This window comes from Dyella mobilis, assembly GCF_016904945.1.
GTDB classification, from domain to species: Bacteria; Pseudomonadota; Gammaproteobacteria; order Xanthomonadales; family Rhodanobacteraceae; genus Dyella_B; species Dyella_B mobilis.
On sequence record NZ_JADIKF010000036.1, the window covers coordinates 1 to 115,343 of the forward strand.

Here is a 115,343-nt window from a genome sequence, read left to right on the forward strand (position 1 = left end):
CGCTCTTCGGCACTTAGATGACTGTAATTCCTCGCCATGCAGCACCTCGGTTGGGGGTGTTGCACTTGAGTCTAGAGACCGCCAACCAAAGAGAAGGGCACCCCCAGGGCGCGCTCGCCGGGCATCCGTGCCCGGCAAGTGCGTGAAGGGTCGAAGGGGCCCCGGGAAGAGCGGCGCGCGTCCGTGCGCGCACTCGGTGCCGGCGCTTTGCGCCGGTAGAGCGTTGCGGGTGTGAAAGCTGCTCCGAGGTTGTAAAGCTGGATGCAACGCTCAATCAATCTTGTCGACCGGCGTAATGCCTGGCGGTTGCGAAAGCGCGAGATGCTTTCGTGCAAACTGCACGAAACTCGTTGCCGCCTGGCTCATCGCCTTTTCCTGCAAAGTCAATGCGTGCAGCGGTAGCGGCGGCGCTGCGTGCGATTCGAATGCCGTGCGCAGGCGGCCGGTCTCCAGGTCTGCGTGGCAGAGATAGAGCGGCAATCGCGCATAACCCATGCCGGCCCTGGCTGCCGCCAGCAACGTCGAAACGTGGTTGCTGGTGAAGCGCGGAGACTGGCGCCGGCGTGACGCGGAGCTGGGATGCCGCGACGTCGTTGCGCGGGTGTGGCTGAGGTAGTGCTGGTCGGGAATCGAATCCGGATGATCCGGATGATCTGTCTGTGCGAGCAGTCGCGGGCTGGCTACCAGCACCTGACGAATGCTGCCCAGGGCGCGCGCGACGATATCGGCGCTGTCGGGTAACGTGTGGTCCATGCAGAGCACGATATCGGCGCGCTGCTCCAGCAAGGCATCGACGCCCTCGTCACTCTGTATGGCACTGATCCGGGTGTGCGGCCGATGATGCGAAAAACCCTCCAGCATGCCTTCCAGCAGGGGCAGCAGGCGGCTGTCCGCGTGAATGCGCACGTGGCCGCCAGGCGAACCTTTTACTTCGGCGGCGGCAGCTTGTGCTGCGGCGGCCGCTTCGCGAATCAAGAGCGCTTGCCGGTAGACCTGTTCGCCGACCGCCGTAACGGAAAAGCGGCGCGCATTCCGATGCAGGAGCTGGGCGCCGAGTCTTTCCTCCAGTTCGATGATCCGACGGCTGAGCCGCGATTTGGTGGTCCCCGCGCGGTGAGCGGCGGCAGAAAAGCCCCCGGCTTCTACCACCAGGGTCAACAGATACAAGTCCACCAGATTGTCTGGGTTATCCACTTGCGACTCCCCCTGTGTCGTCGCGTAAGTCATGCCGTTGGCGCCAAAGAGCGCCAATAGCCAAGAGCGGCGAGAGCATAGTCGCGCCTGGCGAGACGGACTTTTGCGGGAGGTGACGTGACCTTTGGGGGAAGGGAGTGCGGTGCCCGATTGCCTATAATGCGGCAGGACGTGGCGGCATTCGACGCCATGGACAGGGCCTGGTTGCCTCGTTTGCACGGCCGCAAATGAGGCGAACAGCCCCTGGCTGCAACAGGAGCCGAACAGGGGCGGCAAGACGTTGGCGCAGAATCAACCACTCATTTTGGTCATTGACGACCAGCCCGAGGAAATACGCGCGGTTATCGAGCTCTTTCGTGGCGAGCAACTGCGCGTGAACGTGGCGACCGATATGCGGCAGGGTTACGAGCGCGCCATGGCGCTGTCGCCCGACCTGATCCTGCTGGACGTGCGGATGCCGCACGTGGACGGTTTTGCCGGCAGTCGGTTGCTGAAGGAGTCGCCGCGCACGCGCGATATCCCGATCATCTTTCTCAGCTCCGCCGGCACCGAGGACGAGCGGCTGGAAGGATTGCTGCACGGCGCCGTCGATTACGTACTGAAACCATGCCTGCCTGCCGAGGTGTTGGCGCGCGTACGCATCCATCTGCGGCTGGCGTCGCGTACCGCCGCAACCGAACCATCGACGCCGCCCGAGCTGCTGTCGCCCGATGAAGTGATCTTGCGCGCGGCGATGCGTTTTATAGGGGGCAACCTTGCTGCGTTGCCGCCGCTTGCCGAGATCGCGCACAAGGTGGGGACGCACGACAAGAAGCTTTCGGCCATTTTTCGCCAATACCTGCAAGTGACAGTGTTTGCCTGGATCAGGGACGAACGGCTGCGACGCGGACGCGAACTGCTGTCCGATTCGCGCATGAGCATGCAGGACATCGCCGAGCAGGTCGGTTTTCGCAGCGCCTGCAATTTCACCACGGCTTTTCGCGAACGCACGGGCGTCACGCCGAGTGCATTCCGGCGCCGTTTGCAGGAACACGGTGACACGGCCGCTTGAGCGGTTTGGACACCTTCGTGCGGAAAGGGTGACACCTTCTGCAAAAAAATCGCCGGGCATCGACTTGCTTCACACCCGCCGCCGCAAAGCCGCCGGCCTTCATCGACATCGTGCGCAAACCGGTGCAAGCCGCCGTAAAAATGCGAAGTTGCCGCAAAAGGTGCGAACGATGGACTTTTGCCGGAGTACCCTTTTGTCACGCATGGCGAGACGCAATTTCCCGGGTTTGCGCCTTTGGGTCCGGCGTTTTCTCTCATAGCATACGTACACGCTGGTGGATCCGGAGCAACGGATTACGCGTCGTTTATCGAAGAAAAAGTCGCGCCGCTGCCATTGGAATGGCATCGTGCGCGATGCGCCATTCGGAAGACTTCCGAATGGGCTGGGGGTCGCTACTTTCGCATCAATCGACCAGTCCACCCGCGGGTGCGGGCAGCACGCGCGCCTGCCGCATGCATGGTGCGTGCGGGGCCGCGCTTGCCGGAGCTTACTCAGCAGGGGGTGTTGGCAATGGACAGGCGACTTCACGTGAACTTCCAGGACCGTTCAAGGCGACGACGCGGATAGCGCCGGCGTCCTCGATGGCGTGCGCGAAAACATCGCGCGGGTGATCGGGCTTCGGGTTGATGTCCCGCGAGCCGGAACGAATCACCACGAGATCCAAGCTGGACCATTCGCATGCGCACTGTGCGCATTTGCGTCACATCCGGCTGTGCGCGCCATTCGCTGTCGCGGTTGTTCGTTGGCCATCGGCGGAGCAGGGGCGGTACGGCGACCGCCCCTGCGGCCGCTCACGGCGCATTCAACCGGTCAGTCCAGCTCCATCGATCCGCTCATTTGCCTATTTCCCCGATGGCCTTGCATGCAGGCATGAACGCTGCTTGGCCTCGCGATCAACCCTCAAAAGGCGCGTTGAACTCATGAACCACATTTACAGGCTGTGCTGGAACCGTTCCCTTTCCCAATGGGTGCCGGCTTCGGAGCTGGCGAATGCCACGCGCGTGGGCGGCGGGTCGCGCAAGCGCGGTGTGGTCGGGCAACGCGCCTTGGCGCTCTCGCTGCTGGCCGTGTCGCTGGGCATGTCGGGGCTGGTGCACGCAGGCAACGGGCCGACCGGCGGCCAGATCGTGTCCGGTGCCGGCCAGATCCAGCAAGTAGGCAACGTCACCACGATCCGGCAGGACAGTTCGACCCTCAGCCTGAACTGGCAGAGCTTCGACATCGGCGCCGATCAAACGGTGAACTTCCTGCAGCCGGGCAGCAATGCGATTGCAGTCAACCGCATCTTCAGCAGCACGCCCAGCGACATCTACGGGCATCTCAACGCCAACGGCCAGGTGTGGCTGATCAACCCCAACGGTGTGTTGTTCGGACAGGGTTCGCAGGTGAACGTAGGCGGCCTGGTTGCTTCCACGCTGGACGTGGATGACAGCACGCTCGGCAGCAGCGAGCGCAGTTTCAGCGGCTCGGGCAAGGGCAGCATCGTCAATCGCGGCACCATTACCGCCGCCAACGGCGGTTACGTCGCCCTGTTGGGCAATCAGGTTTCCAACCAGGGAACGGTGACGGCGCAGCTCGGTACCGTGGCGCTTGCCGGCGGCAGCGCCGTCACGCTGACCTTTTCCGGCAGCCAGATCGTGCATCTGCAGGTGGATCGGAGCACGCTGAACAACCTGGCGGAAAATCGCCAGTTGATCGTCGCCGACGGCGGCCGCGTGATCATGACCGCCGGCGCCAAGGATGCCTTGCTCGCCAGCGTGGTGAACAACACCGGCAGGGTGCAGGCGCAGACCGTACAGAACCACAATGGCACCATTACCCTGCTGGGCGGCATGACGGCGGGACAGGTGAATGTCGGCGGCACGCTGGATGCGAGTGCGCCCAACGGCGGCAGCGGCGGTTCCATCGAAACCTCCGCCGCCCATTTCAGCGTGGCCGGCGATGCGCAGGTCACTGCCGCGGCACCCCAAGGCAAGGCCGGCACCTGGCTGGTCGACCCTGTCGATCTCACCATCGACAGCACCGCGGCTACCACCATTTCCAATTCGCTCAACGGCGGCACCAGCGTCACGGAGCAGACCACCTCGACAGGCGCAACCGGTGCGGGCACGCAAAGCGCCGGCCTGGGCGACATCAACGTCAATGCGGCGATCAGCTGGAACAATGCGAACGCCACGCTGGAGCTCGATGCCTATCACGGCATCAACGTCAATGCGCAGGTGAGCGGCACCGGCAAGGTGGTGATGGACGCCGCGGGCGCCAATCTCACCATCGCCAGCGGCGCATCGATCGTCGGCGGTGCAGGCGTGACGCTGGCCACCGGCGCGAATTTCGTCAACAACGCGGGCAGCGCCGCCGTTAGCACGGGCACCTCCTCGCCCTGGCTGATCTATTCCACCAATCCCACGCTCGATACCGCTGGCGGCCTCACGCCGAATTTCATCCAGTACAACGCGCCGTATCAGACTGCAGCTGCAGCCTCGGGCAACGGCTTTCTTTATAGCGTAGCGCCCACGCTGACCGTGTCGGGACTGACCAGCACGGTAACCAAGAGCTACGACGGCACCACCAGCGCGCCGCTGGCGGCCTCCAATCTCACCACCAGCGGCCTGATCGACGGAGACACGATCGCTTCGGCAACCGGCACGTATGCGTCGGCCAATGCAGGTTCGAACATCGCCGTCACCACGCCGTCCGCGGCGTCCGGGTTCAGCATCGTCAACGGTGCCGGCATTCCGGTTTACGGCTACGGCCTGTCCGGATCGGCGACCGCGAATATCGGCACGATCAATCCGGCGGTGTTGACGGCAACGATCATCGGCGACCCCAGCAAGGTCTACGACGGCACCACCACGGCGACACTGGGTTCGTCCAATTACCAGCTCACCGGTTTTGTCGCCGGGCAGGGCGCTACGGTCAACCAGCCCAGTTCGATCGCCTATGCCGGTGCGGATGCCGGCTCCCAGCAGCTCAACGCGACGTTCACCATCACCAACTTCGCCGCCAACAGCGGCACCAATCTTTCCAACTACGTGCTGCCCACCGCGGCCACCGGCCTGGGCACGATCACGCCCGCACCGGTGTTGCTCAGCGGCGTACTGGCTAACAACAAGGTGTACGACGGCGGCGCCGCCGATACGTTGAACCTCAGCAATGCCGGTATTTATGGCGTGATCGCGGGCGATAACGTCACGCTCAACAGTTCAGGCGCTACCGGCATTTTTGCCAGCGCCAATGCGGGCAACAATATTGCGGTCAGCCTCAGCGGCTTTTCGCTCAATGGCAGCAAGGCCAGCGATTACCAGTTGATTGCGCCGACCAACCTGACCGCGAACATCACGCAGAAAGCGCTGAGCGTCAGCGGCGTGACGGCGAACAACAAGGTGTACGACAGCACGACGGCCGATACGCTGAATACGACCGGCGCCACGCTCAATGGCGTGGTGGCCGGCGACGTCGTGTCGCTGCAGGCCGGTTCCGCCACCGGCACCTTCAGCCAGTCGGACGTGGGCAACAGTCTTGCGGTGACGGCGAGCGGCATGAGCCTGAGCGGTGCCGCGGCGGGCAACTACACGCTGACGGAACCGACCGGCCTGGTGGCCAACATCACGCCCCGGGCGTTGAGCGTCGTTTTCAACGGAAGTCCCACCAAAATCTACGACGGCACCGACGCCGCCACGCTAAGCCAAAGCGATTTCGTCATCACCGGGTTCGCCGGCAACGAGAGTGCGACCGTATCGCAGAGTCCTGCGGTGTATGGCGGGGTCAATGCCGGCACCAACATCAACGTCACCGCCACGCTGCAGCCCTCCGATTTCACGGTCGCTTCGGGCACCAAGCTGTCCAACTACACGTTTAACAGCACGGTGACGGGGTTGGGCACGATCGACCCGGCGCCGGTGGTGGTGTCGATCGTCGACAATCCCACCAAGGTCTACGACGGCAACACCACGGCGGCGCTCAGCGGCAGTAACTTCACCGTGTCGGGCGTGATTAACGGGGAAAGCATTACGGTTAATCCGGCAACCGGCCAATATGCATCGGCCAATGCCGGTATCGAGGGCGTCAGCGCGGCGCTTACCAGCGCCGATTTCACCGCGGGGTCCGGTACCCTGCTGTCGAACTATGCATTGACGGTTGTCGCCAACGGCTACGGCACGATCACGCAGGCACCGTTGGCCGGCAGCCTCATTGCCAGCCTCAACAAGACCATCAGCAGGCTCTACGATGGGACCAATACCTATGAGCTCAACGTAGGCGGCGCCCAGGACTTTGTGCTGAACGGTTTCAAAAATGGCGATACCGCCGTCGTCAATCCGAACATCATCGGCTATTTCGCCAGCAAGAACGTCGCAAACAACCAGCCGTTCCAGGTTACGCTGAACAGCTCGGACTTCACCTTTACCTGCGGTAGCGGCTCGGCTTGTGCCGGCAATTACTCCTATCCCAGCACCATTTACACCACGGGCAGCATTACGCCTGCGCCGTTGTCGATCAGCCTCGTCGGCAACCTCAACAAGGTGTATGACGGCAGCACGTTTGCGCAGCTCAATTCATCCAATTTCCAGATCAACGGCTTCGTCAGCGGCGAAGGCGCCACGATCACGCCGACTGCTTCGTTCAACTATGCCTCGGCGAACGCCGGCAGCAATATCGCGATCAACGGTACCGTCACGCCCAGCAATTACACTCCCGCCAGCGGCACGCTGTTGTCCAACTACACGCTGGCGAACACGGCAACCGGCCTTGGCAACATCGCGCAGGCGCCGCTCTACATAACGGGTGTCTACGCCACCGGCAAGGTCTACGACACCAATACGAGCGACACGCTGAGCACGGGCGCTGCCGGCCTAGCCGGGCTGGTGGCTTCGGACGCGGGCAATGTCACGCTGGTTACCTCCACCTCCGGCACGTTTGCCCAGTCGAACGTCGGCAACGGTATCGCGGTTACCGCCAATGGTTTCTCCATTAACGGCAGTGCCGCGGCCAATTACAGCCTGCAGCCGATCAGCGGCCTGACGGCCAATATCACTCCGGCGCAGCTGACCATCAGCGGCGTCACGGCCAGCGACAAGGTTTACGACGGCACGCTCGCCGATACGCTCAATACCGGTAGTGCCGCACTGCAAGGCATCCTCAGCGGCGACACGGTGACCCTGGGCACGAGCGGTGCGGCCGGCACATTCAGCACGGCCAACGTCGGCAACAATCTCGCCGTCAGTACCGGCGGTTTTACCTTGGGCGGTGCGCAGGCGGGCAACTACACGTTGGCGCAACCTGGCGGTCTCACGGCGAACATCACGCCGGCGACGCTCGTCGCCACGATCACCGGCAGCCCCACCAAGGTCTATGACGGCACCAATTCGGCCACGCTTACCGCGTCGGATTACACCTTGACCGGTTTCGTCAACGGGCAGGGCGCTTCGATTCCGCAATCGGCCACGGCCAACTACGTGACGCCGAATGCCGGCACCGGGCTGGGCGTGCAGTCGACCCTGGTGGTGTCGGACTTCGTGGCCAATAGCGGTACGTTGCTGTCCAACTACATTCTGCCGACGTCGGCGACGGGCAATAATGGCGTGATCACGCCGTATGTGCTCAACCTCAGCGGCACGCGCGTCTACGACACGACGACCGGTGCCAACGCTGCCTTGTTCGGAAACGGCGGCGTGCTGGCCGGCCTCAACAGCGACACCCTGACCGTGAGCGGTGCGGGCACGGTGTCCAGCAAAAACGTGGGTACCTATACCGGTGCGTCGCAATTCAGCCTCAATACGCTGGCGCTGACTGGCAATGGTTCTGCGCTGGCCAGCAACTACACCCTGATCGGCGGTACCGATACGCTGGTCATTACGCCGGCAACGCTTACCGTCAGCGGCACGGTTGCCGCGAACAAGGTCTACGACGGCACCACCGCGGCGTCGCTGAGCGGCTCGGTGCTCAATGGCGTGCTTGCAGGCGATAGCGTCACGCTCGGCAACGATACGGCCGGCACCTTCGCCACCAAGAATGCGGGTAACGGCATCGCCGTCGGTACCAACATGTCGGTCAGCGGCACCGATGCGGGCAACTATATCCTGCAGCAGCCTGCCGGCATTTCCGCCAATATCACGCCGCTTGCCATTACCGTCACTGCCACCGGCACCAACCGCCAATACGACGGCACCTTGAATGATGCCGTGACCCTGGCCGGCACGCTGGCGGGAGACAGCGTCACCATCAACGATACCTCGGCCACGTTCGGCGATGCCAACGTGGGCAACGGCAAGACCGTAACGGTCGACGGCATCTCGCTGAGCGGCGCCAGCGCGAACAACTACACCCTTAACAACACGTCCACCACGACCACGGCCAACATCACGCCGCGCGTTCTCAACCTCACCGGTACGCGCATCTACGACGCGAATACCGACGCCAATGCCAACCTGTTCGGCACCAGTGGCGTGCTGACCGGCGTGAACGGCGAAACGCTCACATTGGGCGGGTCGGGCATCGTGTCCAGCAAGAACGTCGGCAGCTATACCGGCACCTCGCAGTTCAACCTCGGTACGCTGTCACTGACCGGTAACGGTTCGGCCCTGGCCAGCAACTACACGCTGGTCGGCGGAACTGACAAGTTGACGATCAACAAGGCCACGCTCACCGTAAGCGGCACCGTCGCTGCCGACAAGGTATATGACGGCACCACCGCAGCTTCGCTGAGCGGCTCCGTGTTGAATGGGGTGTTCTCGGGCGACAACGTCACGCTCGGCAACGACGCGGCCGGTACGTTCGCCACCAAGAATGTGGGTAACGGCATTGCCGTCAGCACCAACATGACGGTCAGCGGCACCGATATAGGCAATTATACGTTGGTGCAGCCCACCGGCATTGCCGCCAACATCACACCGCTCGCCATCACCGTTACTGCCACGGGCACCAATCGCGTCTATAACGGCTCGGTGACGGATGCAGTCACGCTGGCGGGCACGCTGGTGGGCGACAACGTCACCATCAGCGACAGCTCGGCCACTTTCGGCGACGCCAACGTGGGCAACGGCAAGACCGTAACGGTCAGCGGTATCTCGCTGGGCGGCGCCAGCGCCAGCAACTACACGCTCAACAATACGTCTACCACGACGACGGCGAATATCACCCCGGTCGTTCTCAATCTCACCGGAAGCCGCGTGTACGACGCCACCACCGGTGCGAATGCCAGCCTGTTCGGCAACGATGGCGTACTGACCGGCGTGAACGGCGAAACGCTGACGCTGGGCGGGGTTGGCACACTCTCCACCGCCAATGCCGGCACGCACCAGGCTTTTGCAGGAGGCGGGCTGGGCGGCTTTACGTTGACCGGCAATGGCACTGCGCTGGCCAGCAATTACACCCTCACCGGCGGCACGGATTGGGTAACCATCACGCCCTACGTGCTCAACCTCAGCGGCACGCGCGTCTACGACGCCACCACCGGTGCTGCGGGCAACCTGTTCGGTACGGCAGGCGTGCTGAACGGCATCAATGGCGACACGCTGACCTTGAATGGTTCCGGCACGGTGTCCAGCAAGAACGTGGGCAACTACACCGGCGCGGACTTCAACCTCAACACGCTGTCGCTGACCGGCAACGGTTCGGCCCTGGCCGGCAATTACACGCTGGTCGGCGGTACGGATGCGCTGACGATCACCAAGGCCACGTTGACGGTGAACGGCACGGCGGTGGGGACCAAGACCTACGACGGCAACACCACGGCTCAGTTGAGCGGCTCGCAATTGCAGGGCGTGTTCAGCGGTGACAACGTGACGCTGGGCAACGACAGTACCGGTACCTTCGCATCGCCCAATGCCGGCAGCGGCATTGCAGTCAGCACCGGCATGAGCGTCAGCGGTACCGATGCGGGCAACTACACCCTGGTGCAGCCGGCCGGCCTTGCCGGCACGATTACCCCTTACGTGCTCAATCTCTCCGGCACGCGCGTCTACGACGCCACCACCGGTGCTGCGAACAACCTGTTCGGTACGGCAGGCGTGCTGAACGGCATCAATGGCGACACGTTGACCTTGAATGGTTCCGGCACGGTCTCCAGCAAGAACGTGGGCAACTACACCGGCGCGGACTTCAACCTCAACACGCTGTCGTTGATCGGCAACGGTTCGGCCCTGGCCGGCAACTACACGCTGGTCGGTGGTACGGATGCGCTGACGATCACCAAGGCCACGTTGACCGTGAACGGCACGGCGGTAGGGACCAAGACCTACGACGGCAACACCACGGCTCAGNCGGACTTCAACCTCAACACGCTGTCGTTGATCGGCAACGGTTCGGCCCTGGCCGGCAACTACACGCTGGTCGGTGGTACGGATGCGCTGACGATCACCAAGGCCACGTTGACCGTGAACGGCACGGCGGTGGGGACCAAGACCTACGACGGCAACACCACGGCTCAGCTGAGCGGTTCGCAATTGCAAGGCGTGTTCAGCGGCGACAACGTGACGCTGGGCAACGACAGTACCGGTACCTTCGCGTCGCCGAACGCCGGCACGGGTATCGCGGTCAGCACCGGCATGAGCGTCAGCGGTGCCGATGCGGGCAACTACACCCTGGTGCAGCCGGCCGGCCTTGCCGGCACGATTACCCCTTACGTGCTCAATCTCTCCGGCACGCGCGTGTATGACGCCACCACGGGAGCCGATGCGACGCTGTTCGGCAGCAGCGGTGTGCTGAACGGCATCAATGGCGACACGCTGACCTTGAACGGCGCCGGCGCGGTGTCCAGCAAGAACGTGGGCAACTACACCGGCACGGACTTCAACCTCAACACGTTGGCGTTGACTGGCAACGGCTCGGCCCTGGCCGGCAACTACACGCTGGTCGGCGGTACGGATGCGCTGACGATCACCAAGGCCACGCTGACCGTGAACGGCACGGCGGTAGGGACCAAGACCTACGACGGCAACACCACGGCCCAGTTGAGCGGCTCGCAGCTGCAAGGCGTGTTCAGCGGCGACAACGTGACGCTGGGCAACGACAGCACCGGTACTTTCGCATCGCCGAACGCCGGCACGGGTATCGCGGTCAGCACCGGCATGAGCGTCAGCGGTGCCGATGCGGGCAACTACACGCTGGTGCAGCCGGCCGGCCTTGCCGGCACGATTACCCCTTACGTGCTCAATCTCTCCGGCACGCGCGTGTATGACGCCACCACGGGAGCCGACGCGGCGCTATTCGGCAGCAGCGGTGTGCTGAACGGCATCAATGGCGACACGCTAACCTTGAGTGGCGCAGGCACGGTCTCCAGCAAGAACGTGGGCAACTACACCGGCGCGGACTTCAACCTCAACACGCTGGCGCTGACCGGCAACGGTTCGGCCCTGGCTGGCAACTACACGCTGGTCGGCGGTACGGATGCGATCGTCATCACGCCGCGGGTCATCACCGTCAGCGCCACTGGTCAGGACAAGACCTATGACACCGACAGCACCGCCGGCGTAAGCCTGGCCAGCAATGGCGTGTTGCAGGGCGACACGGTGAACTTCCACGATGGCGCTGCCAATTTCAGCTCGCCCAATGCTGGCAATAACGTGTCGATCGCCGTCAGCGGCATTACCGCCTCCGGCGTCGACGCCGGCAACTACAGCTTCAATAGCACGGCCACGACCAGCGCGACGATCAATCCGTATGTACTCAACCTCACCGGCACGCGCGTGTACGACGGCAGCACCGACGCAAATGCCAGCCTGTTCGGCAACGACGGCGTGCTCGCCGGCCTGAACGGCCAGACCGTGACGGTAAGCGGTTCGGGCGTGCTCGGCAGCAAGAATGTCGGTGCGCAAGGGCGCTTTGCCAATCTCGGTTCGCTGGTGCTTGGCAACGGCACCGGGCTGGGCAGCAACTACACGCTGGCCGGCGGTATCGATTGGGTGACCATCACGCCCGCCACGCTGACGGTGATCGGTACCACCACCAGCAATCGCGTGTATGACGGCACGACCAACGATGCGTTGAGCGGCGCCACGCTCAGCGGCGTGTTCGGCGGCGACAACGTCGTGCTTGGCAACGCCACCGTCGGCCAGTTCGGCGACAAGAACGTGGGCAATGGCAAATCGGTCGCCACCGACATGTCCATCAGCGGCGGCGATGCCGGCAATTACATCCTGGTGCAGCCGACCGGCTTGACCGCGGATATCACACCGCTGGCCATCGAGGTTACCGCCACCGGTACCAATCGCATGTACAACGGGAAGGTGGGCGATGTCGTTGCGCTCACGGTCAACGGCGTGTTGCCGGGAGATGCCGTAACGGTTACGGACGGGTCGGCCAATTTCGCCGATCCCTATGTCGGCAACGGCAAGACCGTCACCGTCAGCGGCATCACGGCGAGCGGCGCGGATGCGGGCAATTACCTGATCGTCGATCCGACCACGACCGCCACGGCCAACATCACCAGCGCCGGCTTTGCCGGCACCGGCGTGCAGGGCAGCTGGATTGCTCAGATGCAGGCCGGCTTGCAGTCCACGCCGATTGCCACGCCCTACGGGTCCGCCGACATGGACACGGTCGGCGTGTACAGCGGCAACCATCAGTTGCGCCATCGCCCGATCGAGCGCAACCGCGCGCGCACCGATTTCCGTTCCGGTCTTGCCCTGAAATTGCAGGGCAGCGGTGTACGTCTGCCCACGGATGCGTCGCCATGATGTTTCGCTTCTCCTTGCACCACGCCAAGCTGTCCCATCGCCCCGGTGAATTCATGAAAATCGAGCCACGTACGGCCACGTTGCGTCTTTCCCTGCTTTGCTCCGCGCTTGCCCTGTGCGTCCCGTCCGTACATGCGCAAACGCACGTCGTTGCGCCGCAAACCAATAGCGGCCAGCTGCTGCAGCAAATGCAGCAGCCCGCGCAGCAGCCTTCATCCGACCTGGATCTGAATATCCAGAAACAAAAGACCCAGCGCTCGCAGGACAACAGCAAGTTTCAAGTCCGCAGCATCGAGATCGACGGCAACAAGCTGTTGCCGGCTGCCGCCTTGCATGCGCTGGTGGCATCCGCCGAGGGGCGCGAGCTGAGCCTCAACGATCTGGATGATCTGGCGGACAAGATCAGCGCCTACTACCACGATCACGGCTACCCGCTTACCGTGGCCTATGTGCCGGCGCAGACCCTGCGCAATGGCGTGGTGCGTATCTCGGTGGTGGAAGCGCGCTACGGCAAAGTGGTGCTGCAAAACCAGAGCGCCGTAGGCAGCTATCCGCTCAACGCCACGCTGTCGCCGCTGCAGCCGGGAAATCCGGTAAGCGAATACGGCCTGGAGCGCAGCCTGTTGCTGTTGTCGGACATCCCTGGCGCGATCGTCAATTCCGTGATGCGCCCCGGCGATGCGGAAGGTACTTCCGACCTGGTCGTGGATGTCACCTCCGCGCCGCGCTACACCGGCACGCTGGGCCTGGACAATTACGGCAATGCCTACACCGATCGCCTGCGTCTTTCCGGCACGTTCGACGTCAACGGCCTGTTCCATCAAGGCGATCTGCTCGATTTCAGCGGTGTCAGTTCCGGCGAAAACATGAACTACGGTCACCTCGGCTACCGTTATCTGCTGACCGGGCAGGGCACGACGCTGGGCTTGGGCTTGACCGGCCTCGATTACAAGCTGGGCAACGGCTTGTCCGACCTGCAAGCGCATGGCACGGCCACGACGCAGAGCGTCAACCTGTCGCAGCCGTTCATTCGCAATACCCGCGGCAACCTGTATGCGCAGATCGAGTTCGATCACAAGCGCCTGTACGACGACATCGACGTAGCCGGCCTGGAAACCCATCGCCACGAAAACAACTGGGTGTTGACGGTAGCCGGCGACCAGCGCGATAGCAGCGGCATTACCAATTTCAACGTCAGCGGCACGTATGGACGCCTGTATCTGGACAACTTCCAGACCCTGTTCGCCGACTATTTCGGCGCGCGTACTGCAGGCAACTTCGTCAAATGGGATTACTCCATCTCGCGGCTGCAGCAACTCGACACCACCAACGCGCTGTATTTCGGATTTTCGGGGCAGCATTCCAACAAGAACCTGGATACTTCCGAGCAGTTCTACCTTGGCGGCCCCAACACGGTGCGCGGCTATGACGTCGGCGTGGTTTCCGGCGCGCAAGGGAACTTGGCGACCATCGAGTATCGCCACGATTTCACCTTTTCGCTATTGCCTGGACCTTGGCAGGCTTCGGCGTTTGTCGACAGCGGACACGTGCAGGCGTACAAGGATCCTTTCCTGCCGGGCGTGAACGGTGCGCGCCTCAACAGTGCGGGCCTTGGGCTGCATTGGTCCGCTTCGCACGATTGGGTGGTTGCCACCAGCGTGGCAGTGCCCATCGGCAACAAGCCGGAGCTGGCCGGCCCGCACGTCGACACGTCGGCACGGTTCTGGCTCCAGGTGCAGAAAGGGTTTTACTGATAGGGAACCGTAAAGCGTGCGCCTTCGATAACGCAGGTCGGAGGCGCGCGATTTGGCGGAGGCGTTGATTCCGCCTTGCCGCAGTCTCCGCATCGCGTCTTCGCGGGCGCTTGGGCCGGGTTTGCGTCCGCATATCGATATATGTAGACTTAATCCATGGCACCCTTCAGAGCCCCCTCTGCGCAAACCGTGATGCTCCTGGCAGCACTGATGTCGCAGCGTACTCAGTGGCTGCACGGCTACGACCTGTCGGAGCAGACCGGGCTTCCTTCGGGAACGCTCTATCCCATCCTCATGCGCTTGAGCGATCGGGGCATGGTCGAATCCAAGTGGGAGCCGTCGCCGCATCAAGGCCGTCCGCCCAGAAAGCTCTATCGCCTCACTGCGGAAGGGGCGGCTTACGCGACCGAGCACGTGCGTGCGAGCCAGGTGAAATGGCGGCCGCTGTCGCCGGGGCGCGCCTGATGGGTGACGACGGCGCCAAGTCCAGGGCACTGACGGCGGCCATTCGCTTCGCGACCTGGATGCTGCCGGCGCACCGCAAAGAATGGGCCGATGCCACCTTCAACGAGGTGGCTTATATCGACACGCAGCTCGCCAGGTGGCGATGGGTGCTCGGTTGCACGCTCTTCGCCGTCAGAGAGAGGGCGGTCCACGAACTGGCCACGACGTTTTCGGCGCGCAGCACGTTGCGTGCGCTATGCGGGCTGAGTGCCGCGTCGGTCATGCTGGCGGTCGGCATCTTCATTATTCAGAAGCCCTACCAACAGGAGCGCATCGTGCTCATGGTTCTTCACAGTGTCGGCTTGTCGGCCGCGCATCGCCCCGGGTCCGCACCATAGCGGCTCACGCTACGACGGAACGCAGGAGATGGCGCACACGTGACTGACGATCCGATTATCGAAACGCGCGGCCTGAGCCGGCGCTATGGCAGGGTGGAAGCGGTACGCGATCTGAGTTTTACGGTGGAGCGCGGCCAGATCACCGGGTTTCTGGGGCGCAACGGTGCCGGCAAGAGCACCACGATCAAGATGCTGCTCGGCATGATCCGCCCCACCGCAGGCACCGGGCGGGTGCTGGGATACGACATCGACGATCCCGTGCAAAGCGTGCAGATCCGTCGGCGCATTGCCTACGTGGGCGAAGACAAAGGCTTGTACGGCTACATGAGCGTCGGCGAGCTCATCCGCTTTACCCGTTCGTTCTATCCGGACTGGCAACCGCAGATCGAAGCGCGCCTGCTCCAGGACTACCAGTTGCCGCTGGGGCGCAAGGTCAAGGCCATTTCCAAAGGCATGCGCACCAAGCTGGCCCTGTTGCTGGCACTGGCCAGGCGGCCGGAGCTGATCATTCTCGACGAACCTTCGGAAGGTCTCGACCCGGTGTCCATCGAAGAGCTGCTGCAAGCGTTGCAAGAGATCCGTGCCGGCGGCACCAGCGTCTTCTTCTCTTCGCACCAGTTGAGCGAGGTGGAGCAGATTGCCGACCGGGTGTTGATGATCGATCATGGGCGGCTGGTCATGGACACTTTGCTCAGCAACCTGCTGAACAACTATCGCAACATCACTGTAGAAATCGCTGCGCAGGAGCCGATGCCTGCTTTCAGTCTGGCTGGGGTGGAGCGCACCCGTGTTACGGGGCGGCAGGCGAGGGTGCTCGCCAGTTCCAATGTCGAGGGCATCGTGGACTATGCGCGCGCGCTCAGTGCGACCGTACAGGTGACGCCGGTGAATTTGCGCGAAGTCTTTCTCGACATGGTCAGGGACACCACCTGATGCTCTGGTACAAGATGTGGCGGGAAAGCCGGATCCGCTTTGCCATCGGCGCCGCGGCCTTGCTGTGGATGTGCGCGCTGGTGGTGGCACTGCAGCAACGCGTACGCGCACGTGCCGATGAACCGCTGAGTTATGCGCGCTACATCTGGGCCGCCGTTTATAAAGCCAATGTGCTGGACCTGTTTATTCTCCTGGTGATCGTACTTGGGCTGGGCGGGGTGCTGCAGGAGCGTGCACAAGGTACTGCCGGATTTACGCTCTCGCTGCCGGTAAGCCGATGGCGGCTTGTCAGTGCCAGGGCTTCCATGGGACTGATCCAGGTTGCGTTGCTGGCACTGTTGCCCGCATTGCTGATTCCGTTGCTGTCCCCGTTTTTCGGCGAAGCTTATTCGTTTGCACGCGCCTTGCAGTTCAGCGCGTTGTGGGCCGGCTGCGGCATGCTCGTCTTCGCCATGGCGTTCTTCTTTTCCTGCGTTCTGCCCGGAGCCTACTCGCCGGCCGTGGCTTCGGTAGCGGGATTGCTGGCTTATTCGGTGCTCGCCGACCTGTCTTGGCTGGCGCGTTTTCCTGCGTTGGATTTGTTCGGCACGATGCATGGCGCGCAGCTTTCCGTGCAGGCTGCGCCGACGCTGGCGAGCTTCGCCGCACCACTGCCTTGGCTTGCGCTTGGCCTCTACGCGGGGATCGCGCTGGGTCTCATTGGGGCGGCCGGCAGCGTCGTGGCACGCAGGGATTTTTCATGAGTGTGACGATGCCCTTGCTGTTCAAGGCCTGGCGCGAGAGCAGTGGGCGGTTCCTGCTTGGTGCGGCGCTGCTGGCTGCCACGTGCGTATTGGGTGTGGTTTGCCGCGACGGCCTGATCGGGTGGTACGCGCCACGCGGGGAGTTCATCGGCGACCGGTATGTCGGCTACATCTACCGGCTGATCTATGGCGGACCGGCGCGCGCCTTGTTCGTGATCCTGTCCATGGTGCTTGCGTTGGGCGGATTACAACGCGAGCGCCTGCACCGAACGGTGGGATTTACACTGGCCCTGCCGGTGAGTCGCTTGCACCTGACGTTGGCGCAGGCGCTGTTGGGCGTGGGGCAGATTGCCGTGCTCTCTGTATTGCCGCTGCTGACGTTGATGATGTGCTCCCGCCTGGCGCACGTGTCCTATCCGCTGGGGCAGATGGCTCGCTTCGCGTTGTTGTGGTTTGTCGGCGGCACGGTCTTCTTCGCCATAGCCTTCCTGTCAGCAATACTGTTTAGCAGCGAATATGCGGCGCTGGCCATTTCGTTCGTCTTTTCGATCTTCTATCCGGTGGCGACGCTGATTCCTCCGCTGAGCCGCTATCCGCTGAATATCCACCACATCATGAGCGGCATGGCGATGCCGTATTTCGATGCGCGCGAGGCGTTGCTGGTCGGTGCGCCGCCATGGATGCTGCTGGCCTGCATGATGGCGGTTGCGGCTGCGCTGATTGCCGTGGCGGTTCAGGTCGCGCGGCAAAGGGATTTTTGTTAATGAAGTACCGGGCCAGGAATGCTTGAAGCGCCGAAGCCTTCCTGCGTGACGTGCCCCTCCACGAGCCGCGCGCCCTGCGAGCGGCTTTGTTTCCTTGACTAATGGCGATCAGTGCCGTTCGGCGCGCACTTTGTCCAGGAGCGTGTTGAACTGCACGACGGTCTGCTCGGCAGGGAAGTTGCAGTGTCCTTCGCCGAACGGTGGCAGGACAGTCAGCCACTTGCTGTCGCCTGCCGCACGGACTTGCTCGGGGTAGATGGAGTGGAATCGCGCGGGAATGGTTGGGTCGCTGGTATTCCACTGCATGACCAGCGGTATGTCGATGCGACCGGTCAAGGTGACATTGCGGCGGGCGTAGTCCATGGCAGCGGGTGAGCCGGTGTAGCGATGTACCTTGCGGTTGAACGCGTCGTCGTCACCGAAACCGCGATAAACCGTGTTGCGATTGTCCACCGGCATGCCGCCCGCACGGTGCTCGATTTCGCGCAACGCCATGTAATAAAGCGAAAACGATGTCGTTTCCAGTCGCCGACTCAGGATGGCGGCCTCCTTCGGGTGCGCTTGCAGCGCTTTGTCGAAGACAGCCGCTGGAATGAAAGGAGGCGAATCGGGAGCGGTCAGATCGGGCAGTACGCCAGGTATCAACGCGTCGAATGCCACCAACGGGGTGAGCAGGCCCCGCGCGACCATTTCTGGAGTCGAGACCGTCACGCCACAGGTGATCAGCGCGCCGTCATAGGCGTGCGGATAGTGTTCGATGCTGGCCGCAACCTCCATGCCACCCAGCGAAAAGCCGTAGATATACGTATGCGCAGGTTGTGCAAAGGCATGAATGAAATATCGCCGAAGCCGTTCGTTGTCGACGACGGCATCGCCTACGGCCCAGCCTTGCGATGAATATTGGCTTTGCGCAACGGCATAACCCAGGCCAAGAAAGTTTGACGTGGCGTCCGCCGCCCTCATCGGGTTTTTTATCGGTGCACCTACGGGCTGGTAGCCGTGCATCAGCATGACCAGGTCGCCGTTCCAGTTGGCCGGGATGTCGATGCGGTAGAGCGCGCCTTGCAAGGTTCCAGTGTGCGCACCTGGCTGCAGGCCGGCGGCCTGTGCTGGCAGCGAAGCGATGCCGATCCAGACTGTCAGCACGAGCCAGCTAGTGAAGAACCGAATGGGGATGCAGCGCGATAGTGCTCGTTTCACGTGATTATTCCTCGCTCTTGAAGATGTGCGTGCCGGGCCGGTAGGCATGGAAATGACAGAGGTCGAACCGGCGCGTGACGATGCGGTTGCCGTCCGAAAGCGTCGTGCGCAGATCGTGCAGGCAGCCGCCGCCGTCGCGAATCTGCATCAAGACGGCGGATCCGCTGTCGAACGACGATTCCTGCATGGGGCGCATGAAATCGATTTCGTTCCAGCGATCGGTTCCGGCGGGAGTGATCGAAAACGAATCGATGTGGCTGCGCGTGTCGTTGATGATCTCCAGGACAAACGAAGAATGAGACGCGCCACCGGTATCCGCTTTGGGGGCTGCGGCCTGCACGAGCGGAGATGCGATTCCGATCGAGGCTGCCGCCAGGCAACGTACGGCAAGATCTGCTGCGGTATGTTTCACATCATCACTCCTGAGGGGGAAGGAGGCACAGGGGTGCCGTTGCGGCCATTCGCAATGGCCACAGGTCGATGGAGGTGGGAGAGGGTGCAGCCGGGTCCCCGGCCGAGGACCGTCAAACGCGAATCGGTTGAAAACTCGTTTATCGGGAGCGCAAAGCGCTTACCAGGTTCGCGTCCCCGTGTACTGGAGAGCGCTCACCAAGGTTTCGTTCGCGTCGATCACCATCAACACCGTTTCCGTACCGTGTTGCCGTTTGACCAGGTAACTGTCCTGGCCGAACTTGGTGACTCCCGTGAAGGTGTAGGATTCGACCGGGCCGAGTTCAGCGAGAAACTTCTCCCGCGATGCCCTCTGCTCCGCGCGTATGCGGGCCAGGTCGTCGCTCATGCCGGCGCCGCTGACGGGGTCGCTGAGAAACAGCTGCAACGCTTTCTCGCTTCCCGGGAACGGCTTTTGCGCCTTGATGCGTGCCGCGAGCGCAGCGTTGATCCGCTCGGCGGTGGTGGCGTCGATGCGCGTCACGTCCAGCACGTCGCGCCCGTTCTGGCTGGCGATCAGTCGTGAGGCGCGGCCATCGGCGTCCATCACGAAATGCACCGTGGCCGGTCCCGGGCCGTCTTTCACGGCAAACAGCGCCTTGCCTGAAGGAGTCAGGTGGAAGGGTTTCGGCGCGGCGATCTGTCCGCTGATGCGGACCGTGAGACCGTCGCCGGCACGCGTCACCGTAACGAGCGAGGTGGGGCTGATCTGGTAGTAGCCGGTGTAGCGATCGAGCGATTCGCCGACCGGCGGGGTTACCTGTGCTGCAAAGGCCGCCATGCCCAAGGCAACGCAGAGCAACGCAGCTGCCGATGCGCGCGCCCATTTCTTGGGCTTGCGCAGCATCTGTCGAATACGCAATTCCAGGAACGATGCGGAATCGGCCATCGCCGGCAGCACGCCGATGTGACTCGATTGGCGCTGGCCTACCTGGATCAGCGTTTCGCAATAAGCGCCAATATCATGACCGCCGAGCAGGACGCGGGCATCGCAGTCCACTTCGATGGCGCGGCGCAAGCGGCGGAACTGCCACCACATCAGCGGATTCCAGGGCATCAGCGTCAACAGCACCAGGGCGATGGCGACGAGCTGCGGATCGCGCGCGTCCAGATGCGCTCGTTCGTGGGCGATGGCGCACCGCTGCGCTTCATGGTCCGCTTGCAACAGCCACGTCGGTACCACGATGCGCGAGCGCAGCAGGCCGACGACGGCCGGCCCTGCGTCGGGCGCGACCAGGATGCGTTCGCCGTACAAGCTTTTCTCGTTCCATCGGCGTTTGCGTCGATGCAGCAACGCGGAGCCCAAGGCAAGGGTCAGCAACATCAGCGCCGAGGCGGCTGCCCAGATTCCGCGCACCAAGGCATCGACGTTGCCGGATGTCTCATAGGGTTGTGCGTCGCCAAGATCCAGCAACACCGGAGGCATCGGTATCGATGTGGCATTGCGCAACACGATCGGGGTCGGTTCGGCGTGCGAGAGGAGCGTGTCGGGAAGCCGGAACGATACGTACGCGATCGTCGTCGGAAGCACCAGCGAGCCAGCCAGCGATGCTGCCCACATCCATCGCGTCGCCGTCCGGCGGACTTTTGCCGCGCGTTCGGCCGCCAGTGCGGACGCACTCAGCGCGAACGTCACCAGGATGACGTACATCACCCAGGCGATCATTCCGATTCATCCTCGTCGAAACGCTCGGCCAGCAGCTTGCGCATGCGGCGAATCTGCTCGGGGCTGAGCTTCTGCTCCGACACCAAATGCGAAAAGAGCAATTCCGCGGAGCCCTTGAACAGCTTTTCGGTCAGATGCTGCACGGCGTTCTTGCGTGCAGCCTGCTGCTTGATGCTGGCGAAGTAGCGATGCCCGCGGCCTTCTTCTTCGTGCCCGACGTAGCCTTTGCCTTCGAGCGTGCGCAGCACGGTGAGCACGGTCGTATAGGCGAGTTCGTCGCTCAATCGTTCGCGAACCTCGGCAACCAGTGAGGGCCCGTGGTCCCACAGCGCCTGCATGACATCCGCTTCGCGATCGGTAAGGGCAATTTTCATGCTGGCTGTTCGCTCCCTTTCTACTATGGATGTAGTAGATACCTGGGGTGCGCGGCTTGTCAACTATGAGATTAGTTGATGGATGGCGGTCGAGCGGCCGCTGAATCAGCCCGCGCCAGTCGACTCCAGCAGCAGGTATTCGCCCTCGTCGGTTGCACCCGATCCTGCCTCGGTAAAGCCAAGTGCCCGATAAAACGCGAGTGCGGGCGTGTTGGCGCACAGGCATTTCAACCGATAGCGCGTCTTTGGCCAGCCGGGCAGCGCTTGCAAGAGTGCGCTGCCGACGCCTCGGCGAAAACTCGAAGGATCGACGTGAAGATGGTGAATGAACTGATCCGGCTCCCAGACGGAAATCATGCCGATCAATCGGGCAGGAGTTTCCTCCGCCACGAGCAACAGCTCGCCGTGGGTCTGCTGGTCGAAATCATCGATTCGAAACGAGTCGGCAGGCTGCCAGGCGAAGGCCTGGCGCCGCGAGGCAAAAAACAGTTCGCGAAGGGGCGGCAGGTCTGCCGTGGTGGCGAGTCGCACCGTTGCAGTCGTGATCCGTGGCGTGATCAAGTCGCGTCGCCGGTACGTGTTGCGGTATCGAGCGGCGCCTTGCGCAACCGCAGTCGCTGCGCGATTGCCCACAACAGCAAGGCCAATGCCACCCATGCGAACCAGTCGCCGAGCTGCTGGTACAGCGTGGCGGCGTGGGCGGTGGGTACGTCGGCGATGAGCGTCGCGAACGGTGCCGTATTGGTACGCACTTCGGCAAGGATGCGCCCGCGGTTGTCGCTTACGTAGAGGCTGCCGTTCTTGGCGGCGCGAACCAGGTTGAAGCCGTTCTCCACGCCGCGCATCAGGGCGATGTGGCCATGGAAGATCCAGTCAACGTTGAAGTCCCACGCCGGCACCAGCATGAGCCCGGTACCAGCCTTGCCGTAGCGGCGCGACGGGTTCGCAAAATCCATGTCCTTGCAAATGGCGACGCCCCAGGTACCCGTTGCGTGCGACAGCAAGGTCATCGATGTGCCGGGCGTGAATTTCAGCTCGAACGGCGGCAGCATGTGTTCTTTGTGGTATTCCAGCGTCGCCGCGTGCGGAGTGTATACGCGGGCTGCGTTGTAGTCGGCCTTGGTTGCTTCGTGGTCCACGCCGGCAACCAGGGTGACTCCGCTTTGGTCGGCGATGGCCTGCAGGATCGCGTCGGCGCTAGCTGCGTCGTCATGAGTCACGGTGCCGACTTTTTCCGGAATCACGACCACCTTGGCACCTTGCGCGGCCAGTTTGGCCACTTCGTCTGCGTATGCTTGCAGCAGGCGATCGGTGGGCGCCCCTTTGGCCGCCACGTTGTCGTTGTCGGGCGCATCCGATGCCACCAAGCCGACCTTCAACGTTGGTCCGCCCACCGGCGACATCAAACGCACCGTGCCGAAAACCAGCACGGCAGCCAGCACGGCAATTTCAGCACCGACGATCCAGGCTGCCCGCCTGGGCGCATCGCGGTACAGATAAGCGCCGATCGCCAGCGCGGCCGGAAACGAAAACACCAGGAAGCTCATGCCCCAGGGGCCGGTCAGCGATGCCAATTGCAGGAACGGCAAAAACCGTAGTTGCGAATAGGCAAGGCTGATCGCCGTGCCCGAAGAGCTTGCCAGGTTGACGATGTATTCGAACGACGCCCAGGCTGCCGGTACCGACAGCAGCGCACTGATATAGGCGCCACGGCGCAGCAATGCCCGGAACAGCAGCACCGTGGCGGTAAATACCAGTGCCATGGTGCTGAAGTTGATCAGGTAGTCCGCGGCGGGCACCTCGATCAACCCGTGCAGATAACTCCACATGTTGAGCGTGCCGGCAAACCATGCAACGAACGCGACAATGGCTGTACGAAAGGCCGACGCACGCGTCGCGATCAGCAATACGGGCAATGGTGCCAGCCACAGCAGCGGCCACATCGGCTCCATGCCGGTGCCGAACCACAGGAGTACCGCACTGAGAGCGACGGCGGCGACGCAGGTGCTGACGCGCTTGGGATCAAGCCAGGATGCCATGGATGTGTCTCCGAAACGATCGTTCATAGAAAGCGCGGAATTGATCGGCCGAGAGCGCCATGCGCCCGCCGAGATAAAGCATGATGAGCCCGTGCGACAGGGCGCCCATTTCAAATACCACTTCCCACAGGTCGTCCTTGCGCAGTTCGCCGCTGGCGATGCCTTCCTCGACGACGTCCGCCATTTGATTGGCGGTGGGCGACAGGCGCGCCTTGAAGTCCTGTGGATAGACGCGCGCGCCTGTGCGCTTCTGTAAAAACATCAGCTCGAACAGCCGCGGATTTTGCAGTGCGTGTTCAAGATAGATATTCCCCACCTGCACCAGGCGCGTTTCCAGCTTGCCGCGGAAGCGCCGTTTTTTTAGCGACGCGGCCAGCTCCTGGAAACCTGCGTTGGCCACGGCGTTTAACAGCGCTTCCCGATCAGGGTAATGGCGATAGATCGCCATGGGCGTAATGCCCACGGCGCCGGCCACCCGGCGCATGCTCACCGCCTCGGCGCCTTCTTGCTCCAATAGCTCGCGGGCGGCGCAGGCGATCTTCTCGGCGGTGTTCGGAGTCGTCATGTATACACTGTATACATGGATGACCCAAGGCTGCAAGTGCAGGCAGTCCGCCTGCCGCAGGTAGGTCGAAAGAGGTTATGCCAAGCGTTCGCGACTGGCGTTTATCGCGCCTTGGCTTTGGCGGAATGCCATTGCGCCATGAACTCCGTCAGCCGCTCCGGCTTGCCCAGATAGAAGCCCTGCGCGGCGTCGCATCCGTGCTTGTATAGCCAGCGATATTGCGAAGACCGCTCGATGCCTTCGGCAATTACCTGGATCTTCAGGCTCTTGCCCAGCGCAATGATCGCTTCGCAGATGGTGGACGACCTGGCATCCCAGTCGACGTTGCGGATAAAGGCCTGGTCGATTTTCAGCATGTCGATCGGCAGGTCGCGCAAATAGGAAAGGCTGGAAAATCCCGTGCCGAAATCGTCGAGCGCCACGGCCACGCCATCGGCCTTCAACTGTTTCATGATGCCGATGGCCTTGTCCTTGTGCTCGATCAGGCTGCTTTCCGTCAATTCGATGTGAATGGCGCGCTCGGCCAGGGAGTAGGCCTGGCGAATGGCGCGCAGGTTCGCCACCAGGTCGCTGCGCAATTCAGCAGGCGAAATGTTGACGCCGATCGGCAAGACGTCGAAGCCGGCCTCCTTGAGCTGCAGGCTGGCCTTGGCGGCCTGGTTCAATACCCAGCGCCCGAGCGGCACGATCAGGCCGGATTCCTCGCACATGGGAATGAACGTCGACGGCAGGATGATGGTGCCGTCGTCTTGCGGCCATCGGATGAGCGCTTCCAATCCGACCAGCTGCCGATCCGGGTAATTGGTGACGGGCTGGAAATGCAGCTCGAATTCGTGCCGCTTCACGGCCCGCCGCAGGCGAGCGGAAAGATGCAGTTTTTCCCTGGATTGCTGTGCGAGCGAAGCCGTGAAGTAGTGGATGGGCTGGCCGCTTCGGATGTGCGCGTGCGAAGCCAGCGCGGCATGCCCTAGCAGCACGTCGCTTTGAGCGCTGTCACGCGGATGATTGGCAACGCCGATCACCACGTCGATCTGGTGCTGGGTTTCCTCGTAGTGCAAGGGCTCGGTGATGGCTTGCACGATTTCGTGCAGCTTGACGGGGGTAAGTTGGCCGGCGGGGGCGACCAGCGCGAATGCCTCGTTGGTCACCGTCGCCAAGAACGCGCCGTTACCCGCGTACTGAATGAGGCGCTCGGCAACGCCCTGCAGGATGCCGGTGGGCACGTCGATGCCGAACGTATCGGCGATCGCATCCAGGCCGATCAGCTGCATATAAGCGATATCGAAATTCGAACCTCCGGCGATCAGGTCGTCCAGCCGATGGAAAAGGGCGTGCTGATTGGGCAGGCGGGTGGTGACGTCATGCAGGGCCTGGTAGGCCATTTCACGTTCGCCGGCCAGATGCGCCGTGATGTCTTCGGCCAGCACAAGGCGTGCCGGCCTACCGTTGAAGACGATATTGGCCGCATGGATGCGCACGTCGATGGCTTGTCCGCTTTTGGTGCGATGCACCCACTCTCTGGGCGCTTTCCTGGCTTCCGACGACGTAGACAGGTGGGTGACCAGGTCCGGGTGCCACTCCGGGTCCCGGATATCCAGGATCGTCATGCCCAGGAATTCTTCGCGCGTGTAGTCGTAGGCCTTTTGGGCCGCCGCATTCACTTCCAGAAAATTCAGCGTGGCAACATCGAATACCCAGAAAGGAAGAGGGTTGTGGTCGAACAGCGAGCGAAAGCGTTGTTCGCTCTCTGCTTGCTGCTGATGAGCTTCCCATTGTTCGGTCACGTCGACCACCGTGCCGGTCATGCGCTTCACGCCAGCCTGGTCGACCACCAGCTGCCCGCCGGCGGAAAGTCGGCGCAGGTTGCCATCCGGCCGCTTGATGTGGAACTCGGCACGCAACGGTGCATCGTTTCTCCAGGCGATCTTTACCTGCTCGATCAAATGCTCCCGGTCCTTCGGCACGATCAACGACAGAAATTCAGGCACGCTTGCGTTGCTGCGTCCATCGGCAAAGCCAAAAATTTCGCCCGCTTCGTCGGTGCACTGGAAATGACCGTCGTGCAAGGTCCAGATGGCGGTTCTGCCCACCCGTTGCGCAACGTGCAGGTCGTGGGTTTTGGCTTGCAGGCTCTGGATGTAGTAACGCTGCATGCGCGTGGCGCGGTACATCACGCTTTGCAGGCTGACAAAAGCAAACAGGTAGAGCAGGTAGAAAGCGATTGCCGTGGCGACCTGCCGGTGCCAGGGAGCGAGCGCCCGCTGATAGTTGATGCCGGCAATCACTCTGAACGGGTAGGGCTCGGTCTGCGCTTGGGCCCAAAGCGGAGCGACGTCGTGCAACCCGAAGAAACTGCCGACCCACCATGGCGGGCTCGAATCGCCCGGGGCGGGGGCGGCAGCTTCGTTGCCGCCCTGAACGATGGTCTGCCCGGCAACATCGACCACCTTGAAGAAAATATCGTTGATGTGCGGGATGTTTTCGGCGGTGCGCTTCAAGGCGTTGGCCTGGACATCTCCGACGACCCATTGATGCGCCGCCAGCGGCGCCACGACGGACAAGGTCGGGCCGCGTGGCGTATCCGTAAGCGGGCCAAAGCAGGGTGCTTCGCCGGGCACCGGCGCATCCGTGTGGCACGTTGCCAGTGCCGCGCGGGCGGGTACGGTCGTGGTGGCGTCTCCTTTGGGTGCCGCCGTATCGACGAAGGCGATGCCGAGAATTTGCGGTTGCCGCCGAAGTATCTCCGCGATCAATCCCTGCAGCAGTGCATCGCTTTGCTGCGGTGCAGTGCGTTGCAGGCGGTTGGATTCCTCGGCAACGAACGTGATGGCGTTGGCGCTGGTGCGCAACGGGACGCGTATCGCTTGCGCCACGTTGAGGGCTACTTCGCTCGAGCGATGGCTGCTCTCGTTCAATTGCGAGCGCAGATCGGACCTCAAGCCGTTCAACAGGATGATCAGCAGCAGCACGGCGGTAATGCTGCCGAATACAAACAGGGTCGACTGGGATGGGACCTTGGGAGGGGCGCTTACCGTCGTCACGCGGCGGCGCCCCGCATCGGGCTGCCTGCCCACTGGCAGGTTTCAGGTGCAACGAGGCGGGCAGATAAAGGCGCGCGGTGGCTCGATGGCCGTGTCGAGGCGCGCAAAAGGGCATTTACGGGCTGTTTTCGCAACTCCACGAGGTGCTCCACACATTGCCGCGCTGCTTTGTTTGTGCTGGCCGACTGCGGACCTATTGCAGCACAAAATGACAAGGTTTCGTACGTTATCGGTATCAGTCTGCCGCGGTACGTGCTTACCGTTTGCTGAAGGTGGCGTGCCGCGTTTTTGGCGGGTTTATCTGAACTGCCGAGTATTTTGTCATCGCCGGCGCAAGCCAGCCTTTGCTCCCGCGCCTGCCGGTCAGTGCATGCATCTCCGGTAAATGGGGAGAACGGGATGCCCAAGTGCCTTCTCTCTGGCAGGCGGCCGGTCTCAAAAATGAGACAACTGGACATGTCTCCTTATGCGATTCTCGCGTAGCATCCAATAAGTCTAGGCGCTCATAAAAATTTCACACAAATAGACGCAAGCGGGCGAGTTCGATGACGTCCAGGGGGATAAATGCATTGCCGTGCTCAAGCCGCCTCGAACCTTCCCAGGTTCGGGTCCAGCCTTTTGTTGCCCAGGTGGAGCGGCAATCCTCGGACACACGTGGCATCAGGCGCGATCGGGCGCACGCTTTTGCGCGAAAGCAAATGACGGATATCTGCAAATTGGCCACCGCGGACAAGGCGCGCCTCGCGCGTGAGGTAGGTCGGGATCTTCTGCGTCAGCAAGGTAAGAAGGCGTACTACGACGTGGCCAGCATCCAGGCGGCCACGTGTCGCCAGGGCTTTCCGGAAGGCTGGGAGTGCTGGGTCGTCGCGCTCTATGCATCGCCTTTCACTTTCGCCGCCTATCGGGCGAGGGCAGGCGAGAACTTCGACTATGTGGTCATGCATGGTTCCATGGTCGAAGCCATCAGCGAGGATGCGAACGCCACGCAACTCATTCATCACGATTTGGCGGGCACTGATGGGCAGCGGTTGTCCGGATTCCTTGATTCCCTTGCTGCCACCGAAAACGCCGCCCGTCCGGATTTTCCGAGCGGTGCGATAGGTAACCTGCCAACGCGTAGCGACGTGCGGGGTAGTGGCGATAGCGCACCCAAGCCCACGCCGCATCCGCGAATCTATCGCACGCCGACCGACCAGCGCGTGTTGTACGGCGTGGCCGCCATGCTGGCGCTCGCCCTGTTGCTCTACATCCTCAGGGACATCGTGCGGCACGGCATCGGCCTTGAAGATGCATTCCTGAGTTTGGTGGGCGGCACATTTGCGGGTGCCTACGGCTACCGCGCCATTGCGCCGCAAAGCGTCGAAATGACCGAAAAATCGCTCGTCGTCGAGCAGTTGTTCTCGGCAACGCGGTTGATCAAGCGCGATGACGTCGCCTTCTGCAATCTTTCCTACAACCGGTCAGGAGCACGCCTTGAGATCCGGCATCGCGATCCGGCGATGCAGCCGATCATCCTGTGCAGTTTGAACTTTGACGATGCGTTTTGGGCCTGGTTCTCCGGAGTTCCGGGCAAGCATCCGTGAGAAGGTCAAGGCTACGAAAATAACGCTAACGGGCCCTAGGTGCGGGGCGCCTGTTGTCGAATACCCGGCCACGCTGCGTGGTGCTAAGCTCCGCGGAGTCGTCATTCGGAGCAACTGGACATGATTCGAGCGATGAGGCACATCCCGTTTTTCTTGATATTGCTGGCCGCGATGTGGGTGGTCTATCCCGCGACCGCCGCCACTCCTTTATCGGGCACCTGTGTTCCGGTGCTTGAAAAGCTGCTTCCCGGTCAATTCCATTACTGCGTAGCCGTCCACGACTGGCAAAAAGGCGACGACGCCGCAGGATTCAGCGAAGCGAAATATGCTGCGAGATGGGGAGAAAAGCGCGCCCAGTTTGCTCTGGGCGTCGATTACTTCAACGGGCGTCGCGGCATCGCGATCGACAAGGCGCAAGGACTTGCGTGGCTCACGCTGGCCGCCGAACGCAAGGACCCTTACTACGCTGCCATCCTGGCCTCGGCACGTTCGCAGAGTACGCCGCAAGAGCAGGCTCAAGCCCAGGCGCTGGTGGCGAAAATGCTGCCCAGCTACGGTGACGCCCAAGTCGCCCAATACGCGGAACGTCGTTTCCAGGCGCAATGGTGGGCGATCAGGGATCACGTCTGGGATGCCATGCAAGGCACCGGTCTGGATCCCTGGTCCAAGGACACTGCGGTGGTTATCGACGGATTGGGTACCGTGCAGCCGATTCTGGCGCTAAGAAAGCTGCAAGATGCCGGCGACGGTTATTTCCAGGGTTGGGGACACGTCACGGTGGGCGTGACCATTCCTGCCAACAGCCCACTTGCGCAGGCGAGTCGGGTGTCTGCTTCAACGTCGCAAACCGATCGCTGATTACGTCAAACGCATAACGAGTTGCTCATTCATCGATGGAGGTCTTCGTGAACGCTAAGAAGGCGGCAGTGATCTGGACTCTCGTGGTTGGCAGCACGGCTTTTCCGTTGGTTCATGCGCAAGCAGCGCATACGCAGACCGGCGATAACACCAATACGGCCCGCATCGATATCAAGGGCTCGATCACGCATCAGGATCCGGGCGGCTGGGTCAGCGCCGTTTTCGTCCAGTCCAGCGATGGCGGCGGTGTGTATCAGGTGATCTTCAGCGACGCTGCGCCAAGCGCAAAGTCGTGTACCGCAACACCCGACAACTCGGATCTTGAAGGCACCGTCGACGCGCCGATGGCAGAGCCCCATCAATTGCTCGTGTCCTTCCACGCATTGAGCTCGAAAAGCGGCGTAGCCACTCCCGTGCCTTCGGCTTTCAGGCTCACCTGCGCGATCTCCTCGCCCTGATCGCGCAGCAGGGCTGAGGTTTCAGGAGAAGAAGCGCGTGATTCGCGCCTTGCTATCTTCAGTTTTTTCTTTGCTGCTCATCGGCGTAATCCTGTTTGTTCCCGCCGGAACGATCGAATGGGCGCGCGCGTGGCTGTTTTGCGGCGCTTTCATCGCTGCGGTGCTGGTCGCCATGGGCGTGCTTTCGCGCGTCAACCCCGATATTTTCTCGGCGCGCTCACGCGTGCAGCCGGGCACCATGAAGCTCGACTACGTATTCATTACCGTCATCTTCATCGCATTCCTTGCCACGTTTCCGGTGTCGGCGCTCGATTACCGCTACCAATTGGCGCAAACGCCCGATTGGGTGAGTTGGGCGGCCTACCTGCCGTTCTTCCTGGGATTTGCGGTGGCGGGGTGGGCGCAGGCGGTCAATCGCTATTTCGAGCCGGGTGTTCGCCTTCAAAACGACCGCGGACAAACCGTCATCGACAACGGCCCTTACGCGATCGTGCGGCATCCGGGCTACATTTCCGGCGCCGTACTGACCTTGAGCATTCCGCTTTGTCTTGGCTCGTGGTGGGGGTTGCTTCCCGCCGCAGTATTTGTGCTTGGGCTGATTCCGCGCACCTTGTTCGAGGAACACGTGCTTACCGGCGGCCTGGCGGGTTACGCTGCGTACAAGCAGCAGGTCAAATATCGATGGCTGCCGGGAATTTGGTGATAACCGCAACGGCTGACGGATATCGACGTCGCGGCCGATCCGGCCCGGAAACGTTACACAGGGGAAGTGTCATGCGGCGCGCAGTTATTTCACTGACTTTGACGCTATGGGCGATTTTGCCTGTCGCCGGCCATGGCCAGGGCAGCCTGGAGACCTTCAAGGTTTCCGACGACAAATTTTTTTCCAATTATCGCCCCGTACTCATCGACTACCTGCGTACCCGGCACATTCAAGCTGCGACGCATGCCTGCATTTTGGGCGAAAAGGACGGCAAGGGTGCTTATTTCGCCTGGGTGATCTGGCCGGCCGGCCATCAGATCATCCTGTGGGAGGATGGCGTCGCCGCTCTCGCGCGTTCCAGGCGAATACTCGATTTGAATAAAGATGTCGTTGCCGCCGACGATGATGTGAACGGCAGCGATTACCTGGTCACACGCCAATGGGTCGGTGACCAGGAAGACGCCTGCGGAAAAAACGGGTTGAGCGTGGACATAACGCCAGCCGAGCTCAAATGACGCATTTTCAAAAAATCTTTCGCGATGCGATCCGTTTTTACTTGCCGGATCGTCATAGGTGTATCCCAAACCCAAGGAGATGCGCCGTGTCCGACCAGTCCGTGATCCTGATCAATCTGCTGAAGGCCCAGCCCGGCAAGCAGGACGCCCTGATAGCGCTGTTGAAGCAGAGCACCCATGGGGTGATCCGCACGCTGCACGGCTGGAAATCGACCCGCCTGATCGCCGCGAGCGACGGCGCCAGCGTCGTGATCTATTCCGAATGGGAAACCCGTGAAGCCGTCGAGGCCATGCGCAGCGATCCGCGCATGGTGGCGTATTTCCCCCAGGTCGCGGCGCTGGCAAGCCTGGAATCGCTCATGGGATCGCCTGTGTTGAGCGAAACCCGCCGAACGGATTCCGATGCGTGACCACTGAGCCATTCGAGGAACGGCTGAAGGCACTGCGGCCACGCCTTCATCGCTACTGCGCGCGCATGACCGGATCGGCGGTGCACGGCGAGGATGTCCTGCAAGATGCGTTGCTCAAGGCACTGCAGGCGTGGGCGCAGGGCACCGAGGCGCACAATCTCGACGGCTGGCTGTTCCGCATTGCCCACAACGCCTGCCTCGATTTCCTGCGCGAGCGGTCGCGCGGAACGATCGTTCCGTTGACCGAAGAGATTGCGGCGGACTCCGCGTCCGAGGTGGACATCGTCGAGGTCAGCTTTCGAACTTTTCTTCGGCTGCCTGAGCTGCAGCGCTGCGCGGTGATTCTCAAGGATGTGCTGGGCCATTCGGTCGAGGAGATCGCGAGCATTGCCGAATGCTCCCAGCCGGCCGCCAAGTCGGCGCTTCAGCGCGGACGCGTGGCGTTGCGGCAACTTGCGCAAGCGCCGGAGGATGTCCGGTTGCCGCTGATGTCCGATGCGGAACGGCAGAAAATTGCCACCTATGTCCGCCTGTTCCAGTGTGGCGATTTCGACACCATTCGCGCCATGCTCGCCGACGACGTGAAGCTCGAACTGGTGAATCGGCTGCAATGGGAGGGACGCGACGAGATCGGCCGCTATTTCACCCGCTATGCGGAAGTCACGAAGTGGCGGTTTGCGCTCGGCGCGGTGGAAGGACGCCCGGCGATGCTGGTTTTCGACAGCACCGTCGACGCAGAAAAACCGGCGCATTTCGTGTTGCTCGACTGGTCGGATGGTCAGGTCAGCGGAATTCGGGATTTCTTGTTCGCGACGTATGTACTCGAGGCGATCGATTGGGTGCGGCTGGCTTAGGGCCTGTCAGCCGGGCCTCGCCCTGCGCACATAGTCTCGCGTAGCGCACAACTCCCGTTCGACTTCGCCGCACAGCCATTCGCGAAAGCGTGCAATCTTCGGGCGATGCTCCTTGGCGCTGGGAAAGACCATCCAGAACGAACGCCCGTCGGTGGCGACGAACTCGTGTGCCGGCACCAATCGCCCCGCGAGGATCTCGGCGCGGAACAGGATCGGCGATCCGATCGCAATGCCATGCCCGGCCACCGCGGCGGCAATATCGAGGTATTCGGTAGGAAGGCTGGTGCCGAATTCGCCCGGAAGGGTGTCGTCGGCGCAACCTTGCGCGCGATACCACGCGGCCCACCAATCCGGCCGGCCGAGCAGCGGGACGTCGAGTTTCGCGCGCGGGTTGGCGATGTTCTGCGCCGCGCCTTTCAGCGCAGGCGCGCAGAGCGGCATGAAGATGCTGGGAAAAAGCGGTACCGTGCGCAGCCCCGGCCACTGGCCGTGGCCGTTGCGAATGGCTACGTCAAAGCAGCCTTCGGTCAGATCGTGCGCGGGTACGGAGAGATCGAGCGTAAGCGTGATCTCCGGATGGCGCGCACGAAATTCCCCCAGCCTGGGTGTGAGCCAGGTTGTGCCGAAGGTCGGCAAGGTGGTCAGGGTCAGGCGCGATTCTTCCGTGTCGAGGGCCTTGATGAAGCTGGCACGCAGGGCGGCGAATGCCTGGGTCGCCTCGCTCGCCACCAACTGCCCGGGCACGGTCAATTCGACTTTCTGCGCATGCCGCAAAAACAGCTGCACGCCGATCTGCTGTTCGAGGCGGCGCACGTGATAACTGACCGACGCGGACGTGGTGTCCAGCTCGCTCGCCGCCCTGGCGAAGCTGCCCAGTCGTGCGGCGGCTTCAAAGGCGCGAATGGCCGAGAGCGACGGCAGGCGGGAGTCCTCCACCCCAAGTTGTGCTTGGCCTCGGCGCCGATTCTTGGGTGGTGAAGGGCTCATGGAGATGGCCAGAATGGTCTGGCCGCATCCTCTCACTGCCGACACTGGAGGTCCAGAATGACGCTGTTTAATCGCAAACCCGCCGCCGCCCTGATGGCGGTATCGCTGTTCGCCGCAGCCATGGTTGGAGTAGCCGCTGGCGACGCGCCGCAGGCTGCCGCGGATGCGGTTCCGCCGGGCTACTCGACCACGGTCACCGGAACCACGCACGATTTCGATTACTTCATGGGCAGCGGCTGGGTCACCACGCAGCATCGTCTCAAGGCCACCGGCGTGGGCAGCCACGATTGGGAGACATTTCCCGCCACGTTGTGCGGGTCGCCCTATCTCAACGGCATGGCTACCGTGGACGAAATGTACGCGCCAACGAAGCGCAACTCAGGGTTGACCCTGCGCACGTTCGATCCGGCCAAGCGGCAATGGTCGATCTATTGGGTGAGCAGCAAGGCCGGCGTGCTCGAAACCCCGGCCATGGTCGGCGGTTTCCACGGGAAGGTCGGGGAGTTCTATTCCGAGGATCACGACACCCACGGTCGTCCGGTCAAGGTGCGATTCCTCTGGACGCTCCGCGATCAAGACCATGCCCACTGGGAGCAAGCCTATTCCTACGACAACCGTACCTGGGAAACGAACTGGACCGCGGACTTCGTGCGTGGCGATCGCGCCGAGCTGTGCGAAGACGGGCGCCCGAAGCAAATAGGCGCTTGAAGACCTTTCCCGCCACAACCGTCGTCGCCCCGGCGAAAGCCGGGGCCCAGCGACTTTAAACCCGCAAGACCGCCCTGAAAATTACGCCGCGACGGCGCGCAAATCGGCCAGCTCCTTGCGCAACGCGGCGTTTTCTTCCTGCAGTTCGGCTACCTGCCGGCGAAGCCTGGTCAATTCGTCGGCCCCCTCATCCACGTCGACATCCGGTGAAGGCGCGGCCGCCTCCGGCACCGCTGTTTCACGCGGTTTGCGCTTGGATTCGCGCACCCGCTTGGCCATTTCCTTCAGCTCCTTGCTTCCCGCCAAGGCAGCCTCCCGCTGTTCCTCTTCCGGCATGCTCGCCACCGCTGCGGCGGCGTTGATGGAGATACTGCCCGAACGCACCGCCGCCACCACTTCGGGCGCTGCCTGCTTCTGGATCTTTTCGATCAGCGCTACCTGATTGCCGCTGAGCTTGGCTTCGCGCGCAAGCGCTTCCCGGCTGGGTGGGCGTTCGGCAGGTGCGGTGGAAGGGGCGGTCGGCTCATCCGCGGGAGCGGCTTCATCTTCGTGATCAACCGCCGGCACAGTCGCCGCGGGTGTGGCCGATCGCTGCGCCAGAATTTCGCGTTTGCGCAAAGCCAGTACGCCGCGCTGAAAATCAGACACGCTGCGTCGACCAAGGTGCTGTTCGATCATCCACAGGTGCACATCTTCGATCGACTGGAAACGCGGGTTTTGCACCGTCTGAAACGGCAGGTTGTGCTTGCGGCAGATGCCGTAGCGATTGTGGCCGTCCACCAGCACCTCGCCCCACAGCACCAGGGCATCGCGGCAGCCTTCTGCAAGCAGGCTGCGTTCCAGCGACTCGTATTCCTCAGGCGTCAGCGGATCGATATAAGCCTTGAGTTCTTCGTTGACGACGATGTCCATCAAAATCTGCGCTGCCCGGGATCGAGAGAAAAGGGCGCGCATTGTAGTGTGCCCGGGCAGCAATACGGAACGCCGGCCGCGAGTTGCCGAAATATTGAGCAATGCCGGCTGGACCCGTCGAACAAAAGTGCGCCGCTTGCGCGCTGTTATTCATCGGCACCGATTTCAAATCGTCGCAGTTATCAAAGAGTGGCGGCGGAGCCAGACGTGCCATCTTCATTACGGCGATAAAGATACGCAGCGTTGGCGTTTTTGAAATCAAACGGATCAAACGGAAAACGGATGTCGTCGTGAAGACTTCGTCACGACACGGCCGCGTTCGTGAAGGCTGCGTCATTTTCAATTTCATCGACATCAAAAAACTTCATCGAAGGGTAGGGAAGTTGAAATACACGGCGTTTGTATATACGCAGCACGGATACGTGCAGGGGATGACGCATCCGTCGCTGCATTTTGAAAGCAATTGCTGTTGTTGCTGTTTGTGATTACTGGTTGGTGCATCGACTCCAGAGGGGGAGGAGTGGACAAGTACAAATATTTGCCTACTTAGGAGAGAAGAATGCAGTCGAATGTGATGTTTGGCGTACGTAACCTGGTGCTCGCTGCTGCTATCGCGGGCGTATTTTGCGCAGCAGGTCTTTCTTCGCCGGCGATGGCCGCGCAAGCAAGCAACGATGCGGCCATGCAAGCGCACAAAGAAGCGCTGGGCAGCTGGCACGAATCGATCAAGCATTTGCCGCCACCGACGGCGGGGTGCTTCCACGCTTCGTTCCCCAGCACGGTGTGGACACGCATCGCTTGCGGATCGGAGCCGCATTACCGCTCCGCGATTCGCTGGAAGAAAGTGCATACGGCCAAGGGCACGCTGCTGCGCCCGGAAACCGCCGGCAACGGCACCGACTATGTTGCGCAGGCACCGTCCACCACGGTATCGGCCGTGGGCAGTTTCCCCTCGGTGAGCGGGCTGACCTCCGAAGAGGGTGTGAACGTGCCCTTCGGTGGCAGCGAGAGCGACGGTATTACCGGCGACAACCAATATACGTTGCAGCTCAATACCGATATCAACTCTTCGTCGACGGCCTGTTCCAACTTCGGCTATGCGAGCTGCCAGGTATGGGAGCAGTTTGTCTACTCGACCAATAACAACGGTACGCCGGCCGAGCCGCAGGTGTTCATCCAGAACTGGGTGTTCCCGTCGGAAAGCGATTATGAAAGCGTCGGCTGCCCGAACGGCTGGAACGATGCCAGCGGCAACGGCCAGTACGCGTGCTTCGTCAACAGCAACGCCACCAGCGTGCCAGCCGTTGCGGCGACCGATCTGGGCAACCTGACCCTGTCCGGTTCCAGCTCGGCCAACGGCAACGACACGGTGACCTTCACCGACGGTTCGGATGCGTATTCGGCCAGCGAGTCCGATAGCACCAACAGCCTGGCGTCGTGGTGGACGCAGTCGGAGTTCAACGTGGTCGGTAATGCCGGCGGCTCCGAAGCCCAGTTCAACAGCGGCACCTCGCTTACGGTGAATCTCGCCGTCAACGACGGCAACGGCGATACGCCGAGCTGCGTGGGGCCGAGCAGCTCGGGCACCACCGGTGAAACCAACAATCTGAACCTGGGCAGTTGCAGCGCCTCGGGCGGATCGTCGCCGGCCATCCAGTTTACTGAATCGAACTGAGCGTACTGATGAGGTAGGCACAGACGCCGAAGAAGGGATCTTCTTCGGCGTCTTCGATGTCCGGATTCATGCCTCCGAAACCAGTTTCCCTGCCTTCGCCCACAGCTCGCGCGGAATCTCCTGAATCACGATGTCCACGCTTTCGGGCGGGCATTTGAGAATCTCGACGGCCACTCGCGTCACTTCGCGGACGAACTCGCGTTTCTGTTCTGGCGTGCGGCCAGGGTGCATTTCCAATCGCAGCATCGGCATGGTTTGTTGCTCCGCGGGGACCCGGCGGGGTGCCGGGCGGGACGGCAGTCTCGCGCGCCGTGCCTGCGCGATAAATGCGCAAAAAGGGTTTGCACCCAGAACTGCCTGGTTGGTAATGGCGAACAACTGTCCGCCGAATCGAAATGCCATTCGGTCATTCGCCGTTGCTCTGTAAGCGCAAAGCAGGGGACGAACGATGACCGCCTCAGCCGCATTCAAAAGAAAACTCGTGTTGAAGAATGCGCGCGGTGGTCTCCGGTCTGGTCGACGAATCTCCCTTCAACGGCGATGCCGCGGCCGCACGTGCCGGCCTACGTAAATCATTGCGAGTCGTCGGCATTCACGGCCGGGGCGAAAGATGTATCTGCGTCTCACGTTTGAGACGCCCGGACATGTCCAGCCGCGCGAATCTCCCCTAGCATCGCGCCAGACATAAAAACTGATAACCGGATCACATAATTAATCGCAATTCGACGACAATCGGTTGCGACGGGCGAGTGCGCCCAGGGGGAAGCCATGGATCGCCGTGTTCAAGCCGTTTCGGACCTGCCCAGGTCCGACGCGTGGTCTTTTATCTGGAGCAACCCCCCGGCACGCCGCGGTGGCCATCCATCCCGCCGATAGTGCCCTCCACATCCGTTCAACTCTTGCACCCCGCTGCGCGGCTTCATTGCCGACGTCCACGTGGGGTGCGCAATGGCGAGCACGAAACCATGGTCATGACATCGGCCAACGTTCGCGCCTGTTGATTTTCCGCTTTCAGCCCGAGGGCATCGCACCCGGGCTTTCCATCTCGCAACGACACGGGCCATGAAGGCCCGCTACAGGGGTTGTAAGCATGAATCGTATCTACCGCATCGTATTCAATCGCACGCTGGGCATTTTGCAGGTTGCCTCGGAGTTGACCAACGCGCCGCGTGGCGCTGTCGCCGGTGGGGCGGACGCCGTTGCAAAACCCGAATTGAAATCGCGGCTGCTGGCGCTGATGGTTTGCGCGGCATTAGGCCTGCTGGCATCGCCGGCGTGGGCGCAGACCGCCGCGTCGGGTGGCAATGGCGGTAGCCCTACGGCCGGCAGCGGTGGTGGGGCGGGTGGTACGGGCGCGGTGACGACCGGTACCTATGCCAATTCCGGCGGCAACGGCGGCGCGATCGGCGCTAGCGGATCGAGCGGGCGAGGCGCGGGCGGAACCGGTGGCAGCGGCGGTGCGGGTGGCAATTACTACTCCGGCGGCGGCGGCGGTGCGGGCGGCGGCGGCGCTGGCAGCCACGGCTATGGTGGTGGTGGTGGCGGCGGCGGGTCTTACACCAATAGCTCGGTAGCTGGCGGCGGTGGCGGTGGTGGCGGCGGCGTGGGCAAGTCCCTGACAGGAGGGAGTTTCACCAACACGGGAACCATTGCCGGTGGCAACGGCGGCAGTGGTGGCTATAGCTACAACGTCGGTTTTGGCGGTGGTGGCGGTGGCGGCGGTGCTGGCGTCTACGCTACCAATAATGCGTTCATCAACAACTCGGGCACCATCAGCGGCGGCCACGGCGGCATGGGCGGTGCTGGACACAACGATGGCGGTGCGGGCGGTGGCGCTGCGGGCCTGGCCGGCAACTTCATACTCCTCAATACCGGCTCCATCAAGGGCGGCGCTGGCGCTGACGGTAGTGGTTATCCAAGCAAGTTTTTCGGCAACGGCGCAAACGGCGGTGCCGGCATCATCGCAATGGGTAGCTCCTACATCAGCAACGGCGCCACCGGGCGCATCGCCGGCGGCGCAGGCGGCAAGGGATATGTTTACGCCGCCGGGAACGTGACGGGTACGGGCGGCGCGGGTGGTGCCGGCATTTCGGTCACCAGCAACAGCGGTGTCCCGATCGTCAACCATGGCACCATCGTCGGTGGCAATGGCGGCGCAGGCAGCGGTACGGGCGGTGCCGGTGGTGTTGGCATCCTGACCAACGGCGGTGTGACCGTTACCAATGCAGGCACCATCGAAGGTGGTACGAGCGGTTCGGGTGCGCAAGCCAATGCCATTACCTTCACCGGCGGCAACAACACGTTGGTGCTTGAAGCCGGCTCAAACATTGAGGGCAATGTGACCAGTGCCGGCAGCGACACTTTCGAACTGGGCGGCACCTACGCCAGCAGCTTCAACACGGCACTGATCGGCAGCCAGTACACGGGCTTTTCGACATTCGACAAGACGGGCAGCAGCACCTGGACCCTGACAGGAAGTACCTCGGCGGTCACGCCCTGGACGATCAGTGGCGGCACGTTGGCGATTTCCGGCGATGCCAGCCTGGGCAGCGGGGTAATGGTGACGTTGGCATCGGGGGGCACGCTGGAGGTCACGCAATCATTCGGTACCGTCCGCACCACGAATCTGAGCTCTAACGGCACCATCTCTGTCGATAGCAACATGACGTTTACGGATAGCGGTCAGATCATCGGCACTGGCGCGCTCACCAAGAATGGTGGCGGCACCCTGGTACTCAACAGTACCAATAGCTACTTAGGCGGCACGAACCTCGTTGGCGGCGTGTTGTCGGTTTCCGGCGACGCCAGCCTGGGCGCAAGCGGAATCTGGCTGAATTTCCAGGGCGGCACGCTGGAGGCAACGGCATCATTCACCACCTTCCGCAACGTGCAATTGAATGCCAGCCCCATCAACGGCATTGACGTGGACATCAACCAGACATTGACGGCCACCGGCCTCATCAATGGCGCGGGCATGCTGACCGTAAACGGCGCGGGTACCTTGGTGCTCGCAGATAACAATACATACTCCGGTGGCACGACAGTCACCAACGGCGGCACGCTGTCCATTTCCAACGACGACAACCTGGGCAGTGCGACGGGTGCGCTGAGCTTGACCAACAGTACGCTGGAAACCACTGCACCGGTCACGTCGTACCGCAACGTGACGCTGGTCGGCAGTGACCATTTCCTTACGGATAGCGGCATGACGATCTTCGACGGATTGATCTCCGGCACGGGTTCGTTGATCAAGGACGGCTCCGGTACCCTGCAGCTTGGGGACACCAACAATTACACCGGCTACACGAGAATCAATGGCGGCACGCTTTCTGTCGTCAACGATGCCAACCTGGGCAATGGCGGCGCGGTGTATTTGGAGGGAGGCACGCTGCAGTTCACTGGGTCGTTCACCACCGCTCGCTCGTTCATTGGGTCCGGCGGCGATATCTATGTGGACAGTCCCAATGTGTTTGTTACCGGGGTGGTCAGTGGCACCGGCTCGCTGACGCTGAATGGTCCAGGCACCTTGACGCTCAGCGGCAACAACGCCTTCACCGGCACATATACGCTCGATTCCGGCACCTTGGCGGTGTCCGGCAATGCCCTGGCCGGCGCTCCAACGGTCGCTTTCAATGGCGGCACGCTGGAGGCCACCGGGTCGCTCACCACCAGCGGTGTGCTGAATGTGCTGGCCAGCGGCAACATCATCGTCGATTCCGGCACGACATTGACCGATCAAGGTTCCGTGACCGGCGCAGCGCCACTGGCGCTCTCCGGTGGCGGCACGCTGGCACTCACGGGTGTCAGCACTTTCTCCGGCGCCATGACCATCGAGCAGGGTGCGCTGGCGTTGTCGGGCAACGGCAGCATGGCGACGGCTGCTTCGGTCATCGTCGATAGCGGCAGCAGCTTCGACATTTCCGGTGTCACTATTGGCAGCGCGACCATCACGGATCTTTCCGGTACGGGTACGGTGGCCCTTGGCGGCAACACGCTCGCGCTCGGTACCGCCAATAACGCCGAGTTCGATGGTGTCATCGCGGATGGCGGCATCGCGGGCGGCGCAGGCGGTTCGCTGTGGAAGCAGGGCAGCGGCACACTCACGCTTACCGGTACAAACACCTACACCGGCAGCACCTCGGTCAACGGCGGCACGTTGCAATTGTCCGGCAGCGGCAGCATCGCTACGTCGAGCGGCGTGAATGTCGCCAGCGGTACTACCTTCGATATTTCCGCACTGACCGACGGTGGTACGACCATCGGCGATCTGACCGGTGCGGGCACAGTCGCCCTGGGCGGCAATGCGCTTACCTTGGGTACGTCCAACAACACCGAGTTCGACGGCACGATCCAGGACGGCGGCGTGGCAGGCGGCACCGGCGGCTCGCTGATCAAGCAAGGCCCTGGCGTGCTCACGCTTACCGGCACCAACACGTACACCGGCGGTACCACGATCAATGCCGGCACGCTGGCGTTGACTGACAGCGGCAGCATTGCCGCCTCCAGCGGCGTCGATGTCGCGAGCGGCGCCGGATTCTACATTTCCGGACTCACCAATGGCGGCACGACCATCGGCGATCTCTCGGGTGCCGGCCAAGTCTATTTGGGCGCCAATACGCTTACGCTGGGCACGTCCAACAGCAGCGAGTTCGATGGCCAAATCGTCGACGGTGCGAATGGCATTGGCGGTTCGCTGATTAAGCAGGGCACCGGTACGCTCGACCTCACCGGCGCGAATGCGTATACCGGCAGCACCACGATCAACGGCGGCACGCTGCAGTTGTCGGGCAATGGCAGCATTGACTTGTCCAGAGGCGTGGATGTCGCCAGCGGCGGCACGTTCGATATTTCCGGCATCAGCAACGGTAACGCCGACATCAGCGCACTTTCCGGTGCGGGCACGGTGGCCCTGGGCGGCAAACTGCTCGTTCTGGGCATCTCGGGCAGCCATGAATTCGATGGCGTGATCGAGGATGGCGGCATTGCAGGCGGCACGGGCGGTTCGCTGCAGCAGGATGGCAGCGGCATCACCACGCTTACTGGCGCCAACACCTACACGGGCAGTACCGACATCAATGGTGGCACGCTGGCTTTGTCAGGCAGCGGCAGCATTGCTGCGTCGAACGGCGTCAGCCTGGGTGGCGGCGATCTGGATATTTCCGGCCTCACCAATGGCGGTGCGACCCCCGGCAATGGCGGTGCGACCCTCAACGCGCTTACCGGTACGGGCACTGTTTTGCTTGGCGGCAATACGCTCACGCTTCACCTGGTCACCAATGATGAGTTCGACGGCGCCATCACCGATGGCGGCATCGTAAGCAACACCGGCGGTTCGGTCTTCGTGGACGGCACTGGCTCGCTCGACCTGACCGGTATGAACAACTATACCGGCAGCACCACGATCACCGGCGGTTCGCTGCAGCTGTCGGGTAGCGGCAGCATCAGCACGTCGAGCGGCGTCGATGTCGTCAGCGGTGCCGGGTTCGATATTTCCGGACTCAAAAACGGTGGCACCACCATCAACGACCTGTCGGGCTCGGGCATGGTCTACCTCGGCGGCAATGCGCTGACGCTCGGCACCGCCAACAATAGCGAGTTCGACGGCAGGCTGATGGATGGCGGCGCCGGTGGCGGTGTTGGCGGGTCGTTGGTCAAGCAGGGCAGCGGCATACTCACGCTTACCGGCGACAACGTCTACACCGGCAGCACCACGATCAACGGTGGCACCTTGGCTTTGTCGGGTTCGGGCAGCATCGATCAGTCGAGCGGCATCAACCTCAGCGGCGGTGCCACCTTCGATATCTCTGGGCTCACCAATGGCAGCACCAACATTGAAAATCTTTCAGGCGCAGGCGGCACCATTGCACTGGGCGGCAACCTGCTTGCCGTCACCGAGGCAAGCAACGGCCAATTCGACGGCGTGATCGCCGATGGCGGCATCGCCAGCGGCACGGGCGGTTCGTTGTCGAAGCAAGGCAACGGCACTCTCACGCTCATCGGTGCGAACACCTACACCGGCAGCACCAACGTCTCTGGCGGCACCTTGCAGTTGTCGGGTTACGGCAGCATTGCCGCATCGAGCTTTGTCTATGTCGGCAGCGGCAGCAGCTTCGATATTTCCGCACTGACCAGTGGCGGCACGATCATCAACGGCCTGATCGGTACCGGCACCGTCGACCTTGGCGCCAATGCGCTCATGATCGACACGGCAATCGGTTCGGAGTTCGATGGCGTGATCGCCGATGGCGGCATCGACGGCGGCATCGGCGGTTCGCTGATCAAGACAGGCGCGGGCTTCTTTACGCTGGGTGGCGCCAACACGTATACCGGCAACACCGACGTGCAGGCCGGTGAGCTCGATCTCACCGCCACCGGCTCGCTGGCCGCCAACGTAACGGTGGAAAACGGTGCCACGCTGGGCGGCGACGGTTCGGTCGCCGGCACGGTCAATGTCAATGGCGGTGCGTCGCTTGCGCCTACCGGCACGATGACGATCGGCAATCTCGTGGCCGCGCAAAACAGCAAGTTGAACCTGACGCTTGGTGCGCAGGGCGGTACGAGCAGCAGCGTTGCCGTCACCAGCAACCTGGAACTGGACGGCGAAGTCGTCAATGTCACCAATGGCGGCAACATGGGGCCGGGTATCTATAACCTGTATACCTATGGCGGCACGCTGACCGAGACCAACGGTGGCCTGAGTCTGGGCAATACGGACGGCCAAACGCTGGTGATCCAGAATCTCACTGGCAACAAGCAGATCAACCTGATCGACTCCACCGGCCTCACGCTCGATTACTGGAACGCCAACGGCCTGGCCAACAGCACCCAGTCTGGCGGCGGCAGCGGCACCTGGTCGGCGACGTCGTTGACGTGGACCGACGATGTCGGTTCCCTCACGTCGGCCATGACTCCGCAGCCGGGCTTCGGCATTTTTGGCGGCGCGTCGGGCACGGTGACGGTGGACGATAGCGCCGGCAGCGTGCAGGCCACGGGCTTGCAGTTCACCACCGATGGTTATGTGTTGAACGGCGGCACGCTCACGCTGGTGAGCAGCGGTAACGCCTCGCCGATCATCCGCGTGGGCAACAGCAGCAGTGCCGGCGCAAGTTGGACGGCGACGTTCGATGACGCGGTGGTGTCGTCGATGGGACTGAACAAGACCGATGCGGGTACGCTGGTGTTGAATGGCACCGGTACCTTGATTCAAAACGGCGCGACGATCAGCGGCGGCACGCTGGCTATCGGTATGAGCGGCAGCTACCGCGCCAGCGTCAGCATCTCCGGCACCAACGGCGGCGCAGGCACGACCGGCGCCAACGGCAATGGCACAGCCGGCAGCAACGGCGGCACTGCCGTCAGCATGGCCGGCGGCACCACATTCATCAGTGGCCTGGGCGGCATGGTGCAGGGCGGTGCCGGCGGAGCGGGCGGAGCGGGCGGCAGTGCGGGCTATCACGGTGGCGCGGCCACCATGGGCGGCATCGGTGGCGCGGGCGGCAATGGTGTCGACAGCGGTACGGGCAGCGCCTATGTCACCAACAGCGGTGTCATCTCGGGCGGCCAAGGTGGTGCGGGCGGCCGTTACAACGTGGCGCCCGGCGTGGCGACTGGCGGCGGAGTGGGCGGCATCGGTGGCAGCGGCGTTGTACTCGGCGCCGGCAGCACCCTGGTCAACAACAAGACCGGCAACGTCGTTGGCGCTGGCGGCGGGTACAGCGATACTTCGGTCTTTGTCGCCACTGGCCAGAGCACTTCCGGTGGTTCCTACACGATCGATGGCCTCAACGGTAGCGCGGGCGGCGCAGGCGCAAGCCTCGGTAGCAACGGCACTGTTACCAATGCCGGCTTCATCGGTGGCGGTATCGGCTCGAACGGTGGCTCCGCGATAGAGGTGGCATCCATTCCGCTGACGACCGGCTTTATCGCCACTAGCGGTAACGGCGGTGCGGGTGGCGCGGGGCTCACGATGGGCGGCAATTCAACACTCACCAACTCCGGCAACATCTTCGGCGGCAACGGTGGGACGGGTAACCCCAACAACTCCGGCAACCCATCATTCGGTTCATCGATTGCCTATGCGCGCAGCGGTACTACCGGCAGCATGCAGGCCAACGGCGGCGGCGGCGGTGCCGGTGGCGTTGGCGTGTACATGACGAGCGGCGCCAGTTTCACCAACCAGGCCGGCGCTTATGTCGGCGGTGGTGCGGGTGGCGCGGGCGGTGCGATGGGCTTCGCCATCAATGGCACCCTCATGCATGCCGGCAACGGTGGCGCTGGCGGCACGGGCGGTAACGGCGCCGTGTTGAGCGGCAACTTCAGTCAGGCGAGCAACGCTGGGTTCGTCTACGGCGGTAGCGGCGGTACGGGCGGCGGCTTTACACCGCTCGCCATTCCGCTTGCCGGGACGTTTGTATCCGCGGGCGCCGGTGGCGATGGCGGTGCGGGCGGCGTGGCACTGGTCGCAGGCGCCGGCAATTTCAGCAATAGCGGCACGATCTTCGGCGGTTACGGCGGCAAAGGTGGCTCGTTGATCGAGGAGGTCACCAGCAACGGCACTACATCATTCCATCCCGTTGCCGGTGGTGCGGGTGGTGTCGGCGGTGCCGGTGGTATCGGCGTGTACGGCACCGGCGGACTCAACCTCAGCAATGCCAGCAGTGGACGCATTGTTGGTGGCCTCGGTGGATCTGGTGGCAGCGGCGGCTATGGTAATGGCGACTACAACAAGCAAAGCACAGCCACCGCCGGTGGTGCCGGTGGTGTAGGTGGCGCAGGTGGTGCGGGTGCGTTCCTCGTTGGGGCAGCCAGCCTCACCAACGCTGGTGTAGTAACCGGTGGTACAGGCGGTGACGGCGGCGGTGGCGGCATCGGCGGTTCGGTAGCAAGCACGAATAGTGCAGCACCAGGTGGCGATGGCGGTGTAGCTGGCACCGGGGGGGTAGGTGTCGCCGGCACGGGCTTCACGCTTATCAATGGCGGCACCGTTACTGGTGGCAGCGGCGGTCAAGGTGAGTCTGGTATTCCGGGTATTTCGACGGCCGTGACATCGGGCACCCCAGGCAACGGCGGTACGGGTGGTGTGGGTGTCAGCGGTTCGAACTTTACGCTCACTAATACCGGCACGATCACCGGCGGTAATGGCGGCAATGGCGGTATAGCCAGTTCGATCGCGAGTCCCAATGGCCTGGCCGGTAACGGCGGCGTGGGCGTGGTGTCTACTGGCGGGTCGACCATCACCAATGGTGGCACTATCGCTGGTGGCGCCAATGCGAACAACGTGCAGGCCGATGCGGTGGACCTCAGCGGCGGCGGCAACATGCTGGTGATCGAGTCCGGTGCCCAGTTCCTCGGCAACGTGGTCAGCACCAGCGGCACGGCCAACGGTGGCGACACGCTTGCGCTTGGCGGCAGCACGGATGCGAGTTTCGATGTGGGCACGCTCGGCGCCGTGGGCAGCAGCGCGGCGTTCCAGGGCTTCAACCAGTTCGCCAAATCCGGCACCAGCGCGTGGACCTTGACCGGTACCGGCAACGTTAGCCAGGCGTGGACGATCACCGACGGCACGCTGATCGGCAACAGCACCAGCATCGTCGGCAACGTGACGTTCTCGCCGGTGACCGGCGGCAGCGCGAACCTTACCTTCAACCAGTCGACCAACGACGTGTACAACGGCGTGATCAGTGGCAACGGTTCGCTGACCAAGACCGGCAGCGGCACGCTGACCCTGACCGCCGACAACACCTACACCGGCGCCACCACGATCGACGGCGGCATGTTGCAGGTAGCCAACGCAGGCACCAGCGGCATGGTGAGCGGCAACGTGGTGAACAACGGTGCGATGGCGTTCGATCGCACGGACAACGTGGTGTACGGTGCGGCGATCAGCGGTACTGGCAGCGTGGCGCAGATCGGTAGCGGCACCCTGGTGCTGGACGGCGTCAACACCTACACCGGCAGCACCACCGTGCAAGCGGGTACGCTGGAAGTGGGTGACTCCGCACACGCCAATGCCTCGATCCAGAGCAGCGTGACCGTGGATGTGGGCGGCACCTTGCGCGGCCACGGCACCATCGACGGCAATGTAACGAGTGATGGCACGGTGTGGCCGGGCGGTTCGGTCGGCGTGTTGACCATCAACGGCAACTACACGCAGCACGCGGACGCCACGCTGCAGATCGACGTGACGCCGACGCAGGCATCGGAGCTGCTGGTGAACGGCAACGCCAGCCTGGCCGGTACGTTAAACCTGATCTACGCACCGGGCACCTACACCAGCACGACCTACACCCTGGTGCAGGCCAACGCTCTGACCGGCACGTTCGCCAGCACGACCACGAACGGCTCGGTGCCGACCGCGTTGAATCCCAAGCTGGCCTACACGTCGACGCAGGCGGACCTGGTGCTGGCATCGCCGGCACCGACGCCAACTCCCGCACCGACACCGACGCCGACGCCGACGCCGACACCTGCGCCGACTCCCACGCCGGTGCCAACACCAACACCCGCACCAACTCCCACGCCTGCACCGACGCCGACCCCGGCTCCGACACCTGCTCCTTCGTCGACGCCCACACCGACCCCCACGCCAGCACCTGCCGGCAACGTGGTCGCACCGCACGACGAAGGCCTGTACGCCAACCTTATGCGCAGCCAAAACCTGGTCGGCCAGCACGTGCTGTCCACCGTGCTGGATGCCACGCTGCGTTCCGGCGACAACGGTTGCAACGGCACCGATGCGGCGCACAGCAACACGGTAGCCTCCGCGTGCCACAGCGACCTGTGGGTGCAGTACAGCGCGGGCAGTGATTCGTTCACCGGCAGTAACGGCTTGAACAGCACTGCGTTCGGCTTGCAGGGCGGCTTCGAGCACGCCGTGGCCGACAGCGTGCACGTAGGCGTTGAAGCGGGCTTCAACCGCATCAACGGCAGCGATCACGAAGGCGGCAACGGCGCCATCGACAGCGTGCACGGCGGCGTGTATGCCTATGCCAACGCCGGCCCCGTGGTGCTCTCGGGCATGCTCGACGGCACGCACAGCAGCTACGACGTGTATCGCCAGACCGGCATCGGCCATGGCCTGGCCCGTCCGGATGGCGGCACCACGTCGGCCGCGTTGCAGGCCGCCTGGCCGACGACGGTGGCGCAGTGGCAGGTGACGCCAGCGGTGGGTGCGCTGTACCAGCACCAGACGCTGGATGCCTTCGGCGAAACCGTACCCAGCACCAACCCGTTGGCTCCTGCGTTTGCGCTGCAGGGCACCCACACGAGCACCAACACCTTGCAGCCGTATGCGCGCGTGCAGTTCTCCCATGCGTTCGTGGCGCAAGGCATCAACTACCTGCCGCAGTTCGAAGTGGGCTATCGCTACGACACCCGCAACGACAATGCACCGGTGGTGATGGCCAGCAGCCAGGACGGCACGCTATTCGCCATGCCTGGTGACAACACCGGCCGTGGTACGGCGACGGTGGGTGCGCGCATCAAGGCGCAGGCCGGCGCGTCGTGGAGCTTGTACCTGGATTACCAGGGCCAGTTCTCCAGCCACCTCAACGACAATGCGCTGAGCGTGGGCTTCACCAAGAACTTCTAAGCAGGCAGCAAAGACGGTGCCTCGACATGCAACGTGTCGAGGCACCCCTCAAGAAATAGATGTGCGCGCCATTAAAAACCGTGAACGTCAGTCGTCCTTGACGAAAATGTGGCGCGTCAGGTCGTCGTAGCCCGGCAGATTGACCCCTTCGGCCAGGCCTTGCTCGTATTCGGCACGCAGCGTCTCGAGGATGCCGTCGTACTGCGCCAACATTTCCTGGATCTGCATGCGGTCCTTGATCGCTCCATCCGCGCGGGCGTCGTGGCGCGTTTCGATCTCGCTCAGTTCTTGCTTGAGTTCGAGGATTTTGCGGGCCAGCAACGGAATCAGCACGGCCAGGTCTCGTTCGCTGATGGATCGCACGTGTATTCCTGGTTGGGTTGCGGGATCGAGATTGGCGGAAAGGCTGCGCCCATGCCACCGCCCCGATCTCGATCATGAAGTGATGGAGCACGGTTGGCGGGGTTTGCGCCAGCGGCCCCTTATCGTGCCATGCTTCACGCGGCGGAATTTTGATTGCCAGCCCGGTGACTCATGACGATACAGACAGCGCAAATGCCTTTGGCTTCCAAGGTGCTGGTGATCGGCCATCGCGGCGCATGTGCGCTGCGTCCGGAACACACCTTGGCCTCGTATGGCAAGGCGATCGCAGACGGCGCCGACTTTATCGAGCCGGACCTGGTGATGACCCGGGATGGCGCGATGGTCGCACGCCACGAAAATGAGATCGGCGGCACCACCGACGTTGCCGATCATGCGGAATTCGCCGAGCGCAAGACGACCAAGACCATCGATGGCGAGTCCGTCACCGGCTGGTTCACCGAAGACTTCACCCTGGCCGAGCTGAAAACCCTGCGAGCGCGCGAGCGACTGCCGCAACTGCGCAGCACCCGGTACGACGGTGAATTCCAGATTCCTACGCTTGAGGAAATCATCGATTTCGTCGCCGCCGAGTCGGCGGTGGTCGACCGCGCGGTCGGCATCATTCCGGAGATCAAGCACGGCACATATTTCCAGCGGCTTGGTCTGCCGATGGAAGACAAGTTGCTGGCCGCGCTGGCGGCGCATGGCCATACCCGCAGCGCACCGGTCGAGATCCAGTCGTTCGAGATCGCCAATCTCAAGTATTTGCATGCCAGGCTGGGCGGCGCGCAGGCCCGCAGCGAGCATCCAAACATTCGCCTATTGCAGCTCATCGGAGAGCCTGGCGAGCAACCCTACGATGTGGCGGCGGCCGGTGGCAGGCTCAATTACGCCGACATGACGACACCGGCAGGCTTGCGCGATATCGCCGCGTATGCCGATGCCATCGGTCCATCCAGCCGCGCGATCATTCCGCTGCTTGCCGATGGCTCGCTCGGACAGCCAACGGCATTGGTGCAGGATGCGCACGCCGCGGGGCTGGAGCTTCATCCGTATACGTTCCGGCCGGAAAACCAGTTTCTGGCCAAGAATTTCTGGCAGGGGAGCGATCCGAAAATCTTCAACCGGGCCGGTTCGGTCGCCGAGATTCGCGCCTATCTGCGCGCGGGCATCGATGCGTTTTTCACCGACGATCCTGCGATCGGCCGCGAGGCGCTGGACAGTCGTTAGTTTGCGGCTTGCTCAGTGCGCGGCTACGTGCCGGCGAAACTCTCCCGACCAGTCCATCCGTGTCGATCGGAACTCGGCCGTTACATCGGTAGAAGAATGCGGATGGATCACGATTTCACCGTCGACCAGTTCGTCGCAAAAGCGGCCCCCTGTAGGCGGTTCGATCGCATAGTGGCTGCTGTGCGGGTCTCCATGTACCAGATGGGCACGCAAAACGCACAGGTGCGGCTCGTGCACGTAGGCGATCAGCCGATGAGGCTCGAACTGGACTTCGGTGTAGACCCCGTGCGGGCCGCGCGCATGAAGAACGCCACCGAAGCGATGGCCGGGCGCGTGCGTGGTGCAGAGTGCGGCGAAGCTGATGGCCAGCAGCGGGATGGCCATCCACGATGCCTTGCGCTGAAACCGCGGGGTCGGTGTGGAATCTGGACCATGATCGGCCGCGCGGGCAGGAGAAGTGTCGGGCAGTGGGCGCATCGGTACATCTCAAAAATCGGGTGCCGATTAAAGCAGTTGTGAGTCGCACGCACTGAGATCAGGACAGCGAAACGGAAGACGGCGCGCTTTCATCAGGCATCGGCCGGCGAGACAGCGGCGGCGGCCGTTTGCGCGGCGACGGCGAGTTGGGACATGACGCTCCCCGCGACACGCGATGCCTCTTCGCCAAGTATCTCGGTCAACCGGCTGCGGGCTTGCTCCCAGATGGCAATGGACTCGTCCATCAAGCGGCGCCCCTCGTCGGTAAGCGCCAGGCGTTTGCCGGCGCGGCCGCGTCCGCCACGGGTGTGCACCAGATCCCTCCGCTGCAGGCTCTGTACGTTGCGGCTGAGCGTGGTGGCATCGACCCCGGCGCGCGCCGCCAACTCGGCAAGCGTCGGCTCGCGACTGCCACCGATGCCCACCAGCAGACTGAACTGTTCGGCAGTGATCCCCAGGGGGCGAAAGCAGGCGTTGTAATAACGTGTGAGCGCTCGCGCGGCGAACCGGGCCTGGAAGGCCGGGCACTCGGTTTCGACGCGGCGATAAAGATCAAAAGCTTCTGTCATGGGCGGGTCTCGACAAGCTCAGGATCGCATAATACTGTATATGCATTATTTCGAGGGAGCCACATCGTGACGGCCTATGTCCACGTCAATCTGCGTATAAAAGATCCGGCCAGGCAGGCCGCCTTGGCGCCGCGCTTTCAGGCGGCGCTGCAGGCGGCAGGAGGCCGCATTGTGCATTTCGGGCCGGTAGCGCAGGCACTGGAAGGGGACGTGGCGCCATTGCCAATGGCCGGCATCTTCGAGTTCGCGACGCTGGCAGATGCGCTGGCGTTTTATCACTCGCCGGAATACGCGCCGATCAAGCTTGAGCGTGACGCGGCGCAGGAAGCACGCATGTTTGTCGTCGACGCGGGTTGAGCGCCTGCATGGCTGTGATCGAAGCGGGCGGGGCGCCGACATCTCGTGCTTGATCCCGTATGCTCCGGTCGTCGCGGCGTTTGTTTCGCTTGGGCAATCGCCGTCGCCGCGATAGTGCTGCTGTATTTCGCCGTGCCCGCAGCCCTTCTTCATTGGGATCTCGATCGGCTGGTCTTCCGCGCATCGCCGGGTGGTCAGACGCACGAAGACAAAAGATTCGAGATAAACGTGGCCCCTGCAACAACCGTCGTGGTGCGCCGGTATGGTGAAGCGGGGCAATCCTGTGTCTTTTTCTTCCCAGGTCAACACGGTGGAATAGGTGTTTATGAGAAAACGCTTTTTCCTGCCATACGAAACATTGGCGCAGACATCTATGCCGTTTCATATCCGGGGCAGGATGGCGCCCAAGGCCAGTCCCGCATCGATCGCCTGCCGGACCAGGTTGCGTTCGCCGTTTCACAGATAAGCAAACAGGGCCTTTGCAATCCCAGTCATAGCGTCTTCATCGGCCGCTCGCTCGGCGCCACCGTTGCGCTCGCCGAAGCGGTACGGTTTCAACCCAAGGGAGTGCTGGTGGATGCGCTCGGGGCAGGGCTGCCGGAGGTTATCCGCACCTGGATGGGGCGCCACTGGTCGATGACGGGTTGGCAATGGCTTCCCATCGGCACCCTGGTAGGCAAGCGGGAGTTTTCGACCGCGGCACTCATCGAGCAAATGCCGTCCGTACCCGTGCGGGTATTTCAAGGAACCGCCGATGAGCTGACCCCGTACGCGCTCGTGCAAAGCCTGCCCAGCGGGCATTCCAATGTGTGCCTCACGCCCGTTGCCGGTGCGGTACACGAAAATGCCTACATCCTTGCGCGTGACGCGTACATCGAAAATCTGCGCTCGATGCTTGGTGCCAACCGCTGATTCAGGAAACAGCGTCCGCCTGCACTAACCGGCCGGCCGCTTCCGCAACGACCTTTTCAATGGCGCCGGTCATGGCCTTGACGCTGGCATCCGTCGAAGGCCCCAGCTCGTGCCTGGAGGCTATCCACGAGATGGTGTTGTAAGTGACCTTGGTTTTGCCCAGTTCGTCTTCCCACACGAGCACCTTGATCGGCAGGTCGATGCCGACCCGTTGATCGAGTTGCATCAGCGGGGTGCCGGCGCGCGGATTGCCGAATATGAAAACCTCGGTGGGGCGAAGAGACATGTTCGCGGCATGGGCGGCGGCAGCATGATCCACCCTGGCCAGGATCGTCATGCCGGTCTTTTCGATGGCATGAACCAGACGCGCTGTGGTTTCCGCTGTCGTGCCATTGCTGTCGATCGTTATCAAACCATGGTCGTTCATGAGTTCGGTTCCGTGATTGTCGGGTGTCGATCGGAAAGGCGATCCGCGTTCAGTGCGATAGATCGTGTTGCCGATCCGCATTCCCGCCGAGTATCGCGATGAGGGCAGCGGCGACCAATGCCGCCGCCAGCCAGGGTGCCTGGTTGAGGTCATGCCGGGCAACCAGCGCTGCAATCTCCAGATTGGCGCCGCCTGCCATCGACAGGCCGGCGCCGGCCACGACTGCGTAAACCAGCGTCAGTCCGCCGAACACCGCGCGCCGGAATTTTTTTACCTGCCGGCGCCGCTCCTGCAGGCTTTCCGATGCGGCGGTTACCGCAGCAACGAAATTGGCGGGCAGGGCGGGGGCGGGCCATTGCGACAACGCGTCGAAGATGGAGGTGTCATCCACGTGAACCCGCTCGCTGTCAGAGGCCGGGGTGACGCGGTCGTGCAGCGCACGCAGCGTGCGTTCCTGCGCTTCCCAGCGCTGCTCGTCGTTCGCACTGAAGCTTTCGGCTCGTCGTTTGCTCATGAGGGGTCTCCAAGTCGCTCCAGCACCAGTGCGCGCAGGCGCAGCCGGCCACGAAGCAGGTGACTCTTGACGGTGCCGTCGGACAGCCCGGTCACACGGACAATCTCCGGTATCGTCAATTCGTCAAGATGGTACAGGCTCAGTACGCTGCGCTGGGCCGGGGTCAGGGCGTGGATGAGTTCGGCCACGTGCGCGGCGATCTCGGCGCGCGAGGCCACGGTGCTGGCGTCGTCATCCGCAAAGACCTCGTGCAGCAGCCGCTCGCCGTCCTCGCCGGCAATCCAGCGGTCGGTAGTGTCGCGGCGGCGTTCGAGGTGCCGCAAGGCGGTCGTGTAGGCGATCCGCGCGATCCAGGTTTTCAGCGAACTCTCGAAGCGGTACTGATGCAGGTACTGGTGTACGCGCAGAAACGTGTCCTGGCATAGCTCGCGTGCATCCTCCGGATCGCGCACCAGGCGTACGACCACGTGCCAGCACAGCCCCTTATAGGTTTCGATCAGGCGTGCGAAGGCCCCCGGCGCACCGGCCAGCACGGCATTCACCAGTTCCTGATCGTCGTTCATCCGTGTACGTATCCCATGGGGACTATGGATACGGCAAGCTCGCAAAGAGTTGCAGGCAGTCGGGTGCAACTTTCGCGGAACGCTGCGTATCTACGATGCAGGAAGACCCGCCACGACCGTACCCGAGGAGATGCCCGTGGACTTGAAACACATCATCGTGCCTGTGCTGCTGTTTCTGTGCGTGACGTACGGATTCAAGGTGGCCGTGGATGCCGTGATGCGCTACCGCATGCTCAAGGAAGGCATCTCCGAGTCGCAGCTGCAGGCGATCCTTCTGCGCGAGTGGGTGCAGCAGCGGATGGCGTCGCTGCGCTGGGGCATCTTCCTGGTAGCCATCGGCATAAGCTTCGTCCTCATCGAGGTGTTCGGGTGGACGGACGTGGGTCCGGCCTCGGTCGCCGCCGTGGCGATCTGTGCCGGCATCGGACAGTTGATCTTCCACGCCATCACTCGCCAGCGCGACTGACTCCCCCATTCAAGCGGTTCATCAGCGCGACCGACGCCGTGTCGCGGGGGCGCTGCTGCGCCGCGTTTCCTCAACATCACCCGAACAGGAGCTCGTTTGCCTCATGAAATACTTGGCTTCCCTCGTTTGCACCACGCTGATGCTGGTTGCTGCCAGCGCAAATGCTTTGGCGGCATCGAATGCCGGTGCGGCGCCAACACCCGCGCAAGACGCGCTGTTCAACCAGGTTTCCAAACTGGACACCGACCTGTTCGACAGCTTCAATCACTGCGCTTCGCCCGAGCAATTGCAGAAGCATGCCGGCTATTTCGTGCCGAATGTGGAGTTCTATCACGACAATGGCGGCGCCACCTGGTCACGACAGGACTATCTGCAGAACACCAAAGATCACGTTTGCGGTCAATTCCGGCGGGTGCTCGTTCCCGGCAGCCTGCAGGTTTTTCCCATCAAGGACTTTGGCGCCATCGAGCAGGGCAGCCAAAAGTTTTGCTGGATCGCGTCGGGAAAATGTTTCGGCGAAGGCCAATTCCTGATTCTCTGGCACAACCAGGACAATCACTGGGTGGCCACCCGCGTATTCAGTTACGACCATCATTCGATCGAGTAATCGACTCGAGCCTGCGCTATCTCTCCACTCTTTGCCCGTCACCGACGCATCGAAAATATCCGCCGTCACCTGGCGAATATCGATCACGTGAAAATTGCGTGATGAAGCGTTAGGCGGGCGCTTTTGCCGCAGAATTGGCGCGAAAAATGGTTGATGAACTTTGTGATATCCATCACGATATCGGCGGGGAATACGCGCGCGTTGTTTCGAGTGCGCACGCCGGCAACCGTTGAATGATGGATACGTGCCGTGATGTTTCGTCACGGATGTGCCGTGATCACACTCCGGTCCGGCGGCACGGCAAAGCAGGGGAACAACTCAATGAAACACGATTATCGACTCGCATGAACTCAGTCATGCGCTTGGTTGTTGTCGTTTTCTGGGATGAAAGAGGCCATTGAGCGAGTGTATTTCGCGGCTTTGTGCCTTCCGGCTCATTGCAGGGGAGGGTGAGCTGCAAGGTAATCAGATAAAGAGAAAATGTTGAGTCGGTTTTACGAACTCGTGGACGCCTGAATGCGCATTCCCTGCACTCAGGCTCAACGCATTTCATCCTTTTGGAGCTAACCAAAATGCCTGTGAATCTGAGGTTGACTGGTCGCAGCAAACCCTACGAAAGCACCTCCCATGCGCACGCCGAAAAGCTGTTCTGCGAGGAACATAGGGCGTCGGATGCTACGACGTTTGCACTTACGATGGATGCGTGGCCTTGCATAGAGGGGGCCAGGGGGAAGCCTGGCTGCCATCGACTTCTGCAGATCCTTTCGATAGGCCGAACGATCACCTTGGTCGTATCGGGGGATCATGCTGGTTATGCCGTCAACCACAATCTCGCAGCTGGGTCTACCGGCACCATCGTCTACGCCAACGGATCCATTACATACGAACCGGCCAATCTCAACCCGCCTGCCATGCCCAAAGTCACCATTAAGCCCACAAAAGCTGCCGTGTCAAAACAAAAAGCTACAGCGAAAGGGAAAGCGAAAGGGAAAGGGAGGTGGAAATAAAGGTGGAATTGAGTATTTTTGAGCGACGCGTCTGGCACGAAGCCGGGCATGCAACCATGGCGCTCTGCCTGAATCAGCGAGTCAGTAAAATAGCCGTCTATAACCCCGACGATCTTTCCACTTTGGCCGCCGGATCATCGAGGGAGTTTGATGACGGCGGAGAAACGGGTGTCCTGTACGCCAGCCTGGAAGAGAAAAGTAAGCATCGTAGAGATGTAATCTGCGGAGGATACGCCGCAGAATGTTTGCTCGTCCGCGAGGGGAGGTTGCAATTTTTATCCGCTGAAGACGCAGAAAAGTACAGCAAGACGACGTGTTCGGACGACCTTTTACGCTATTTTCAGAAGGACCATGCACGTGAACTTCCGGAAGGAGCGTGGGGGAAGTTTCGCGCCGCGGGAGCATTGCTTGCCGGGTATTTGTTGGTGGGAAGGCCGCGGAAGATTCTTGGCCTGATAGCAAACGAGATCATCCACATTGGCGGCGGCGCGTTGACTGAAGAGCGCATTAAGGAACTACTGATAAATACGTAGCCGCAGGGGCCAGTGTTGGCCGATGCTCACGTTTCACTCCATGCGGCGTCAGGGTCTCACAAGCGATTCCGCGCAGGTAGCCACGTTCCCAAACCCGGGGGACTGGCCCTGGCCAGGGGTTTGATCGCAAGGATGTTTCGGCGATGGCGGCTATTGGCGCCGCCGTTTTGGCATGAATTGCTGGCGCGGCTCTTTAAGCTGTCAAAAGGTGCTGCTAGGTTATGCGGCAACTTGTCTTAGGGGGCAAAGATGGATCTGCAGGCAACGGCGGGGATGGACGGCATCCAGGCGGCGACAGAGCGGCGAACGCTTAGGCGAGCCCCCATCGACAGCCGTGCCAACGGGGTGCTTCTGGGGCTTATCGCGACCGCCGTGGCGATGCAGCTCATCGCATGGCCTTTCCTGTTGCGCCAGTGGGGCCTGCCCTGGTTGTGGGTCGCGGTGCCGCTGGTGGCGCTGACCCCGACGCACTGGGGACTGATCCACGAATCGATCCATGGACAGCTGCTGCCCCAGCGTCGGCTCAACGAATGGCTTGGGCGGGCATTGGCCATCGCCTTCCTGCTGCCCTATGACGCCGTGCGCTTCGGTCACCTGATGCATCACCGCTTTACCCGCGAAGCGCATGATCGGCCGGACGTGCACGATGGCGTGACCCATCCCGTGCTTGCCCGCATCGGTTATTACGCGCATTTGCTGGGCGGCTTTTATCTGACGGAACTGGCGCTGCCGCTGCTCGCCTTCCTGCCTGCCGAACAGGTGAGCCGGCTCGTTGCCCGCAAGCTTCGCAGTGACGATCCCATCGGGCGAGACGTCCAGCGCCTGTTTGTCGGGTTTGCCGAAAACCCGGAGCGGCGCAGCCGTATGCGCCGCGACTGGCTGCTGTCGATCGCACTGCATGCCTGCGCCTTCTATCTCTACGGCAGGTGGTGGCCTGCGCTAGCCGCAACCATGTTTCTACGCGGAATGTGGATCTCGCTGGCGGATAACCTGCCGCATTACGACGTCATGCTTGACGAGCAGGAGCGTGCGCGCAACTTTCGCGTGCCGGCCATCTGGCGCCCCGTTTTGATGAATCATCATCTTCATCGTTTGCATCATCAGCATCCAACACTGCCGTGGACAGCGCTGCCGGCGCTTGCGCGCGTTGGAGCCGAAGCCGATGCCGGCTATTTCAGGTCGGCGTTTCGGCAGTTTCGTGGGTTCGGCAAGGTGCGTTAAATCCGTTTTTAATCCAATCGCCAACAGTTGCTGTTGCGTATGCGATGGCTTCTTACCTGGTTTCGGATTTCGCTAGCGGCTGAACAGCGTTCCGGCACGGTCTGGTCAGCGCACTGGTGTTGATCATTCTGCTGCTGTTCTCTAATCCGGGCCATTCCGAAGTGTCCGCTAAGGGTTGCGACTTCAACCGGTCAACGCAATACACTATAGACGCCCAGGCGGAAGGAGTGTTGCGTTGACCGGTTGAAGTCGCAGTCGGAAGCGGACATAAGTATCGATGTAGCTTATTGGATTTCTTTTGCCATAGCTTTCGCCACCGCCTCAACAGAAGGGGTTACGTTCGGGTGTGTGCCAAGCCACAAGCCGCCCAGGTATCCAGCCAACGAGCGCCCATTGAGGAAATCCTTGAGTTCATCTGCCTTTGCCGCTCGGAGCAAATCATGGCAGCGATACATAACAGACAAGCTCTCTTTGGCTTCAGGATCGCCACACTCTTCCTGCCACTCTCGCTGGACCATGACGATAAGCTTCCCAATTGCCAGCTCTAAATCTGAACGATCCCTTGGCATTTGTGACTCCTGTGCCCATGCGCCCCATGTCTGCTTTGGGTCGGAAGCAGACTAAAAGACGCCATCCCTGTGTAGCTCATCATCATAAGCCTCAGCGTACGCAGTAGCTTGTTCGATGAGATGATGATGCTCCTCACTTTCGGCAACATCACTCGTGCCATCCAGACACCTTATTTCAGTAGACAAGGTTACGCGATGGTTTAGCGGGCCAGGCACAGAGCAAGCGTAGCCGTAGATACCTACTGGCCTTCGGTCGCCCGCAGCAATACGCGCCTTTGCATCCGAAGCCGGATTTTGCAGGTCTAACTTTGAAAGTGTTTGTTTTAGAACTGCCGTATTCGGCCCCGATTTGCCATATCCAACCTGTCGTTGGGAGCAACCGGCAGTAAGTAGTACAACTGCGACGACAGCACTTTGCAACACTATATTTCGGGTACATCGATTCGACAGACTGCTCATGGTTAACGAATCCTCATCGCCTTCCCTGATGTCTGCATTGGGTCGGAAGCGGACCATAGATTTATTGTCTCAATAAGCGAGCCGGAGCCTTAAACTGCAGCATCAAGGCTGGAGCCGTAGTACCCACGGAACTTTGCAGCCCATGCAAATCCAGCCCCAATACAGTATGCAAATCAACAAGGCGCCCCAGAAACCAAACTATTGCGGTGTTTGACCTGCGCCGGACACAACGCGCTTATATTCGCTGACTGTTTCCGTTTTCGCGGGGCTTCCGTTGTAAGAATTCGCAACCTCCTCGTGGATGGCGTTGTGATTCGGACTCATGGTGGCCCGAATCGTGGTGTGGACCTTCTCTCCGTTGGCCTCACCATCCAATTCCACCGTCCAGGAGTTGCCATCGACTTCGGTCGTAAACTCCAGGCAACCTTGCATGTTGTCGCACCACACGCTCTTGAACGCCTTCGCGTTGCCGTCCCACCACGTGTAACTCTGGCCAACGGCATAACCGCCCGTGCCGCGCGACCAAAAGTCCTGGACGACAGAAAATCCGCCGGGGCCTTTCTTGATTGTCGCAACGCCCTTGTCCATGCCACCCGAAGGCAGGCTTTTGCTTGGCATCGTTCTGATCGTGACCTGCCAAGTGCCAATTCTTGGATAAAGCAGGGACATCTGCGCGGCAGGCGCGCCACTTGCGGCGTTTGTAGTGGCAGAGGCGTCCTTTCCGCCATCATGGCCGGCCATTACCGACGGGCACACCGATACCAATAGGAAGCCGATAAGCGGAGTAAGGGTCTTCATGCCTCTGTTCCAAACGATTCCAAATCGCAGTCTTCAACAACTGCGACCAAGTTTATATCAACCATCGATGACCGCTATCGCATCAACTTCTATCAGGTAGCCGGGAGATAGCGTCGCAACTCCCAGCAGTGTGTCGACTGGTTTGTGATCGCCGAACAACGTCACCCGAGCCGCTTCGATGATCGGCAAATGTTCGTCACGATCGTAGTTGACGACGTAGATCGTAATTTTGGCTACTTGCTTGGGAGAAGCACCTGCGGCTGTAAGAGCTCGGCCAAGATTGGCGAATACTTGGTGAGCCTGCGTCGCCAAATCACCTCGACCGACGAGATTGCCATGGACATCTTCGGGTTCCTGGCCGGCGACGAATACCCACCGCGTACCCCTCGCGACGACGACTTGAGAATACGTCTGCGGAGTAGGCAGGTCCTTAGGATTGATGCATTCGAGCGTCATTGGTTTGCGGTCCTATGTGTGTTGACAACCATACGTTGCGCTACGGCAACTGTAAAACGCATCACTGCAAGCAATATTTTCATGTACATAGCTCCACGTAATCAGCGGTAAAAGCGAGCAGGGCGCAAGACTACTGCCTGGCCTTGACCACTTTAATAGGCAGGGCTGGATTCTTCGGGACACAGTGCCCGGTACAAATATGTCCGCCTTGGGTTGAAAGCGAGCATAAAAATGCCCAAGCTGGCTTCTTGTATTGCTCAGCTCGTTAACAAATGACGATGATGCGTTTTTGCGGTGAGGTGAATATCTCGACCCGATGCCTGATTGAGCGCCAAAACGTAACTCAATGACACTTAGTCACAGTGTTGGTAACAGTCTGACTTGTAGTCGTGTCGCCGTTCTGTTGATTTCCGCTCTGCTGAGTCGTCGATGTCGTGGTGCAATTGCTGTTGTTTTGCGTATTTTGGTTTTGGTTGTTCTGCTGCGATGCCCAGGCATTATCTTGCTGTTGTTGTTGCTGTCTCCACTGCGCGGCATCCCTCTGTTGCTTTTCAAGCGAATCACTGCGGCGATTCGCGAGCGACATCATGCAATCTGCAAAGCGATTGGTGCCGGGTTGGTAGCCATAACCCTGACAGGTAGTTTGATCTGCGGCGGTCTGTTGTGGAGACGGCCGGGTATCTACAGCACAGCCGGCCAAGATCATCGAGGTACCCAGCACTACAAATGCAACAAGCTCACGTGTCTTCATTTCGGTTCTCCATTGTTTGGATAGATGGCAGATAAACTGAGTTATCGATCAAACGATGTACCGAGTCACATTGGGCTGCGAGCCTTGTCCTTCTCGTTCTTCACAAAGGGCGCGGACTAAATAACACACCGAATCAAGGGGCGGCAAGAAGATATGCGGCTTCGGCCTTAGTGATTGGGGGCGGCAGCAGTGCCTATTCGCCACGCCCTAATGTCTGCTATGGGAAACGGACATGATGATTTTTTGGACAGGGTATCCCAAAACATGAAGGAAGGACCGCTAACTTGACTGCATACGTTTTAGGATCGCCAGGATCTTTTGTTCGTTCGTAGCAATTTCTGTTGCATCGCGGGCTTTCGCATGTTGCGCGAGCAGTTCGGAGAGCTCGACGAAATCACCGGCTTGCGTCCCTTGTGAAGGCGACCACGTCATGGCGCAGCTCTTTTGCATGCGTAAGTAGTAGTTGGTTCCATCGTAGCCATCACCCAGAGTTGCTTGCGCGTGATCAATGTCGTCGCGCATCACTCGCGAAAGTTGACGAGCAATTTCGCTCGAAAAACGCGAATGATAGATGATCGGCTTGCTTGGCGGATTGAACTTCGGAGGTGGAGAACCGCTGGCGTCATACAAAGGGGAGTCAAATTCGAAGTAATACAGATCTTGCCCTACCAGTCGAATCGCGTACTGAGGCGAAAATGATGGTTCTACGTCGATCGATACGTCAGGACGTCCGGAAAGATACTTTTGCAACCATCCATCCAGGTCGCCCGTGAAATAGGTGCATGGTGTCAGTCCCTTTGCATACTTCGCCATGGCCCTTTGAGCATCGCGGTGCGCTATGTTGACCTCGCGATCAGCAAGGACTTTTCGCATCACGGGAATAAGAGACGCGCAGATCGAAGCAATAGTCACAACAAAAATGCAAAGCGCCATAAGCAAAATTCTTCGATTGCTCATGGACTTATCGCGTTTACTTGCATTCATATGGAAAACTATTTCCCCACCCTTAGATGTCTGAGAAAAGCCCCATTCCGCAGGCATCTCAATTTCTACTGCGTTACATGGCACGCATCCAATCGTAGCGTCAGCTTCGGGTCCGAAGCGGACCTTTGTCTCAGGGTCTGAACTCTCGTGTGACTTCGATCAGGCCAACGATATTGTCGTTCAGGTCCTCCAGATCCTCGGCCGGCACCCACCATTCCGTGTGATGGGATCCACCGACGCGCTGGACTGTGTACTTGTCCATGAATGACTTGCGCACGTGAAATCGAGTGACCGCGCCATAGCCACTGTCGCGCTCGTTCCAGTTGCCCGCTATCTCAGCCGCGTACTGTTCGTTGGTTACCGGGTAGAAAATTGGCTGGCCCGGCAGGCGCGGAGGCCACCGTTTAAAATCTGCCTGCCGCAGCAATTCCAATTCTTCTGGGCCGACCGGTCGGTACATCATCGTCAGGTCTTCAGGTGTCGCCATATCAGCTTCCATTTGTTCTTGGGCTCAATCCGCTCTGCCTGCTTTGGGTCGAAAGCGGGCCTTTCCGGAATATAGCCGCAAGTGCCCCTGGAGCTCATTGTCATCATCGGCAGGGTGTTTGGCACTCGCCGGAATCGGTGTTCAAACTGATCGGAATCCGCGCCTGGTCGCGGCGACGCCGGAGCGCCTCATGCGGCGCTGAGAGGTGGCGATCCTTGTGAACCATGCAAATATCAATCTCTCTGGATAGCGCAATCGAAGTGCATGCAAGCGACAGCTATCCGTTCACAAAATGTATGACCTTAGGTTCAGCTTGATGGCTGTGTTTGATTAAATGAATGTAGCAAAACTATAAAAAGTTGCTTGCTTATCGCGTCTAGATGAATCTCTACATGAATGTTTCCGAATCGAGTTCACACTCTGGAAACATATGACATTGCAGAGTCGGGCCCGCCGATTTTCACGCGATGCTGGAGATTCGTTCATGCGTTCCTATCAATGTCTTGCTTATGTGTCATTGGCTGCTCTGTCCATCGGTTTGAGCGGATGCCAGGGGTACGTCAAGAAAGCAGATTTCGATGCAGCCATCACCGACTTGCGCACCAATCAGCAGAGACAGCAACAAGAGATCGATAGCCTGACGCAGCAAATGCAGCAAAAATTCGCGCAATACGACGCGAAGATCGCTGAAATGGATGGCCGCATCCGGGTCGATACAGCTTCCCACTTTGCCTTCAACGACGCCACGCTGCGCGATCAGGACAAGCCGCTGCTGGACGATTTCGCCAAGATCATGCTGAAGAGCTATCCGCAGGCCGTGATTACGGTGGAAGGCTTTACCGATTCCGCGGGCGGTTCGGCATACAACATGCGATTGGGGCGCAAGCGTGCGGATGCCGTGCGCGATTACCTGGTCAACAACGACGGCATGCAGGCCGATCAGATCCACACCGTCAGCTACGGCAAGGCGGCCAATCGCCAGGTGGTGAAGGGCAAATCGGGCGATGAGGGAGAGCCCAATCGTCGGGTGAGCCTGGTGGTGGATTTCGCCGGGCCGCAATCGCAAGCTCAGCAGCAACCGCAGCCTCAGCCTCAGCTTCAGCCGCAATCGCCGCCGCAAGCGCAGGGTTGATCGGCGAACTCGGATTTGCTGGTGCGTGAAAGCATTGCTTTCACACCTGGCAACGCAGGCCTGCCAAGAACTTCGTAACTTTTTTGGGGCGCCAACCTGACTGCAGCAGGTTGGCGTCCCGTTGGTCTAATGCTGATGCGGTCAATACCTATTGCGCCGCCACCTAGCCGGCCGGATATCAGGCTGATTTAGTACGTGCAGATGCCGATAGTCAGCCGCAGTCTCGCGAGCGCCGGCTGCACTGTCCGGCCATTGAGATGGTTATTGACGGTCCCCGTGAGTTCACGTTAAAGATGCGCGTGCAATGCGCAGTCCTTGGGGGCTTTGGTACGCGTATAGGCCAGCCCGTAGGGCACAGGACAGATGCCAGTGACGATATCAATGGGGGTAATGGTGGGCTCGGCTAATACGGACAAGTACATTCACGGGTTGTTGTTGAGCGCCGATTCCTCTGCAAAATTTTATCCGGATGGCTTTGATTTTGCGGGAGAGAGTTCGCGCGCTTCGTCGTTTGCCGAACATTTGCAGCGAACTACGGGTGATAAGACGCTGGTCGAAGACTACAGCGCAAACCAGGATGGTTCGCTTTTCTTGCGGATAGCTCTCCACAGCAGGCTTACTTTGGGGAAGGTGGCCGAGATTAAAATTTCCTCGTTCGGGCGACTGGCCACGCTGGTGGATTGCCTGCCTCACTATGAGCCGAAGATTGTCGATGCGCTGGGTCAATTCGAATACCGATACATTCCATTTGAGAAAGTCGACATCCCTTACGATGGTGAGGAGCCGGCGTTCAAAGGCGAGACGTGGTATTGCCGCTATTTTTCGCCTTGGTACATAAGCCTTTAAGTTATTGGCAAGCTTGCGATCGTTATGACTGTCGGTCTGTCGGGAGCAGTGGGCAAGCACGCACCCATTGCAAGCACCGACTCCTCACTCCCATCCTCTCCCCGAAGGGAGTGGGTCACGAGGTGCGTGGAACCGTCTCGCGCAGCGCCACATCAATGCGAGCTTTACTTCCTCTCCCCTGCGGGGGGAGGGGCGTGTCGCGCGGCGCCCCACGAAGGGAGAGGGCGTAAAGCTTGCGCGGCATAAGCCGTAGCGCTTTATCAGCTTCTACTGACAGCGCATCAATGGCAGGCGGCGCGACAATAGAAACGTCGGGCGAGCCTCCGCAGATGGGAACCGCATCGCCCGACTAGCAGTGAAGAACGCGGATCGCATGGGTAGCCCCCCACACGACCCGCTAACCACCATTAACTTCAAAGGAGTTAACCATGGCTACGCCCGATGATACGTCACGCGCCCACGCGCGTCCTCGCTCCCGAGCACCCCTCGCGTATTTCTTCACCACCGTAAGGCTGATGCGATGTCGGGCCATCAGGGCGTCCGACTGATCCGGTCAGCCCATTCCGATTAGTCGTGCAGGATTTTTCCTGCAAGCCCTTCACGCCGTACGCAATGTACGGCGTGATCTAACCGTGTGGAGAAAATCATGAATCATCCGACGCACACTCGTGCGACAGGCTTGCTATGGCCTGAAGCCAGCCATCCATCCCTGCCGTCCGCAATCACTGCAAGGAAGCACCCATGAAGAGGCGAGCCCCTGGAGCCTGGATCACCCTCAACGCCAGCTACTACTGCGCCCCCGTTGGACATCCCCTGAAACTCGTGGACGACGCCAGCTTGTTGCTGGAAGGTGCGCGTGGCATTACGCAGAGCCTTGCCGATCTGCTTAGCCAGGACGTGGATATCAACCCCGACGATCTGGCCAAGGCCCTGTGGGCGGCCTCCGTGTTGACGGAGATGGGGCAGAGCAGTGCAGAGGTGGCGTATAGCCGGATTTGCAAAATGCGCAACAGGATTCGCAATAACGACGATGCGAAGTAAATGGGGCAGGGTAATTCGCCCATAAAGTCGCCATTAGACCTCGTGGAATGACCTGCAATGCTTTGCTCGTCATTCCAGCCCCAATGCGGCCACCTTTTCAGGCTACTATTCGCCGGACGGATCAAAATGGAAGTAATCCATGGATATGTTCGACTGGGTGGATTTCGAGGATGGCAGGGCGCGGTTTTCCGGTGGCATACGCGGCTGGGATGAGCTGGGCCACGAGACGTTTTGCGTGGAATTGAACGGCGATCCCCGATACGGCGAAGCCGTTACGGTTTTCGAGCAGGAAGGGGATAACTTCGGCTTGGAAATTATTTCCTTCGGCTACCACTCGACAGGTTATGTCGGCATGCCGGCGTCCACGCGGGCCCCTTTTTCGGCGGTCGATATTGAAAAGATCAAGAGCATGGTGACGCGGCTGGCAGATATCGTGTCCCAATGCGATCACCCTCCGTTTGTGCTCTCACGCGGCATAACCTCCAGGTACACCGGGAAAGTGGTGTTCCAGGACGGCTGGATCAATGCGATGACCTAGTTGGTCAATGTCTACAGGGGGAAATGATGAAAAATCACAAGGTGCGCCTTGCGGTGCGGGCATGGGTTTTGGCTGTAATTACGGGCCTCCTTGCAACGGGTTGCACGGATGTGCAAGTGCACCCCGTGGATCGGGACCAGTCATTGAGCACGATTTGCATCGTCGTCAATCCAGCTGTTGAAGTCAGCGATTTCGTTGATGTGCTTCGCGCTGGAATTGCCCGCCACAATCTTGCGTCTCAAGTCGTTAGCCAAGAAGCATCGAAGATCTGCCAGGCCACGCTTACCTATACCGCGCTACGCTCGTGGGACATGAGCCCCTATCTCTCTTACGCCGAGCTTCATTTGTGGCGCGATGGCAAACCCATCGGCGATGCCACTTATCATCTGCGCGGCAAAGGAGGTTTGTCGCTGGAAAAATGGGAAGGCACATCAACGAAAATGAATCCGGTTATCGACAGTCTGCTGAGCCAATACCACTAAACCCGGTGACCAAATTTTCAGGATAGAATTCGCCGAATGGACCAAAATGGAAGTAATCCATGAATATGTATGACTGGGTGGATTTCGAGGACGGCAGGGCACGGTTTTCCGGTGGCATACGCGGTTGGGATGAGCTTCGTCACGAGACATTTTGCGTGGAATTGAACGGTGAGTCCCGGTATGGCGAAGCCATTACGGTTTTCGAGCAGGAGGGGGACAACTTCGGCTTGGAAATTATCTCCTTCGGCTACAGGCTGGCGGGTGATGCCGGTATGCCGGCGTCATCGCGGGATCCTGTTTCGGTGGTCGATATTGAAAAGATCAAAGTCATGGTGGCGCAGTTGATCGATATCGTTGCCCAATGCGATCATCCCCCGTTCGTACTCTCTCGCGGCATAACCTCCAGGTTCACCGGAAAAGTGGCATTCCAGGACGGCTGGATCAATACGACGGCCCATTGACGGGACACGTGGAGCAAAGGACACAAGGACGTGGCGATGGTCGATTATTCCGAATCCATAGCAAAGGTATCCAAGGCGTCTTCTTTGGAGGATATCCAGAAGATTGCCGCCAGTTATCCGGCCAAAGGCACAGGTAAGTGCGGAGTTCTCTACAGCGGACACGTTGGCAAGGTCAGGTCGGAATTGATTGCCCTGGCCCTGGCCGACAAGATCGGCTACAGCGTCATCAATAGCACCCCCAGGGCCGGTTTCCTGGTGGCCGCCGAAGTGCCGATCATTGATCGCGTGGCGGGCATCCTGGAGTCGCAAGGCATGGAGCGGATGGACGCAAAAGCGGAAGCAGCAAACTTTCTCTATGGTAGCGGGAGTGCCGCGGCAGGCAGCCCCACTTCCTTGAGGGGCTGCTTGTGGGGGCAGGCATCGCATGAATTCGCCACGTCTTTGAAAGGCGACGTCGTGTTGGTAGCTTCTGCGGCCAGCCCGGATCGCGTTTTCGGCCAGGTCGAAGTGCCGGCCGTTTTGAACGATAGCGACGTGGCCAGCCTGGGCAAGCAACCGGTAGCGGATTTGCGTGCAGCGAACGCAGCAGGTGGCAGCAAGGCGGTATTGCCCAAGGTGCAGGCATCGTTCGTACGCGCCGCGCCGCGCGGTATTTTCAACGGCAAAAGCGCATCGGACATCGTTTTGTCCAAAGAGGCGGCGGATGCCTTGGGCGTCGATTCGTCCAATATGCCAAGCCTGTCCGAGGCACTTTCTTCCGGCATGACATTGGCCCCCATCGGTATGGGCCGCCCCGCGGCGCGACTGACCGATATGCATACCTGCCCCATGACTACCGGACCCGCACCGCACGTCGGCGGTCCGATCTGCGCCCCCGGCGCACCCAAGGTTTTGATCGGCGGCTTGCCAGCGGCGCGTGTGGGGGATGCGGCGATATGCGTGGGTCCGCCGGATTCCTTGTCGGCCGGCTCATCCAAAGTGAAGATCGGCGGGCAGCAGGCTGCGCGATTGGGCGACGCCACGGAACACGGCGGCGTGGTCGTTCTTGGGTGCTTTACCGTGCTGCTGGGCGGCTGAGCCTACCGGTTTACCTCGCCCAGCAAGGCCTTGGTGGGAACCTGCATGGTCATCGAGTAGTAGGGCGCATACCCGGAGATGGTCATCACCACCTTGCATGGAATGCTGGCGCGGCCGGCAAGCAGGTTGTTGACGTCCGCCTTGCTCAAAGCATGATCGGAATTGCCGCCATCCAGGGTCTCGCTGAAAGTCAGCTCGGATGAATAAGCGAACGATGGTGGCTGCCCTTGCTCCGCCTGACCTGCCGAATCGGTGATGCCGCGCATGAACCGCCGCAGCGAGAACGCATGATCGATAGAGAAATCGGTGTCGCCATCGAGGGAGCAGATCAGCCAATGTCCCACGACGGGCAATTTGTCGGTATAGGCTGCAGCAAGAAAACCGGTGTTGGAGTTGAAGGTGAGCTTGTAGGCGTGGCTGGTTTTTTCGAACCGGACGAAGCTCACGGTTGCCGGCGGCGCTTGCAGATGCTTGACGCAGCCCGCGCAGCTCAGCAGCAGCGGCACGAACATTAGCTTTTTCACGTAATCACTCATCGGAGCCGTCATCCGTCGGGGCTCCGGTAGTGTTGTCGCGAATGGATAGGTACACCATGCCCGCCACCGACTGCCCATCGCCGGTCACAGTGTGGAACAGGCCGCCGGCATCCGCGTGATGCGTATTGGAATCCACGTTGATATTCGGTCCGGATGGAATCACCCAGCGTACCCCGAAATTCGCCACATCATCCGACGAATCCGACGTGGTCGGGTTGGCGTGGACGTTGATCCAGAACTTCGCCTTGGGCGTTTTTTCCGGGTGGAACGGGATGGCGGAAAAGAGCTCGACCCAAAAACCGCTGCCCACCGGATCCAGCGTCACCAGCATCTGCACGTTGTAGCCCGCATCGACGAGCTTGCGCGAAAGGTGCGCCCCGTTCCAGCCACCCAGGCTGTGACCGACGATATAGACGGGGTTGGATTTGGACGGAATGACGTCGATGACGAACTTTTTGATGTCCGACTCGCTGTGTATTTGATAATACCCAAGGTCGTACGACACATAGAGGTCCTTGCTCTTGAGGCCTCCTTCCCAATTATCGAGCATGGTTTTGGGCACCTCGATATTGTGATAAGGCCCTGCAAAGTAATAGGACTCTTTGTCGCCCGCGCCTCCAATAAAGAACGCGATGGCCTTTTGCGACTCTGTCGGTGCACCCATGCTGTTTTGCCATCCTTGTGCCATTGGTGTTGGCCTTTTGGGAAAAGGCGAAAACCTGTCCAATCGTCGGGCGACGGTCCCGGGGCCGGCCGCCTTCCGGACGTCAAATCCCTTGACCGGGTATGGTAATGATCCTATTGGAAAATGCTACCATTCGACCGTCATTAGGGATGACGTCTATTTTTACAAGGAGCGTAGCCGCATGACCGTAGCCATGACGATCGCGTCGGCCAAGTGCGACGATCTGTATTTCATCGAATTGAATGCGGAAGAACAACTGGGCGAACTGTTCAAGTTTCGCGTCAAGTTCGAATCCCAGGACTCCAATATCGACCTCACCGCGCTGCTCGGTTCGCCGATGACGGTGACGTTGACCACGGAAAACGGCTTCCTCCGCTATTTCAACGGCATAGTCTGCGAGGCGGCGCAAACCGGCGTCGCATCGATCGAAAACCTGCTCTACGCGCAATATTCCGTCACGCTGGTGCCAAAACCCTGGCTGCTGGGGCAGATCGTGGATTGCCGCATTTTCACCAGCATGACCACGGCGGACATTATCAAGCAGCTGTTGAGCGAATCCGGTTACAGCGACGTCAAGCTCAGCCTTACCGGCAACTACACCCCGCGCGAATATTGCGTGCAATACCGCGAAGATTGCCTGAGCTTCATCCATCGGCTGATGGAGCAGGACGGCATCTATTACTACTTCACCCACGACGAGAGCACGCACACCATGGTGCTGGCAGACGGCCTGGGCGCGCACTCCGTCACGGACGGTTTCGCCCTGGTGCCTTATGCATCCCAGGTGGATAGCGTGCTGCGCAGGCAGGCGACGATCAACAGCTTTGCTTCGGGACGGGGCGTGGATGCGGCCACCTTCAAGCTGACCGATTACAACCCGCTGAAGCCGAAGGCCTCGTTGCTCTCCAGCGACACCACCGATGGCCATCAGCCGGAGGTCAACTACAGCGTATTCGACTTCCCGGGCGCGCACGGCGATGCGGCCCTGGGCCAGCACTATGCCAACGTGCGTGCCGAGGCATTTACCGCTTCACGCTCGAAACACGTGGCAAGGACCGAGGCCTGCAATGCGCAGATAGGCAGCCTTTTCACGCTGACCAATTTTCCGCGCATGGAACTCAATCAAGAATACCTGATCACCGGCACAAAAACCTTTATGCATGGCGGCGGACGCGCCTCGGGCAGCGGCGGCGCGCAATCTTTCCAGTGTTATTTCGACGCGCTCGAAAGCCGCATTCCTTTCCGCAAGGAAATCGAAACCGAAAAGCCGAAGATCGTCGGCCTGCAGACCGCGATAGTTACCGGCAGCAAGACCGACGAAGATATCGCGGTTGATCAATACGGTCGCGTGGAAGTCACCTTCCACTGGAATACGCCGGACAAGAAAAACGCCAAGTGTTCCTGCCCGGTGCGCGTGGCATCGTCCTGGGCTGGCAAGAATTGGGGCGCCGTCAACATTCCGCGCGTAGGCCAGGAAGTAGTGGTGAGTTTTCTGGAAGGCGACCCGGAGCGTCCATTGATTATCGGCAGCGTCTACAACGCCAGCAACATGCCGCCCTACAGTCTGCCCGACAACAAGACCCGCAGCGGCATCATCAGCCGCAGCCTGCTTGGCACGGCGGCGGATGCCAACGAATGGCACTTTGAAGACAAGAAGGGAAGCGAAGATTTCTTCATGCATGCACAAAAAGACATGCATCAAGAGATTGAGAACGACATGGTGGTAACCATCGATCACGACGAAACCGTGACGATCAAGAACGACCGCTCGCATTCGGTGGGCAACAACGACACGCAAAACGTGAAAAAGGACTACACCCTGACCGCAGGCTCGCAGCTCAAGCTCGTTTGCGGTTCCGCCAGCATCACTTTGAAAAGCAGCGGCGAGGTCGAGGTCAATGGCGTCAATCTCACCTTCAACGGGCAATCGCAGGTCGGCATCAAGGGCGCGATGACCAGCATCGAAGGCAGTGGCGAGATGCAGGTCTCCGGCGGCCTCATCATGATCGGCTGAGAACAACCCATGCTGACGGTCATGCAAGGAGCGCTGGACATGGAGCTCTCCGCGCCCGCGTTGCGTTGTTTGCAATCGGGCATGGCTCCGCGCCCGGCCGTACGCACCTTGCTCGATCGGGGGCACGGTATCGACGCGTTGAAACTGATGGCGCGGCTGTTGCCAAAGGTCTACGTGGTGGCCTGGTTGTGCGAGTGCGCACGCGACGTGCCGCTCGAATGGAATGACCGGGCCGGTGTCGCACTGGCCAATGCATGGGTGCGCGAGCCGAACGAAACACATCGTTATGCGGCGTTGAATTTCTGGACGGCCGACCAGAAGCGCACCCTCGGCGCCTGGTTGGCGGCGGCATCAGGCTGGTCCGGCGGCAGCCTCACGCCACCCGGGGCGGCAGCCGTGCCGCCGCCGGACAAAATGACCGCACTGGCGGCGATGGCGGTCATCAACAAACTGTCCATGCTGGACAGCGTGGCGTTTGAGTGTCGTCGCGAAGCTTTCATAGAGCGCGCCATCCATTTGTTGGCGGATGCATAGCTGCGTCGAGTGCAGTGATCGCCGGATATAAGCGTGGCGGTATGCCATCTGTACTTGTCCACTTTGCCACTATCTGAATCTGTATTTGCCGCAACGAGGGTCTTACGCTGCCTCCCACCATCCTGGGAAGCACTGCTTTACGGCGGATTTCCATGACTGGCCGCACGCTCTTCGCACGCTCAACGACCGCCCTCGTGAGGACTGCTGATGATTCACTCCACCATTCGCCTTACCGCGATCCTGACGTTGCTTTCCGCGACGAGTGCGATGGCGAACACCTTCCCGGCAGGCATTCCCCAGCTTGAACGAAATCGGGAAATCACCATGGCACTAAGCGCAGCGCCAGCGGAGCTGCGGGTGGACGCCGGCGTCTATGTGCTCGAGAGTTCCGGGTTTGTGTTGGCCAGGCCGAGTCGCAACGGTTTCAATTGCCTCGTCGAACGCGATATCAATGTAACGGCTCCCGTTTGTTACGACGCCGAAGGTTCACGCACCACCCTGCAGGCAAGCCTCGAACGGGCGCGGATCACGATGGGCGGCGCCGATGCTGCAAGCGTCGATCGCATGATCGATGCGGAATACAGTGCCGGCCGTTTGCACGCGCCCGCAAAGCCCGGCATTGCCTACATGCTCTCCCGCGACTTCGTGCGCCTCGATCCGAAAACGGGCGTGGCGAAGCCCCTGTATCCGCCGCACGTCATGGTCTATGCGCCATTCCTGCGAAACGAAGATATCGGCGTTGCAAAACCATTCGTGCGCAATCCCTCGCACGTATGGGTGGAGGCTCCGGGCAAACCCGACGCATGCCTGGTCTTTACCAGCGCAAATTAAATTGGCCAGACGGGATGGATGCTGGCCTTTTGTCGCTCGTCCAGACCATGGGAAAGGGCGATCCACCACACTGGATTCAATCCCTGCCTTCTCAAACCCCAAAGAGATAAAGGGAAGGGTGCAGCCAATCCGCATCAACTGACAGGCTTCACTTGTTGGGCTTGTCTTTGCATGATACCTTGCAATACAAGATGACATCGCTAACAAAACCTCCCCAAGAGCCTTCGCGCAGATCGCAACTCCTCAAAGGCTTGGCCGAATTGGCCGTCCTGAGCAGCATGCGCGACGGACCGCAGTACGGGCTGAGCATCCTGGATCGGCTGAAGGACCAGGCCGGTCTGGACGTGGCCGAAGGCAGCATCTATCCGCTGCTTCACCGGCTGGAGCGGGCCGGCTCCATCAAGGCGGAATGGCGACTCGATGAAGAGGGTACGCGCCCTCGCAAATACTACGTACTCACCGCGTCGGGACATCGCGAACTGGATGCCGCGACGGACGAATGGGGGCGCATCAGCCAGGCGCTGAATTCCTTTTTGAACAGGACGGTTGACCATGATCGGAACTAGCCTGGAGACCGCGGGTAGTTGGCTTCGTCGCCTTGATTGGTCACTGCACGCGCTGCCGCAGAACGATCGCATCGAGATCATCCGCGAAATGCGCTCCCACATCGAAGATCGCATCTCACGAGGCATTGCCGAACGTGACGTTCTTGCCTCACTGGGTTCGCCAGAGGAGTACGCACGCGACTTCCACGACGAGTTCGAACTTTCCAAGGCACTCGGCAGCCGCGGACTGATCGGCATGTTGCGCGTGGCCGTCTATTGGCTTCCTCGAAGTGCGGCCGCTTTTCTTGCGCTGATGGCTGTCGGCTGCCTCGGATTGTTCGGCACCGGCGTGGCGGTGACTGCCATGATGCGATTTGTCGATCCGCTGCACTGGGGGCTCTGGCTGTCCAGTCACAGCCTCGTGTTTGGATATGCCGCCAACCTCGCCGACGAGCACGAGGTATTTGGCACGTGGATCTATCCCTTTGCCGTGCTTTGCGCGGTCGGCTGCTGGATGGCGGGGCAGGCGACATTGCTCTGGGCGCTGCGAACCATCGCGCGACGCTGACATAGCCTTCAGGAAAAAAACATGCGTGCTACCCATGAGGCAACGACTGCTTGCCGAGGAATGCTTGCGCTACTGATCATCGCCGGTGGCGCATGGGTCGAGCCGGTCTTTGCCGCAAACCAGGATGCTTCCGCGCAGAGCGCTATGCATACGCAAGCAGCATACGAAGTCGAGCAGATGAGTTTTCCTGGCGGCATGAGCGGCGTGGTACTGGCCGGAACGCTGACTCGACCGATATCGTCCGGCCCTACGCCAGCCGTCGTACTCATTGCCGGGTCCGGCAAGACCGACAGGGACGAATCCGCTTATGGACACAAACCTTTTCTGGTACTTGCCGATGCCTTGACGCGCGCCGGCTACGCCGTGCTTCGTTACGACAAGCGTGGCGTCGGACAGTCGACCGGCAATGGCCGTGCGGCAACCACGCTCGATTTCAAGACGGACGCCGAAGCTGCCGTCCATTATCTTGGCGGACGCACCGATATCGATAAAACGCGCATCGCTGTCGTTGGCCACAGCGAGGGCGGCACCATTGCCGCGTTGATGTCAGGCGATCCTTCTCCGCCTGCTGCGGCGGTATCGCTAGCGGGCATGATTGCTCCCTTTGCAGAACAGATCGTCACGCAGGAAATTCTGACGGGGCGCGACGCGGGTGCAGACGAAGCCTACGACCGTGAGGTTCGCGCTTACTACGCCAAGGTGGAGGCCGCCGCACGCGTCGACGATGACCCGCAGCGGTTTGCGAGAATGCAGGCGATCTCTGCGGCGTGGAATTCGGAATTTTCGAAGGATGCTGCCGACCGCAACGCGGCCGCAGAATCCCTGCTGGCCATGCCTAAATTCCTCGCATCGCGATGGTTCCAAACGTACTTGAAACTCGACGTGCCCAAGGCCATCGAACAGGGGGAAATCCCCGTGCTCTTTCTCAACGGCTCGACCGACCACCAGGTTGCGGCCGGTCCGAACTTGACGTTGGCACGGCTTGCGCTCGGTCGCGAAACTCCGCTGCGCCACACGCAACGGCTTCCAGGCCTCAATCATCTTTTCCAACAAAGCGCATCCGGTTCCGGCGAGGACTATGCCAAGAACACACCTACGCCGTCGCCGCTCGCCATTGGCGCAGTCATTCAATTCTTGAACCTGGCGCTTACAAAGCAATGACGAGGGGTTGCCCTCCGCGGATACACCCTCCACGCCGGCCAATCGGCGGCTTCTTGATCTGCCCTTAACAATCTCTCACGTACATTCCGCCCGCTATGGAACGGGGCCATGGGGGGCATTGCGATGGGGGATCGCAAGATCTTGTCAGAATCGTCCGCTGCCGAGTGCAGTACGGATACAGGTGCGCAGGTTGCGCTGGAAGACATTGGGTTGCGTGCCGCTACGGAAGCGGATGCGGATTTTCTGCGTGAGGTGTTTTCGTCCACGCGCGTGGACGAGTTCGTTCGCGCGGGTTTGCCTGCCGAGCAGATCGAGCCTTTGCTGGCCAACCAGTTTTCGATTCAGCACGACTACTACCGCCGGCATTATCCGGTGGGGCGTTTCGATGTCATCACGTACGGCGGAATTCGGGTAGGGCGGCTTTATCACGATTGGAGCGGCGATGCCGCGCAATTGATCGACATTGCACTTTTGCCGGCTTATCGCGGCATGGGTATTGGTTCGCATCTGATGCGCGGGCTGGTGCGCGAGGCCGCCTGCAAGCACGTTCCGATGCGCTTGTATGTAGAGCACGACAATCCCGTTCGCGCGCTCTATCGCAGGCTTGGCTTCGTCACGAGCGGGGAGAACGGCATCTACGAACTGATGGTGAGAGCAGCCATGCCCTTTGATGAAGAAGGGCCGAGGCAATCTTCGAACGACGATTTTCAATCATCGGCATTTGCGTAGCGTTCGCGGCACTGATGCGAACCAAATAGGGGGACGACATGCAGCCTGTTCCGACTCATGCAGCGCTTACGGCAGCGCTGGGCCAATTGTTCGTACTGGAGGCCGCCGACGGCCAGCGGCTTGAGGTGCGCCTGGCGGCAGCACCGAGCGGTGTTGCCATGGAAGAAGCCTACGCCTGCTACAGCGCCACTTTCGAATTGCCGATGGGCGCCTGGCTGCCCCAGGACACTTATCGCATCACGGCACCCGACGGCTCGTCCTGGGAGTTGCTTGCTACACCTACCCGGCCCAGTGCCGACGGCCGGGCCAATCTCACGGCGGTCATGCATATCAGCGTTTCACCCCCGGGCATCACGTAAAACCGAGGCGCACGGGAAGCACCACTACTCGATCCATCACTGTCAAAAAGGGGGAAATACCATGAGTGATCCGTTCCTTGGCGAAATTCGCATGGTCGGTTTCAACTTTGCACCAACCGGTTGGGCGTTGTGCGCCGGAAACTTGATGTCGATCAGTCAGAACACGGCATTGTTTTCGCTGCTTGGCACGTTCTATGGCGGCAACGGCACGACGAATTTCGCCTTGCCCGACCTTCAGGGGCGCTCGCCGGTCGGTACGGGCAACGGCGTGGGGCTTAGCCCGATAACGATCGGCGACAAGGCCGGTGTTGAAATGACCACGCTCACCATCAACCAGATGCCTTCGCATACGCATGCTGTACAAAGCGGCGGTACTGTGAATGTCACCGGCAGTGTCGCCGTACCGGCTTGTTCGTCGCCGACGAGCGGAACGGTCGGAGGCACGCCGGCGAACAACACGGTGTTGGGCACGCTGACGTCTGGCGGGCGCGCCGGCGAGCTGTACACCACGACCGCTGCCAATACCACGCTGCTACCGTTCAATGTGCAATCGACCGGAACGGCACCCGCCGTCACGCTCGCCAATACGGGCGGCAACTTGCCGGTGGCGATACGCAATCCCTACCTGGGGCTGACCTGCATCATCGCGTTGCAGGGTATTTTCCCGTCGCGCGGTTGATCGGGAAGGTATTCGAGTTGTTCGCATAAAAACTGGCGCGCCCGGCATGGGCGCGCCTTCATTTGCCACGGCGCACTATGTCAACGTTTAGTGAAGACGCAGCTCCGGTGTCGACGCATGCCTGGCATCCGTTGGCGGTAGCACGGATGCCTGTCGGGGCGCCGACGAAATTCGTCACAACTGGACTCTTGTGACGTGCGTCACAAATAAGGCAGCATTACAAGCCGACGCTGGTTTTGTAATTGACGAAATTTTGAGCAGCGCTCGCGGCGTCTGGTCGAATCGCAAGCTTCGCCTTCGCGGCAGGGGAATCAGGCGGCTGGCACACAAGCTGCATTGAATTTTGGGGTAACCGCAGCCCGAGGGACCAACTGGCTGCGGATCGTGCGTGAAGTTGGTCGCGCTGTTACCGCATGAAGTTCGGCGCCTGGGCAAGGGCGCCTCACAGGGGACAATCGAGTGAACCACATCTTTCGGCTGGTCTGGAACCGCAAGCTTGGCGTGCTTCAGGTGGCGCCCGAATTCGCGCGCGGTCGTACCAAGGGCGGACGCAGCGCAGAAGGCGGTACGCGTCGTGCCGCGTGGTTGGCCGGCATTCCCCTGAGCCTGCCGCTGATGGTGTTTGCTGCGGCGCCTTCACCGGGCATTGTCTCGGCAAAAGTTGCCATCGTCGCCACTCCCGCGGTGGCGGCCAACGCATTGCCTACCGGCGGGCAGGTCACCAGCGGCGCCGGCCAGCTGGCGCAGCGCGGCGACACGCTCACCATCACCCAGCAGAGCCAGGATCTCTCGCTCAACTGGCAGACTTTCAATATCGGCAGCCAGTCCACCGTGGACTTCGTGCAGCCGGATGCTTCAGCCATTGCGGTCAATCGCATCGCCGATACCAACGGCAGCCAGATCTTCGGCCACCTCAACGCCAACGGGCAGGTGTTCCTGATCAATCCCAACGGCGTGCTGTTCGGCCAGGGCGCGCAGGTGAACGTGGGCGGCATCGTCGCGTCCACGCTGAACGTCGCCGATAGCGCGCTGGGCACCGGTTCGCTGAGTTTCAGCGGCAGCGGCAAGGGCAATGTGACCAATCTGGGCACCATCAATGTCAATGGTGGCGGCTATGCGGCACTGCTCGGCAATCAGGTCGGCAACCAGGGCGCGATCCACGCCCAGCTGGGCAGCGTGGCGCTGGCCGGCGGCAGCGCCGTAACGCTCAATTTCAGCGGCGACAAGCTGGTAAGCGTGCGCGTGGACAAGAGCACGCTGAATGCGCTGGCGCAGAACGGCCAACTGATCCAAGCCGATGGTGGCAACGTGTGGATGACTGCCGGCGCTCGCGACAGCGTGCTGGCCAGTGCGGTGAACAACACCGGCACCATCGAGGCGCAGACCGTACAGAACCAGAACGGCCACATCATGCTGATGGGCGGCATGGGTGCGGGCACGGTTTCAGTGAGCGGCACGCTCGATGCCAGCGCGCCCCAAGGCGGAAGCGGCGGCCAGATCGAAACGAGCGGTGCGCAGGTCAACATCGCGGACAACACCAAAGTCACTACGGCCGCGGCCCTGGGCCTGGCCGGAACGTGGCTGATCGACCCCAACAATTTCACGATCGCACCCGGCAAGGCCGGAACGATAACGGGCGGCGTACCTTCCGGCGATGTTTCAGGCGCCACGCTCAGCAGCGCATTGAACGGTGGCAATGTCACCATTGAGTCCAGCGAGGGCAGCACGTCCGGCGTCGGCAACATAAACGTGGACGACAACGTGAGCTGGAGTACGCATACGCTCACGCTGGATGCCCAGAACAACATCAACATCAACGGCACGATGAGCGCGGGCACCGGAGCGGGGCTCGCGCTGAACTTTGGCAACACCAACGGTTCTTCGAGCACTACGCCAACGGCCGGCACCAGCGTCAATGCAGGCCTGAGCGACGCCGGCTTTTATGGCCAGGTGAATTTCGCGGGCAGTAACACGCTGAGCATCAACGGCACCAGCTATACGCTGATCAGCAGCGAGTCGGCGCTGCAAGCCATGACGGCGAGCGGCCACTATGCGCTTGCGGGCAATGTGGCGGCCTCCACTGCGTTCACCCCGATCGCAACCGTCGCCGCACCGTTCACGGGCGTGTTCGACGGCCTTGGCCACACCATCAGCGGCCTTACCGTCACCAGTTCTACGGCCAGCGTTGGCCTTGGTCTTTTTGCAGCAAGCTCAGGCGCGATCCGCAACGTCGGCCTGACGGGAGAGAGTATTTCGGGTTCGGGTGCGCAGTCTCTCATCGGTGGCCTGGTTGGTGAGAACGATAGTCCGGGCACCATCAGCAACGTTTTCACCACGGGCACGATGGCCGGCACGGGTACCGGCTCCTCGGGCGGCGAAACGGTCGGCGGATTGGTCGGCGAGAATGCCACGGGTGGCACCATCACCAACTCCTTTTCCAAGGGAGCCGTCAGTGGTTCGTCGTACCTCGGCAATTTCGGCGGCCTGGTCGGAACCAACTACGGCTCGATTACCAATGCCTATGCAACGGGCACCGTGAGTGGCAGTTATGGCGCTAGCGGAGCCGCAGCGGACCTTATGGGCGGTTTGGTCGGCTACAACTCGGGCAGCATCCAGAACGCTTACGCAACGGGCAATGTGACCTGGACCGGCGGTGGAGCGAACAACGAAAACTACATGGGCGGACTGGCAGGCAGTAACGACGATGCCAAGAACCCCAGTTCGATCACGGACTCCTACGCCACGGGCAAGGTGTCTTTGTCCAGTTCGGATAGCACCGACGTGCTTGGGGGATTGATCGGGTATTTTGCCGCCGGCACGATAACCAACAGCTTTTGGAATACCACGACCAACAGCGGGTTAAGCGGCCTCGGTAGCGGCACTACGACAGGGGTCACCGGTCTGTCCACCGCCAACATGATGACTCCCGCCAACTTTACCGGTTGGACCATCGCAACCAGCGGCGGCAGCAGCGATCCGTGGCGCATCTATTCGGGCAATACCATGCCCCTGATCGAAGGCCTGCTCGAGCCGCTGACGATCACCGCAAGCAACCAGACGGCGACGTACAACGCGACCAACCAGGACGCCTCGGTACTGAGCTATTCCACCTCGCCGAATCTTGCGCTCATCACATTGGGCCTGACCGCCGCGCAGCACGCCGGCACGTATACCGAGAACGTCTCGTCGGCTTATTCCACCAATTACGACCTGTCCTTCGTTACGCCGAGCGCCACCCTTACCATCAATCCGGTGGTGTTGTCGGTGAGTCTTACCAATAGCGGCGTCACCAAAGTCTACGACGGCACGACCAGCGCGCCGTCCGGCTTTACCCCGACGTACAGCTACAGCGGGCTGCTTTCCGGCGATACCAGCATTGTCATCAGCGATAGCAGTGCGGCGTATAACAGTTCGCACGTCACGAGCGCTTCCCAGGTCACCGTGTCGGGCCTCGGCATCAGCACCGTTAATGGCAGCCTCGGTTCGCAGCCCGGCGATTACTCGCTTGCGTCTTCGTCCCTGAGCGTGGCGGCCACCATCACGCCCAAGACGCTCACGGTCACGGCACCGACCATCGGCGGTACCTTGAGCATGGTGTACGACGGCAGCACGACGGCAGCCGGCGCCAGTTTGTCCGGCGGCAGCATCAGCGGCGCTATCACTGGCGACACCCTGGCGCTTGATACCAGTGGTATCAGCCTCGATTACAACAGCAGCCACGTGGTGGGGGCCAACAGCATCAGCGCCAGCGGCAGCCTCGGCGTGACCATCAGCAGCAGCATCGATGGCAGTCTGAGCAGCGATTACACCATGGCGTCGCCGACCATTGCTTCGGTGGCCGGGAGCATCACGCCGGCGCCACTGACGGTCAGTCTTGGCAATACCACCAACGTCACCAAGGTCTACGACGGCACCACGTTGGCGCCGTCCGGGTTCAGTGCGGTCTACAGCTTCAGCGGCCTGATATCCGGCGACACCGCCACGGTGAGCAGTGTGGATACGCCGGTATTCAATTCGGCGCACGTCCTTTCGGCAACGGCAATTACGCAAGGCGGCCTGTCGCTGAGCACGATCACCGGCAACGGCAGCGACAATTCCGTACTCAGCGACTACAGCTTGTCCAACTCCACGGCTTCCACCGGTGCGGGCATAGCCGGCATTACGCCGAAAACCTTGACGGTGACGGCACCGGTCATCGGCGGCGTGCTGACCAAAGTCTACGACGGCACGACACTGGCGACGGGTGCCTATTTGACGGGAGGCAGCGTCAGCGGCGCGATCACCGGCGACACCCTGGCGCTCGATACCAGCGGTATCGGGTTGGCCTACAACAACGGTCACGTGGCGAGCGCAAGCAGCATCGACGCCAGCGGCACTCTCTCGGTGGATATCAGCAGCAGTACAAACGGCAGCCTGAGCTCCGACTATCGTGCCTCGCTGCCTTTCATCGCCGACGTCCCTGCCAACATCAGCCCGGCAGTGCTCACGGAACAATTGACCAACGCCGGCGTCACCAAGGTCTACGACGGCACGACTGCTGCGCCGTCCGGCTTTACACCAACGTACAGTTACCAAGGCTTTGTCTCCGGCGACACCGGCGCCACGCTGCTCGATACTGGCGCGGCCTACGACAGTGCGCACGTCGCAACCGCCACCCAGGTTACGGTATCGGGATTGAGCATCGGCAGCATTACTGGCGCCAATGGTTCGCAAGCCAGCGATTACGTGCTGTCATCCGGCAATGCGAGCGTGCCGGCGTTGATTACACCTGCACCGCTGTCGGTGTCGCTCGGCAATACCACCAACGTCACCAAGGTCTACGACGGCACCACGGCGGCGCCCAGCGGCTTCACTCCGATCTATGACATCGCGGGACTGGTGTCCGGCGATACCGCGACGGTGAGTAGCGCGGATACACCGATATTCAATTCGGCACACGTCGTATCCGCCTCGGCGATCACGCTGGGCGGCCTGTCCCTCACATCGATCACAGGCAACGGTACCGACAATTCCGTGTTGGGCGATTACAGCTTGTCGAACACCACCGCTTCCACCGCGGCAGGGGTGGCGGGCATCACGCGGGCAACGCTGACATTGACGCTGACCAACGGCGACGTCACCAAGACCTACGACGGCACTACGAATGCACCGGCCGGTTTCAGTCCGACGTATAGCTATGGCGGGCTGGTTGCCGGCGACACCGGCGCCGACGTGAGCGACACCGGCATCGCTTACAATAGCGCACACGTGGTGAGCGCCACCGATGTCGAGGTGTCGGGCCTTAGCATCAACAGCATTACCGGCAGCAATGGCTCGCTGACCAGCGATTACATCCTGGCCTCCAACAATGTAAGTGTGGTAGCCGCCATCACGCCGGCGCAGCTGGCGGTTTCACTCGCTAATGCCGGCGTTACCAAGGTCTACGACGGCACCACGGCGGCGCCAGGCGGCTTCACACCGTTTTACAGCATCACCGGCCTGGTTTCGGGCGACACCGCCACGGTGAGCAGTGTTGATACGCCGGTGTTCAACTCATCGCACGTCGCGTTGGCGAACGAGGTCGAGCAGGGCGGGCTGTCGCTGGCGTCGATCGGCGGTAACGGTATCGATGGCGATTACGTCTTGTCGAGCACCGTGGCCACTACCGCGCCCGGCGCGGCGAGCATCACGCCGGCAACACTGACGGTGACGCTGACCAACAGCGGTGTAACCAAGGTTTATGACGGCACGGCGAATGCACCGGTCGGCTTTACGCCGACGTACGGCTTTACCGGGCTGGTCTCCGGCGATACCGGCGCCAGCCTGACCGACACGGGTGTGGCCTATAACAGCGCACACGTGACCAGTGCCAGCGACATCTCCGTATCCGGCCTGGCCATCGGCAGCATTGCCGGCAGTGACGGATCGCTGGCCAGCGATTACAGCTTGTCTTCTACCAGCGCGAGTGTGGCCGCGAGCATCACGCCGGCCACGCTGACCGCCACGCTCACCAATATCGGCGTCACCAAGGTTTATGACGGCACGGCGAATGCGCCGGCGGGCTTTACGCCGACGTACAGCTTTACCGGGCTGGTCTCCGGCGATTCCAGCGCCAGCCTCACCGACACCGGTGCGGCGTACAACAGTGCGCACGTCGCCAGTGCCAACGATCTGACCGTCTCGGGCCTGAGCCTCAGCGGCATCACCGGCAGCGACGGTTCGCAAGTCAGCGATTACAGCCTGTCCTCCAGCAGTGCGAATGTGGCAGCGAGCATCACGCCGGCCACGTTGACGGCCACGCTCACCAATACCGGCGTGACCAAGATCTACGACGGCACGACCAATGCGCCAGCCGGGTTTACACCGACGTACAGCCTTACCGGACTGGTCTCCGGCGACACCAGCGCCAGCCTCGCCGACACCGGTGCGGCGTACGACAGCGCGCACGTCATGGACGCCACCGAGGTCGCGGTATCGGGCCTGACCCTCAGCGGCATCACCGGTAGCAACGGCTCGCAGGCTAGCGACTACGCGCTGGCGTCGAACGTTGTGGCTGTGCCGGCCACCATTACACCGGCCACGTTGACGGCCACGCTTACCAACACCGGCGTCACCAAGATCTACGACGGCACCACCAACGCACCGGTCGGCTTTACACCCACTTACAGCTTTACCGGGCTGGTCTCCGGCGATACCAGCGCCAACCTCACCGACACCGGTGCGGTTTACAACAGTGCACACGTGGCCAGTGCCACCGACCTCACGCTATCGGGCCTGGGCATCGGCAGCATCACCGGCAGCGACGGTTCGTTGTCCAGCGACTACAGCTTGTCCTCCAATAGTGCGAGTGTGGCGGCGAGCATCACGCCGGCTACGTTGACGGCGACGCTCACCAACACCGGCGTCACCAAGGTCTACGACGGCACCACCAGCGCACCGGCCGGCTTTGCACCCGCATACAGCTTTACCGGACTGGTCTCTGGCGATACCAACGCCAGCCTCACCGACACTGGTGCGGCGTATAACAGCGCGCACGTTGTCGATGCCACCGATGTCCTGGTCTCGGGTCTGAGCCTCAGCGGCATTACCGGCAGCAATGGCTCGCAGACTGGCGACTACGTATTGGCGTCGAACAATGTGAGCGTGTCGGCCACCATTACACCGGCCACGTTGACGGCAACCCTCACCAATACCGGCGTGACCAAGGTCTACGACGGCACCACCAACGCACCGGCGGGCTTTACGCCCAGCTACAGCTACACCGGACTGGTCTCCGGCGATACCGGCGCCAGCCTCGCCGACACCGGCGCGGCCTACAACAGCTCGCAAGTGCTCGGCGCCACGGACATCACCGTGTCGGGCCTGAGCATCAGCGGCATTGCCGGCAGCGTGGGTTCGTTGGCCAGCGATTACGCCTTGGCATCGAACAGTGCCAGCGTGGCCGCCAGCATTACGCCGGCGGCGTTGACCGCCAGCCTTACCGGCTCGATCACCAAGGTGTATGACGGCACCACCGCCGCTACGCTCACGCCAGGCGACTACGCACTGAGCGGTTTCGTCAGCGGGCAGGGCGCAACGGTGACGCAGACCAGCGGCACCTACAACAGCAGCAACGTGGCGAGCGCCACGACCGTCACGGCAACGCTGACCGGCGGCGACTTCACCGCCGACAACGGCACGGTGCTGTCCAACTACACCTTGCCCACGAGCGCAAGCGGTGCAGCGAGCATCACGCCGGCGTTGCTGGTGGTGACTGCGAACAACGCCGGCAAAACCTACAACGGCGTAGCCTATAGCGGCGGCAACGGCGTGACCTACAGCGGTTTCGTGAATGGCGAAAACCCGTCGGTGCTCGGCGGCACGCTCGCCTACGGTGGAAACTCGCAGGGTGCGGTCAACGCGGGCTTCTATACCCTTACGCCGAGCGGCCTGAGTTCCAGCAATTACCTGATCAACTACGACAACGGCATGCTGACGGTAAGCCCGGCCACGTTGACCGCCAGCCTCGTCGGCACGGTGAGCAAGGTGTACGACGGCACCACGGCAGCGACACTGGCACCCGGCAATTACATGCTGACCGGAGTGATCGGCAGCGACGCGGTGAGCCTCAACGATCCGACCTCCGGCCTCTACGCCACCGCCAATGTCGGCAACAACATCAACGTGGAAGTGAGTGGCTTGGCGGTCGGCGGCAGCAGCGCGGGCAATTACATCCTGAGCAACAGCACGGCCACCGCACCCATCGGCGTCATTACCCCGGCCCGGCTCGTCGTTACGGCCAATAACGTCAGCGCCGTCTATGACGCGCAAGCGTACAGCGGCGGCAACGGCGTTACCTATAGCGGCCTGGTGGACGGGCAGACTGCGGCCGTACTGGGCGGCGCGCTGACCTACGGCGGCAATTCGCAGGGCGCCTTGAACGTGGGCAACTATGCCCTTACGCCCGGCGGTCTTGCCTCCAACAACTACGCCATTACCTACGGCAGCGGCACGCTTTCCATAACCCCCGCCACGCTGACGTATGTGGCGACGCCGGTGCAGGTATTTGCCGGCCAGGCGATTCCCATGCTGAGCGGCACGGTCACCGGCTTCATGGGAAGCGACACATTGACCAGCGCCACCAGCGGCACGTTGAGCTTTGCGACGCCTGCCACGGCGCACAGCTTGGCCGGGCAATACGCGATCGACGGCAGCGGCCTGGCGGCGAACGATGGCGACTATGTCTTCGTGCAGGCAGCGGGCAACGCGCTGGCGTTCAATGTGCTGGCTAACAGCGATAGTGTGTTGCCTGGCGTGGCATACCTGCAGCAGCAACTGGGTCAGCTGGCACCCGTTGTCGTCGGGCAGTCGCCGGGCGGCCTGTCGGTGCCTGCGATGGCCATGATGGCGACCGCGGACGATTCCACGACACCGCTGCAATCTGCCGCTCCGCCTGCTTCGTCGGATCTCTACACGCCGGATGTACGCGTGGTCGGCAACGGTGTGCGTCTGCCATAAGCATTCATACCCTTTCTTTTTACGCCTTTCGGATGCCTGCCTGTGACCCGATCCAACGTGCTGCGCTTGTCGCCCCTCGCCATGGCCTTGTTGGCCGCCCCTGTGTTCGCGCAGCAGACACCGCCCGGTGCCGGCCAGCTGCTGCAGCAGGCGCAACCGCAGCAGCAGCAGCTGCCCAACCGGGAGCCGAAGATACAGATCCAGGCGCCGCCGACGTCCCACGCCACCGACAACACGCCGTTCGAGGTCAGGCAGATCGTCATCAGCGGCAACACGACTTTCGATGCCCAAACGCTGCACGCACTGGTCGCCGACGGCGAAGGCCGCACGCAGACGCTCGCCACGCTCAATGCCTTGGCGCAGCGTATTACCGACTACTACCGCGCCCACGGTTATCCTTTGTCGCGCGCCGTCGTGCCAGCGCAGGCGTTGAATGACGGCGTGGTGCAGCTGCGGGTTGTCGAAGCGCGCTACGACCAGATACAGGTAACCAATCACAGCCGCGTGCAGACGAGCTTGCTCACCGCCACGCTCAGCCCGCTGCAGAGCGGCCAGCTGGTCACGCAGGACTCCCTGGATCGCCAGCTGCTGATGTTGAACGACCTGCCGGGCGTGCAGGGCCACGCGCTGGTGAGTCCTGGCCGCGAGCCGGGAACCACCGACCTCAGCGTCGATGCCCAGCCGTTGCCGGCGGTGAGTGGCAACCTGACGCTGGACGATGCCGGCGATAGGTATACCGGGCGCATCCGTTTAGGCGGCAACGTGACGGTGAACAACCTGACCGGCATGGGCGATGAGCTCAGCGCGGGTCTGCTGGCTTCCGACGGGCACATGCATTACGGCCACCTGGCTTATGACTTTGCGCTCAACGGCGCAGGCACGCGGTTTGGGCTGGCGTACTCGGCGCTGTCTTATCAGTTGGGCGATGGCCTGTCGCGCCTGGATGCACGCGGACATGCCACCGAGGCCAGCGCATGGGTGGGGCAACCGATCATACGCAGCCCCAACACAAACCTCAGCGTGCGGCTGGAAGTGGACAATCATCATCTGGCGGACGACACCGGCAGCACCGGTGTGCACGACGATCGCCACACCTGGGACTGGACGGCCAGCAGCACCTTCGACCATCGCGACAACTGGGGCGGAGGTGGTGTGACGCAGGCGCAACTGTCGCTGACCCGCGGGCAACTGACTTTCGACAACCCGATAGCGAAAGCCAGCGATGCGGTGACCGCCGACACGCAAGGACACGAGTTGCACTGGGACGGCATCATAAGCCGCCTGCAGACGCTCACCGCCACGACGCGGCTCTACGCAGCGATCAGTGGTCAGTACAGCCATCGCAATCTGGATTCTTCGGAGCAGTTCCTGCTCGGCGGCATGCAGAGCGTGCGCGGCTACGAAGTGAGTACGCTGGCCGGCGCCTCGGGTTATCTGGCCACGGTGGAGCTGCGCCACGACCTGCGCCTGCCCGGTGGTGCCTGGCAGGGCAGCGTGTTTGTCGACCAGGGCGGACTTTGGATCAATCCGCAGCCGTGGGCCGGCAACATCGGCGGCAACCATGCCACACTGAGCAGTGTTGGCCTTGGGCTAAACTGGGCCGGTCCTGATCAATGGGTGGCGCAAGTGCAAGTAGGTCAACCGGTAGGCAATACGCCAGAACTGGCGGGCAAGCGCCCGTCCACGCGGGCATGGGTCCAGCTCAGCAAGGGATTCTGAGGTGTCCGTGCCCACCTTCGTCGGCGTCACCGGCTTGCCGCGTGCGGGCTCGACATTGCTGTGCCAGCTGCTTGCGCAACATCCCGAGATTCTGTGCGAAGGACATAGCTCGCCGCTGTGCAATACCTTGCTCGGTATCCGGCGCATGATCAGCGACGATCAGTTCTTCCTGTCGCAGTTGGACTCATCGTTCGAGACCAGCTACGCGCACCTGGCGTCGGCCATGAAGGGGTTTCTGCACGGCTGGTATCACGACAGCGGCACGCACCGCGTGGTGATCGACAAGAATCGTGCCTGGCTGCATGCGGTAGAGCTGCTTCTGCACATCGAGCCGGAAGCCAGGTTGATCGTTTGCCTGCGCGAATTGGGGCAGATCTACGGGTCGATCGAAGCGCAGCACCAGCGCACGATCCTGGTGGACTTCATCGACCATCTGGCGGATTTCGACCGCTTCGGCCGCGCCGACGCGCTGTTCGCCAAAGACCGGGTGATCGGCTCGCCGCTCATCGGGCTGCAGGCGGTGCTGGATTTGCCCGAGGCGGTGAAGCAGCGGTTGTACTTCGTGCGCTTCGAAGACCTCGTTGCGCAGCCGGTGAAGTGCATGTCGCACCTGTACACGTGGTTGGGGCTGTCGCCGTTCGAGATCGATCCGGAGCGGCTCACCGCTGGCGCGCACGAAAGCGACAGCCACTATCGGATGAAGTATCCGCATCGGCAGTCCACGTGTATCGCACCTCCTGTGGAGCATGCCGTGCCGCCACGCATACAGAAGCAGATCGAGTCGGTGTGGGCATGGTTTTATCGGCTTTACTACGGCGAAAAATCGTAAAAGCACGCGTCGGGAATTATTTGGTTTTCCAAGGCGGATTATTCACGCTATTTCCACGCGGGTGCGTGATAGTTTCAAAAGGCTAACGGGGAATTCAGGGATTCATTTAGTCGGCCAGGATTGGTCCACTTGCTTTGTTCGTAATTGACCGTCGAACTTTTCGACGTTCTTTTGGCGTTTCTATTGGTTGGCTTGCCTCTCTGGCTTCGCGCTGGCGTGTTCTGTTGTGTTCGTTACGGGTGCTCGGGTTAAAGGCCTGATCGCCACGATGTCTTGCGCACTAGTTTCAATGCCTTCACGTCCTTCGACTTCAATACTGTTGTTGAAGCGAAGGGCATTACTTGTATACCTTCCATCAGGAGAGAGCCAATATGCGCGTTAAATTCGATCGTTTGGGTTGCTTGCTTGCATGCGGTGCGTTTGCTTTGATCGCCGGCGGCTTCGGTGAGGCGGCTCTGGCAGCGCCCGTTGAGGGTCAGGCCAGTCTTCAGCTGAAGCACGTATTTGCAACGTTGCAGACTGGCCAGCAGGACCAGAAGCCGGAAGATGTCGCTGCCTGCCGCAAGCAAGTATCGTCGCCCAACTCCCGCTATCTCGGCATTACCGTCACCACCAAGTATTCCGTCGACCCGCAAACGCTGATCATGAGCGCCTCGTCGATGTTGCCCTCGCCGCAAGCGACTAAGCCGGTCATGCTTACCATCAAGCTGTCGCCGCTGGGCATTGATCGGCAGTACGCTTTTGGCGCGTTCCGTCCGACTGCAATGCCTAACACCTACGTTCTGTATTCCATGGGAACGGATTTCAAAAATAAGCAATCGTCGATACTGGTTCTCAACGAAGGCGGAAATTTCAACTGCCTGGTTACCAGCAATCCGTCGCCGTTCAATGGTGGATTGAGCGCCAAGCTTGGCTCCGATCAAAAGTAACGATGCAAAAAACGCCCCGGCTGTTGGCCGGGGCGTGAGCGCTCATCCTTCAAAGTGGCGGATCAATAGCCGCCCAGATCCTTCAGGATATTGTCGGCCGCCTGGAAGGCGAGGGCGGCGATGGTCAAGGTTGGATTGCCGGTGGCGATGGTGGGAAATACGCCGCTGCCTACCATGTACAGATTGCCGTGATCCCACGATTGCTGGCGGCTGTTGAGCACGGAGTTGGATTTTTCCGTGCCCATGCAATACGTGCCCACGATGTGCCCCGCACCGTAGAACTTGAAGTTGGTCCCCTGGTACTGGAAGTTGGTGGCGGTGACCTCGTCCGCGGTACCGTAGAGCACCGGAGGCGGAGGCGCCTTGGTGTATTCGGTCGCACCCATCGCTTTGAATATCTCGGTGGACACTTCTTTGGCCGACACGAAGGCGTTGCGTTCGTAATCGCTGCTAAGGCGATAGGTCACCAGCGGGCGCGGCAGGCCGAGGTGGTCGGTCTCCGTTTCCGAGAGCTCCACGCGATTTTTCGGATCGGGCAATTGCTCGATCAGATAGCCAAGGCGTATCTGGCGAACGTAGATGGCATTGAGCGTGTCGACCAGTTGCTTGCCGAACAGCGTGCTGTTGGGCGGCAACGCCGGGTTGAAGCGCAACGCCTGGCCTTGTTCATTCACGGAGTCGCCGTTGAGCTGACTCCCATTCTGGCCGAATACGAAATCCGCCAGTGTGGTCGTGGGGTCGCCCACTGCCCACTGCCAACCTTCGTTGCCGATTTCGATGCGATAGGCGGCGCGCTTGCTGCGAAACGCGCCGTCGCGCACCGACTCGAAGCCGGACGACGAAAGCGGGCCGCGGAACGCGTAAACCGGATCCTTGGCCAGGCCCCACGCCAGGTACATCACGTGGTCCATCAGGTTGCGTCCCACCTGGCCGCTGGAATTGGCGACGCCCTTGGGGAACTTCGCGTTCTTGTTGGACATCAGCAAGAGTTTGGGCGTTTCTATCGCGTGTGCGGCGAGCACGTAAATGCTGCCGACCGCGGTGCCCGTTCCGGTGGCGGGGCCGAGGTGATCGGCATAGGTGATGTAGTCGATGCCGGTCACGGCGTCACTGGTCGGATCCAGCCGGACGTTGCTGGCAACACAGCAATACACGATGTCTACGTTGCCGGTCTGCAAGGCATTGGCCAGCGTTACGGTGGCATCGTATTTGGCCTGGATCGGGCAGATCGGAATGCAGTTGGTGTTGCCCGCGCACTGCCGCCGGTCGCCCGGCAACGAATTGCGGCCTTGCGGCGTGGACGTGGAGTAGAGAGGGATGCCGTCCACGGTCAACGACGTGACCGGGCTGACATCGAATGCCTTGTCGACCAGCGATTCCACGATGGCCGGCATCGGGTAGGCGTAATTCGGTCCGCCGGAGGTCATGCCGAACTGCGTGTAGATTTTGCTCCATGCCTGCGCATCGCCGGCTACGCCGATTTCCCGCGTGGCTTTCTCATAGTAAGGCACCAGTGCCTGATAGAACGTGTCGCCGCCGGGCCAGTCAACGCCCTGGTCGTACATGGTCTTGAGCACGAAGTCGTGCGTGAAGTGCCGCAGGCTGGTGCCCAGCCAATGCCAGGTGGTGCCGCCGCCGATGCGCTCGTAGGAGCTGGCGAAAGCGAACAGCGCATCGGGGCTGTCGCCTTTCAGGCCGAGCGCTTGAGGCGGATAAGTGAAATAGCACTGGTCGGGTTTGCGCCACGCGTTGATCTGCAACACGGTGTAGCGCGGCACGTTTTCTTTGGCCGGGTCGGGCAGGCCAAGCGGATTGGTGGGCGTGGAAGCGTTGGGGTTCTGCGTGGTCGGCGGATACGGCGATTCGGGCGTCTTTGCATTGGCCTTGTAGAAGGTTTGCATATAGCCGCTGCGATCGACCGGCACGGCTTGCCCGGCCTCGAGAATCAGCACCTTCTTGCCCTGCCGGCCGAGTTCGTAGGCCACGATCGAGCCTGAGATGCCCGAGCCGACGATGACGACATCATAAGTTTTGGTGGTCATCCCTGATCTCCTATGGATTGCCCGTGTAGTCGCTAAGCGATGCCGGTTTCGTTGCCCAATAACCGTAGCGGTAGTTGGAATCGCCCATCGGGTGCGACTGCATCACCTGCCATACCAGGCCTGCGGTGTAGCTTTCGGCGGAGATCACGTCGCCGACCGTGCTGGCGGGCTTTGACGGTCCGGGCGGTATCAGGGTGGGCCACGCGCCGGCGTACCACGTGTAGATCAGCTTGCGGCAGGCCAAGACCCAGTTCGCGCCGTTCGAGGGATCGAGCATGGCGGTGCCGATCTCTTGCTCCGTGCCGCCGCCGGCCGCGAGGCTCGCGTATTTCAGCAAGATTTGTTGCACCAGCTGCGGATCGCCGCTCTCCTGGGCGATCTTACTTTCGAAGAGCGGTAGATACTCCGACTTTATATCGACCGGGTCGAGCTCGGGTGCAAGAATCTCTTGGTTGAATCCGGTGAGTACGGCACTCAACCCGATGAAGTTTTGCATGTCGCTGCTCATGATGTTCTCCTTGATGAGTTACTGCGCGCGCTGCAGCAGATAGGTGAAGTCGGAGAATTTCCCGTTCGTTTGGGTCGCATTGTTGTGGCAGGCAATGCAGCTGCTGGACGTCTGTTTGACGTGCCCCTGGATATAGGTTTCCAGCGTGGTATTGGCGAGGAACGAAGGCGCCGGCACGCCGGTCGGGTCAGTCTTGCTTTTCGCGTTGGTGGGCCACTGCGTGCTGACCAGCTCATAGTTCTGCCAGACCGAACCGGGTACGGCCGCATTCAATGCCTGGTGGTATTCCGCGTTGAGCTGATTGGCATCGTCGGTGATGGCAATCACCCGCTCCACCTGTGTCGGTTGCGTGTATTCGTTGCCGGGGTTCCACGGGCGCGGCGGCGGCTCGTTCACCTGGCAGTCTTTGCATGCAGGGTTGAAGAAGTTGTATTCCGCCTTGCTGATGGGCTGGTTGACCGTAGGCACGTTGTCCACGTGTTCGAAGGTGGACCAGATCCATTGCGGATCGCTTATCGTCTTGTGTCCGATGTGAAAGCCCACCAGGCCGACCTGTTTCAGCGTGCAGGAAGGTTTGACGCCCGGCTCTTCCGCCGGATTGTCGTAGACCAGCGCCCAGGTGGTGAAGAATTTGGACGGATCGTACTTGCCGCCCATCTCCACCCACGAGGTCTTGATCATGATGGCCTGCTCTTGGGAGTCTTCCTTGGTCGGTGGGAAATCCGCATCCGCGTTGAAATCCTGCTGCCCTTTCTTGGAATACAGCTGGTTGTTGACGATGTAGTTGAACATCGCCTGGTTAGTGAGAATCGAAAAGCGTGCGTACTTGCCGTTCTGGTCGATCAGCGGACCGGTCTTGAACGGTTCGCCGCTCTCATCGAGCACGTTGGGCGTCTTGCCCACCTGGGTCAGGCGCAGCGTGCCGGGTGGGAGGTGCTTGGCGTCGATCTTGTCGCACTGCGGCGGAAGCGGACTGTTCTGTCCCCAGTCGGCGGGCTTGTCGCCGCCGGGCAGGAAAATCGTACGGCTCTCGCGATAGCTTTCCCACACCACAGGTTCGTTGGTGTCCTGGCCGATCGTCATGTTGGTATTGGGCGAGCCGTCGGCATTGGCCGGCCAATTCAATGCGACGAAGGTTTGCCAGGAAAACACGTCGAAATCGTGCTGCAACGAGTCAAGCGTGGGCGGGCTTGGCGGAGTGGTCACCGTTATGTTCGTGGGTATGTTCCACGACAGCGCCGGAGCCGGTGGCGGTGCGTTGCCGGTATCGGTCGCTGCAATCGCCTGTGCCGTAAGTACGGCGAGAAATCCGCACGTAAGCCACCAGGCGGTGCCTTTGCGCGGAGAGAGAAAGACGCGGTGTTTGGCTTTCATCGCTATCGTCCTTGTCTTTGGGAAGGTGGCAAAACCACGTGACGTGCCCGGCGCCGCAAGGCGCACACGTGGAGTGGCAGCCAGTCATCGAGGGGTGTGCGGCAATTGCGTGGGCGCCGAAAAAAAGGCGAGCTCACTCGACCAGGTGACGTCGTCACCCGGTGGTGCCATTCAAGCAGAACGTTCCCCCCGTTCCGGCTGTGTTTTAACAACAGCTACGAGCAAGTAAAAAACCGATGCCGTCAACGCGCGGTGAAAAATGGGTCGATTCTCAGGTCCAAACGACCAGTCCATTTGGACTGGTATACCGCGTTGCTAGTCGCCGGACCTTGGCCGCGTCACTGCCGTCGATCAATCCTATCAACAGCTCCGCCCGAGCAACGCCCCCGATTTCGGGGGTAGGCAGGTTTTCGCTTCTGGTGCAGGGCGTGCATCGACAACAGCCGTCGCTGATGTGGGCGAATGCGCTCCGAGTCGCTGCTTCCTTACCGATGCGAAACGCCTCATGATGGCGTCCGGCATCGCAAAGATGACCGAAGCGGGAAAACAAGCACAGGGGTGCACGATGGTCGCGACAACGGCGAGTCTTGGTATCGAGGAGTTGCACACTTACTGGGCCGACCAATGCGCACCGGGATCCGTCACACCGCTACCGCAGGATGTCGTGAAGACGCTGCTGGCCGGCTTGCGCCTCAACGTGCTGGAGACCCTGCGCTACTTGCATCAGGAGCGACCAAGCTATGTGCAATTCGAAGCCTGGGTATGCGAGCGCAATAACGGCGGACTGCAAGAAGCCTCGCTGGATCGCCTGCGGCGAGCACTGGCGGGTGAGACTGTCGGCGCGGAAGTTGGCGATCTCGACCACGTCGAAGGCCTGAGCGCGGACGACCTGCTGCATTGGCACGAACACGGCTACGTCATCCTGCGCAATGCGATCAGCGCTGAAGCGGCGGAAACGGCGGAGCTGGCCATCTACGATTTCTTGCAGATGGACCGCCACGATCCCGAATCCTGGTATCGCCAGACGCTGGGCCATTCCATCTGGGTGCCGCTGCTGCGGCATCCGGCATTGGTGGCCAATCGCAACGCGCCACGTATTCACAAAGCTCATGCGCAGCTGTGGGGGCGCGAAGATCTTTGGGTAACCATCGACCAGGGCGGACTCAATCCACCGCAGCGGGAAAAATGGCCGTTCCCCGGACCTCATCTGCACTGGGACGCCACGCTCGCCGAGCCGCATTGCCTGGAAATGCAGGGTATCGTGTATCTCGCCGACGTTGCCGAGGACCAAGGGGCATTCAGCTGCGTGCCGGGCTTTCATCGCGAACTCAAGCAGTGGCTGAAAGGCGTTCCCGAGGGCGTGAATGTGCACGACCACGCACGAAACACGCTCACGATGAAGCCGATCGCCGCAAGGCGCGGCGACATGATTATCTGGCATCACCTGTTGCCGCACGGCAGCAGCCCGAACCGCGCGCAACGGCCACGCGTCGTGCAATACATGTCGCTGCGGCCGACACGCTTTGCCTATACCGAGGAATGGACGTCTTGAACAACGGCCGTCTACGGCTTGGGCGAGCGATATCTAAGTGCATCGACCAGTAGCGCAAACGCAGGCGATGGCTGACGCCTACTTGGGTAGTACAGGTGATAGCCTGAAAACAGCGGGCACCAATCATCCAGCACCTGGCGCAGGCGACCGGCTTCGATGAGCGGGCGAACCATGTCTTCGGGCAGATAGGCAAGGCCGAAGCCGGCGAGCGTGGCGGTGAGGATACGTTCGAGGCTGTTGAAGGTCAGGCGACCCTCCACGCGCACGTTGAGCGCATTGCTCCCTTTTTCGAACTCCCACGCATACAAGCCACCGTGCGTCAGGAAGCGCAGGTTGATGCAGTCGTGTCCGGTGAGGTCGCGCGGCGTGGCGATCGGCGGTCTGGCATCCAGGTAGGCAGGCTTGCCCACCACCACCAGCCGCGTGGGCGGGCCGATCGGCACTGCGATCATGTCTTGTGCAATCCGCTCTCCCAGGCGAATGCCTGCGTCGAAGCGTTCGGCCACGATATCGGTGAGCGAGGAGTCGCTGATCACTTCCACGTGGATGTCGGGGTATTGCGGCAGGAAGGTCTCCAGCACCGGCCACAGGATGGAAGCGGCGGCGTGCTCGCTACTGGTGATGCGGATGGTTCCGCTCGGTTTGTCGCGCAGCTCGCTGAGCCCTGAGAGTGCCGCGTCTATGTTCTCGAAATTGGGCGCCAGCACCTGCTGCAGCCGCTCGCCGGCTTCGGTGGGCGACACGCTGCGTGTGGTGCGGGTGAGCAGGCGCAGGCCCAGTCGCTCTTCCAAGCCTTGAATTTTGTGGCTCAGCGCCGATTGCGACAGGCCAAGCTGAGCGGCCGCGCGAGTGAAGCTGCCTTCGCGCGCAACAATGAGAAAGGCCTGCAAGTCGTTGTAGTTCTCGCCGCCCATGACTGCGTCACCTCGATTGATCGACTGGAATCATAAGTCCATTCGATATTGCCCGGGTTATCAGATAAGCGGGCCGGGGGCAGACTGCTTTCCGACTGCCTATTTCTGAATTCATCGAGGTGACACGTGCAAAAACGCCTGCTTGGAAAGAGCGCCCTGGAAGTCTCGGCCATCGGCTTCGGCTGTATGGGGCTGAATTTCAGCTACGGGCATGCCCTGGCGGATGACGATTCCGTTCGCCTGATTCGTGATGCTTTCGACCGCGGCGTGACCTTCTTCGATACCGCGGAGGTCTACGGCCCGTTTACCAACGAATCGCTGGTCGGCAAGGCCTTGGCACCGATGCGCAACCAGGTGGTGATCGCCACCAAATTCGGTTTCGATATCGATCCCGCAACTGGGCAGAACAAAGGTCTCAACAGTCGCCCGGAGCACATTCGCGCCGCAGCCGAGGGTTCGCTCAAGCGTTTGGGCATCGACACTATCGATCTGCTTTACCAGCATCGTGTCGATCCCAATGTGCCGATCGAGGATGTTGCAGGGGCGGTCAAAGACCTGATCGCCGAGGGCAAGGTTCGCCATTTCGGCTTGTCCGAACCTGGCGCGCAGACCGTGCGCCGCGCCCACGCGGTGCAGCCGGTTGCTGCCTTGCAGAACGAGTATTCGCTATGGACGCGCGGCCCCGAGAGCAACGGCATCCTAGAAGCGTGCAAGGAGCTCGACATTGGGCTGGTTGCCTACAGTCCGCTCGGCAAGGGCTTTCTCACCGGTGCCATGAGCAAAGACACCCAGCTCGGCAACAACGACTTCCGCAAGAATCTCCCGCGCTTCTCACCCGAGGCCATGGCCTCCAACCAGGCGCTGGTCGATCTTCTGAAGGAGATCGCCACCGCCAAACACGCGACGCCCGCGCAAATCGCGTTGGCATGGCTGCTTGCCCGCGAGCCCTGGATCGTGCCGATTCCGGGCACCACCAAGCTCCATCGCCTCGAAGAGAACCTGGGCGCTGCCGCCGTCGAACTGACGGCGGATGATCTGGCCAATATTGAAAAGGCCGCGGCGGCCATCCGGATCGAAGGTGAGCGTTATCCACCGCATCTGATGGCCACCACGGGCCGCTGACGATCAAGCCGCACTTCATCCTCATCCATCGCGATCAATCGGAGACCTATCCATGCTGGCAACCATGATGTACGGCGCAGGCGATGTCCGTGTCGAAGAGCGCCCCGAGCCGACCATTCTCAAACCGACCGACGCCATCATCCGGCTGTCCGCAAGTTGTATTTGCGGCTCCGATCTATGGCCCTACCGCGGATCGAATCCGATCACCGAGCCCTTGGCGATGGGGCACGAATACTGCGGCATCGTGGTGGACGTGGGCAGCGACGTGAAATCCGTCAAGCCCGGCCAGTTTGTGGTGGGCTCATTCTGCATTTCCGACAACACCTGTCCGCACTGCCAGTGCGGCTTTCAATCTTCATGCGAGCAACGCGAATTCATGACCGGTGCGCAGGCACCCTTGGCGCGCGTCCCACTGGCGGACGGCACCTTGGTGGCGACCGACGAGGTTCCGCCGGATGACCTGATCCCCAGCCTTTTGGCCGTGTCGGACGTGCTTGGCACAGGCTGGTACGCCGCAGATGCGGCCCGTGTAAAGCCGGGCTCTACTGCCTTGGTAGTTGGCGATGGCGCCGTGGGACTGATGGGTGTGCTCGCGGCCAAGCAGATGGGCGCCACCAGGATCATCGCCATGAGCCGCCACAAAACGCGCCAGGAACTGGCGCTGGAATTTGGCGCGACGGACATCATTGCCGAGCGCGGAAGCGAAGGTATCGCCCAGCTCAGGAAGATGACGCGCAATGTGGGCGCCGATGCGGTTCTGGAATGCGTTGGAACCAGGGAATCCATGATGCAGGCATTGGAATGCGCGCGCCCAGGCTCAATGATCGGCTATGTCGGCGTGCCTCATGGCGTGGAACTGGATGGCCAGCAGCTGTTCTTCGCCCAAAAGGGCATGCTCGGCGGCCCAGCTCCGGTGCGTCGTTTCCTGCCGCACCTGATGGATCTTGTGCTCACGCGCAAAATCCAGCCCGGCCGGGTCTTTGATCTGGAACTTCCCTTGGCCGATGTGGCGCGCGGCTATCGGGCCATGGATCAGCGTGAGGCGATCAAGGTGCTGCTGCGCACGTAAGCGGGCGTTGATCTTGTCTCTGGTGTTTATAAGGACGCGTCATCGATCGAACTGCCCCAAGCTCTGCTGACAGAAGCTGTCAGTGCGACTTGCTAGCCTGCTCGCCGATTACTCAAAAACCACGGTAAGGAGCGGGCATGAGCAGGCTGAGTTCGCAGATCGAGACACGTGACGGCGTTTCCTTGTTTTGGCGGGAATGGGGGCAGGGGGCGCCGGTGCTTTTCGTGCACTCCTGGGCGCTTCAAAGCAGGATGTGGGACTACCAGTTCGCCGCGCTCGGTGACCGGATGCGCTGCATCGCCTTCGACCGAAGGGGGCACGGCCGATCCGATTGCCCTGCGGCCGGATACGATTACGACACGCTGGCCGACGACCTGGCGGATGTCATCAACGCCCTGGATCTACGCGAACTGACCCTGGTCGGCCACTCCATGGGCGGCTCGGAAATCATTCGCTATCTCACGCGCCATGGCAGCAGCCGGGTCAAGCGGATCGCGCTCATTGCACCGGTATTGCCGTATTTGACCAAGACGGCCGACAACCCGCTGGGCGTTCCGGCAGAAATTTTCGAGATGGTACGGGCTACCTGGCGGAACGACTTTCCCCGCTGGGTGGTCGACAATACCCCACCTTTTTTCACGCCCGAAACCTCCAAACAAATGATGGATTGGGGCGCAAAGCTGCTGCTGGAAACCTCGGTGCCCGTGGCGATCGAATGCAACCGCGCCGTGACAGGCACCGACTTCCGCGCTGAACTTCCCGGGATCGATGTGCCGACCCTGCTCATCCACGGGACCAGGGATGCATCCGTCCCGATGGAGATGGCAGGGCCGCCTACCGCCGCCTTGATTCCGCACTGCACCTTCAAAGTCTACGAAGGGGCGCCACACGGGCTCATGTATACGCATGCGGAACAGCTGCACGCCGATTTGTGTGAATTTGTGGGGGTTTGAAGCCAAAGCCAAAGCCGGAACGGGAGGTTCCAATGCAGGGGTTGCGTCCTTCACATTTCATCGAATGTGGAAGTCGTATATGTGCCGGCAGAGCCGCCGGACGGGCGAACAAGCCGGAACACACGTATCCCGCTGCCTCAACCGTCTGGCGCGAAAAAGGGGGCTCTGCGTGCTTCACCCCACGGCGTTTACCGGCCGGCGGCTCCCCATGCATTGAGGTGGTCGGAGCCCGGGCGCTCCTCTGATCATCGGCGGGTTTTCATCGAGCAGCGCCCATTATTTAGGGAGTCCACGTCATGAAGAGCCTTATTGTCGGTTTGGTGGTGGCTGGCTTGGCACTGTCCGTGAATGCAAGCGACTCGCACGCCGTGAAAGTGCAATCGCACGAGTTTTCCCCCTTCATTCCCATGTGCCCACCCGGCGAGGTGGCAACGCTGGTCAAGGTGAATGGCATTTACCGGTGGGAATGCCTTCCCGGCTGAGCTCTTGGAGTGGTGACATTACTCCCTCTCCCCGATGGGGAGAGGGAGCACGTCCCGTGACATAGCGGCAATGCGAGCTTTACTCCCTCTCCCCTCCGGGGAGAGGGCTGGGGTGAGGGGGCACTCTTGCGCGACGTTGCGTTAGTGCGAGAGCAAAAATTACTCGCGCCACGCAAGTAAATACCTCTTCGCAAGCCCCGACCCCTCACCCCAACCCTCTCCCCGGAGGGGAGAGGGAGCATGTCGCGCGGCGCTCAACGAAGGGAGAGGGAGCACGTCGCGCGGGATAAACCGTAGCGCTTTATCAGCTTCTACTGACAGCGCCCAAAGGGCAGGGCAGCCGATAATGGAAACGTCGGGCGAGCCTCCGCAGATGAGAACCGCATCGCCCGACAAGCAGTGAAGAACGCGGATCGCATGGGTTGGCGCCCACACGACCCGCTAACCACCATTAACTTATGTAGGAGTTAATCATGGCTACGCCCGATGATACGTCACGCGCCCACGCGCGTCCTCGCTCCCGAGCACCCCTCACGTATTTCTTCACCACCGTAAGGCTGATGCGATGTCGGGCCGTCAGGGCGTCCGACTAACCCGGTCAGCCCATTCCGATTAGTCGTGCAGGATTTTTCCTGCAAGCCCTTCACGCCGTACGCAATGTACGGCGTGATCTAACCGCGTGGAGAAACCCATGAATCATTTGACGCACTCCGATGCGCCCGGCTTGCTGTTGCCAAAAAACAGCCATCCATTCCTGCAACCGACAAGGCATGCATCGATCACCGCAAGGAGCTACCCATGAAGAAGCGCGCCCAAGGAGCCTGGATTACTCTCAATGCTAGCTACTACTGCGCCCCCGTTGGCCATCCCTTGAAACTCGTGGACGACGCCAGCCTGTTGCTCGACGGTGCACGCGGCATCACGCAAAGCCTTGCCGATCTATTGAGCCAGGACGTGGACATCAATCCCGACGATCTCGCCAAAGCCCTGTGGGCCGCTTCCGTGCTGACGGAAATGGGACAGAGCAGTGCGGAGGCGGCCTATGCGCGGATCTGCAAAATGCGCAACAGGATTCCCCATGATGGGGATGAGAAATAACTTGCCGGGCATAAACGCGGCCATGGCAATCGCGCCGCCGCTAAAGTAATAATTCAACCATGACCACGACATTCTTGGTATTCGCGTTATTCGCGTCAGCGCTGGCGCCTCCGTACGACTGCGGTCTGCAGGCAAATCGTGCGTTGATTGATAAGACCCGCGCTCTTGTCGAGTACCGCGCCCCCTTGAATGTCGAAACACCCGAGATGGCGTCAGGTCCTGGCCGGCAGGAATGCGTGAGATTGGAGTTTCAGCTGGATAGATACGGCAAAGTGACGAATATCGTTCTCAAAGAAAGTACCAACGAACTGCTGATGAATGTGGCCGCTGCGCATGCGCTGCGTAAATACACATTCAAAAGTGCGGCCGGAGGCACCCATGCCGTGTATTCATTGATGTTCGAAGGGGTCGTAGGCGCTGCGCCACCCTACCCGTAGTTCCAGGGTGGCTGCGCATGCTTACTGTCCTTGGTTGCTGCCGAATGCGGGCAAGTTCAATGCGTAGCCACAATTAGTTAGCTGTCGGCCTTGCATTTCATCACGTGGATTTCACTAATTTCGACGCCATCCAAGCCTCGACTGTTCTTACTCAAGGGCAGATACTTGCCTAACTGTTGGCGTGCAGCAACGGCCCAATAGATAAGGGGTTTCCAAAACATCGCCATTTTATACGGCAGCGGTTTCGCTGGCCGTTTCCGGTGTTTTTCCCCTGAATTGAAACCTTGATAGAGGTGGGTTAGGTCCATTGCAGGTTGACGATTGCACGCGTGTCTTTACGTCACCAGCAATTCAACAGGAGGATGAGCGTATGGCCGCTACAGCGAGTTCAATCAGAAAGGTTCTCATCATCGGGCTGCTGCAAAACGATGATGGCGAAATGAAGGAGATGGCGGATTGCTTCGCTGAGCAGGTCAAACTCGAAGGAGGCACGCCCGTTCGCGCGGATGCGAAGTCGTCGGGGGATCTGGCGGCGCTTGTTCGAAAGCAAGGCGGGACATTCAGCGAAGTAATGTTTGCCGGATATTCTCGCTTCAATACCGATGCTAACGCTCCCACCCGTTTCGACGACCGCAGACTTGGCGGCTTTCCGGTTCCTGAGGTCATTGCATGTTCATGGGATTGCATGATCCGTCTCAAGGTTAACGTGATCAGTTTCTGGTGCTGCGAGATTGCCACGAAAAGAGGCGCGCACATAGGCAGTGATGAAGCGAGTGCCGGATCATCACCCATGTATCAGGGCCATTTGGCCAATATCCGTCGTCGCATACACGAGGATAAATATGCCAAGGTGAGTACGCTGGAGGTAATTTGTAACGAGCTTTCCATTCTTTGTCAGAAGTACCGGATCAACAAGAGCGTCACCATTCGCGGACTCAATGGCGTTGGGTATATCACGCGGAAGAAAGGTGGCCTGCTCGATGTGAAGGCGCTCGATTTCCAACACGTAGCGCTCATTAGAAAGCTCAATCAATTAGAAATTCTTGCGGGCAAGGGCATAAAAGGGAAAAACGGCGAAAGAATAGGAAAAGAGCTTGCCGAGTGCGAGGCAAGTCTGGAGAAGCAGCTGGCCCTTAAAAGCACGGCCCATGTCATAAGCTTTGACTTAAATCCTGATTCGTGGCCGATGCCGGTAGCTGGTGCTGACATTGTGGTGATAGAAGATGAGGAAAGCGCCTGATTTCCAAGCGCAGGTGCACGTAGCGTCGCCAGGTCTCGCGCCCGCGTTGCGTCGTTAGGTGTTTGATGTCGGCGAGGTGCATTTCGATGAAGTGGCCAAGCAATTCGAGGAAGCTTTTGCGTCGTATCGAGACGAGGTGGCATGAAAACCTGGCTGCAGTGCTTGCCGACTAAGCCGCTGAGGCGCCCCGGCTTCTCAATTTCCGATCTCTATCCCGTAAGCCACGTCACGTGGCGCGGAAACGATGACGAAACGCATCGCTCACGCGTAGCGGTTCGGTAATGCCGTGCAGCCAGACCAGCAGGCGGCCATCCCCGTCCGGTTTGACCTGCCGGATCGCCGACACGCGGACTATGGCGTTACGGTGCACCCTCCAAAACACTTCAGGATCGAGCTTGGGTATCAGGTCCTTCAGTGGCGTGCGGATGTATGCGCTATCGGTGGCGGTGGCGACATCGTACACATCGATCGCGGCGCCTGCGATGCGTCCATTTTCCAGGGCTGCGACAAGTGCGGAGGTATCGATAATCGGGCCACGCGACGTATTGACGATGCGGCTCGCCGGCTTCATCTGGGCAAGTTCGGCTGCTCCGACCAGATGCCGCGTCCGCTCGCTCAACCGCACGTGGACAGAAAGGAAATCGGAGGTTGAAAACAGCGTATCTTTGTCGACCAGCGTGACGCCCTTCGACTCCGCTCGCTCGACGGTAAGGTTCTGGCTCCATGCGATGGTGTGCATCTGAAGGCGCGGCCGATTACCCCGACGGCCGAACCGATGTGCCCAAGGCCAAGCAGGCCCAGTGTTTTGCCGGACAGCTGTGTTCCGAGGCTGCGCTGCCAGCCGCCCTTGCGCAATGACTGATTCTCGACGGCGACATTGCGCGCGATCGCCAGAATCAGCGCCCAGGCAAGCTCGATGGTTGGCGTGGAAGAGTAGCCGGTTTGGAGGATTTCTATGCCGCGTCCCGCCGCTGCATCTCCGTCGATCGAATCGTTGCCTGGCCCTGTCGAGGCGATCAACTTTAGGCGGGGAAGTTGCTCGATGACCTCGCGCGTAAGCGGCGTTCGCTCTCGCATGACGCACAACACGTCGAATGGCTCGAGGCGTTCAATCAGTTGCCGAGGATCGGCCAGATGGTCGTTAAAGACCGTGATTTTTGCCCGGTGCTCCGGCGGCGACCAATCCGCCATCTTCAGGGCGACATTCTGGTAATCGTCGAGTATCGCAACGTTGGCTGGATGACCAAGCATGTCGATAGCCGCCTTCAGGCAACGATGCCGCAGATGGCAGTCCCTTTCTTTGATGCATGCAGTGCTAGAAGAAAGCAGGCGGTCGCCGACCGATTCAGCCCTTTAGCCTCTTGCGCGAGGCACGTGGGACCACGGGGCTGCGGAAAGCTTTTCAGTCAGGTAATCCATCAACATCGTGACGCGCGCGGGTTTGGTTCGACCCAGGGGCGTGACCAGGTTCAAATTGATCGTCGTGATGTGCCACTGGGGAAGAATTTCTTCCAGTTCGCCCGAACACAGCGCGTCCCATACCAGGAATTCGGGTTGCAGTGCGAGACCGTGACCAGACAAGAGTGCCGGGACGATGACATCGGCATTGTTGCTCCTGATAGGGCCCCAAACGGGCACTGCGCACTGCTCTTTTGTTTGGCTGTTATAGAAAAGCCATTGATTCGGCGACGCAAGATTGGTGTACAGGAGACACGCGTGATGCACCAACTCTTGAGGGTGTTGAGGGCGGCCGTGGCGATCGAAATAGCTCGGGGAAGCCACCAGCGGACGCCGCACGGTGCAAAGCATGCGCGAGCGCAAGGATGAATCGGGCAACTCTGCGATGCGAATCGCAAGATCAAATCCGCCGGCCAATAAATCGACGACGTGGTCGTCCAGGGAGAGGTCGACCTGGATCTCCGGATAGCGATCAAGAAATTCGGGAAGCAGTGGAGCCAGATATTTCTGGCCGAACGACATGGGTGCGGTAATGCGAATGAGCCCGCGCGCCGTTGTAGCTTGAGCGGACATTTCCGCTTCCATGGTTTCGCCTTCAATCAGAAGGCGCATTGCCGACTCATAAGCGGCCTGGCCGGTCGGCGTGAGCGATAAGCGACGCGAGGTGCGATAAAGCAGCGCCGTGCCGAGTCGCTGCTCCAAACGCGCCACCGCCTTGGATACGGTGGGCTGAGAAGTAATTAGCACTTCGGCGGCCTTGGCGAATGAGCCGCTTTCGACGACCCGCGCAAAAATGGCCCAGGCTTCAAAGTCAGGCAGTGCGGTCATGTAAAAATAAGAATAGATGGCATTCCATTTATTCTATTCCTTAATAGTTTCTCCGTCACTACGATCCCCGCCACGCCATTACGGATACGGGGATGCGGCAATGCCATGGGGATCCATCCGCTCAGCGCAACGTGACCCTCGGCCCCGTATGAGCGCCACGCGTGGAGCCGGCTGGGAGATTGGCCGGCTATCCCGCGGATTGCCCCGGACACTGAAAACACGCCTAGCCAGGCATCGCCTGAGTACGCGGCGGAACCTATCCCTTTTTGCGCTTCGAATTTAGCGGCCTTTGAACCATTCCCAACGTCCCAGCGACGGTCCAGTGGGCGCGACCTGCGTCCCTCTCTCCCCTTCCAAGCGAGAAACGACGATGCCTCAAGCCCAAGCCAAACCCGGAAAGCTGCTGCTTTCGCCTGCCGATCACACCTTGATCCTGATTGACCACCAGTCGCAGATGGCGTTTGCGACCAAGTCGATCGATCCGGTCCTGTTGCGAAACAATACAGCCCTGGTTGCCAAGGCGGCCAAGGAATTCAACGTCTCCACCATCCTTACCACGGTGGCGTCCAAGACGTTCTCCGGGCCGATCTTCGACGAGATCAAATCGGTGTTCCCCAATGAAGAGATCATCGACCGCACCTCGATGAATACGTGGGAAGACCCGCGCATCGCCGACCGCGTCAACAAGATAGGCAAGGGGCGCCTGGTCTTCGCCGGCCTGTGGACCAGTGTGTGCATCGTGGGTCCTACGCTCTCGGCGCTCGATCAGGGATTCGAGGTGTACGCGATTGCCGACGCTTGTGGCGACGTCAGCGATGAAGCACATGAGCGCGCCATGGAGCGCATGATCCAGGCCGGCGTGCGCCCCATGACGTCGTTGCAATACCTGCTGGAATTGCAGCGCGATTGGGCGCGCGGCGAGACCTATAACCAGACGGTGGCGACCTCCATTGCTCACGGCGGAGGCTATGGCCTGGGCCTGATTTACGCCAAGACCATGTTTGGCGGTTCTGAAGCGCACTGACTCGCGCAGGCAGGTCACACGACCGGAGCAACCGGGCTCCGGCCGCCTCTTTCTGACACGACCAAGCGAGGCCAACGCCCATGAAACTCTATTTGTTGTCACTGGGGGCCGGCATTCTCGTCGGCATCATCTACTGCCTGCTCAATGTGCGCTCGCCGGCACCCCCGCTGGTTGCGTTGGTGGGGCTGCTGGGCATTTTGATCGGCGAGCAAGTGATTCCGGTCGGCAAGCAGATGCTTTCCGGCACGGCCGTCGCGACGGCGTGGCAGCGCTCCGACTGCACTAAACACATCTTTGGCCAATTGCCCGGACGATTCGCTGCAACACCGCCGGCCCGTAACGAGGCCGATCACGAGGAGAACCGCTCATGACGACCGCGCCGCAAGCGCCCGATCTCATTTTGCACGGTGGACGCATCACCACGCTGGACCGATCCAACCCGACGGCGACCGCCGTGGCCATCAAGGACGGCAAGTTCACCGACGTCGGAAGCGATGCGAATATCCTGCGCCTGGCAACGGCAACCACGCGCGTCGTCGACTTGAAAGGGCGCCTGGTCTTGCCTGGCCTCGTCGACAATCACACGCACGTGATCCGCGGCGGCTTGAACTACAACATGGAGCTGCGCTGGGATGGCGTGCCCTCGCTGGCAGATGCGATGGATATGCTCAAGCGCCAGGTCGCCATTACACCGCCACCGCAATGGGTACGCGTGGTGGGCGGCTTTACCGACCAGCAATTTGCCGAGAAGCGGCTGCCGACGATCGATGAATTGAATGCCGTGGCACCCGATACGCCGGTATTCATTCTGCACTTGTATGACCGTGCGTTGCTCAACGCTGCCGCATTGCGTGTCGTGGGCTATACGAAAGATACCCCCGAACCGCCGGGCGGCGAAATCACGCGTGACGCGCAAGGCAACCCGACGGGCTTGCTGCTGGCCAAGCCCAATGCAACGGTTCTGTATGCCACCCTGGCCAAAGGGCCGAAGCTTCCCTTCGACTATCAAGTCAATTCGACGCGTCACTTCATGCGCGAATTGAACCGGCTTGGCATCACGGGCGTCATCGATGCGGGCGGCGGTTCGCAAAACTATCCGGAGGACTATCAGGTCGTCCAGAAGCTTGCCGACGAAGGGCAGTTGACGGTGCGCCTCGCCTACAATTTGTTCACCCAGAAACCGAAAGCGGAAAAAGACGACTTCCTCAACTGGACCAAGACGGTCAAATACAAGCAGGGCGACGATTACTTTCGCCACAACGGCGCCGGTGAAATGCTGGTCTATTCGGCGGCCGACTTCGAGGATTTCCGCCAACCGCGCCCGGACATGCCGCCGCAGATGGAGGGCGAGCTCGAAGAGGTCGTGAGGATACTGGCCGAAAACCGTTGGCCCTGGCGCCTGCATGCCACCTACGACGAAACCATCAGCCGTGCACTGAGCGTCTTTGAGAAAGTAAACAGGGATATCCCTCTCGACGGTATCCACTGGTTCTTCGATCATGCTGAAACCATCTCCGAGCGCTCGATGGATCGCATCTCGGCGCTGGGCGGCGGCGTTGCGGTACAGCACCGCATGGCCTATCAGGGCGAATATTTCGTTGATCGCTATGGCGCCGCCGCGGCTGAGGCGACCCCGCCCATTGCGAAGATGCTGAGCAAAGGCATTCGCCTTTCCGCAGGCACCGATGCGACGCGCGTGGCGTCCTACAATCCGTGGGTGTCGCTGGCCTGGCTCATCAACGGCAAGACCGTGGCCGGCCTGCGCATCTACCCGCAACGCAACTGCCTCGATCGTGAAACCGCATTGCGGATGTGGACCGAAAAGGTGGCCTGGTTCTCCAACGAGGAAGGGAAGCGCGGCCACATCGCGGTGGGGCAATTCGCCGACCTGATCGTTCCCGATCGCGATTTTTTCGGCTGCGCAAGCGATGAGATTGCCCACATCACCTCTCACCTTACTGTCGTAGGCGGTCGCGTGGTCTATGGTGCCGGTGAATTTAGCCATCTCGACGATCACGTGCCGCCGCCGGCGATGCCGGACTGGTCGCCTGTGCGGCAGTTCGGGGGCTTTGGCGCATGGAAGGACGACCGTTACGCATCGTCGCCGCTCCACCGCGGTGCGACTTCCGCGTGCGGTTGTGCCTCGGCCTGTGCGGTGCATGGACACGAGCACGCGCGGGCGTGGACGAGTAATGCGCCGGCCTCGGATCTGCGCTCGTTCTGGGGCGCGCTCGGTTGCGCCTGCTGGATGGTGTGACGTGGCGACTGTCCGAGCGGGGAATCCGTACTGGGTCGCCGCGCTGCTCTCCTTTCCGTGGGTGGCGCCGCTGCTACGCGTGGCGCTGGCGTCGGCCTATGTCATCGGAGGCGTGGACAAGCTGATGCACTTTCACGACGCCATGCTGGAGCAGCAGCACTTCGGCCTGAATCCGGGATGGCTGTGGGCGGCGATCACCGTCGTCGTGGAGTTGGGCGGCTCGCTGTGCGTCATCGTCAACCGATGGGTATGGCTGGGTGCCGGTGGACTGGGCGTGCTGACCGTCGTGGCGATGGTGGTCGCCAATGACTTCTGGAACCTGTCCGGGGCCGCGCACTTCGGCGCATTGAACAGCTTTTTTGAGAACTTGGGGCTGATCGCCGCCTTGGTGATGGCGACCCAGCTTGCCGACAAGAGAAAAAACCGCTCCCTGTGAGCACACATCGATAGGAGCCTTACCATCATGCGTAATTTTCGTTCTTCGTTGCTGATCGCCTTGCTGTTGGGCGGCCTGGCCACCGCTTCAACCGCTACGGCCAAAGGGCCTGCATCGGCGAGTCCCGATGTGGCCGTGGCCCCGCAATACGACACCACGCACGTGTACGTGGCACCAGAAGACTACAACCGCTTTACCGACAGCCTCGTGGCGACCTTTGGCGGCCACAAATCGCAACAAGGCGTATTCCAGGTAACGCCGACACCCAGCCAGACGATGTCGCAACTGGTCTTCACGCCAGTCGGCACGTTCTCGGTATTCGGTTTTAAAACGCCGATTCCTTATCCGTTCGGCATCGAGCGCACGGGCTATCTGGTCGCCGATATGGATGCCGCCGTGAAATCCGCCGAGATGCACGGCGCGGATATAACGGTGGCGGTCTTCCCCGATCCGATCGGCAGAGATGCGATCATCGAATGGCCGGGCGGCGTGCACATGCAGTTGTATTGGCACACCAAGGCACCGCAATACGACGCTCTGCAGACCGTGCCGGAAAATCGCGTCTATGTATCGCCCGGGCGCGCCGACGCCTTCGTTCGCGACTTCGTCGACTTTTCCCATGGCAAAATCGTTTCGGATGACCGCCAGGCACCAGGCGTCGAAATCGGTCGTCCGAACGATACCTACCGACGTGTTCGCATCGAGTCGAAGTTCGGCAAGGTGACGGTGCTGGTGACCGATGGCCATCTGCCGTATCCGTACGGTCGTGAGCTGACCGGTTATGAAGTGACGAATCTTGCCGATACGCTGCAGAAGGCGAAGGCGGCCGGCGCGCAGGTACTGGTGCAGCCGTTCACCTCCGACAAGCGCGAAGCGGCCATCGTGCAATTCCCTGGCGGATATATCGCCGAGATCCACGCTCGCGCGCAATAACCATGATGCGCCGGCGCGTGGCAAGGCACTCCGATGCATCGTCTGCCACGCGCCGAGCGACATGCCCGGGTGCCATACCATTTTTTTGCAGGGTGGGCCTTGGCACGATTCTCGGGTTCGTGTCCGTGGCCGGCATGGCGCAAACCGCGACTGACACCAGCGACGAGGCCGTGCCAGAGCGACCGGCAATTATGTTCAACCGATGGCAGGAGGACTGGTCGGGGCTGGCTGATCCGCGCGTGCCACGCGAACGGCTCGACAGCTTGAAGTACATTCCGCTGTCGTCTGGCGATCCGGATGTGTATCTGTCGTTCGGTGCCGATCTGCGCGAACGGTTCGAATCCAACGACGCACCGGTGTTTGGCACCGGCAAAAATGTGGCACAGAACTACCTGATCAGCCGTGCCGAGGCGCATGCGGACCTTCACGTCGGGCCGCACCTGCAAATGTTCGTGCAATTGCAAAGCGACTTTGCACCAGGAAAGACGCAGCTGACCACGGTTGATCAGGATCACCTGGGTCTCGAGCAGGCTTTCGTCACGCTGACCGAGCCGGTCGACCATGGCACGTTGAAGTTGAGGGTAGGGCGCCAGCAATTCGCTTTCGACATGCAGCGATTCGTGTCGGTGCGCGACGGACCCAATGTGCGCCAGTCCTACGATGCGGTCTGGGCCGATTATGAAAAGGGCAGCTGGCGTTTCATCTCCTTCTACAGCCACCCCGTGCAAACGAAGGACGAGCGCATTTTTGACGATGTCAGCAGCGGGAAGTTCACGTTTGGCGGCTTTCGCGCTGAGCGGAAATTGACGGAAAAAATCAACCTGGCCGCGTATGTCGCGCGTTACACCCAGGCGGATGCGCACTACCTCACCGTCAGCGGCAACGAACAACGAAACGTTTTCGACAGCCGCATGACCGGTGTCGCCGGCCACGCGGATTGGGATGTCGAAGGCATGAAACAGACCGGGCTCGTAGGTGGCAAGGATGTGCAAGCCTGGGGATTCGGTTCATTGGCGGGCTATACCTTTGCCGATGCGGCCTGGGCGCCGCGCCTGGGCATCCAGGCTGATGCTGCTTCTGGAAACCGCAATCCGGGTAGCCATACGCTCGGTACGTTCAATCCCTTGTTCCCCAACGGCGCCTACCTCGCGCTGGCGGGCTACACGGGCTATACGAACTTCATCCAGTTCAAGCCCTCGTTGACGGTGCATCCGTCCAGAACATTGAAGATGATGTTTGGCGTGGCTGCGCAATGGAGACAGACCACCAGCGATGCCGTTTACGCGCAGCCAACGGTGGTCGTTCCCAATACGGCGGGGCAGCCCGGGAAATACACGGGAACCTATGAGCAGTTGCGCGCGGACTGGGCGTGTTCGCGCGCCGTGTCGTTCGCGCTCGAAGCGGTTCATTTCGGTGTCGCAGACGTCATACGCCGGGCAGGCGGCCATGACAGCAACTACATCGGCGTCCAGGTAGCCCTGGGCTGGTGACGATGTTTTCGGCATGATCACTCACGCGAAGAGCCTGTATGAAAATGTCCATCCCGTTAGTGTTGACGTTCAACGGCGGCTATGTCGATACGGCAGGCTTCTTTGCTTTGCAGGGTCTCTTTACCGCCCACGTCACCGGCAATTTCGTCACCATCGGCTCCAGCCTGGCACATGGAACCTCCGGCATTGCGGCCAAGTTGCTCGCCTTGCCGATGTTCTGCATCGTGATCGGGCTGGTGCGTTTCTTCAGCGAATGGCTTTCGCGGTTTGGCGCCACCTTCCTTAATGTATTGGCCAGCATAAAAATCGTTCTTCTCATCATTGCGGCGGCCTTGGCCGTGCGATTTGGCCCGTTCCACGATGGCGACAGTGCGATGGCGATCATTACCGGCATGACATTGGTGGCCGGCATGGCGATCCAAAATGCGATTCATCGCATCTTCTTTCCCAAAGATCCGCCCACGACGTTGATGACGGGAAGTACGACTCAGATCATGCTGGATCTTGCCGACTTGCTGCGACGGAATCTGCCGCCGGAAACGCGGCTGGTGGCACGAAAGCGCTGCGTTACTCTTTTTAAGAGCGTATGCATTTTTGCTGCCGGTTGCGGCGTGGCCGCCCTGGTCTACATCCGTTTCGACGTGGCGGTGTTCGTGCTTCCGCCGATCGTGGCGGCCATGATTTTTTTGCCAAACATCCAATCAAATAGCCCCCACAGCGGCGTTGCGCGATAAGCAAAGGCGTGATCTTCAAACTGTTTAACGCAACATCCACATCATTGGGGCCTCAATCATGAACCTTCCACTTTTGGATCCAACCAACTGTGCGCTCGTCTTCGTCGACCAGCAGGCCGGCCTTGACGCGTCGCGAAACCTACGATGGTGCTCGAGCCATCGTCGAGGACTTCGCTGGCGGATACGGTATCGGTCTCGCCTACGCGCGCGACATGATCAAGCCTTGAATTGAGTAACGGAGCGGGACATGCGTAAACAGCAAACCATTGGAACTTGGCAGGGCGTGTCGATCGAGTGCGTGGCCTGGGATGGCGCCATGGCCGATGTCGATCTATCTTTCGCCTGCATGTTCACTCATGAGATGAGCTCCGGCCTTACGGGCGGGTTGCGACATCTCGATGAAGCCCTGGCGGGCAGGCTGACGCGCCTGCGGCGCGAGGGTGCATTCCGGGGCGATCTGCTGGAAACGTTGCTGATCAATCAACTGCCTACGACCGTCGCGGCCAAGGCGGTCATGCTGATTGGCATGGGCGAGCCATTGGTATGGACGACAACCATCTCCGCCAGGGCGTCCGCTGCGGCGATTCGCGCTGCCACCCAGCGCGGCGTCGCCAGCGCGGCCTTCGCGCCCAGCTTGCTCGATGCCGGCCTGTCGCCTAAGACCACGGAATGCGCGGCATGCAGCATGATGAGCGCCGTCATGAATGCCATCGATGCGCAGGTCCACATAGCGTCGCTAGGCCTCGCGCCCGAACCCACGTTGCGCCGTTGGGTGTTCGATGTCGGTGAGGCGCACTTCGATGAAGTGGCCAGGCAATTCGAGGAAGCTTTTGCGTCGTATCGAGACGAGGTGGTTTGAAAACCTGGCTACAGTGCTTGTGGGCCAAGCCATTGAGGCGCCACTGGTATTCGAGGGGATCGTGGGCGCAGCACCGCTCTACCCGTAGTTCCAACACACCGCGCGGCCCGGGAAAGCTGCGGTCGCCAGGTGTGACAGAGAAACCGTTGCCTGCTGATAGGGAGAGCGCCGAGGCGGCTGTGCAGATAGCCGCCTCGGGTTTGAGCTATTTACTGCTTTGGCACGTACCTTCTTTCCATCGCCATGGCCAGCGTTTGATGCGCGCGACCGAACCCAGGCCACGGGCATCCGCCTGAATGACTCGGCGGGTCGATCAGCTTTGGCGGGAATACGGGTGCGAGGTTTCGTGGAGGAACCACACGCGGCGTTCCGTCTCGTCGATCCAATTCTCCAGCAAGCTCGCCGTGGCAACGTCGCCATGCTCGTCGCAAAGTCCGTGTGCTTCGCGCATCACGGCTGCCAGATGCGAGTTGTCCTGAGCCAGTTCGGCAAGCATGCCTTCGGCCGTCACGAACGGCTCGTCGTTGTCGAGGACTCGCTGCGTGCGGGCAATGTGGCCGATCGAACGGAGCGTGGTGCCACCAAGCTTCCGTGCGCGCTCCGCGATCGGGTCGGTCATGGCGAACAATTGATCGCCATGATCGTCCAGCATCAGGTGGTAGTCGCGAAAATGCGGACCCGCAAGATGCCAATGGAAATTCTTTGTCTTCAGATAAACGGCAAATACGTCAGCGAGAACACCTTCGAGAGCCGCGCTTATATCGCGGACGGCTTCGAAGGACAGGCCGGATAGGCCGCGGGTTCGCGTTACTTCGTGGGCGGGTGTTGCCGACATGGACAGTGGCCTTCATGACTGGTTGGATGATCGCTTGCGCGGTTGTCATCACGCTAACCACTCGGCCGACTGAGCGCTTCGCCCCTTTTGAGGGGCTCAGGTCGCTTCGAAATGGGGTGCGCCAGCTACCTCCGCAGGGTTACCCCTTTGGAGGGTCGCCGCCGAGCCGCTGCGCACCGTGCCACTTCAGTCGATCTGGAGCATCGTATTTCCACACGTTTTGTCTCGCTCAATTCCTATTTGGCGGAAACCGGTGTGCTGTGCAGAAAATTGATGCACCATCCGTCGCCGTTGTTTTGCAATTGGGCGGATTCAAGCCAATGCATGGACTTGGTACCCGCCGCGTTTTTGATGGAGCCCTGATTGACGTAGGTGATCCAGGCCGACTTGCCCGTCACGTGAACCTCGGGCATGGTCACAGACCAGCTGAATGCCGATCCCGCTGCCTGGTATTTTTTTACCAATGCAAACAGATCATCACCCGAGAACCGGGAGCCGGCATCGAATGCGTAGAAGCCTTGGCAAGTCAGCTTGTGCAACGTGCCCTCATTGCCTTGACTGAGGGCGGAAAGAAACGCGCTGACGGTTTGCGCTACCGCGGCATCGGCAGAAGACGGGCTTTGTGCGCAAGCGACGCCCGTGGCGCAGAAAGTGGTGCACGCCGTTAAAAAGATAGCCTTGAATTTCATCTCGCTTCCTCGTGTATGGATCTATTTAGGGAATGTCGCGTTACATCGTGGCGAATGCACCGGCGTACTGCTGGCCGGCGCAGCCTCAAGATCTTATTCTGTTTTTTGCGTTTATTTCTCATGCTAAATGGGTATGAGTCCAATGCCTGGCTCCAAGGTATTGGCCGCCAGGAAAATGCGGCCAGCGCTCCACGCGGAATTCGTGAACCGCCCGCCGCCTGAGGCCTCTTCCGCAATACCTCTTTGGGATGATCTAGCCAGCGAGATGCTGGATTAACGTTGAGTCTCTCATCAGCGCAGGGTTTCCTGCACCAAGACTTTGGCGACGCTGACGAAGCAGAGCCCCCGCATCCTGACACTTGACCCCATCCTTCATCGGTCGTGGTGAAGTTCTCTTCGTGTCCTTGGTGCGTCAGTGCGGATCCACGCTGGATCTTTAGCTTTTTCGGCGCGCCGCAAGGAGTAACTATGACAGCTACGAGTACATTCATTGCGGGGCAGCAGACCTTTGATTACATCGTATGTGGAAGCGGTTCGTCCGGATCGGTGGTAGCTGCAAGGCTCGCCGAGAGCGGCGCCCGCAGTGTGCTGGTTATCGAGGCCGGCGGCAGCGATGCAGTGGCCGGTGTCAGCGACCCCAATCTATGGCCGATGAATCTTGGCGGCGATCTTGACTGGAACTTCGCTACACAGCGCGAGGCGCCACTCAGCGGCCGATCGATCCCCTTCAATATGGGAAAGGTGCTGGGCGGTGGATCGAGCATCAACGTCGGCACGTGGTCGCGCGGTCATCTGGCGGACTGGAATTTCTTTGCGGAGGAATCTGGCGAAGCCGCCTGGCGCTATGCCGAGGTATTGCGGCTCTACGTGGAGAAAATCGAAAGCTGGCGAGGTCCCGCCGACGCGCTGCGCGGCAGTGCCGGCGCCATGCTGGTAAATCCCGTGACCAAACTCCATCCGTTTGCAGAAGCCGTGCTTGATTCGGCGCAGTCGGTGGGTATCAAGCGCTTTTCCAATGCCAATGGATTGATGATGGAGGCGAGCGAGGGATGCTCCGCCATCGACGAAATTGTGGCAGATGGGGTGCGGCAATCCGTCTATCGACGTTATCTCGCGCCGTTGGCCGAAAGGAAGAACCTCACGGTGTTGGCTCACACCGTGGTTCACCGACTTCTCCGTGAACGGGATCGCGTGGTGGGCGTCGAATGCTTCGTCAATGGGCGATACGAAGCATTCCGTGCCAACGAGCGTGTGATCCTTTCCCTTGGCGCGATCAATACACCCCGTGTGCTGTTGCAATCGGGCATTGGTGCTGCATCAAAGCTTGAGCGGCTGGATATCCCGATGGCAGTGGATCTGCCGGCTGTGGGCGAGAACCTGCACGATCACATCGGTTTCAGCTGCGTATGGGGTGGTACCCAGGCCGAGCTTCCCGCCGCCCCGCGCAGCCAGGTGTGTTGCTTTTGGAAGACCGATGCGTCCCTTGATTCGCCCAATGCCTATACCTATGCCACGAGCGGTGCCTGGCTGACCCCGGAGAATGCCGCCGATCATCCCGTTCCTGCTTCGGCCTGGTCTCTGGTCGTGGGAGCCCGACTGAAGGGAAGGGGTAGTGTTGAGCTGGCCGGCCCTGGCCTGGATGCCGGCGTGCAAATCAAGTCGGGATATTTGTCCGAGAGCAGCGATATTGATACGGTGCTTTCCGTTGCGGAGCGGGCGATTGCCATGGGCAATCAAGCTTCCATGGCGTCCTTCAGCAGCGGCCCCGTGGCGCCATCCGTATCGACCCGAGCCAAACTCGAGGACTATCTCCGCAAGGGTCTGACGACTTTTTGGCATCAGAGCGGTACGGCCAGGATGGGCAAGGATGCAGGCACCTCCGTCGTCGACGGGCGCTTGAGCGTTCACGGCCTGGACGGTTTGACCATCGCGGATGCGTCGGTATTTCCGCGCGTTACGAGTGGGAACACCATGGCACCGTGCGTCGTAGTCGGCGAGATGGCAGCGAAATTCCTGCTCGATACTTGATCGCAAGAAATGGACGCC

98 protein-coding genes and 1 pseudogene are annotated in these 115,343 nt (G+C 61.0%); 62 read left to right on the forward strand and 37 right to left on the reverse strand.

All coding sequences use genetic code 11. From position 1 onward, the window contains the following. Positions 1 to 270 precede the first annotated feature (270 nt). Positions 271 to 1,194, reverse strand: a complete 924-nt coding sequence (locus tag ISS99_RS04980) for a LysR family transcriptional regulator (protein ID WP_204630497.1) — start codon at positions 1,192 to 1,194, stop codon at positions 271 to 273. Between the two features lie 280 nt (positions 1,195 to 1,474). On the opposite strand from ISS99_RS04980, the gene ISS99_RS04985 reads away from it, so the two are divergent. From ISS99_RS04985 to ISS99_RS05020, 8 genes are all read left to right on the forward strand, one after another. Next, entirely contained in the window at positions 1,475 to 2,245 is a 771-nt protein-coding gene (locus ISS99_RS04985) for a response regulator transcription factor (protein ID WP_204630498.1), read from the forward strand. Between the two features lie 920 nt (positions 2,246 to 3,165). After that, positions 3,166 to 12,918 carry a YDG domain-containing protein gene (locus ISS99_RS04990; protein ID WP_204630499.1) on the forward strand — a complete coding sequence of 3,251 codons (9,753 nt, stop codon included), beginning with the start codon at positions 3,166 to 3,168 and terminating at the stop codon, positions 12,916 to 12,918. Beyond that, on the forward strand, positions 12,915 to 14,672 hold the full coding sequence (locus ISS99_RS04995; RefSeq protein WP_239537692.1) for a ShlB/FhaC/HecB family hemolysin secretion/activation protein: 1,758 nt from the start codon (positions 12,915 to 12,917) through the stop codon (positions 14,670 to 14,672). The genes ISS99_RS04990 and ISS99_RS04995 overlap by 4 nt, the downstream gene beginning before the upstream one ends. Before the next feature lie 210 nt (positions 14,673 to 14,882). Then, the gene (locus ISS99_RS05000; protein WP_204630500.1) at positions 14,883 to 15,137 is read left to right on the forward strand and encodes a PadR family transcriptional regulator; all 255 of its coding nucleotides are present in this window, start codon (positions 14,883 to 14,885) and stop codon (positions 15,135 to 15,137) included. After that, positions 15,107 to 15,514 carry a hypothetical protein gene (locus tag ISS99_RS05005; protein ID WP_204630501.1) on the forward strand — a complete coding sequence of 136 codons (408 nt, stop codon included), beginning with the start codon at positions 15,107 to 15,109 and terminating at the stop codon, positions 15,512 to 15,514. The genes ISS99_RS05000 and ISS99_RS05005 overlap by 31 nt, the downstream gene beginning before the upstream one ends. A 39-nt stretch (positions 15,515 to 15,553) precedes the next feature. Next, positions 15,554 to 16,447 carry an ABC transporter ATP-binding protein gene (locus ISS99_RS05010; RefSeq protein ID WP_204630502.1) on the forward strand — a complete coding sequence of 298 codons (894 nt, stop codon included), beginning with the start codon at positions 15,554 to 15,556 and terminating at the stop codon, positions 16,445 to 16,447. Then, positions 16,447 to 17,190: a hypothetical protein gene (locus ISS99_RS05015; RefSeq protein ID WP_204630503.1), complete on the forward strand. Its 744-nt coding sequence runs from the start codon at positions 16,447 to 16,449 to the stop codon at positions 17,188 to 17,190. The genes ISS99_RS05010 and ISS99_RS05015 overlap by 1 nt, the downstream gene beginning before the upstream one ends. After that, positions 17,187 to 17,954: a hypothetical protein gene (locus ISS99_RS05020; protein WP_204630504.1), complete on the forward strand. Its 768-nt coding sequence runs from the start codon at positions 17,187 to 17,189 to the stop codon at positions 17,952 to 17,954. The genes ISS99_RS05015 and ISS99_RS05020 overlap by 4 nt, the downstream gene beginning before the upstream one ends. A gap of 108 nt (positions 17,955 to 18,062) precedes the next feature. Here the strand turns inward: ISS99_RS05020 and ISS99_RS05025 are convergent, their stop codons facing one another. The 8 genes from ISS99_RS05025 to ISS99_RS05060 all read right to left on the reverse strand — a co-directional run bounded on the left by ISS99_RS05025 (position 18,063) and on the right by ISS99_RS05060 (position 27,289). Next, positions 18,063 to 19,154 carry an alpha/beta hydrolase gene (locus tag ISS99_RS05025; protein WP_284343840.1) on the reverse strand — a complete coding sequence of 364 codons (1,092 nt, stop codon included), beginning with the start codon at positions 19,152 to 19,154 and terminating at the stop codon, positions 18,063 to 18,065. Positions 19,155 to 19,158: 4 nt separating this feature from the next. After that, entirely contained in the window at positions 19,159 to 19,566 is a 408-nt protein-coding gene (locus ISS99_RS05030; protein WP_204630505.1) for a hypothetical protein, read from the reverse strand. A 159-nt stretch (positions 19,567 to 19,725) separates the two neighbouring features. Then, positions 19,726 to 21,270 carry a M56 family metallopeptidase gene (locus tag ISS99_RS05035; RefSeq protein WP_204630506.1) on the reverse strand — a complete coding sequence of 515 codons (1,545 nt, stop codon included), beginning with the start codon at positions 21,268 to 21,270 and terminating at the stop codon, positions 19,726 to 19,728. After that, on the reverse strand, positions 21,267 to 21,644 hold the full coding sequence (locus ISS99_RS05040) for a BlaI/MecI/CopY family transcriptional regulator (protein ID WP_204630507.1): 378 nt from the start codon (positions 21,642 to 21,644) through the stop codon (positions 21,267 to 21,269). Before ISS99_RS05040 ends, ISS99_RS05035 begins: the two co-directional genes overlap by 4 nt. A gap of 105 nt (positions 21,645 to 21,749) precedes the next feature. After that, entirely contained in the window at positions 21,750 to 22,175 is a 426-nt protein-coding gene (locus ISS99_RS05045) for a GNAT family N-acetyltransferase (protein ID WP_204630508.1), read from the reverse strand. Positions 22,176 to 22,201: 26 nt separating this feature from the next. After that, a complete protein-coding gene (locus ISS99_RS05050) occupies positions 22,202 to 23,683 on the reverse strand; it encodes a nitrilase-related carbon-nitrogen hydrolase (RefSeq protein WP_204630509.1) in 1,482 nt (493 codons plus the stop codon). Beyond that, positions 23,667 to 24,284 (reverse strand): TetR/AcrR family transcriptional regulator, encoded by a 618-nt coding sequence (locus ISS99_RS05055; protein WP_204630510.1) that lies wholly within the window; start codon positions 24,282 to 24,284, stop codon positions 23,667 to 23,669. The genes ISS99_RS05050 and ISS99_RS05055 overlap by 17 nt, the downstream gene beginning before the upstream one ends. 65 nt (positions 24,285 to 24,349) lie before the next feature. Further along, the gene (locus ISS99_RS05060) at positions 24,350 to 27,289 is read right to left on the reverse strand and encodes a putative bifunctional diguanylate cyclase/phosphodiesterase (protein WP_204630511.1); all 2,940 of its coding nucleotides are present in this window, start codon (positions 27,287 to 27,289) and stop codon (positions 24,350 to 24,352) included. 698 nt (positions 27,290 to 27,987) lie between these two features. Here ISS99_RS05060 and ISS99_RS05065 point away from each other — a divergent pair. The 7 genes from ISS99_RS05065 to ISS99_RS05095 all read left to right on the forward strand — a co-directional run bounded on the left by ISS99_RS05065 (position 27,988) and on the right by ISS99_RS05095 (position 32,670). After that, a complete protein-coding gene (locus ISS99_RS05065; protein ID WP_204630512.1) occupies positions 27,988 to 28,872 on the forward strand; it encodes a hypothetical protein in 885 nt (294 codons plus the stop codon). 120 nt (positions 28,873 to 28,992) lie between these two features. Continuing rightward, entirely contained in the window at positions 28,993 to 29,730 is a 738-nt protein-coding gene (locus ISS99_RS05070; RefSeq protein ID WP_204630513.1) for a sel1 repeat family protein, read from the forward strand. A 47-nt stretch (positions 29,731 to 29,777) separates the two neighbouring features. Further along, positions 29,778 to 30,188 carry a hypothetical protein gene (locus tag ISS99_RS05075; protein ID WP_204630514.1) on the forward strand — a complete coding sequence of 137 codons (411 nt, stop codon included), beginning with the start codon at positions 29,778 to 29,780 and terminating at the stop codon, positions 30,186 to 30,188. Between the two features lie 37 nt (positions 30,189 to 30,225). Then, positions 30,226 to 30,891 carry a methyltransferase family protein gene (locus tag ISS99_RS05080; protein ID WP_204630515.1) on the forward strand — a complete coding sequence of 222 codons (666 nt, stop codon included), beginning with the start codon at positions 30,226 to 30,228 and terminating at the stop codon, positions 30,889 to 30,891. Continuing rightward, positions 30,870 to 31,406, forward strand: a complete 537-nt coding sequence (locus ISS99_RS05085; RefSeq protein ID WP_204630516.1) for a hypothetical protein — start codon at positions 30,870 to 30,872, stop codon at positions 31,404 to 31,406. The genes ISS99_RS05080 and ISS99_RS05085 overlap by 22 nt, the downstream gene beginning before the upstream one ends. Positions 31,407 to 31,492: 86 nt before the next feature. After that, entirely contained in the window at positions 31,493 to 31,816 is a 324-nt protein-coding gene (locus ISS99_RS05090) for a putative quinol monooxygenase (RefSeq protein ID WP_204630517.1), read from the forward strand. Next, on the forward strand, positions 31,813 to 32,670 hold the full coding sequence (locus tag ISS99_RS05095) for a sigma-70 family RNA polymerase sigma factor (protein ID WP_284343837.1): 858 nt from the start codon (positions 31,813 to 31,815) through the stop codon (positions 32,668 to 32,670). Before ISS99_RS05090 ends, ISS99_RS05095 begins: the two co-directional genes overlap by 4 nt. A 6-nt stretch (positions 32,671 to 32,676) precedes the next feature. Here the strand turns inward: ISS99_RS05095 and ISS99_RS05100 are convergent, their stop codons facing one another. Next, the gene (locus ISS99_RS05100; protein ID WP_204630518.1) at positions 32,677 to 33,657 is read right to left on the reverse strand and encodes a LysR substrate-binding domain-containing protein; all 981 of its coding nucleotides are present in this window, start codon (positions 33,655 to 33,657) and stop codon (positions 32,677 to 32,679) included. 57 nt (positions 33,658 to 33,714) lie between these two features. Here ISS99_RS05100 and ISS99_RS05105 point away from each other — a divergent pair, with 57 nt between their 5' ends. After that, entirely contained in the window at positions 33,715 to 34,365 is a 651-nt protein-coding gene (locus tag ISS99_RS05105; protein ID WP_204630519.1) for a hypothetical protein, read from the forward strand. 81 nt (positions 34,366 to 34,446) lie between these two features. Here ISS99_RS05105 and ISS99_RS05110 read toward each other — a convergent pair whose 3' ends face one another. Beyond that, positions 34,447 to 35,319 carry a plasmid replication/partition related protein gene (locus ISS99_RS05110; RefSeq protein ID WP_425490433.1) on the reverse strand — a complete coding sequence of 291 codons (873 nt, stop codon included), beginning with the start codon at positions 35,317 to 35,319 and terminating at the stop codon, positions 34,447 to 34,449. Then, complete coding sequence (locus tag ISS99_RS05115; protein ID WP_204630521.1) at positions 35,222 to 35,632, reverse strand: hypothetical protein; 411 nt, start codon at positions 35,630 to 35,632, stop codon at positions 35,222 to 35,224. Before ISS99_RS05115 ends, ISS99_RS05110 begins: the two co-directional genes overlap by 98 nt. 204 nt (positions 35,633 to 35,836) lie before the next feature. Between ISS99_RS05115 and ISS99_RS05120 the strand changes: the two genes are divergently transcribed. Next, positions 35,837 to 36,952: a hypothetical protein gene (locus tag ISS99_RS05120; protein WP_204630522.1), complete on the forward strand. Its 1,116-nt coding sequence runs from the start codon at positions 35,837 to 35,839 to the stop codon at positions 36,950 to 36,952. Positions 36,953 to 37,018: 66 nt separating this feature from the next. Here the strand turns inward: ISS99_RS05120 and ISS99_RS23185 are convergent, their stop codons facing one another. Further along, positions 37,019 to 37,354 (reverse strand): 4-oxalocrotonate tautomerase, encoded by a 336-nt coding sequence (locus tag ISS99_RS23185; protein ID WP_239537695.1) that lies wholly within the window; start codon positions 37,352 to 37,354, stop codon positions 37,019 to 37,021. A 688-nt stretch (positions 37,355 to 38,042) separates the two neighbouring features. Between ISS99_RS23185 and ISS99_RS23475 the strand changes: the two genes are divergently transcribed. After that, positions 38,043 to 48,542 carry an autotransporter-associated beta strand repeat-containing protein gene (locus tag ISS99_RS23475; protein ID WP_204630523.1) on the forward strand — a complete coding sequence of 3,500 codons (10,500 nt, stop codon included), beginning with the start codon at positions 38,043 to 38,045 and terminating at the stop codon, positions 48,540 to 48,542. Between the two features lie 87 nt (positions 48,543 to 48,629). Here the strand turns inward: ISS99_RS23475 and ISS99_RS05135 are convergent, their stop codons facing one another. After that, positions 48,630 to 48,905: a hypothetical protein gene (locus ISS99_RS05135; protein ID WP_204630524.1), complete on the reverse strand. Its 276-nt coding sequence runs from the start codon at positions 48,903 to 48,905 to the stop codon at positions 48,630 to 48,632. Between the two features lie 171 nt (positions 48,906 to 49,076). Here ISS99_RS05135 and ISS99_RS05140 point away from each other — a divergent pair, with 171 nt between their 5' ends. Further along, entirely contained in the window at positions 49,077 to 50,135 is a 1,059-nt protein-coding gene (locus tag ISS99_RS05140) for a glycerophosphodiester phosphodiesterase (RefSeq protein WP_204630525.1), read from the forward strand. A 12-nt stretch (positions 50,136 to 50,147) separates the two neighbouring features. Here the strand turns inward: ISS99_RS05140 and ISS99_RS05145 are convergent, their stop codons facing one another. After that, the gene (locus tag ISS99_RS05145; protein WP_204630526.1) at positions 50,148 to 50,519 is read right to left on the reverse strand and encodes a hypothetical protein; all 372 of its coding nucleotides are present in this window, start codon (positions 50,517 to 50,519) and stop codon (positions 50,148 to 50,150) included. Positions 50,520 to 50,704: 185 nt separating this feature from the next. Next, entirely contained in the window at positions 50,705 to 51,181 is a 477-nt protein-coding gene (locus ISS99_RS05150; RefSeq protein ID WP_204630527.1) for a MarR family winged helix-turn-helix transcriptional regulator, read from the reverse strand. 66 nt (positions 51,182 to 51,247) lie between these two features. Here ISS99_RS05150 and ISS99_RS23480 point away from each other — a divergent pair, with 66 nt between their 5' ends. Next, a complete protein-coding gene (locus tag ISS99_RS23480; RefSeq protein WP_204630528.1) occupies positions 51,248 to 51,538 on the forward strand; it encodes a DUF1330 domain-containing protein in 291 nt (96 codons plus the stop codon). A 45-nt stretch (positions 51,539 to 51,583) separates the two neighbouring features. Further along, complete coding sequence (locus ISS99_RS05160) at positions 51,584 to 52,450, forward strand: alpha/beta hydrolase family protein (RefSeq protein ID WP_204630529.1); 867 nt, start codon at positions 51,584 to 51,586, stop codon at positions 52,448 to 52,450. A 1-nt stretch (position 52,451) separates the two neighbouring features. Here ISS99_RS05160 and ISS99_RS05165 read toward each other — a convergent pair whose 3' ends face one another. The 3 genes from ISS99_RS05165 to ISS99_RS05175 are packed head-to-tail and all read right to left on the reverse strand — an operon-like array spanning position 52,452 to position 53,954. Continuing rightward, the gene (locus ISS99_RS05165) at positions 52,452 to 52,877 is read right to left on the reverse strand and encodes a DUF302 domain-containing protein (RefSeq protein WP_204630530.1); all 426 of its coding nucleotides are present in this window, start codon (positions 52,875 to 52,877) and stop codon (positions 52,452 to 52,454) included. Between the two features lie 49 nt (positions 52,878 to 52,926). Then, positions 52,927 to 53,391, reverse strand: coding sequence for a hypothetical protein (locus ISS99_RS05170; protein WP_204630531.1), 465 nt, complete (start codon positions 53,389 to 53,391; stop codon positions 52,927 to 52,929). After that, positions 53,388 to 53,954 carry an RNA polymerase sigma factor gene (locus ISS99_RS05175; protein ID WP_204630532.1) on the reverse strand — a complete coding sequence of 189 codons (567 nt, stop codon included), beginning with the start codon at positions 53,952 to 53,954 and terminating at the stop codon, positions 53,388 to 53,390. Before ISS99_RS05175 ends, ISS99_RS05170 begins: the two co-directional genes overlap by 4 nt. A 142-nt stretch (positions 53,955 to 54,096) precedes the next feature. Between ISS99_RS05175 and ISS99_RS05180 the strand changes: the two genes are divergently transcribed. From ISS99_RS05180 to ISS99_RS05195, 4 genes are all read left to right on the forward strand, one after another. Next, positions 54,097 to 54,420 carry a DUF6249 domain-containing protein gene (locus tag ISS99_RS05180; RefSeq protein WP_204630533.1) on the forward strand — a complete coding sequence of 108 codons (324 nt, stop codon included), beginning with the start codon at positions 54,097 to 54,099 and terminating at the stop codon, positions 54,418 to 54,420. A 103-nt stretch (positions 54,421 to 54,523) separates the two neighbouring features. Beyond that, on the forward strand, positions 54,524 to 55,027 hold the full coding sequence (locus ISS99_RS05185; RefSeq protein WP_204630534.1) for a nuclear transport factor 2 family protein: 504 nt from the start codon (positions 54,524 to 54,526) through the stop codon (positions 55,025 to 55,027). Between the two features lie 1,009 nt (positions 55,028 to 56,036). Beyond that, the gene (locus tag ISS99_RS05190) at positions 56,037 to 56,567 is read left to right on the forward strand and encodes a hypothetical protein (RefSeq protein ID WP_204630535.1); all 531 of its coding nucleotides are present in this window, start codon (positions 56,037 to 56,039) and stop codon (positions 56,565 to 56,567) included. A gap of 249 nt (positions 56,568 to 56,816) precedes the next feature. Continuing rightward, the gene (locus tag ISS99_RS05195; RefSeq protein WP_239537696.1) at positions 56,817 to 57,788 is read left to right on the forward strand and encodes a fatty acid desaturase; all 972 of its coding nucleotides are present in this window, start codon (positions 56,817 to 56,819) and stop codon (positions 57,786 to 57,788) included. 284 nt (positions 57,789 to 58,072) lie between these two features. On the opposite strand, the gene ISS99_RS05200 is transcribed toward ISS99_RS05195, so the two are convergent. The 7 genes from ISS99_RS05200 to ISS99_RS05230 form a co-directional block, all read right to left on the reverse strand. After that, positions 58,073 to 58,357: a hypothetical protein gene (locus tag ISS99_RS05200; RefSeq protein ID WP_204630536.1), complete on the reverse strand. Its 285-nt coding sequence runs from the start codon at positions 58,355 to 58,357 to the stop codon at positions 58,073 to 58,075. Between the two features lie 51 nt (positions 58,358 to 58,408). Beyond that, complete coding sequence (locus ISS99_RS05205) at positions 58,409 to 58,816, reverse strand: hypothetical protein (protein WP_204630537.1); 408 nt, start codon at positions 58,814 to 58,816, stop codon at positions 58,409 to 58,411. 198 nt (positions 58,817 to 59,014) lie between these two features. After that, a complete protein-coding gene (locus ISS99_RS05210) occupies positions 59,015 to 59,614 on the reverse strand; it encodes a hypothetical protein (protein ID WP_204630538.1) in 600 nt (199 codons plus the stop codon). 57 nt (positions 59,615 to 59,671) lie between these two features. After that, positions 59,672 to 60,070 (reverse strand): RidA family protein, encoded by a 399-nt coding sequence (locus ISS99_RS05215; RefSeq protein WP_204630539.1) that lies wholly within the window; start codon positions 60,068 to 60,070, stop codon positions 59,672 to 59,674. A gap of 343 nt (positions 60,071 to 60,413) precedes the next feature. Continuing rightward, positions 60,414 to 60,821 carry a hypothetical protein gene (locus ISS99_RS05220; RefSeq protein ID WP_204630540.1) on the reverse strand — a complete coding sequence of 136 codons (408 nt, stop codon included), beginning with the start codon at positions 60,819 to 60,821 and terminating at the stop codon, positions 60,414 to 60,416. 279 nt (positions 60,822 to 61,100) lie between these two features. Continuing rightward, positions 61,101 to 61,778, reverse strand: a complete 678-nt coding sequence (locus tag ISS99_RS05225; protein ID WP_204630541.1) for a hypothetical protein — start codon at positions 61,776 to 61,778, stop codon at positions 61,101 to 61,103. Between the two features lie 157 nt (positions 61,779 to 61,935). Beyond that, complete coding sequence (locus ISS99_RS05230) at positions 61,936 to 62,292, reverse strand: ADP-ribosylation/crystallin J1 (RefSeq protein WP_239537697.1); 357 nt, start codon at positions 62,290 to 62,292, stop codon at positions 61,936 to 61,938. 484 nt (positions 62,293 to 62,776) lie between these two features. Here ISS99_RS05230 and ISS99_RS05235 point away from each other — a divergent pair, with 484 nt between their 5' ends. The 7 genes from ISS99_RS05235 (at position 62,777) to ISS99_RS05265 (ending at position 67,869) form a co-directional block, all read left to right on the forward strand. Beyond that, positions 62,777 to 63,424, forward strand: coding sequence for an OmpA family protein (locus ISS99_RS05235; protein ID WP_204630543.1), 648 nt, complete (start codon positions 62,777 to 62,779; stop codon positions 63,422 to 63,424). A gap of 369 nt (positions 63,425 to 63,793) precedes the next feature. Then, on the forward strand, positions 63,794 to 64,270 hold the full coding sequence (locus ISS99_RS05240) for a hypothetical protein (RefSeq protein ID WP_204630544.1): 477 nt from the start codon (positions 63,794 to 63,796) through the stop codon (positions 64,268 to 64,270). 741 nt (positions 64,271 to 65,011) lie between these two features. Next, a complete protein-coding gene (locus tag ISS99_RS05245) occupies positions 65,012 to 65,311 on the forward strand; it encodes a hypothetical protein (protein WP_204630545.1) in 300 nt (99 codons plus the stop codon). Positions 65,312 to 65,450: 139 nt separating this feature from the next. Continuing rightward, the gene (locus ISS99_RS05250) at positions 65,451 to 65,849 is read left to right on the forward strand and encodes a hypothetical protein (protein ID WP_204630546.1); all 399 of its coding nucleotides are present in this window, start codon (positions 65,451 to 65,453) and stop codon (positions 65,847 to 65,849) included. Positions 65,850 to 65,875: 26 nt separating this feature from the next. Continuing rightward, positions 65,876 to 66,331 (forward strand): Sbal_3080 family lipoprotein, encoded by a 456-nt coding sequence (locus ISS99_RS05255; protein WP_204630547.1) that lies wholly within the window; start codon positions 65,876 to 65,878, stop codon positions 66,329 to 66,331. Positions 66,332 to 66,390: 59 nt separating this feature from the next. Further along, entirely contained in the window at positions 66,391 to 66,792 is a 402-nt protein-coding gene (locus ISS99_RS05260; RefSeq protein ID WP_204630548.1) for a hypothetical protein, read from the forward strand. Positions 66,793 to 67,554: 762 nt separating this feature from the next. Continuing rightward, positions 67,555 to 67,869 carry a PAAR domain-containing protein gene (locus ISS99_RS05265; RefSeq protein WP_239537723.1) on the forward strand — a complete coding sequence of 105 codons (315 nt, stop codon included), beginning with the start codon at positions 67,555 to 67,557 and terminating at the stop codon, positions 67,867 to 67,869. Between the two features lie 2 nt (positions 67,870 to 67,871). Here ISS99_RS05265 and ISS99_RS05270 read toward each other — a convergent pair whose 3' ends face one another. Together ISS99_RS05270 and ISS99_RS05275 are read right to left on the reverse strand one after the other, a co-directional pair. Then, positions 67,872 to 68,393: a hypothetical protein gene (locus ISS99_RS05270; protein ID WP_204630549.1), complete on the reverse strand. Its 522-nt coding sequence runs from the start codon at positions 68,391 to 68,393 to the stop codon at positions 67,872 to 67,874. A gap of 4 nt (positions 68,394 to 68,397) precedes the next feature. After that, entirely contained in the window at positions 68,398 to 69,069 is a 672-nt protein-coding gene (locus tag ISS99_RS05275) for a hypothetical protein (protein ID WP_204630550.1), read from the reverse strand. Between the two features lie 202 nt (positions 69,070 to 69,271). Between ISS99_RS05275 and ISS99_RS05280 the strand changes: the two genes are divergently transcribed. The 13 genes from ISS99_RS05280 (at position 69,272) to ISS99_RS05340 (ending at position 88,963) form a co-directional block, all read left to right on the forward strand. After that, a complete protein-coding gene (locus tag ISS99_RS05280; RefSeq protein ID WP_204630551.1) occupies positions 69,272 to 71,104 on the forward strand; it encodes a type VI secretion system Vgr family protein in 1,833 nt (610 codons plus the stop codon). A 39-nt stretch (positions 71,105 to 71,143) separates the two neighbouring features. Further along, positions 71,144 to 71,638: a DUF6931 family protein gene (locus ISS99_RS05285; RefSeq protein WP_239537698.1), complete on the forward strand. Its 495-nt coding sequence runs from the start codon at positions 71,144 to 71,146 to the stop codon at positions 71,636 to 71,638. A 207-nt stretch (positions 71,639 to 71,845) separates the two neighbouring features. Continuing rightward, the gene (locus tag ISS99_RS05290; protein WP_204630553.1) at positions 71,846 to 72,469 is read left to right on the forward strand and encodes a hypothetical protein; all 624 of its coding nucleotides are present in this window, start codon (positions 71,846 to 71,848) and stop codon (positions 72,467 to 72,469) included. A 278-nt stretch (positions 72,470 to 72,747) separates the two neighbouring features. Further along, positions 72,748 to 73,035 (forward strand): PadR family transcriptional regulator, encoded by a 288-nt coding sequence (locus ISS99_RS05295; protein WP_204630554.1) that lies wholly within the window; start codon positions 72,748 to 72,750, stop codon positions 73,033 to 73,035. Continuing rightward, positions 73,022 to 73,582, forward strand: coding sequence for a DUF1700 domain-containing protein (locus tag ISS99_RS05300; protein WP_204630555.1), 561 nt, complete (start codon positions 73,022 to 73,024; stop codon positions 73,580 to 73,582). The genes ISS99_RS05295 and ISS99_RS05300 overlap by 14 nt, the downstream gene beginning before the upstream one ends. Before the next feature lie 21 nt (positions 73,583 to 73,603). After that, positions 73,604 to 74,743, forward strand: coding sequence for an alpha/beta hydrolase family protein (locus ISS99_RS05305; RefSeq protein WP_204630556.1), 1,140 nt, complete (start codon positions 73,604 to 73,606; stop codon positions 74,741 to 74,743). Positions 74,744 to 74,884: 141 nt separating this feature from the next. Further along, entirely contained in the window at positions 74,885 to 75,472 is a 588-nt protein-coding gene (locus ISS99_RS05310; RefSeq protein ID WP_204630557.1) for a GNAT family N-acetyltransferase, read from the forward strand. A gap of 38 nt (positions 75,473 to 75,510) precedes the next feature. Further along, positions 75,511 to 75,831 carry a DUF6916 family protein gene (locus ISS99_RS05315; protein ID WP_204630558.1) on the forward strand — a complete coding sequence of 107 codons (321 nt, stop codon included), beginning with the start codon at positions 75,511 to 75,513 and terminating at the stop codon, positions 75,829 to 75,831. A gap of 61 nt (positions 75,832 to 75,892) precedes the next feature. Next, the gene (locus ISS99_RS05320) at positions 75,893 to 76,510 is read left to right on the forward strand and encodes a phage tail protein (protein WP_204630559.1); all 618 of its coding nucleotides are present in this window, start codon (positions 75,893 to 75,895) and stop codon (positions 76,508 to 76,510) included. 459 nt (positions 76,511 to 76,969) lie between these two features. Further along, positions 76,970 to 85,486, forward strand: coding sequence for a YDG domain-containing protein (locus ISS99_RS05325; protein ID WP_204630560.1), 8,517 nt, complete (start codon positions 76,970 to 76,972; stop codon positions 85,484 to 85,486). A gap of 42 nt (positions 85,487 to 85,528) precedes the next feature. Beyond that, complete coding sequence (locus ISS99_RS05330) at positions 85,529 to 87,205, forward strand: ShlB/FhaC/HecB family hemolysin secretion/activation protein (RefSeq protein WP_204630561.1); 1,677 nt, start codon at positions 85,529 to 85,531, stop codon at positions 87,203 to 87,205. A 1-nt stretch (position 87,206) separates the two neighbouring features. Beyond that, a complete protein-coding gene (locus tag ISS99_RS05335) occupies positions 87,207 to 88,034 on the forward strand; it encodes a sulfotransferase family protein (RefSeq protein ID WP_204630562.1) in 828 nt (275 codons plus the stop codon). Positions 88,035 to 88,375: 341 nt separating this feature from the next. Beyond that, a complete protein-coding gene (locus ISS99_RS05340) occupies positions 88,376 to 88,963 on the forward strand; it encodes a hypothetical protein (RefSeq protein WP_239537700.1) in 588 nt (195 codons plus the stop codon). Between the two features lie 62 nt (positions 88,964 to 89,025). Here ISS99_RS05340 and ISS99_RS05345 read toward each other — a convergent pair whose 3' ends face one another. Genes ISS99_RS05345 through ISS99_RS05355 form a run of 3 tightly spaced genes read right to left on the reverse strand, consistent with a single transcriptional unit; the run spans position 89,026 to position 92,887 of the window. Next, positions 89,026 to 91,005, reverse strand: coding sequence for a GMC family oxidoreductase (locus ISS99_RS05345; RefSeq protein WP_204630563.1), 1,980 nt, complete (start codon positions 91,003 to 91,005; stop codon positions 89,026 to 89,028). Between the two features lie 10 nt (positions 91,006 to 91,015). After that, the gene (locus tag ISS99_RS05350) at positions 91,016 to 91,513 is read right to left on the reverse strand and encodes a hypothetical protein (RefSeq protein ID WP_204630564.1); all 498 of its coding nucleotides are present in this window, start codon (positions 91,511 to 91,513) and stop codon (positions 91,016 to 91,018) included. 18 nt (positions 91,514 to 91,531) lie between these two features. Then, positions 91,532 to 92,887 carry a hypothetical protein gene (locus ISS99_RS05355; RefSeq protein WP_204630565.1) on the reverse strand — a complete coding sequence of 452 codons (1,356 nt, stop codon included), beginning with the start codon at positions 92,885 to 92,887 and terminating at the stop codon, positions 91,532 to 91,534. Positions 92,888 to 93,452: 565 nt separating this feature from the next. Between ISS99_RS05355 and ISS99_RS05360 the strand changes: the two genes are divergently transcribed. Beyond that, a complete protein-coding gene (locus tag ISS99_RS05360; protein ID WP_204630566.1) occupies positions 93,453 to 94,439 on the forward strand; it encodes a phytanoyl-CoA dioxygenase family protein in 987 nt (328 codons plus the stop codon). Between the two features lie 11 nt (positions 94,440 to 94,450). Here the strand turns inward: ISS99_RS05360 and ISS99_RS05365 are convergent, their stop codons facing one another. Next, positions 94,451 to 95,353 carry a LysR family transcriptional regulator gene (locus tag ISS99_RS05365; RefSeq protein ID WP_204630567.1) on the reverse strand — a complete coding sequence of 301 codons (903 nt, stop codon included), beginning with the start codon at positions 95,351 to 95,353 and terminating at the stop codon, positions 94,451 to 94,453. A gap of 126 nt (positions 95,354 to 95,479) precedes the next feature. On the opposite strand from ISS99_RS05365, the gene ISS99_RS05370 reads away from it, so the two are divergent. The 7 genes from ISS99_RS05370 to ISS99_RS05400 all read left to right on the forward strand — a co-directional run bounded on the left by ISS99_RS05370 (position 95,480) and on the right by ISS99_RS05400 (position 101,754). Further along, entirely contained in the window at positions 95,480 to 96,475 is a 996-nt protein-coding gene (locus tag ISS99_RS05370) for an aldo/keto reductase (protein WP_204630568.1), read from the forward strand. Positions 96,476 to 96,527: 52 nt separating this feature from the next. Continuing rightward, on the forward strand, positions 96,528 to 97,544 hold the full coding sequence (locus tag ISS99_RS05375; protein WP_204630569.1) for a zinc-dependent alcohol dehydrogenase family protein: 1,017 nt from the start codon (positions 96,528 to 96,530) through the stop codon (positions 97,542 to 97,544). Positions 97,545 to 97,681: 137 nt separating this feature from the next. Then, on the forward strand, positions 97,682 to 98,497 hold the full coding sequence (locus ISS99_RS05380) for an alpha/beta fold hydrolase (RefSeq protein ID WP_204630570.1): 816 nt from the start codon (positions 97,682 to 97,684) through the stop codon (positions 98,495 to 98,497). A gap of 296 nt (positions 98,498 to 98,793) precedes the next feature. Continuing rightward, on the forward strand, positions 98,794 to 98,979 hold the full coding sequence (locus ISS99_RS05385; RefSeq protein WP_204630571.1) for a hypothetical protein: 186 nt from the start codon (positions 98,794 to 98,796) through the stop codon (positions 98,977 to 98,979). Positions 98,980 to 99,777: 798 nt separating this feature from the next. Then, positions 99,778 to 100,077 (forward strand): hypothetical protein, encoded by a 300-nt coding sequence (locus ISS99_RS05390; RefSeq protein ID WP_204630572.1) that lies wholly within the window; start codon positions 99,778 to 99,780, stop codon positions 100,075 to 100,077. Positions 100,078 to 100,136: 59 nt separating this feature from the next. Beyond that, a complete protein-coding gene (locus ISS99_RS05395; RefSeq protein WP_204630573.1) occupies positions 100,137 to 100,514 on the forward strand; it encodes an energy transducer TonB in 378 nt (125 codons plus the stop codon). 370 nt (positions 100,515 to 100,884) lie between these two features. Beyond that, positions 100,885 to 101,754 (forward strand): hypothetical protein, encoded by an 870-nt coding sequence (locus ISS99_RS05400; protein WP_204630574.1) that lies wholly within the window; start codon positions 100,885 to 100,887, stop codon positions 101,752 to 101,754. Positions 101,755 to 101,980: 226 nt separating this feature from the next. Here ISS99_RS05400 and ISS99_RS23765 read toward each other — a convergent pair whose 3' ends face one another. From ISS99_RS23765 to ISS99_RS05415, 3 genes and pseudogenes are all read right to left on the reverse strand, one after another. Next, a complete protein-coding gene (locus tag ISS99_RS23765) occupies positions 101,981 to 102,217 on the reverse strand; it encodes a LytTR family DNA-binding domain-containing protein (RefSeq protein ID WP_284343842.1) in 237 nt (78 codons plus the stop codon). A gap of 36 nt (positions 102,218 to 102,253) precedes the next feature. After that, positions 102,254 to 103,005: pseudogene (locus tag ISS99_RS05410) on the reverse strand (NAD(P)-dependent oxidoreductase); the annotation flags it as partial. 102 nt (positions 103,006 to 103,107) lie between these two features. Further along, the gene (locus tag ISS99_RS05415) at positions 103,108 to 104,040 is read right to left on the reverse strand and encodes a LysR family transcriptional regulator (protein WP_204630576.1); all 933 of its coding nucleotides are present in this window, start codon (positions 104,038 to 104,040) and stop codon (positions 103,108 to 103,110) included. A 370-nt stretch (positions 104,041 to 104,410) separates the two neighbouring features. Between ISS99_RS05415 and ISS99_RS05420 the strand changes: the two genes are divergently transcribed. The 8 genes from ISS99_RS05420 to ISS99_RS05455 all read left to right on the forward strand — a co-directional run bounded on the left by ISS99_RS05420 (position 104,411) and on the right by ISS99_RS05455 (position 111,773). Continuing rightward, the gene (locus ISS99_RS05420) at positions 104,411 to 105,064 is read left to right on the forward strand and encodes a hydrolase (protein WP_204630577.1); all 654 of its coding nucleotides are present in this window, start codon (positions 104,411 to 104,413) and stop codon (positions 105,062 to 105,064) included. An 80-nt stretch (positions 105,065 to 105,144) separates the two neighbouring features. Next, positions 105,145 to 105,435 carry a XapX domain-containing protein gene (locus tag ISS99_RS05425; RefSeq protein ID WP_204630578.1) on the forward strand — a complete coding sequence of 97 codons (291 nt, stop codon included), beginning with the start codon at positions 105,145 to 105,147 and terminating at the stop codon, positions 105,433 to 105,435. Then, positions 105,432 to 107,321 (forward strand): amidohydrolase, encoded by a 1,890-nt coding sequence (locus ISS99_RS05430; protein ID WP_204630579.1) that lies wholly within the window; start codon positions 105,432 to 105,434, stop codon positions 107,319 to 107,321. The genes ISS99_RS05425 and ISS99_RS05430 overlap by 4 nt, the downstream gene beginning before the upstream one ends. Position 107,322: 1 nt before the next feature. Continuing rightward, positions 107,323 to 107,757: a DoxX family protein gene (locus ISS99_RS23490; RefSeq protein WP_204630580.1), complete on the forward strand. Its 435-nt coding sequence runs from the start codon at positions 107,323 to 107,325 to the stop codon at positions 107,755 to 107,757. 27 nt (positions 107,758 to 107,784) lie between these two features. Then, positions 107,785 to 108,690, forward strand: coding sequence for a glyoxalase (locus ISS99_RS05440; protein WP_204630581.1), 906 nt, complete (start codon positions 107,785 to 107,787; stop codon positions 108,688 to 108,690). A gap of 119 nt (positions 108,691 to 108,809) precedes the next feature. Then, the gene (locus ISS99_RS05445) at positions 108,810 to 110,180 is read left to right on the forward strand and encodes an alginate export family protein (protein WP_284343834.1); all 1,371 of its coding nucleotides are present in this window, start codon (positions 108,810 to 108,812) and stop codon (positions 110,178 to 110,180) included. A gap of 44 nt (positions 110,181 to 110,224) precedes the next feature. After that, positions 110,225 to 110,914 carry a YoaK family protein gene (locus ISS99_RS05450; RefSeq protein ID WP_204630582.1) on the forward strand — a complete coding sequence of 230 codons (690 nt, stop codon included), beginning with the start codon at positions 110,225 to 110,227 and terminating at the stop codon, positions 110,912 to 110,914. A gap of 247 nt (positions 110,915 to 111,161) precedes the next feature. Beyond that, positions 111,162 to 111,773 carry a M17 family peptidase N-terminal domain-containing protein gene (locus ISS99_RS05455; RefSeq protein ID WP_204630583.1) on the forward strand — a complete coding sequence of 204 codons (612 nt, stop codon included), beginning with the start codon at positions 111,162 to 111,164 and terminating at the stop codon, positions 111,771 to 111,773. A gap of 313 nt (positions 111,774 to 112,086) precedes the next feature. On the opposite strand, the gene ISS99_RS05460 is transcribed toward ISS99_RS05455, so the two are convergent. Both ISS99_RS05460 and ISS99_RS05465 read right to left on the reverse strand, forming a co-directional pair. Beyond that, positions 112,087 to 112,608 (reverse strand): Dps family protein, encoded by a 522-nt coding sequence (locus ISS99_RS05460; protein WP_204630584.1) that lies wholly within the window; start codon positions 112,606 to 112,608, stop codon positions 112,087 to 112,089. Between the two features lie 236 nt (positions 112,609 to 112,844). Beyond that, entirely contained in the window at positions 112,845 to 113,297 is a 453-nt protein-coding gene (locus ISS99_RS05465) for a nuclear transport factor 2 family protein (protein ID WP_204630585.1), read from the reverse strand. Between the two features lie 381 nt (positions 113,298 to 113,678). On the opposite strand from ISS99_RS05465, the gene ISS99_RS05470 reads away from it, so the two are divergent. Continuing rightward, positions 113,679 to 115,325: a GMC family oxidoreductase gene (locus ISS99_RS05470; protein ID WP_204630586.1), complete on the forward strand. Its 1,647-nt coding sequence runs from the start codon at positions 113,679 to 113,681 to the stop codon at positions 115,323 to 115,325. Positions 115,326 to 115,343: the final 18 nt, after the last annotated feature.

Excerpts from the sequence above, each read along its gene's own strand:
- ISS99_RS04995 (WP_239537692.1), top strand. The coding sequence starts at position 12,915 with ATGATGTTTCGCTTCTCCTTGCACCACGCCAAGCTGTCCCATCGCCCC.
- ISS99_RS05000 (WP_204630500.1), top strand. The coding sequence starts at position 14,883 with ATGTCGCAGCGTACTCAGTGGCTGCACGGCTACGACCTGTCGGAGCAG.
- ISS99_RS05005 (WP_204630501.1), top strand. The coding sequence starts at position 15,107 with ATGGCGGCCGCTGTCGCCGGGGCGCGCCTGATGGGTGACGACGGCGCC.
- ISS99_RS05015 (WP_204630503.1), top strand. The coding sequence starts at position 16,447 with ATGCTCTGGTACAAGATGTGGCGGGAAAGCCGGATCCGCTTTGCCATC.
- ISS99_RS05020 (WP_204630504.1), top strand. The coding sequence starts at position 17,187 with ATGAGTGTGACGATGCCCTTGCTGTTCAAGGCCTGGCGCGAGAGCAGT.
- ISS99_RS05035 (WP_204630506.1), bottom strand. The coding sequence starts at position 21,270 with ATGATCGCCTGGGTGATGTACGTCATCCTGGTGACGTTCGCGCTGAGT.
- ISS99_RS05040 (WP_204630507.1), bottom strand. The coding sequence starts at position 21,644 with ATGAAAATTGCCCTTACCGATCGCGAAGCGGATGTCATGCAGGCGCTG.
- ISS99_RS05050 (WP_204630509.1), bottom strand. The coding sequence starts at position 23,683 with ATGGCATCCTGGCTTGATCCCAAGCGCGTCAGCACCTGCGTCGCCGCC.
- ISS99_RS05065 (WP_204630512.1), top strand. The coding sequence starts at position 27,988 with ATGACGGATATCTGCAAATTGGCCACCGCGGACAAGGCGCGCCTCGCG.
- ISS99_RS05070 (WP_204630513.1), top strand. The coding sequence starts at position 28,993 with ATGATTCGAGCGATGAGGCACATCCCGTTTTTCTTGATATTGCTGGCC.
- ISS99_RS05085 (WP_204630516.1), top strand. The coding sequence starts at position 30,870 with ATGGCTGCCGGGAATTTGGTGATAACCGCAACGGCTGACGGATATCGA.
- ISS99_RS05100 (WP_204630518.1), bottom strand. The coding sequence starts at position 33,657 with ATGAGCCCTTCACCACCCAAGAATCGGCGCCGAGGCCAAGCACAACTT.
- ISS99_RS05105 (WP_204630519.1), top strand. The coding sequence starts at position 33,715 with ATGACGCTGTTTAATCGCAAACCCGCCGCCGCCCTGATGGCGGTATCG.
- ISS99_RS05110 (WP_425490433.1), bottom strand. The coding sequence starts at position 35,319 with ATGCGCGCCCTTTTCTCTCGATCCCGGGCAGCGCAGATTTTGATGGAC.
- ISS99_RS05115 (WP_204630521.1), bottom strand. The coding sequence starts at position 35,632 with ATGTCGATGAAATTGAAAATGACGCAGCCTTCACGAACGCGGCCGTGT.
- ISS99_RS05120 (WP_204630522.1), top strand. The coding sequence starts at position 35,837 with ATGCAGTCGAATGTGATGTTTGGCGTACGTAACCTGGTGCTCGCTGCT.
- ISS99_RS23185 (WP_239537695.1), bottom strand. The coding sequence starts at position 37,354 with ATGGCATTTCGATTCGGCGGACAGTTGTTCGCCATTACCAACCAGGCA.
- ISS99_RS23475 (WP_204630523.1), top strand. The coding sequence starts at position 38,043 with ATGAATCGTATCTACCGCATCGTATTCAATCGCACGCTGGGCATTTTG.
- ISS99_RS05140 (WP_204630525.1), top strand. The coding sequence starts at position 49,077 with ATGACGATACAGACAGCGCAAATGCCTTTGGCTTCCAAGGTGCTGGTG.
- ISS99_RS05145 (WP_204630526.1), bottom strand. The coding sequence starts at position 50,519 with ATGGCCATCCCGCTGCTGGCCATCAGCTTCGCCGCACTCTGCACCACG.
- ISS99_RS05150 (WP_204630527.1), bottom strand. The coding sequence starts at position 51,181 with ATGACAGAAGCTTTTGATCTTTATCGCCGCGTCGAAACCGAGTGCCCG.
- ISS99_RS05165 (WP_204630530.1), bottom strand. The coding sequence starts at position 52,877 with ATGAACGACCATGGTTTGATAACGATCGACAGCAATGGCACGACAGCG.
- ISS99_RS05170 (WP_204630531.1), bottom strand. The coding sequence starts at position 53,391 with ATGAGCAAACGACGAGCCGAAAGCTTCAGTGCGAACGACGAGCAGCGC.
- ISS99_RS05175 (WP_204630532.1), bottom strand. The coding sequence starts at position 53,954 with ATGAACGACGATCAGGAACTGGTGAATGCCGTGCTGGCCGGTGCGCCG.
- ISS99_RS05185 (WP_204630534.1), top strand. The coding sequence starts at position 54,524 with ATGAAATACTTGGCTTCCCTCGTTTGCACCACGCTGATGCTGGTTGCT.
- ISS99_RS05195 (WP_239537696.1), top strand. The coding sequence starts at position 56,817 with ATGGATCTGCAGGCAACGGCGGGGATGGACGGCATCCAGGCGGCGACA.
- ISS99_RS05200 (WP_204630536.1), bottom strand. The coding sequence starts at position 58,357 with ATGCCAAGGGATCGTTCAGATTTAGAGCTGGCAATTGGGAAGCTTATC.
- ISS99_RS05205 (WP_204630537.1), bottom strand. The coding sequence starts at position 58,816 with ATGAGCAGTCTGTCGAATCGATGTACCCGAAATATAGTGTTGCAAAGT.
- ISS99_RS05210 (WP_204630538.1), bottom strand. The coding sequence starts at position 59,614 with ATGAAGACCCTTACTCCGCTTATCGGCTTCCTATTGGTATCGGTGTGC.
- ISS99_RS05215 (WP_204630539.1), bottom strand. The coding sequence starts at position 60,070 with ATGACGCTCGAATGCATCAATCCTAAGGACCTGCCTACTCCGCAGACG.
- ISS99_RS05220 (WP_204630540.1), bottom strand. The coding sequence starts at position 60,821 with ATGAAGACACGTGAGCTTGTTGCATTTGTAGTGCTGGGTACCTCGATG.
- ISS99_RS05225 (WP_204630541.1), bottom strand. The coding sequence starts at position 61,778 with ATGAGCAATCGAAGAATTTTGCTTATGGCGCTTTGCATTTTTGTTGTG.
- ISS99_RS05230 (WP_239537697.1), bottom strand. The coding sequence starts at position 62,292 with ATGGCGACACCTGAAGACCTGACGATGATGTACCGACCGGTCGGCCCA.
- ISS99_RS05235 (WP_204630543.1), top strand. The coding sequence starts at position 62,777 with ATGCGTTCCTATCAATGTCTTGCTTATGTGTCATTGGCTGCTCTGTCC.
- ISS99_RS05245 (WP_204630545.1), top strand. The coding sequence starts at position 65,012 with ATGAAGAGGCGAGCCCCTGGAGCCTGGATCACCCTCAACGCCAGCTAC.
- ISS99_RS05250 (WP_204630546.1), top strand. The coding sequence starts at position 65,451 with ATGGATATGTTCGACTGGGTGGATTTCGAGGATGGCAGGGCGCGGTTT.
- ISS99_RS05255 (WP_204630547.1), top strand. The coding sequence starts at position 65,876 with ATGAAAAATCACAAGGTGCGCCTTGCGGTGCGGGCATGGGTTTTGGCT.
- ISS99_RS05260 (WP_204630548.1), top strand. The coding sequence starts at position 66,391 with ATGAATATGTATGACTGGGTGGATTTCGAGGACGGCAGGGCACGGTTT.
- ISS99_RS05265 (WP_239537723.1), top strand. The coding sequence starts at position 67,555 with ATGACATTGGCCCCCATCGGTATGGGCCGCCCCGCGGCGCGACTGACC.
- ISS99_RS05275 (WP_204630550.1), bottom strand. The coding sequence starts at position 69,069 with ATGGGTGCACCGACAGAGTCGCAAAAGGCCATCGCGTTCTTTATTGGA.
- ISS99_RS05280 (WP_204630551.1), top strand. The coding sequence starts at position 69,272 with ATGACCGTAGCCATGACGATCGCGTCGGCCAAGTGCGACGATCTGTAT.
- ISS99_RS05285 (WP_239537698.1), top strand. The coding sequence starts at position 71,144 with ATGGAGCTCTCCGCGCCCGCGTTGCGTTGTTTGCAATCGGGCATGGCT.
- ISS99_RS05290 (WP_204630553.1), top strand. The coding sequence starts at position 71,846 with ATGATTCACTCCACCATTCGCCTTACCGCGATCCTGACGTTGCTTTCC.
- ISS99_RS05295 (WP_204630554.1), top strand. The coding sequence starts at position 72,748 with ATGCGCGACGGACCGCAGTACGGGCTGAGCATCCTGGATCGGCTGAAG.
- ISS99_RS05300 (WP_204630555.1), top strand. The coding sequence starts at position 73,022 with ATGATCGGAACTAGCCTGGAGACCGCGGGTAGTTGGCTTCGTCGCCTT.
- ISS99_RS05305 (WP_204630556.1), top strand. The coding sequence starts at position 73,604 with ATGCGTGCTACCCATGAGGCAACGACTGCTTGCCGAGGAATGCTTGCG.
- ISS99_RS05315 (WP_204630558.1), top strand. The coding sequence starts at position 75,511 with ATGCAGCCTGTTCCGACTCATGCAGCGCTTACGGCAGCGCTGGGCCAA.
- ISS99_RS05320 (WP_204630559.1), top strand. The coding sequence starts at position 75,893 with ATGAGTGATCCGTTCCTTGGCGAAATTCGCATGGTCGGTTTCAACTTT.
- ISS99_RS05345 (WP_204630563.1), bottom strand. The coding sequence starts at position 91,005 with ATGACCACCAAAACTTATGATGTCGTCATCGTCGGCTCGGGCATCTCA.
- ISS99_RS05350 (WP_204630564.1), bottom strand. The coding sequence starts at position 91,513 with ATGAGCAGCGACATGCAAAACTTCATCGGGTTGAGTGCCGTACTCACC.
- ISS99_RS05355 (WP_204630565.1), bottom strand. The coding sequence starts at position 92,887 with ATGAAAGCCAAACACCGCGTCTTTCTCTCTCCGCGCAAAGGCACCGCC.
- ISS99_RS05360 (WP_204630566.1), top strand. The coding sequence starts at position 93,453 with ATGGTCGCGACAACGGCGAGTCTTGGTATCGAGGAGTTGCACACTTAC.
- ISS99_RS05365 (WP_204630567.1), bottom strand. The coding sequence starts at position 95,353 with ATGGGCGGCGAGAACTACAACGACTTGCAGGCCTTTCTCATTGTTGCG.
- ISS99_RS05375 (WP_204630569.1), top strand. The coding sequence starts at position 96,528 with ATGCTGGCAACCATGATGTACGGCGCAGGCGATGTCCGTGTCGAAGAG.
- ISS99_RS05380 (WP_204630570.1), top strand. The coding sequence starts at position 97,682 with ATGAGCAGGCTGAGTTCGCAGATCGAGACACGTGACGGCGTTTCCTTG.
- ISS99_RS05385 (WP_204630571.1), top strand. The coding sequence starts at position 98,794 with ATGAAGAGCCTTATTGTCGGTTTGGTGGTGGCTGGCTTGGCACTGTCC.
- ISS99_RS05390 (WP_204630572.1), top strand. The coding sequence starts at position 99,778 with ATGAAGAAGCGCGCCCAAGGAGCCTGGATTACTCTCAATGCTAGCTAC.
- ISS99_RS05395 (WP_204630573.1), top strand. The coding sequence starts at position 100,137 with ATGACCACGACATTCTTGGTATTCGCGTTATTCGCGTCAGCGCTGGCG.
- ISS99_RS05400 (WP_204630574.1), top strand. The coding sequence starts at position 100,885 with ATGGCCGCTACAGCGAGTTCAATCAGAAAGGTTCTCATCATCGGGCTG.
- ISS99_RS05415 (WP_204630576.1), bottom strand. The coding sequence starts at position 104,040 with ATGACCGCACTGCCTGACTTTGAAGCCTGGGCCATTTTTGCGCGGGTC.
- ISS99_RS05420 (WP_204630577.1), top strand. The coding sequence starts at position 104,411 with ATGCCTCAAGCCCAAGCCAAACCCGGAAAGCTGCTGCTTTCGCCTGCC.
- ISS99_RS05425 (WP_204630578.1), top strand. The coding sequence starts at position 105,145 with ATGAAACTCTATTTGTTGTCACTGGGGGCCGGCATTCTCGTCGGCATC.
- ISS99_RS05430 (WP_204630579.1), top strand. The coding sequence starts at position 105,432 with ATGACGACCGCGCCGCAAGCGCCCGATCTCATTTTGCACGGTGGACGC.
- ISS99_RS05440 (WP_204630581.1), top strand. The coding sequence starts at position 107,785 with ATGCGTAATTTTCGTTCTTCGTTGCTGATCGCCTTGCTGTTGGGCGGC.
- ISS99_RS05450 (WP_204630582.1), top strand. The coding sequence starts at position 110,225 with ATGTCCATCCCGTTAGTGTTGACGTTCAACGGCGGCTATGTCGATACG.
- ISS99_RS05455 (WP_204630583.1), top strand. The coding sequence starts at position 111,162 with ATGCGTAAACAGCAAACCATTGGAACTTGGCAGGGCGTGTCGATCGAG.
- ISS99_RS05460 (WP_204630584.1), bottom strand. The coding sequence starts at position 112,608 with ATGTCGGCAACACCCGCCCACGAAGTAACGCGAACCCGCGGCCTATCC.
- ISS99_RS05465 (WP_204630585.1), bottom strand. The coding sequence starts at position 113,297 with ATGAAATTCAAGGCTATCTTTTTAACGGCGTGCACCACTTTCTGCGCC.